The following is an 87,121-nucleotide window of genomic DNA, read 5'->3' as shown; positions in this document are numbered from 1 at the left end:
TACCTCAACACAACTTTGAAGTACCTCAACACAACTTTGAAGTACCTCAACACAACTTTGAAGTACCTCAACACAACTTTGAAGTACCTCAACACAACTTTGAAGTACCTCAACACGACTTTGAAGTACCTCAACACGACTTTGAAGTACCTCAACACAACTTTGAAGTACCTCAACACGACTTTGAAGTACCTCAACACGACTTTGAAGTACCTCAACACGACTTTGAGGTATCTGTTGCTTATATAGCAGTCCTAAATCATTCGTGAGAATTTGAGATCGTTTTAACCCCCCTGTAGTCCCCCTTAGCAAGGCTACCGTGTACACACAAGTCTCAAGTAGTTGATAAATCTCGGTTTTACCCCACCCTAACCCTCCCCTTATAAAGGGGAGGGAACAAGATTTCTTATTTTCCGCCTTTATAAGGGGGGATTACAAGATTTCTTATTTCCCCCCTTTATAAGGGGGGATTAAGGGGGGTAATTCGACTTGTGTATACACGGTAGCCAAGGCATCGGGGGGACGGCTCAGACATTGAGATCAAAAGTGCGATGCCTGCTCTGGGCTACGCGATCGCCTGATATTGTAGGTTAAGTTGTAGCTTGCTTCTCTTAATTGGTAAATCAAAATTTTCATGCACTTATGAAAGAAACTTCAGCCTTCTAGTAGTATATTGTGTCTTAATTGACATATCACCTGAGTATTAGGCATGTAGAGTATGACTATGAACTCGCCTATTCCCAAAGATTATCAATATCAATTTGGTGGTAGTCTTCCTGCTAATGCACCTACCTACGTCACACGCAAGGCTGATGCAGATTTGTATAACGCTGTGAAAGCTGGAGAGTTTTGTTTTGTCCTCAACTCTCGACAAATGGGTAAATCCAGTTTGCGTGTCCGCACAATGCAAAGGTTACAGGGTGAAGGAATTGCTTGTGTATCTATTGATTTAACCGCAATTGGGACATCAGGGCTAAAGTCTGAACAATGGTATTCTGGGATTATTGATACTATTGCTGGTTCTGAAAGTTTAAACTTAGGTGAGCAGTTTGATATAGATAAGTTATGGGAAGAAAATTCCCGATTTTCTGATGTGCAGATTTTTGGTAAATTTATTGACAAATTACTAAATTTAGTTTCCACACAGATTGTTATTTTTATAGATGAAGTTGATAGTATTCTCAGTTTAAAATTTCCGGTTGATGATTTTTTTGCTTTAATTCGAGCTTTCTTTAATCAAAGAGTTGATAATCCTGAATATCAACGCATTACTTTTGTGCTTTTGGGAGTCGCCACGCCTTCTGAGTTAATTCAAGATAAAAAGCGCACTCCTTTTAATATTGGCAAAGGAATTGAGTTAACCGGATTTGAATTTGCAGAAGCTTTACCTTTAATCAACGGATTATCTGGACAAACTAGCAACCCGGAAGCCGTACTCAAAGCAATTTTAGACTGGACTGGAGGACAGCCCTTTTTAACTCAGAAAGTCTGTGAATTTGTCCGAAAATCTGCAACTGTAATTCCCCCAGGTGAAGAAGCTCCTTTTGTAGAGAATTTAGTCAGAGATAGAGTGATTCAGAATTGGGAATCTCAAGATGAACCGGAACACTTTAGAACGATTCGGAATAGGATTTTAAAAAGAGATGAACAGAAAGCAGCATATTTATTAGATTTATATCAACAAGTATGGCACTCAGGCGGAATTGATATTGATAGTAGTATTGAACAGAGTGATTTACAGTTAGCGGGAATTGTTGTTAAAAATGAGAGAAAATTAAAGGTTTATAACCTAATTTATCAAACCATTTTTGACAACTTATGGATTGAGAGAACTTTAGCCAGTTTGCGTCCTTATGCAGAGAATTATCGTCAGTGGATCTTATCAGGAAAACAAGATGAGTCTCGGTTATTGAGAGTAAATGCTTTAGCAGAAGCCGAAGCTTGGGCAAAGGGTAAAAGATTAAGTTTTCAAGATGAAGACTTTTTAGCAGCTAGTCGTATACTACAGCGAAAAGAGGAACTAGTAGAAACAGAAAGACAGGCAGAATTAAAAAGAGAAAGGAAAGAAAAGGAAGCAGCAGAAAGAGCTAGAGAAATTGAGGCTGAAGCTAAACAGAAAGCAGAAAAGCAACTAGAGAGTGCATCTAGGGACTTGGAAACCCTTAAAATAACTATAAAAGAAATCAATCAATCTATTGCTAAAATTAAGGAATTATCAGCAGTGGCTTCTAAACTGCAACAAAAAGGAAAAATAAACGAAGCGAATCAGTTTTTGAATATTGCAGGGTTGGTTTTGCAAGATAAAATTGAGAATCCCAAGCTAAAAGAGATTTTATTAGATAGTGCGCTGCTTTTAGGGTATCAATACCTAGCTGATGAAGAAAAAGAGCTAAATCAAACAGAGTATTTAAAAAATGCTGACATTTTGTCTAGGAGTCTAAAAAAATTCTTAAAAATAGAAACTCAAATTGATCATAATCCAATTTATTTGGCTACCTTAGTTTATATATACTATGTTAAAGGTCACTTAGATAAAGCTAAGTCTTTAGTTGATTACAAGAAAGCATTTGAGCATCTCAGCAGTCTAAAATCTAAGTTGAAATCTAATGTTGAATTATTTACTCAAAATATTCTCTACAATGGCAATGCTGATATTGTGGCTTTGCTTTATCGTCAACTTAAAGAATTAGACGGCTCAAATCCAGTTTATGATCAATCTTTAAAGGAACATTTATTGAATGAATTAGACTCTTTAATGAAGCAACAAAGATGGAGAGAAGCAAATTCAAAACATTGGCAGTTTATTCTCTATTTAGCAGGAAAGGAAGAACAAGGCTATTTAGATTTAATTGATATCAAAAACTTTAATTGTAAGGATTTAAAACAACTAGATACACTTTGGGTTAATAACTCTAAGGGGTATTTTGGTTATAGTGTCCAGAAAAAAATATATTTGGCTAGTGGAAATTCTCTCGATTATGATTGGGAGAAGGGTGAATGGAAAAATTGGAACGAGAAAAGGTATAATGATTATACAAAAAGTGTGGGATGGAGAGGACAGGATGGGGAGTGGAGAAGTTATGAGGAATTACCCATGAACCTCACGAGAGAGGGTGAGAATGAGATATCTATGAGTATGAGGGGTGAACTCCCGTATTGGGTGGGCGTGGGTTTCGTTGTGGAAGTTCAAGTTCGGGCGTGGGGTGGTTTGAATGACGGGTATTGGTTGGGGGTTACTTCTTTCTTCATGCAGAGACTTGTAAATTGTAACAGATAAGGCTTTCAGAGACTTGTAAAGATTTATTACTGGGATATTTTCCACGCAGTAATAAGGCTTTGGGAGATTTGATATCTGGCACTAGGCAATGCACAACCCAAAGAAAAAAAACAAACAACACAAAGGGAATTGAGAAGAGCTAATTTAGAGTCGCTGATATTACCAGTAAGTAGCAAATTCCTCTAAAAAAGACATCAAAGAGTGATAAATAGAGACACTGCTCCTATCTTCATCTAAAATCATTAATTGTGATTTCTAAAAATCATCCCTGCAACTTGCGGATTATAACAATTAGCAAAAATAAATTTATCAGCCACATCAACAATTTCTGGATTACTTGCTTCCCAACTATCCCAAGGCAATCGCATCTGTCCTGGTGATGCTTTTTTGCCTTTGCCTTTAATTACTTTAGGCAAAAATTGATTACCCCAAAAATAGCGTTTTTCTGTTTTCGCTTTTGGTTTGTACTTTTTACAAAAACCCCGATATTTAGCAGCACATTCATTCAAAGTTTTACCCAACGCCAAAAAAGCCGGATGCCAAGTTGTTAAACCATCATCCCCAAGTCGGTCATAGACTCCATAATTACTAAAATCATAGAAAAAGCCTTCTTGCATTCCCGCAGCTTTTGGGTTGGCGTGAATATACCGCAGCGTATTCAATGCCCGTTGATGGTCACTTTTAGGACTTACGCACTCACATCGACCAACCCCCTTAAAAAGGGGGCTTTAGAAGTTCCCCCCTTTTTAAGCTACGGTGTACACATAAGTCTGAAAATAGCTGAAGAAGACAGGTTTTACCCCACCCTAACCCTCCCCTTGTGAAGGGGAGGGAACCGGAAATCTCATCTCCCCCCTTTATAAGGGGGGATTAAGGGGGGTGATACGACTTGTGTGTACACTGTAGTCCGAGTAGTGACGTAATAGCTGTATCCTAGTTTTAAGTCGCGCTGTGGCCGTGGCATAAGAAGAATTTGTCATTCTCTAATTCTCCCCATAATATCTATGCCCTTTAACAATTTTTTTAATAAAACCCCAAAACCTGAACCCGCAGAGATGACTGGTTTAATCAAAATATCGGGATGTGACAACCCAAAGCGGTGCGGAGATGTGATTTTTGTTCACGGCTTAGGTGGTCACGCACGCGGAACTTGGCATCCACAAGAACGACGCGACGATGATAATTTTTGGTTAACGTGGCTTGCACAAGAAAGACCAGATTTAGGTATTTGGTCTTTTGGCTACAAAGCTGAACCCTTTGAGTGGAGAGGTTCAACAATGCCACTCTTTAATAGAGCTAGTAATTTACAAGAATATTTAGAAGTTTCTGATATTGGAAAATACCCAATAATTTTTATCGCTCATAGTATGGGTGGATTATTAGTCAAAGAAATGCTGCGTAATGCTCAGACTTTTCAAAAGAAAGCAGTAATTCAACAGACAAAAGGCATTGTATTTCTATCCACTCCTCACACTGGTTCTCATCTCGCTAACTTAATCGATAAAATTGGTATTTTGGCACGAACCTCTGTTAGTGTTAATGAATTGAAAGCACATATTCCCCAACTGCGTCAACTTAACGAGTGGTATCGGCAAAATGTTGATTTTTTAGAAATTACTACAAAAGTTTATTATGAAACGAAACCCACTCAAGGTTTTTTAGTTGTAGACCCAGATAGCGCTAACCCAGGTATCAAAGATATCCAACCTACCGCTACAGATGACGATCATCTTTCTATCACCAAGCCAAAATCAACAGAGAATTTAGTCTACAAGGGAGTGAGTCAGTTTATTAAGCAACAATTGCTAATTAATCTAGGCATTGTTGAACAATCAACACCAAAAGTAAAACAGAATAACTCCTCAGTGATTTTTGAAAATCCTGATGGTCAAGTTCCTCTTAACTCCCCCTTTTATATCGAGCGTCCAGAGGTGGAAATTAAATGTTATGAATCCATCCTCCAACCAGGGGCGTTAATCCGCATCAAAGCGCCGCAAAAGATGGGTAAAACTTCTTTAATGAGCCGCATTCTTGAGCATAGTAAACAAAAAGGTTATCGCACAGTTTCTCTTAATTTATGGAGTAAAGAAAATTTTACCGATCTCAATAATTTCTTACAGGCATTCTGTGCAACTCTGAGTTATGAATTGGGGCTAGAAGAACAAATAGATAAATATTGGAAAAAACGCTTAAGCAGTCAAGTTAACTGCACTAATTATTTAAAAGACTATTTATTAAAAAATATTGATGTTCCTCTAGTATTAGGCTTAGATGATATTGACAAAATTTTTCCTTACCCCGAAATTGCTCAAGAATTTTTTGCTCTACTCCGAGCTTGGCATGAAAACGGTAAAAACGAAGAAATCTGGCAAAAATTGCGTTTAGTAATTGCTCATTCTCAAGAAGTATATGTTTCCTTAAATGTCAATCAATCCCCCTTTAATGTGGGTTTATCTATCGAAATTGGAGAATTCAACGTCACACAAATAAAAAAATTAGTCGAACGACATAAATTAAATTGGTCAGAGACACAAATCGAACAATTAAGGGGAATGATTGATGGTCATCCTTATTTATTAAGGACTGCTCTTTATCAAATTGCCACAGGTAATTTAACTTTAGAACAATTTCTGAAAGTTGCTCCTACTGATGAGGGATTATTTAGAGGCTTTTTACATCCCTATCTTTCACTACTGGAAGAAGATAAATTGTTAAAAGCAGCGATGAAAAAAGTGATTGAGAGTGATATTCCTGTGAAGTTAGACTCTGCACAAAGTTTTAAATTACGCAGTCTAGGCTTAATTGAATTTAAAGAAAATAAAGTTCAATGCCTTTGTAATTTATATCGCTTTTATTTTCGAGATCGCCTATCCGAATGATTACACTTAGCTTGAAAGGATGAACCATCAATAATTAGCGGTAAAATGATTAGCGATGTCTACGACGGGCTACGCCTACGCAGCACCAACACCAAAGGCGATGCCTACGGCGGCAAGCTACGCACCCCAAAACCCCTCAAATTTAACAAGTGCGTAGCCGTAAGGCTTGTCGTCAGACATCGCACTCTCAAAGTTACTAATTTGTAGAAGTGCTAAAAGATAATGCAGATGCTTCCAGTAGATGCGGATGGTGGCATTGCCAAAAACTCAAAATCTCTTCGCCAACCTGTTGAGGATAGAAGTAGTGAAAAAAATGATACCCTTGTGGGCATTCCCAGAGTCTATCTTCTGGCTTCAACCAATTTAACCAGTCATGCAATGCAGTAGGGTTGACTACAGGATCGCTCTTGCTACCACATACCATCATTGGCATAGAAACTCCACCCTTGGGTAAATAAACCAACTTAAATAAAGAGTGTGATGATGGAGATTGTTCTAAATCTTTATCTAAAGCAGCTACTAACTTCTTAGTAGTATGAGGTGGTTGATTTCCAAAAAGACTGCGAACGCTACTTGCTAAAACTAACTCACGGCTGATGCTAAAAAGTTGTCGTTGAAAGTAATAGTGAGCTTGCCAATTGTTTGCAGGTTGAGCTGCAACAGCCAGCAGAGTCAGCGATCGCACTTTTTGAGGAAATCGACGTGCAAAGGTTAAGGCGATCGCACCACCCATCCCATGTCCCGCTAAATGCACAGGGCGATCGCGCGATTTTAAAAAGTCATACACCAAATCCACAGCTTGATCTATGCAACTGGCTTCATCTTTGGTTTGCTGATATTCCCACTGGGCGACATTTATATAACTAGATAAATGTTCAAGTAATGGTTTATCAAAACGCTGTAAAACAGGACTGGCACTTAACCATAAAACATCAAATGAATCAGACATAAATACCTATAACTTCCAAATTATCAATTTCAATAAAGGCGCACAGCTAGCCGTGCGCCCCAAATCTCTACAAACCAAATTCTGTCTTCAACTGAGCAACCCAAGTTTTAATTCGCTCATCTGTTAGCTCAGATTGACTACCTTCATCAAGTGCCAAACCAACAAACTTCCCATTTTTCAAGGCTCTAGAATTCTCAAAGTCATATCCCTCAGTTGGCCAGTAACCAACAGTTTTACCACCTCGTTGGGAAATTTTTTCTTCCAGAATTCCAATTGCATCCTGGAAGTTATCGCTATAGCCGTATTGATCTCCATCACCAAAATAGGCAACCAGCTTACCACTAAAATCTATTTCATCCAGATCGGAGAAAAAGCCTTCCCAATCGCTCTGAAGTTGACCAATATCCCAAGTGGGAGAGCCAATAATCAGCAAGTCATAATCATCTAAAGTGCTAGTATCCGCCTCGTAAATGGGATGTAATGTTACAACATCACCACCAAACTCATCCCGAATTTTTTCAGCATCAGATTCAGTGTTGCCAGTTTGAGTACCGTAAAACAAACCAATTTTTTTTGACATATTGACACCTGATAAATGAATAGTTGTGTGCTATGTAGAAAAGTTGCCCTGAGAGGTTGGTTAATCCAGCGTTCCCTACCCATCAGGGCATCGACTCCAGTGTTTGAACTGCCACGCAAGTCAAAAGCGTTATCTTTTCAGAAAGTTTGCAAATAGCTGAAATACATGACTCACTTAATGAGTATTAGTCTCAATAATTCTGAAGATATACTACCAGACTTATTGAGAGTCTTTTTTATTTAATTAAGTAAACTTTTGTTAAGACTTTCAGTAACCAAACCGAAAACTAGACGAGGCAGCAAGAATTCTCGTACCTTAATTGGTCAGAAACCTCGTACTTACTCGAATAGAAGTAGTTGAGATGAACGTCTGAACAAAAGAGTTTAGGCTAAAAGCGCTACAAGACTCGATCTTGGAGGAGTTATGTGACGCCATTTTTTGGTCGACTAAAGTACAATAACTTTATCGACTTACTGTATTTTAATATTAAAAGTGAATAATGCACTCTGCAAGAGAATAGTGCGATCGCTGCTAAAAATATCGATAAAGCTTGTAGAGACGCGATAAATCGCGTCTTGAAAGATTAAGTACCTTACGATATCCTCACAAAACATTCCTGATAATTACTGGTTTCAAAAATCACTTCGGTAAAAGAAGCTAGAGGGAGTAAGTTTTTTGTGCATTTATGAAATTAATCCAAATACTAAAACTAGCTGTAATTCCGGTTTTGAGTGTATTGAGCTTTGTGTCTACATCAAATACGGCACTAGCTGACTACTTAAATAGTCAGGGAGCAGGAGGTAATTACCGTTATGAATTATGGTCTACAGATGATAATAGTAATTACTATTTGAAAATTTGGCTATATGAAGCAAGTCCAACAAGTAGCCCATATAGCACAACTCCAGAATTCGATTCTACTAGGGAAGCTTTAATTTATTTTGATTGCAATTACGCTGAGAAAAATTTATCAGAATGCTCTCAATGAGAATTTAAAACCCCCCCAACATAATTCGTAATTGCTAATGACGCTCGCGGACTCGCTACCGCTACGCTAACGTAATTCGTAATTAAATAATTCAATTACGAATTACAAATTACGAATTACGAATTAAACTTCGGCTGGTTGATATTCTTGTTGTCTTTCCACAAACGACTGGACACGGGTGCGGTAGTTTCTCATAGTTTCATCTACCCATTCGCGATCGTTGCTATTTGCATACAAATGCACCAGTGGTTCGCTAGCATCTGGTAAAACTAACAGCCAACTGTCATCATAGGGTTGACAAATTTTTACTCCATCAATTAATTCTAGATTTTGCGCTGGGTGAGTTTCCACCAAGTAACGCATCAAAGCACCCTTGGCTGTCCACGGACAGCGAACTGTATAAGTTTTGTGAATTACACGAGGTAATTCTGACCGCGCAGCAGCAAGCGATCGCTCCTGTATAGTCAACATCTCAATTATCTTGGCAATGCAGAACATGGCATCAAATCCCGGATGCAGTTGCGGGAAAATAAAACCAGTCTCTCCACTACCTCCCAGTACCACATTCGGGTTTTTCTGGCAAGCTTCCATTAAAGCTGTAGGGTTGGCTTTAGTGCGAATCACTCTGCCATCATGGCGACGGGCGACTTGTTCAATAGCACTGGAAGCATGAACTGGTACAACTACTGTTCCTCTGGGGTTAGCCGTCAGAATCATGTCTACCATCAGTGCTGTTAACATTTCCCCACGAATTGGGTAGCCTGATTCATCAACTAAAATTAGCTGTTCTCCATTAGCTGATACTTGCACACCAAAGTTAGCTTTCAATGCCTCCACTACATGACCTAACTGAGTCAGCAGTCCTTCGCGGTCAGCTACAGACATCGCTGTTTTAGTGACACTGGCATTCAGCACCACTGCATCAGCACCAAATTTATCCAACATTTGGGGTAAAACTGCCCCCGATACGGCATAAACATAGTCAATCACCACTTTTGCGCGGCTGTTGCGGAGTGTATGAACATGCAAAAGTTTTTCAAAAGCAGTACAGTAGCGGTCATTCACTTGGCTGGGGTAAGACACATCGCCAATTTCATGAATTAGCGCCCGCCGCATATCCTCCTTAAAGTAAGCCCCTTCAATTTTCTTTTCCAAGGCTTTGGAGATATTAATGCCCTTTGCATCCATGAATTCAATCAGAATGTAGTCAGGGCGGTCGGGATGTACCCGGACGTGGATACCACCAGCTACCGACATTGTGGGTATAACCGTGCGGGCGATGGGGATAGCTGTGGCATCGAGGTTTTGAATGTCAACAGCTACTGACATTAAACCAGCAATCAGCGAGCGCGTCACCATCCGAGAGACATTACGCTGGTCACGGGAAACCGTTACCTTAGAACCAGGTTTTAAGGTAGAACCGTAAGCAGCTCCCAATTTCACAGCGAATTCTGGGGTGATGTCGATATTAGCTAATCCTTGGACACCACGTTGACCAAATAAATTCCGTTGGGCGGTGTTTCCCCAAATCAAGTTAATATTTAAAATTGCCCCTGACTCAATTTTTTTACTGGGCCAAACACGCACGCCGGGGCTAATTTGAGCTTCTTCTCCCACCGTAGAAAGCGAACCTACAACCGCAGCTTCTAATACTTGAGCGCGGCGGTCTACACGAGCGCCACGGGAAATCACACAGGCAGAAAGAGCTGCTTCGTCGCCAATGAATGCCCCATTCCAGACTATGGGACGTTTGAGATTAGCATCAGCGCCAATAGTGACATTATCTCCAATTACGGTTCCTGCCTCAATTTGTACTCTTGCCCCGATGCGGCAATTATCACCAATCACTACTGGAGTTTCAATCACAGCTGTCTGATCGATGTAAGTATTTTGACCTACCCATAACTCATGAGAGACTTCTTTATAGGCAAAATCTAGTTGCACTTTTCGATCTAACGCGTCATACTGAGCCTCGCGATAGGCATCTAAGTGACCAACATCACACCAGTAACCTTGAGCAATGTAACCATACATTGGCTCATCTTTTGCTAGTAGTAAAGGGAATAAGTCTTTGGAAAAGTCAGATTCAACATTTGCTGGCAGATATTCCAAAACTTCTGGTTCAAGAATATAAGTACCAGTGTTAACGGTATCAGAAAAAATTTCACTACTAGAGGGTTTTTCTAAAAATCGCCGAATCCGTGTATCCTCATCGGTAATCACCACTCCAAATTCAATCGGATTGGGAACCCTGGTTAAAATCAAAGTAGCTTTTGACTGTTTTTGTTTGTGATATGCGATCGCTGCCGTCAGGTCAAAATCTGTTATGCTATCACCGCTAATAACTAAAAAAGTTTCATCAAGAAGTTCGGCAATGTTTTTCACACAGCCTGCCGTACCCAAAGGCTGATCTTCTTCGACAGCATAGGTCATCTGGACGCCAAAATCGCTGCCATCTTGAAAGTAGTCTCGCAAGACATCAGGTAAATAATGCAATGTTGCAATAACTTCTGTAATTTGATGTCGTCTGAGGAGATTGATAATATGTTCGGCAATTGGTCGATTTAGAATCGGCACCATCGGTTTCGGCAGATCGCAAGTTAACGGGCGAAGCCGCGTTCCTGAACCCCCTGCCATCAATACTGCACGCATAAACCCTCCTTAACTAATTACAGCCTTCGCTGCTTGAAAACGTGTCAGATATATTTTCTTCTTCTTTCTTTAGTCTGCTATGAATATTGATATTTGAGGAACTTCCACAAGATGCATATAGATTGGGCATTGGGGATTGGGCATTGGGCATCCCTTCGGCTTCGCTCAGGGCAAGTGGGGATTGGGAAGAAACTTGTTCAATATTTCTCCTTCTTATCTTTCTCATCCCCCTAGTCCCCATTACCCCTTATCCCCAGAGGGGGCCCCACCTTCCCCAGTCTCCAGTCCCCACTCCCCAACTTATTGGCAATGATAAAGTTCATATTCGTAACCATCTATGCTTGGCAAAGATTGAGTATTAGACATAACACATGTTTTCACGGTTTCTGCTACGGGTGCGTGAAAGTTTACCAGCCACAGATCAAAAGGTCGTGGTAGTTTTTTTAAAGTATTTTCCAGAGCAATGGTGGAGGCATTCGGATCTCGATCTTGATGAGCTAGGAGAAACAGAGGATTTTGAAGTGAATTTGCAAGTTTAATCTCCCTGGCAACTCCCATCATTTCCCCAGTGTGTACATAAGTTTTGTGGGTGGTGGCAATCAGTACTGGTGTTGGGGATGTTTGTTGAATTAGTTGCACAAACAGGTCAGGACGATAATATTTTTGATAGCCGAGATTGCAAATTACTGTAACTGCACTGAAAAATCCCATTAACCAAATTAATATTACGGCTTTTTTCCCGTTTATTCCCCATTTACCTATGTTTGTTATCCCATTTTTCCCTGGCTCTGTTTCCGTCCATTCCTGGGGAGGATGCCAACAAACTGCGAGACTTGCTCCTAGTAAAACAACGATCGCCGGAAAGTAAACAAAGTTATATCTAGCACCCCTGGTGAGGTCAATACCCAAAAAGTACGTAAATATAAAGAATAAAGCGATCGCACTGATAACTACTCCAGCAAGCACCTGAATCATCATCCGGCTTTCTCGGTGCTGTAATTGAATTTTAATTCCACGCAGCAAAATTGGTACTGCCCAAATAAAGAAAGTCAGCATCACCAATCCAGAAGGAATCACAACCAAAGCTTGAGAAGATTCAATTGGTAATAGAGAAATCATTGCAATCAATGTTCCTAAAGCTTGAAAAATTGGGCTTAACCAATCTAGTCCAATGCGCGAACCTCGAATCCACTCGGTCAAAGCACCACGATTTTCATTCTCTAACAAGGTTGGTATCCAAATTAAACCCGCCACACAAGTACCTATAGCAACGGCATAGATGCGCCGCCAGGGAGGAGAGAAGAAAAGAGAAAATTTGCTGCTAGTTTGCAATTGAAGCCAAGCAAGAAAAATCAAAACTACGACTTCTGTGCAAAGGGTGAGGGTGAAGAAATAATGAGTAGCAATACCTAAAGCATTAATTTCTATCCAGAAAAGTGCTACCCATATAGGTAAAGGTGTGCGGTTTTGAATATGACGTGTGGCAATTACTAAGCAGGTGAGGGAACCAATTACCCATAAGATTGCCAAAGTGTAATGACGCGCTTCTTGTGCTAAAAATACGCCATAAGGTGATACTGCCATCATCGCAGCAGTCAAGTGTCCCACTAATGACGAACGAAACGCTACTCTACCTAAAACGTAAACACACGGGATAGAGGCAGCGCCGATTATCGCTGGTAGCAATCGCGCACCAAACAGCGATACTAATCCTCCATCGCTAGGAAATAATTTCATCCACAGGTAAGCCAGCACAAAATACAGTGGTGGATGACTATCTTGTGTAGCTAAGTTATGAATAACATCACCAATAGTAGCGGCTGGGTTTGGTTGCAGTGGTTGTAATAGGATATCAGGTGCGATCGCTCGATCTAGGGGTACTGATAAAAAAGTATTCCCCAAGCTAAACACCAAGGTGGCAAACTCATCAGTCCAAGGAGGCTTTGCAGTCAAGTTGACTAGACGTAAGCTGATGCCGACGATCAACCAGATTAAGATCGGTAAGAGATGAACCCAGGAAGGACGAAAACGAGTCTGCCAATTATGCCAATGCTTGTGTTGTGAGCTGGAGTTTTTATCTGCCAGAGGCAGGAAATGGGTAGCGTAGACGGGTAGCAACGAGATAATTTGTTTGTAAAAATAAAATGCACCTTGGAAAAGAACTCTCATTGCCGGGCCTCACACTCATGGATTTGTAGATTGACGTTTGAGATTTAAGTTCGTTCTAAAATCTAAAAACAAAAGTCTAAATCTCAAATCCCTCGTTGTGATTATTTCACGTCTGTGACGCGCCAGCTAAGTTTCAAGTTAACCCAGAAATTCCAGATGGTAGCAACTGCGATCGCAATGAAGTTGGCAATATAACGGTTAGGAATAATAAAATTGAATATTAAATTTAATATCAGTACGTTCAATACCAGTCCAGCAAGGCAAATGGCGTTGAATTTCATAAACCGCTTCAGGCGTTGCTGCCATTCTTGCTGTTTGGCGCTGACATCAGCAAATGTCCAAGCGTCATTCCAGAAAAAATTATTTAAAATCGCAATTTCACCCGCAATAATTTTGCTGCGCGTCAGCGGCCAAGCCAAGGTAGTAGGATCGCTGAGTAAGTAAAGTATTGCCATATCCACAAATACCCCACTAAAGCCAACCAACCCAAACCGGAGGAATCGACCAACTGGGAAATTGACTTTTCTACGCAATCGTCCTACCTTCCCTGTGGAAACCCGCAATCGCACTAAGTGGTGGATGTAATCTATATATTGCTTCCATGTCACCTTACTCTCGCCCTCTTTGCGTTCGCAAAATACATACCCAACCTCGGCAACTTGGTCTACTTTTCCCCGGCCGATTACCTCTAGGAGAATTTTGTATCCGACTGGATTGAGTGTTGCACCTGCGATCGCACTCCGGCGCACCATAAAATAACCACTCATCGGGTCAGAAACTCTGCCCAATACCTCCGGTAAGATCACCAAGCCTAACAACTGAGCGCCACGAGACAAGAAACGCCTAACAAAACTCCAACTACTAACACCGCCTCCTTCTACGTGACGGCTAGCTACTGCCAAATCTGCTCCCTGCTCAATATTACGCAATAGTTGTATGAGTATTTCTGGTGGATGCTGTAAATCTCCATCAATCACCCCCAACACACTGCCCATAGATGCTTGCCACCCACGAATCACCGCTGAGGACAGCCCCCGCTCCTGTTGGCGTCGCATCACCCGCAACTGGGCGTATTCTGTCATCAAAGATTGCGCTATTTCCCAGGTTCGATCTGGGCTATCATCATCTACTATTATTAGTTCATACTTTCCTGCAATAGATTCATCAAGTAATTGACTCAATATGCCGACTACATTCTTGATGTTGTCACGTTCTTTATAAGTAGGAATTACTAGAGAAAGATGAATATAATCATCACCTGTATCCACGGAGTTGGGAGGCAACTCTGAAATCTTTAGCGGGCCAGTTGATACTGTTAACAGCGAGTTGGATGAGTTTGTTTTCATATTCCAAATTGCAAAACGGGGGTGTGTAAAGTCTGTGAAAAATAGAGGCAAACATCTGCTGACTTTATTGACTGAACCTAATTACTCAAAACTTGAGGAATACTTTTGTTATAGTTAGCTGCTCTGAAGGTTTAGTAATTCCTGCACTTAGACTCACAGTAGGATTGACAGTATTTTCCCAAATTTCATCTAAATTTTACATTTTACCCCTTGTTTTTATGATAATATACTGAAACTTAAGTGTTGTTATAGCAATATACTGTACTATGTATAAGTTAACTAAATCAGCAAATATACAGTTTAATAAGCAAATTTAAATGATTTTTTATACGATAAAAAATATTAATTTAATATAGAATATCGGAAATTTCGGAAATATGCTTATAAATTATTATTGTTACAAGGGAAAAAGAAAGTGCCAATGCTGATAACATGAGCTTGTTACGCCCGGAAAAACTTATCTGTTGATGCAAGAAGTATTGAATTAATTAAACAAAAAAAAACAAAGAAAAATCAAAATAATTTTTTGATAAGATAAATATAATCATTTCTCAATTGTAAGAGCAGCTATAAATTCCTATTTGATTTTGGAAAAAACGAACGACTCCATAAGGTAAGAGGCAAGTTAATGTTTCACTATTACTTGTTTTTAAAAGTAATTTAATTAACCAAATGAGACTAGATATGTGCAGTCTGTTTTGCCAGATTTGTCAACATTTAGCAGGATAAAAAATAAGTTTAACAAAAATTAATAAGTTACTAAATAAGTATACTATTTAGTAAAAACTGTATTGTAAATATGTCAAAAGTAACACGATAAAATCCCCCAATAGAGCATTGCAAAAAACATAAAAATTTTGTTTGTTATTAAAATGATGGCGTAGTTTTATCGCATTGTTTTGAGTAAATGAACCTCTAAGAATACAGGGTAGATCATGCATATTCCTGATGGATTTGTTTCTATTCCGGTGGCAGGGGCTACTGGTTTAGCGAGTGCGGCAGCGCTGTTTGTTGCCTTCGGGCGATCGCAAGAGGCTTTTGGGATTCGTCGTGCCCCGATATTGGGACTAACCACCGCCTTCATTTTTGCTGCCCAGATGATCAATTTTCCAGTAGCAGGAGGTACTAGTGGTCACTTGTTAGGGGGAACCTTAGCTGCGATCGTTTTGGGCAGTCCTTGGGCAGGAACATTGTGTCTCGCCACAGTTTTAATTATTCAAGCCGTGCTATTTGCTGATGGTGGCATTACAGCCTTAGGAGCAAATATTTTTAACATGGCAGTAGTTGGGGTTTGGGTTGGCTGGGTTTTAACCGAAACCTTACAACGGCTGTTTGGGGGGTCTAAAGGGCGCTTACCCTTGGCTGCTGGGATCGCAGCTGGTGTGAGTGTAGTAGTAGCTGCTGTGGTTTGTGCCATTGAATTAGCCCTCTCAGGAACTGCACCGGTAGCGATAGTTTTACCAGCTATGACTGGTGTGCATATTTTGATTGGCATTGGCGAAGGAATGATTACCGGGGGTGTGCTGACTTATCTAGCCAGAGCCAGACCAGATTTGTTACCAGGCGAACAGCACGAGTTTCGCGGCTGGTCAGTGCCCATTGTCACCATTTTCTTGATCGCGGGAGTATTGTCACTCTTTGCCTCAGCATGGCCCGATGGTTTGGAGAAAGTTGCCGAAAATACAGGCTTCCTCGACTTAGCCCAGAAAGTACGGATAATTGTCCCGACTCCTTTAGCTGACTATGGAATTGAGGGTTTGGGGCCAATTGGCACTAGTATTGCTGGACTGGTGGGAGCTGCGGTTTGCTTTGCTGTTGCCTTTGGAATTGCCAAGGTAGTGAAACCGAAGAATGCTTAAACTTTCCTTACCGCTACGCTTACAACTGTCTCTAGTGATTGTGGTGGGAGCAGCTTTATTAAAGCATCATGCCTGGTATGGACTAAGTGTATATGGCGCGATCGCACTTTTATGGGCTTGCTTCTTGCGCGTACCAATTCGCCAATTGGGAGGATTACTCGGCACAGAATTGATTTTTTTGTCATTGCTAGCATTGCCCTTGGGATGGGAACGAGCCAGTTTTTTGCTAGTTCGTTCGCTGGTTTGTCTGGTGACGATGAATAGTTTTTTGTTAACCTTACCGCCCCACAGTTTCGGCATTGCCCTTAAAACCTTACCTGTACCAGCACCTTTAAAGGAAAACTTGTTATTAGCTGGGCAATATATGGAAATTTTACTCTCAGAAGTAACACGAATGCGGCGCAGCGCCCAACTACGCGGTCTGAATGGAACTACGGGATGGTTGCGCTATGCCAGTGCTGCCATGATTGGAGCTTTGTATCTCCGTAGTCTAGATCGGGCAGAGCGAGTCTATGCGGCAATGGTAGCTCGTGGTTACAACGGACAATTACCCATAGATTCTACCCTCAGACCAAAAGAACGTTTTTCCCTATTACTAGCTTGGGCGATCGCTGCTAGCGTAACCCTAACTTCTTACAAAATTTAACCCACTCCCGACTACAGAGGCGACTAATCGCGTCTCTCTCTAAAACGCGATTAATCGCGTCTCTACTCCCTTACATATTGAGTTTGTAAATTTTGAAATCATTAACTTCTAATCCCCAATTATCAACCCATAATCCCCATGCAGCTGTAGTCGAGGTTGAGAACCTGGTGTATGCATATTCCCACCAGGAGCCAGTATTACAGGAAATATCTTTTACCTTGAACAAAGGCGATCGCGTCGCATTGATGGGAGCAACAGGTTCTGGAAAAAGTACCTTGTTGGAGAACCTAATCGGCTTAAAACAACCGCAAACAGGGAAAATTACCATTAATGACATCCCCGTAGAACCGCAAACTTTACCCCAAGTGCGTCGTCAAATTGGCTTTAGCTTCCAAGATGCCAACGACCAACTATTTATGCCGACTATCTTAGAAGATATTACCTTTGGGCCACGTAACTATGGGATGTCACCAGCAGAAGCTAGCGATCGCGCCCGACAGTTATTAGCTGATTTTGGTCTAGAAGCGTACGCCAATCGTTCCGCCCACGAACTTTCTGGCGGACAAAGACGCCTAGCCGCCTTAGCCTCGATTTTAGCCCTAGAACCAACAATTCTAATTTTGGATGAGCCAACTAACGGTCTCGATCCAGCATGGCGGCGTCATTTGGCGCAAGTATTATTAAAGTTACCCGTGCAGGTGATATTAATTGCCTCCCATGATCTAAATTGGTTAGGCAGAGTCACTCAACGCGCTTTGGTACTGTCTGGTGGTCGTATTCAAATAGACAGCGATATTCAACCACTGTTACAAGATGGTGCTACTTTAGACCAGTTGGGATTACCGATAAATTGGTGATTTCAGATGAGGGGAATGGGGACTGGGGACTGGGGGAATTATTGAACAAGTCTCTTCCTTGTCTCCACCTCTTCTCTATGCCTAATACCCAATGCACCAATGGCACTAAGAAAAGCCCAAAGGCTTGTGTAACCTCGTTCCCAGTCTTCAGACTGGGAATGTATTCTGAGAGGCTCTGCCTCTGGTCAAGCCACTAGAGGCAGAGCCTCCCAGGCTAGGAGCCAGTCAGGGCAAAGGCTGTATTTTAACCTCCTGCTATTCGCCCAAATACCTCTTTTACTCGTAATATTGGATACTATATTGTGGGTTTGATTGCTGTTGGGGTGTTAATGTCTATTTCACATAAATATACTGTTCTTGCTCCTGTGAGCCTAAGTATTGCTTTATGCGTTACTAGTTGCAGCGACAATAAAGTTTCTCAGTGCCAACGACTGATTCGAGTTGTGAATGCTGGAACTTCTCTAATTGATAAAAATAAAGGAACGCAAGTGATAACTAGCATACAGCTATCTAAAGATTTAGACTTTGTGACTAAATCCATTGGAGAACTGAAGCTAAAAGATCCGAAGCTGAAAGAATTTCAAAGCGGTTTTGTGAAGATTTTTCAAAATCTTAGTCAAGCGATCGCTAAGGCAGGTAGGGCGCTTGGTGCAACCAAGACAGCACAAGCCTCAGAATCTGGGAGAGAAAAAATCCAAAAGGCGAGAGCCGATATTGACTCAGCACTGACAACAGCTACAACTCTTGGCAAACAGTCAGATACATTAGTGAATCAGATGAATAAGTATTGTAGCGAGCCAGAATAATCTATTTGGGGCATTGGGTAGAGGGACAGAGGTGCAGAGGGGAAAAAGTTACTGCAACTTCTCCTCTGCTCTTTCATTCTCCCACTGACACGGTGATGCCTCTTGGATAGACAGTAATTTTTATCACTTTTTTTTCAAAAAAATTCCTGATATACACCAACTTTATCTGTCAAAAGAAGTATTGGTGCAAGTCAAATGAAATACCAGGAGTGATATGAGTCTACTGATGGCGAGTGTGCTGGCAACAGTGCCAATATCTGCGCTCAATTTACCAGAACAGTCCGTAATTCTGTCAGACAATCCGGTGCAGCAGTCAACACAGGATAATTTATCTCAAGTTGTCTCACCTGCTGAAATTACACCACCTGAATTCGTGCAACCAGATATAACCACCTCGTCAGCTATAAAAAATAAGTCCGAAAATATACTTAGAAAAAGTAGAGAAAAAATTCAATTCATCAGTTTCCCTAACTTACCTGAATTAAAAGATATTCAACCTGTAACAGAAGTTGTACAGAACCAGGAAAGCACAGAAGAATTTTCCCAATCTCTTCATCCCTCAGACTCAGACAACCCAATATCTCAAGTCACCTCAGTATCGCAACTTGAGGACGTGCAACCCTCCGACTGGGCTTTTAGTGCTTTGCAGTCTTTAGTAGAACGCTATGGCTGCATTGCGGGATACGCTGATGGGACTTATCTGGGGAATCGTAGTATTAGCCGTTATGAATTTGCGGCTGGTTTAAATGCTTGTTTGGAGAAGATTAACGATGCGATCGCTAACAATAAAATTAATACTGTTAATAATGAAGATTTAATCTTGCTGCAAAGGTTGCAAGGCGAGTTCAAATCAGAGTTGCAGCAATTACAGCAGCGTATCGAGGCTGTGGAAACCCGGACTAGTGAATTACAAGGTAATCAGTTTTCCACGACTACTAGATTATTTGGTCAAGCCATTTTTAGTGTTCAGGGAACCAATAGCCCTGATATCGATTTGTTTCCTAGAGATGGAGTACCTGAACGTCAGGGAAAAACCAATCTGACTTTCACAAGTAGCGTCCAACTAACCTTAGCAACTTCATTTACAGGGCGAGATTTGCTGTTAACAGGGCTGTCTGCGGGTAATTTGGGTTCTACTGCATCGTTGTTATCTACTAATATGGGGCGGTTGGGTTTCGAGTCAAATACAGACAACAATCTAGTTATTAGTGACTTATCTTATCGATTTCTTCTGTCGGATAACTTAGGAATTGTCGTAGGTACGGCGGGAGTCAACCCAATCAACACCTTTCGCGGTATTAGCCCTTTAGAAGGTTCTAGCGATGGTGCAATTTCTCTATTTGGTCAGCGTAACCCGATTTTAAGTATTGGTAACGGCACTGGTGGTATAGGCTTTGACTGGCAGATTAGCGTAGGCGTAGCCCGCCGCAGGCATCGCATTAGTTTGCAAGGCGTTTATAGTGCGGAAATTCCCAGTTTTCCTGGCGACATCAACCAGGGCGGACTATTTGGCGGTAGATATACTGTTGGCGCTCAGTTAAGTTTAGCACCCACAAATAACATTGATGTCGGCGTACATTATCTCTATTCCCACTCCCCAGATGGCTTACTGGGAGGTGGTATTGGCGATTCTCAACTGATTTCACCTTTTGCAGATCCTACAGCTTTCAATACCCAAGCCATTGGCGCTACCGTTGCTTGGCGAATTAACCCTAACTTGCATTTGGGCGGTTGGGGTGGCTTTACTTCCTCCAAACCATCTAACCTTTCTGGAAGTGTAGAAACTACTAACTGGATGGTGTTCGCGGCTTTTCCTAATTTGCTGCGTTCTGGTAATTTAGGGGGTGTTCTTGTCGGACAACCGCCCAAAATTACTTCCAGTACTTTACCCGACAGCTTCAATTTTCCCAACTTTTCTGATGGGGGGACAGCAGGTGGACGTAGTGACACATCAATTCACGTAGAAGTTTTTTACCGCGCTCAACTGAGCGACAATATCGCCTTGACTCCAGGCTTATTCGTTATTTTCAATCCCGATCACAATGCTGCTAACGATGCATTAATCGTTGGAACATTAAGAGCAAGTTTCCGGTTTTAATTTGGTACTGATGCAAATGTAATAAAATACGCTATTTTGTACTGATTAATTCAGTGTTAGATGCTTTCATTGCCTAGTGGGAGCAAAGAAAAACCATGCGTGTTTTTTTTTATACGTGATTAAAGGAGCAAACTTTTCATGAAATTAAATTCATCAGTTCAGTTGGGTTGTGTTGTTGTTAGCAGCAGCAGTTTAGCCGCAGTCATCATCGGTTTAGGTGGAACAAGCGCTTTCGCTCAAATCACAATTCAAAGCACTGGCACATTATCAGGGACTATCCAACTCCCCAGAAATAATCCCAATTTCAATCAAAGCATTACTCGTGTTGATACAGACGACACGGGGACTTACTCGCGGAACTTAGGTACTAAGAACAATCCTAATTACGTTCCTATATACAAGTCAGACTATGTGCAGGTAAAAACACGTGCTGATGGTAGTTTGCATTATTTTGTTGACTTTAAAGGCATTCCGATTGTCTCCTTTAATGGTGTTCTCACTTCGCCGATTCTCTCTGGCGGTGAGTTGAGGCCCTACAAATACCAGGGACAATTGGTAGGAACCACATTTCAAGGAGTAGTTCAGGATGAATTTAATCTCACAAAAGCCTTATACACTGGTACTGTCACCGATCCAAACACTGGAAACCAGTATCAGGGTACTTTTGAAGTGAGTGGATATGGAGTCCGATATAGCGATCGCAACGGTGGTGCAACCCCCACAGTCTTTGATTTCAAATCCGATCTCCCAGGTTCGCCAAAGGTGACATCTTTGGAAATGAGTAACTCACCCCTAGCAAGAATAGAAATCAAAGTACCTGCAACTGCAACTCTCATAACTCCTACACCAACTACTGGTAGTGGTAGTACAACCACTCCCCCACCAGTAAGTAGCGGTGGTAGTACACCCATTCCCCCATTAGTAATTGATGGTAGTGCGATCGCTCCTACATCCGCAGTTGGTGATGGTAGTGCGATCGCTCCTGCACCTTTAGTTGGTGATGGTAGTGCGATCGCTCCTACATCCGCAGTTGGTGATGGTAGTGAGATCGTTTCCTCGACACCTGCAACGTATACATCTGAATCTAATTCTCCATCAATTTCTACTACACCTAATATGGAATTCAGTAACGGTAATTCCCTAGAGGTCAATCAAGTAGTTGTCAACCCTGCAACCCTTGCTCAAGCTGCTTGTTCGCAGGATTCTGCCAAGAGTTGTACTTCATCCAAACAAGCGATCGGCCCCCGTAGTCGAGTGCTACTGCCTTAGTTAGGGACTTTCAAATAAAAAATATCCAACTACTTCTTGTCGGGTGGGCGTCTCGTCCGCCCCTAAGCAAAGGCTAACTTGACAAAAATTTTGAGTGCTTCTGGAACTCTAGCAGGGCAAAATGAAATCAATATAATAGTTAGCACAGGGGCATACATTGCAATTAAAAAAGTCCACCATCAGTTATTCGCGGCGTTTTTGTTGCTCAGACTACCTTTCGGTGGTATGTTTTACCCTGATGATTTTCTGGCTATACTAGTGGCTTAAGCCGATTGATTAATAAATTTCATCCTCCAGCAGAAAATACACAAAAACTCTAAATTTTGGACATATATCAGTATGCATTTACTTCTAACTGACATAAAAATCTTGTCTGATGTTAGAGGAAATTAATTTTCTTGGAGGTTACAAAAACTCGATCGCTAAAGTTAACACTAACACTACAAAGTGAATATACATCAATCAAACATCTTCCGAGTAAGCACCTATGAAAGAAGAATTGATAGCCAAAGTCGTGCAAGTCTTGCGAATTAATATGAGTTGGATGACTTGGAATTTGTTCCTGGCTTTTATACCTTTAGCTTTGAGTATCTGGCTATTTCGCATCAGGCGCAGTGGCACTTGGCTTTGGTGGCTAGGATTCTTAGTTTTCTATGCTTTCTTACCAAATGCACCGTATTTGCTGACCGATGTAATTCACTTAATAGATGATATCCGCACGATTCAATCGGTGTGGATGATTACTTTAGTACTTATTCCTGTATATTTGCTAGTAATTTTAGGTGGATTTGAAGCTTATGTAATATCGTTAATTAATTGGGGTCACTACTTACATCGCATCGGCAAGAGCCAATGGATTTGGCGCGTTGAGACGATTACACATTTTCTCTGTGCTGTTGGTGTTTATTGGGGGAGATTTTTGCGTTTCAACAGTTGGGATTTTATTACTCAACCTGATGCCGTTCTTACCAAGGGGGTAGAAGAAATTCTGGGAAAACAGCCCCTGGTGATTATTGCTATCACCTTTGTGGTACTTGCAGGTTTGTACTGGATTATGAAACGAGTAACTTTAGGTCTTAGCCAATCAAATAGCAGAATAGGGATAAACTCAGAACGCACAAACTCTAATACACCAAACATTTGATTGATGTGGCGATTTTGGCTTTGAAATTTGGAGTTTTAATTAGTAATTCCCTTAATGAATATTGCCTATCAAAAGCAAGATGCAACTAAACTCTCCTTCAACTAAACTCTCCTTGAGGTGAAATAAACACAGGAGCAAACGGTTGAACTTCAACCGCCATCACCAGAGAATAACGTTTTATCAGATCGTTGAATATCGATGGTCTGGTCTGATGTATCTAGTCATGTTGATAGGGGGGATATAATATGCAATTAATCTCTAGAGAGGAAATCAAGACATTAATAGAACACCCAAAAGGAAATTGTGTTTCCATTTATATGCCAACGCACCCAGCGGGTTCAGAAGTGCGACAAGACCCAATTCGCTTTAAAAATTTGGTCAAGGAAGCCGAGACTCGTTTAATTGATGCGGGTTTGGAACATAAAAATGCGATCGCATTGTTGGAAAAATCCCATGAACTTGATACCCAAGAGTTTTGGGAGCATAAGGGAGAGCAAGGGCTGGCGATTTTTATTTCTGAAAATATTTTTCGCTATTATACGCTGCCAATTGATTTTCAAGAGTTGGTCGTGGTTACAGACCGATTTCACATCAAGCCACTGCTGCCAATTTTAAATGGCAATGGTCGCTTCTATATACTGGCTTTGAGCCAACAAGATGTCAGGTTCTTTGAAGGAACACGCTACACTGTCAATGAGGTGGAAGTAGAAAATCTCCCTAAAAATCTAGATGAAGCTCTCCAAAAAGACGAGACTGCTAAAGAAGGTCAGTTCCGGCTAGCAACATCTAAAGGGGGAACAGCTAATGCTTTTTCACAGCCGGGTACGTTTCACGGACAGGGAAGCCCTGACAAGGACAAACATCAAGAAGACATTATACAATTCTTTCAAATTGTTGATCGTGCATTACACGAGAAACTGAAATTGCAAAAAGCGCCTTTGGTGCTGGCTGGGGTAGAGTATCTCTTGCCTCTGTATAGACAGGCAAATACTTACCAGCATTTGATGGATGAAGCGATCACTGGTAATCCAGAAATTCTCAGCGCCCAAGAGTTACATAACCAAGCTTGGCCGATTGTCGAGGCTGATTTTCAAAAGTCACAACAAGATGCTTTAGAGCAATTTCACGAATTGTTTAGTGGTGATACTGGTAAAGCATCTAACAAGCTCGAAGAAGTTGTCTCAGCGGCTTATTACCAACGCGTGGATTCATTACTAGTTGCAGTTGGTCAGCAACAGTGGGGTTTATTCGATCCAACCTCAGAAACGGTTTATTTGCACCCAGAAAAAGAAGCGGGTGATGAGGATTTGTTGGATTTTGTTGCTGCTCATACTTTATTAAACGGTGGTACGGTTTACGCTATTCCCTTTGAACAGATTCCATATAGCACAGCCGTTGCGGCGATTTACCGATATTAACGATTTCGGTTTTTCACGCGATCGCTACCCCACCAAATGTCTATATTCAGGTGGGGTATTTTGTGATATTGTTAAAAATCGGCACTCCTAAAAGCTTCATCTGTAACGCTTTATTGTATTGCTGAAGCCTTGCGTCATTGCCGCCATTTGTAACGCGGAACCCACTGAAGGATTTCTTTAGCGAGTTGGGTGTTAATCAAGGCTTTATAAGGTTCATGTTCATATTCATCGCCTCCGCGCCAATCCACTTCAGGAAGTAGAGATTGAGCCATTTCTTGACTAGTTCGATGTGCTGAAGAAATATCATCAGCGCATAGTAGCAAGGTAACATGACCGGGATTAGGGCAGTATAAAGCGTATCGCGCTGCTTGGGCGGCGTCTCTCACATCCAAAAAAGCGCCGTATTCCCACAACGGATTCCATTCAAAATCGGGATTAGCTTGCCGATTGGAAATAATAAAATCGTAAGTTTCTTCATCAAAAACACCTGGTGGTCGCAGACAAATAGTTGGGATACCTGTGCTATCAGTAAAATATCTGCACATTTCTTCACCAAGCCGCTTGGAAACAGCATAAGGCGTAGTTGGATAACAAGGATGATTGTCATCTAAAGGAAGATAGTCTGGTTTTGTCTCACCTTTAAAGATTCCCAATACATCAACACTACTGAAGAAAACAAAACGTTTGAGTTTTGCTTCTGCCCCTGCTCTTAGAATATGCCAAGTTCCGAGAAGATTCACTGCCATTATTTCATCTGGCGCGTCCTGAGAGTTTCCAAGTAGCGCCGCAAGATGAATAACTGCATCGCAGCCAACAAGTGCCGAACGAATTTCATCTGGATTCAGAATATTATGACCACTTGCAATATCAAAGCCAATAACTTCACATCCGTCAGCACGCAAAACTTTTTCAACAACCGAACCAATCATTCCTTCGTTGGCAGTAACTAATACTTTCATAAAACTCATGATTGTTGATCGTATTTACACAGTAGTTTTTGCGCGAAACTGGTTCTATTTAATAAAATTACTTTTTACCTTCTTTTAATTGACTTCGTGCTGCTGCTAAAATTAGACGTTGTTCAGCACGAGCGATCGCTTGATATGTTCGCTCGACTGCTTCCGGTTCAACGGAAATAGAAGTAATACCCCATTCCACTAATTTATCAATAATTTCTGGATAAAGGGCTGGTGCTTGACCGCAGATTGAACAAGGTATATCGGCACTTTTAGCCATTTGGATCAGTTGAGCGATCGCACCCATAACTGCTGGATGTCGTTCATTAAATACTTTTGCTAGCTGTCCTTGTTCTCGATCCACTCCTAGCAATAATTGGGTCAGGTCATTTGTACCAATAGAAATTCCCGCCACACCTGCTATAACATATTCTGGTAATAAAAACAAGATACTTGGCACTTCTGCCATCATCCACAATTGAAACTGCGCTACTTCGGTTAAAAAAGCTTGCTCAACTTTGCGACGGCAAAAGACAAATTCTTCCACAGTCCGCACAAAGGGTAATATGAGATTGACATTGCTGTAGCCAGCTTCCTGTACACTCGCCAAAGCTTTCAGTTCCAACTCAAAGACTGCGGGATTTCGTAAATAGCTAAAGGTGCCGCGTTCACCTAACATCGATTGTGGTGAAGATTCTAAACTATCACGCAATGATGGTAAATCTTGCGATCGCCAATCTAAAGAACGATAAAAAACTGGTCTTGGTGCAAAGGCACGGGCAAATTGCATAATCTGCTCAGACCATAGCTGTAACAATTCTGTCTGACGCCCGCTTAAAATCCAACTATTGGGATGTTGCCCGTTCAATATATTTAGTATCATCAATTCGGAACGCAACAATCCCACTCCATCCACAGGCAGGTTTTGCACTTGTTCTATTAAAGTGGACTGACTCAAGTTAACCAGCAATTGGGTAGCAATCATAGGTAGATGAGACGTAACAGCAGGATGAGGCGCTTTCGGGTTGGGGTGATGAGAGGAAAGAAGATTTTCTTCTCTCCCTCTCTCCATCTCCTCCTTTGAGTCTCCTTTGATGCGATAAACTTCTCCTCTGTCGCCATCAAGCAGCAATCGTTCCCCAGTTTGGATTAAAGTTGTGGCAGATGTTGCCTTTACTACTGCTGTGATACCTAATTCTCTAGCTAGAATTGCCGCGTGACTGGTTAATCCCCCTTGTTCTGTGATAATACCACCAACTTGTTGCAATAATGGCAACCAATCAGGTGTAATCGTTGGTACTACTAAAATTACTCCCTTCGGTAGTTGTTCGGGTTTCTGTTGCGGATTGGTAATTACTAGCGCATTGGCTGCAACACGTCCCCCGGCTGCCCCTAGTCCCCGAATGAAGTGTGAGTGGGGAATTATAGATTGCGAAGGACTAACTTGTGTGATGTAGAGCTTTCCAGATGTCGTTTGTCCGGCGATAGTCCATTTAATGGTAAAGGTTTTACCTAGTTCACTTACCAGTTGAGTTCCCAGGGCAATTATTTGTTGTAAGTATTCTTCTTGTAAAGAGTACTGTTTTTGTTGGGCTTCTGGAAGTATATAGGTAATCAGACAAGTGCGATCTGGTGTTAGTGCTGAGTTCGGCACAGGTTGGGAAAAAACTTTAGGCGCTGCATCATCAACACTATAAGCCAGCATTTTATTGCCCAGTTGTTGCTCAAGCACAACCCCAGTTTCTGGTTGAATGTAGTAAATATCTGGCTGTACTTCGCCTTGAGCGATCGCAATTCCTAATCCCCAAGTAGCTTCAATTTCCCACCCAGAGGGATTGGTTGTGAGCGAGCCACTGGCGATCGCATTTTCAACAGGTTGCACCAAAACTGCAAGATTAATTTGTTGCAGATTAATTCCTAAGTGCTGCCAATATAATAGACTCCGGGCCCGAAATATTTGACTCCAAGTACGCTTTAGAGCCAGTGCGATCGCTTCCGGTTCGCACTGGCAAAATACCGACTCCAGTAAACCCGATATATTCTTCATACCTGGAGTAGCAGTTGATACTGCCAAGGAAGGTCGAAGAATCAAACAGCTAGTTTCCCATTCTCTAGCAGCTTGGAAAATTGTACTCACCCACTCCTGGGTTACAGTCGCAGTCATAATTTCTTGGCGCAAGCGACTAGCCACCTGCTGAAGTTGACGCCAATTAGTGACATCCAGGTGTAGCGAAGAATGGGGTAAGTCAGCTACTAATGATTCTGAACTATTGAGATTTTCGAGAAATTGTCGCAAAATTTCTGCCGAAACTACAAAACCAGGCATCACCGGATAGCCACGCTGGATAATTTTGCTCAAGTAAAAGGCTTTGTCACCTACTTTGGCGCGGTCTTGTAGTTTAATTTGATCTAGCCAGTAGAGTTTATTCACTCAATTTGTTAGTTGTCTATTTGTAGCCACAGCCATTTCTTTTTGGTATGTTATCAGGTTAATCCACTGACTTCTGAATAAAAAGTACTCAGGACTTACAGCAGTTTTCTTTTAGATGAATTACAAAGTTACGGGTTTTGAAGCAGAATACAGGAGGTAGAAACTCTTGACAGCAGAATTCAGAATTCAGAATGGGCTGCGCTAACAGGAGTCAGAAGTAAAACAGGCTTTATACCTGGCTTTGAGACAAATCGCTGTGTACTTCAGTAACTTGAAATACGCTGTATAGCTGATTTGCTCGACTTGTACATGGCCATATCATATTTAATTGTTGAGTGTATAGGTTAAATCTAAGAATTTAAGGTATAATTTTTTGGCTAAGTCTTTTTAAATAGCCAAAAAACTATTTAATAAACTTAAAATTCATCTAGTTTGCCCAAATTACGATCATTGCCACAATTTAACAATGCAAATCTCCATTCATTGGTCAGAATAATATCTTCTTGAAAAATAATCCTAATAATGCAAAATATTAATTCTCCGTTTCAAAACCATTACTGAATTGATAGAATCCAAATATGAGATAGGCTATTGCACTACACCCATTGGATTAAACTCCATTAATAAAACATTAGAATAGTTTTGTACTTTTTTTATAAAAATATTACGATTTAACCTAGTATATAGAATTCTCCATATCAGACTAAACATTGTCAAACACTTACTACCTTGCAACTGATGATTGGCTGAATATCAGCTTCCGGCTATGTATTGCATTGCTTATTGGAGCAATCATCGGCTTAGAACGTCAAATTAGGCGCAAACCAGCTGGTTTAAGAACTCACATGCTGGTGAGTTTAGGTTCAGCCTTATTTACCTTGATAATCATGCAAACAGGAGGACTGCAAGCTAGTCCTGATGCACTTAGCCGCGTGATTCAAGGAATTGCAGCTGGTGTAGGATTTCTCGGTGCTGGGGAAATTGTGCGCCAATCTTCTCAAGAATCACAGCAACTTGAAATTCACGGACTCACCTCAGCAGCGGCTATTTGGGTTTCGTCTGCATTGGGAATTGCTGCTGGCTGTGGTTTATGGCAGTTAGGATTAATCAGTGCTATGCTGACTTTTTTGGTTCTCAACGTTTTTAAAAGGTTAGAGAAACATAAAAAAAAATCAGAGTAGAGGCATACAGATGGATGCTATAAATCCCTGTATGAAAATATCTTTAAATCAATACAGTTCAGAATGAGCAACAAAACCCTGATGTAGAGACGCGAGAAATCGCGTCTTGAAAGACCAATTATCTACACCAATAACCCTTAACCCAAGCGTATTGATTTTTAAATAAATTTTTAATTTTTAATTTTCAATTGTTAATTCTCCTGCTTTCACGAAAATAATTTGGGAGGACTTCAACCATTGGGAATCAAAAGAACCCAAGTGAGTGGTAGTAATCAAGGTTTGAAAACGGTCTTGAATGGCATCAAGCAATTGATTTTGGCGGGATAAATCTAGTTCGGCAAGAACATCATCCAGTAATAGTAATGGTGGCTCTTTGACGACTTCTTCAATTAATTGTAATTCGGCTAATTTTAAGGCTAGAACCAGCGTTCGTTGTTGACCTTGAGAACCATATTGACGAGCGGGTGTCTGATTAATAGTTAATTCTATTTCGTCTCGATGCGGGCCGACAAGGGTCGTGCCTTGGTGCATTTCAGCAACGGCTCGCTGCTGAATTTTTGCTAAAAAAGCTTGCTGCACTTCTTCTGGATGGTTATTCTCTAAAGGAATATTCGGCACGTACTTGATTTGCAGAACTTCTGTACTGCCGCTGATACTGCCGTGCCAGGTGGTAGCAATGGGAGCTAATCTTTGGATGGCGCGATCGCGTCGTCTAATTACTCTGGTTCCTGTAGTAGCTAACTGTGCATCCCACAGCGCTAGTTCTGATTGTAGAGACGTTGCATCCAACGTCTCTACATGGTGTTTTAAAAAGGCATTGCGCTGGCGTAACACATGGTTATACTGCTGCAAAATGTGAGCATAAACTGGTTCCAGTTGAATTAATAGTGTATCTAACCAGTTGCGGCGACCTTCCGGGCCGCCACGTACTAGTTCTAAATCCAGGCTGGAAAATTGGACTGCATTGAGAACGCCGAGAAAGTCCATTTGACGGCGGATCGATTCGCCATTGAGAGCAACGCTACGGCGACCATTACGGCGGAGGGTTAAGGTCAGGTCACTAACACCTGTTTGTCGCTCAAGGGTGGCATTAATTTGGGCTATAGCTTCCCCTTCTTGAACTAAATCGCGATCGCGGGTCATGCGGTGCGATCGCAATGTCGCCAGTAACTCCACCGCCTCCAACAAATTTGACTTTCCTTGAGCATTATTACCTACCAAAATCGTTTTGGCAGCAGTAAACTCAACCTTTTGGTCTTGATAATTGCGAAATTGTCGGAGGTTTAGAGTTTTTAGGTACATAGAGAAAAGTTAGAGGCGAGGAGGTAAGAGTTAGGAGTTAGGAATTGAAAACTCATATCTTAGTAACTCATAACTGCTGTACAGACGCGATTAATCGCGTCTGTACTAATAACTCCTCACTTTTTCAAACGGCCTTCTTGCCCATAATCCGCAAAAATATCTTCTCCCCTTCAATCCAGACAAACATTAAGGCACTGAAACCAATACAAACCCCCAATTCTTGCATATTCAAGTAGTGAGTACCAAAGAAATCTCGCAGAGGCGGGACGTAAACTAGCATCAGCTGCAAAATCGTAGTGACGACAACAGCCGCTAGTACAAAAATATTGGAGAAGGGATTCATCTCAATGGTCAGTCGGTTGTTGGAGCGAATGGCGATCGCATGACCCATTTGGGCAATACACAAGGTAGTAAATACCATTGTTTTCCAAGCTTCGGGATTTCCCTGATACCCAGCAGCATGGGTATGTTGATAAGCCCACCACATTAAGGCAATAGTGATAATGGCAAAGATGATGCCAATACGAATCATATAAGAACCCAATCCCCTAGCGAAAATACTTTCGCGGGGACTAAAAGGCGGACGTTGCATGACATCTGGTTCTGGAGGTTCCACAGCTAATGCCAAGGCTGGTAAACCGTCTGTCACTAAGTTCATCCACAAAATTTGTAAGGGAGTCAGGGGAACGCCTCCCAAGCCGATTAAGGGTGCGGCTGCAATTGTGAGAACTTCACCAATGTTACTGCCCAAGATGTATTTAATAAAGCGGCGGATATTGGTGTAAACAACTCTGCCTTCCTTGGTGGCGCTGACAATGGTAGCGAAGTTGTCATCAAGTAACACCATGTCACTAGCTTCTTTACTGACATCAGTGCCAGTAATACCCATTGCAATACCGATATCGGCTTGTTTGAGGGCTGGGGCATCGTTGACACCATCGCCAGTCATCGCCACAAATCGACCCCGGCGTTGCAGTGCTTGGACAATTCGCAGTTTGTGTTCTGGGGAAACTCTGGCATAGATGCTCACCAAATCAACGTTTTGCTCTAATTCTTGGTCAGTCATCCGTTGCAATTCTTGACCTGTGAGCAGGCGATCGCCTTCTTGGGCAATTCCCAAATCGGTGGCGATCGCTCGTGCTGTTAATTGGTGGTCGCCAGTAATCATCACTGGGCGAATACCAGCTTCTCGGCACTCTTGCACAGATGCCCTGACTTCTGGGCGTGGTGCATCTAGCATTCCCACCAATCCCAGCCATACTAAACCTTGCTCAGATGTTTCGTCTGAACCTTCTAGAGGAATCTCCACCAGGGGTTTGTAGGCAAAACCTAGCACCCGTAAACCTTTACTCGCCATTTGGTCATTTTCTGCCAAAATTTTCTGGCGTTGTTCTTCGGTCAAGCGGCCTGTGTCATTACCCAAATGAATCTGAGTGCAACGTGCCAAGGTTAACTCTGGAGAACCTTTGGTAAACATTAAATAAGGTTCCGATTGGAGAAAATCGGCGATCGCAGGGTCAACACCTCTCGAAGATGCTTCACCTGTGGCGACTCCCTCCACCTGAGCAATCACGCTCATCCGCTTCCGTTCTGAGGAAAAGGGGAACTCACCAATGCGAGGTAACTTACTGTTCCACTGGTCTTTTTCAATTCCGGCTTTTCCCGCCAGGGTGAGTAATGCTCCCTCTGTCGGATCTCCCAAAATTGCCCATTCACCTTGTTCTTTTTGCAACACCGAGTCATTACAAACAGCACAGGCGACTGATAATGCGGAGATTTCTGGAGACTCCTCTAGGGAAATTTTTTGACCATTTAACTGAAAGTCTCCTGTGGGAGCATAACCTTCGCCGGTGACGCGAAAAGTTTTGTTATTGGTGGAAATCGATTGCACCACCATTTTATTTTGAGTTAGGGTGCCGGTTTTATCAGAACAGATGGTAGTTACAGAACCCAACGTTTCCACTGCTGGCAATTTGCGAATCAAGGCATTTTGGCGCACCATTCGCTGGGTTCCCAGTGCCAAGGTGACGGTAATTACAGCTGGTAAACCTTCTGGCACTACAGCAACCGCCATACTCAAGGAAACTTCCAAGAGTTCTTGGATGTTTTTAAAACCTCCATCCTTGATGACACCACCAACGACGACGATCGCCACGAGAATTAAAGAACCCGTAACTAGGACATTACCCAGTTGAGTCATCCGCTGCTGTAAAGGCGTAGGTTCACTTTCCACCGCCTGCAACATCGCAGCAATTTTACCCAGTTCTGTAGTCATTGCGGTGTTAGTCACCAGAACTTTGGCGCGTCCTTGGACTACTTCAGTTCCTTGAAAGACAACATTTAAGCGATCGCCTAATGATGTTTCCTCCGGCAATTTTAGTGATGCCTGTTTATTCACCGCTTCAGCTTCACCAGTTAATGCCGACTCACGCACTTGTAAATTAGACTGTTCGATCAAGCGTCCATCTGCGGCTATCTGCATCCCAGCTTCCAGCAGCATTACATCCCCTGGAACTAGTTCTTTAGCTGCTATCTCCACCAGTCTGGTGTCGCGGATCACCCGCACTAAGGGAGAAGTCATTTTTTTCAAGGCTGCTAGGGCTTTTTCGGCGCGGCTTTCTTGGACGTAGCCGAGTATGCCATTCAGGATGACAATTGCTAAAATCGCGATCGTATCTTTAAATGGCACTTCACCAGGCTTTAATCTGCCCTCCCGCAAAGCCATCAGGTCTAAAAACCCAGAAATGAGAGCGACGCCAATCAGCATCAACAACATGATGTTCTTGAACTGATCCAGCAGAATTTCCCAAGCACTACGGCCAGCAGTTTCTTCAAGTTCGTTGGGGCCGTATTTTTGTAATCTCTGTTCAATTTCTTGGGGTGTTAAGCCGCTGTCTGCGTTACTATCAAGCAGGTCTAGCGCTTTATCAACTTCTAAACTATGCCAAACGGCGGCACCTTCAGGCAGAGAATTAGCAGACATCGTGTAGGTCACAGCAAATGGTTACAAAATTCGATCATAATTTAGTGATGGCAGGAATTCCATTTTCTAAAGTTACATTAAGCCGATCGCCCAGTTGTATGAGTGTATATGTAATTCTTAATATTTGTAAATTCCTCCTATTTTCACATAGTATTATTTCTCACGAAAGAGTTTTTCGGAACACATTGTACCGATAATTATTAGTACCCCGCTGTAAACGTGGCGATCAAAAACCACAAATTGATGTACTTAGTAAGAGCAACGCCCATTGTGGGTAGTCTTTTAACTCAGCACTCTTCATCCACCCCAATCGGGGGAGCCATTGCTCGACTAGGATTTTCCATCTCAAGCAATTGGTGTGACGGCGGTAAAACCGCTTGAGTCATGTTTCCTCCCCTACCTAAAGGTGAGGGTTTTTTACACTTACCACAAGGTTTTATGAGTTTTGCACTCCCCACTTTGACCGTTAGCCAAATGTTTGGGCAAAGAACAATTCGACCGCTTACTGCTGCTGCCCTGTGTGGCATTACTTTCATTAAAGATAGACTGATTGCCATTGACAGTATTAAAGGACATCTACTGGAGATCGATCCTACCTCTGACAACAGCAAAATTCTCAATCCCCATCAAGTTGAAGAATTTACCGATGTCACTGGTCTAGCGGTGTGGGATGATACCCTGTGGGTAAGCCGAGAAAATAGTGTTTATTTGTGCAAGCTCAATGCTTTGGATCTGGAACATTTTGTAACATTGCCTTATGCAGCTGATGGCGTTGCTGTTTGGGAAACAACAGTTTATGTCAGTTGTCAAAGGCTGGGCTACATTCTGGTTTTTGACCGCGAAACGCGAAAAGAGATTACTAGATTTTATGCCCCTGGAGTTGGGGTAGAGAATTTGGCAGTTAACCAAGAAATGCTATGGATTTGCGATCGCACCGAACAATCAGTTTACGCGATGGACAGGGCCACGGGAGAGCTGCAATTCAGCGTCCTGACACCCTTTGAATCTCCTACAGGCATAGCGATACATAAAAATGCCGAAACAGACAAAGAAAGTATTTACGTTGCCTACGCCTCAGAGGAGCCTTATATTCGGGATAACCCCAATGCCGATCCGAGTCATGAGCTAACATTCCGCGATCGCACTTTTATTCATCCTCTGTATTATCATTACCAGCCAGATAAGCGCTACGCCCTTTCCAATGGCTATCTCATTGAAATGTCATACGCAGAGGAAATTGCACCTCTAGACGAAGTTTATTTACCCGATGTCGAATGGCGCATCGCCCTACCATCGGAAACTGAGCGTCAAAAGGTGAAACACGTTGAACCTATTGGTATACCTTTTACCGAAGAAGTGATAGAGGGGCAACGTGTAGCAGTCTTTAAATTTGATTCTCTTGCACCAGGAGAACGGCATATATTTGGCTGGAAAGCACTTTTGGAAGTTCGAGGGATTAAGTACCGCATCACACCTAGAGATGTGGAAAATATACCGCAACTGTCCCCAGAATTACAAACACGCTACCTAGTGGATGACGACGATTTAGCAATGGATACTACCATTGTTCGCCGTTCCGCCAGAGAAGCGATTGGTTCTGAAACCAATGTGCTACGGAAAATGCACAGTATCCGCAACTATGTTTATGATGAGTTATCCTACGGTATTAAACCTTACATTGATGCGCCAGATACAGTTTTAGAACGGGGCGTTGGTTCCTGTGGCGAATATGTCGGTGTTTTACTTGCCCTATCCCGTTTAAATGGCATCCCCTGCCGCACCGTAGGCAGGTACAAATGTCCTCCCCATAGTGACTTCGTAGGAGTACCGCTACAACCCGACTTTAATCATGTTTGGCTGGAATTCTACGTCCCGAATTTTGGCTGGTTGCCAATGGAATCAAATCCTGATGATGTGAGTGAAGGTGGCCCTTATCCAACGCGCTTTTTTATGGGCTTATGCTGGTATCACATTGAAATTGGCAAAGGCATCACCTTTGAAACCGTGACAAGTCAAGGTGCGCGGTTAACCAAACAAGATATCCCCATCGGTGATTTGGCGATTAATCATATTCGGTTTACAATTCTTAAAGAATTACCACCTTTTTGAATTAGGGCATTGGGCATTCTGGAAAGGCGCTGATAAAGCGAGTAGGGTGTGTTATGCCGTAGGCTAACGCACCTTAATCCTCTCTGCTTAACCACTATTTTCGTCAACTTCTGAACTCTTATTCCTATTCAAGTATTCTTCAAACAATTCAAAAAACTTTTGTAGTGCCTCATGCTCGTCTACAGAATAGAAAAGAATTATTTTAGCCCATGACTGACCTGAGTTAATTCCATATTTTTCTTCAACCCATGATTGAAAACCTTTAAATTCCCTTTCTGGCTCAGTTGGAGGTACGCCAACTTCTCTTCTAGCCAGACTATATCCTCGCAAAAGCATATCAAGTCTAGTAATTAGACCTCTTGCAAAAGTTCCTAACACCCCACCCCCAACCCCTCCCCGCAAGCGGGGAGGGGAGACAAAGCGTAGCTTTGGCGGGGTGGGGTTCTTATTTTTGATTTATGCAAGAGGTCTATTGTTTTGAAAATTGACCAAGCTGCATAGGTAAACCAATTAGCTATTAACTCTTAAACTGGGCAGTGGATATGATTGATGCTGCTTAAAATCGGCAAACTCACAGATGGAGTTAAATGGGCAAAAGCGGCAGTGAGAGCCAGGATTAGGAGGGAATATTTTACTGAAATTAGTAGTTTCTTCCTGATATTTTTGCAAATCGTGCTGGTGCTTGTGGGCAATATTCGCTAACTCAAATTTTAATGATTCTAATTCACTATTATTAATACTAATTAACTCTGATTTTTTACATATTTCTAAATTATAAAATGATGCAACCGCTTCTCGTCCAGGGTAAAGATAACGAGCAGCTAACAAGTAAACTAATGCCTGTCGTTTGTCAAAAGCGGACTTACCAGTTTTGAAATCCAAAATATGTAAAGTGCTATCAGACTCAATAAAAACGCAGTCCATAGCCGCGTATAAGCGAAAGCAATAATCTTCTTGTTCAACTACTATCGGTTTAGGAAAGCCTTCATCACCCGGAGTTAATTGGATAATATTTTTATCCAAAAGTAACGGCGCATCGTGATATTTTTGCAAAATTTGCAGTACACGTTGCTGGACTTGAACGCTTGAGTTGCCTAATTTCAGTAGCTGGGCAACTCTTTCTACACCATCTGCTTGCTTCAACAGATGGCTGTGATGATGAAACTCATAAACGCCTTTTTGAGCTAGTATGCCAATTCGCTGGGGCGCGGTGGCTTGCGTTAAAAGCGCTTTGACTTGTGGTTCGTGTTGCCGTGCTTTGATAAACCCCCGTCTCATCTGGCAATGCCAGCGTTCTTGCCCAGTCGCTGGGGCAACTAGAGACCAAAGGTGATAACTGGCAAAAGGTCGATCGGGGGTTGACATTGCTCAGAAACAGTGAGAAAAAATACGGTGGGGAGAAGTTTAAGCTAAGGCTTCCTTAGAAAAGAACTTCGGAGGATACTTGCTGCTACACACGCTTTGCGGGAAGCTTTTATAGTACTGATAATGTACCGGAGCAAGTGGCAAAAATGTCTAGCAAGATAAAATTTGGTACCGATGGATGGCGAGGGATTATTGCCGATGACTTTACTTTTCCAAATGTGCGGAAAGTAACAAGGGCAATCGCCACTTACTTAGAAACAGCCTACACAAAAGATAGACCAGTACTTATTGCCTACGATACTCGCTTTTTAGCTGACCAGTTTGCCCAAACAGCGGCTCAAGTACTAGCAGACTTGGGTTGGACTGTGAAAATTACCGATCGGGATTGCCCCACACCAGTAATTGCCTACAACGCCCGTCACCTAAATTCCGCTGGGGCGTTAATGTTTACTGCTAGCCATAATCCAGCACCTTACTGTGGAATTAAATATATACCCGATTATGCTGGGCCTGCCACTCCAGAGATTACTGATACTATTGTGGCAAATATAGAAGGTGCATCGGATGAATTGCCTGGGAGCAACCCATCAGGTTCAATTTCAATTTTCGATCCCAAACCAGATTACCTGCAATTTATCTACACTCTACTTGATGTAGAAAAGATCAAAAGCGCTAATTTAAAGGTGAAGTACGATGCTTTGTATTCTACCTCTCGCGGCTATTTAGATGAAGTTTTGCAACATAGTGGCGTTCAATTAGAAAGTTTCCATGATTGGAGAGATGTTTTATTTGGGGGTGGAATGCCAGAACCCAAAGGAGAACAGTTAGTTGAGTTAGTGGAAGCAGTAGTTCGCGATCAAGCTGATTTGGGCTTGGCAACGGATGGAGATAGCGATCGCTTTGGTATCGTTGATGAACAAGGAACCGTCCTCACTCCGAATACTGTGCTGCTACTTCTAGCACGTCATTTAATCAAAAACAAAGGTAAAACTGGCGCGATAGTCCGCACTGTCGCTACAACCCACCTGCTGGATAATTTCGCTGCTAAAAATGGGCTGCAAATTTACGAAACAGCAGTTGGTTTTAAATACATCGGCGAAAAAATGCGGGAAACTGCTGTATTAATCGGTGGAGAAGAATCAGGCGGTTTGAGTATTATCGGGCATATTCCCGAAAAAGACGGGGTTTTAGCCGATATGCTGGTGGCAGAAGCGATCGCTTATGAAGGCAAACCGCTAAGTCAACTTGTTAAAGAAGCGATCGCTGAAGCCGATGGCCCACTTTACAACAACCGCCTAGACTTGCACCTCATAGAGGCGCACAAAACCGCCGTCATCGACTCCTTTACTAAAAATCCACCTACAGAGGTAGCAGGAATTAAAGTCAAGGAAGTGGGGCGTAAAGACGGTATTAAGCTCTATTTAGAAGAAGGTAGCTGGGTTTTACTACGTCCTTCCGGTACAGAACCACTGGTACGCGTCTACCTAGAAACCAACACTCCCGAAAAACTCACCCAAATCGCCCAAGAGTTAGAGAGTGCCATTGCTAAACTAGAGGCAGTAGCAGTTTAATCTGTCAGAGTTAGGAAGTAAGAGTTAAGAGTTATGAATTAGGAGTTAAGAGTTGTAAATTAACAATTCTTAACTCCTGATTTCTAATTTTGATCAAAATATAGCTCCTAACTCCTAATTCCTCACTTCAATCAAACTATGAAAATCGCTCCTTTTTTGACATCTCTAGTTGTAGCGGTTTGGGTAATCGCGATCGCAATTATTTCAGTCCAAAATGCCACACCTGTATCGTTAAAATTCTTAACATTTCAATCGATTCAGATACCAATGGGTTTAGTGCTAGCTTTTAGTGCCTGTGTAGGGTTAATTGGCATGGCACTGCTGCAACCCCTCTGGGGACTTGCTGGTATTGGGCAAGGTAATTCTCGATTGGAAGACGATGCGGAATTTTTTGTTGATGATGAAGATTTTTAAGGTTTGAATAGCTGTGCAGTACCAAAACATTATTACAATCGAACCAGGAAAACGAGGTGGTAAGCCTTGTATTCGAGGAATGCGAATTACTGTATACGATGTTTTATCTTATCTTGCCTCTGGCATGACCTACGAGGAAGTGCTTGATGACTTTCCTTATTTGACACAAGAGGATATTTTGGCTTGCTTAAGCTATGCGGCTGATCGAGAACGGCTATGAGTGCAGCTTATAAAGCAGATTTTAATTTGTGGATTGAACAGACAACCCAACTATTGCGATCGCATCGCTGGCATGAAGTTGATGTAGAACATCTGATTGAAGAGGTTGAAGGCTTGGGCAAAAGTGAACGGCGAAGTATTGCCAGTCAACTAACTCGCTTACTTTTGCATTTGCTGAAGTGGCAATATCAACCCCAGCGTCGCTCAGATAGTTGGCTCGATTCCATCACCGATTCTCGCACCCAAATTGAGTTAGCCATAGAAGATAGTCCTAGTCTTAAGAGCTATCCTACAGAGCAGCTTGAGGAAAGCTATCAAAGGGCACGTCGTCAAGCAGCCAAGCAAACAGGGATACTTTTATCCGTGTTTCCAGAAGAGTGCCCATATTCTTTAGAGTTAGTGTTGGATGAAGACTGGCTACCGGAAGCAAGCGATATTTGATAAGTTTATTTGTGACTGTGTGGAATGAAGCGCACTACGCAGCCACTTAATATGCATTTGTGAGTCTTGCAAAAGTCGCTTTTACTTCTTCATCACTAGCAAAGTCTCCAGTATTCGCTTCAGCAATCCCCTTTTGAATTTCCTCAGTTTGCCACTGATACATCTCTAGATAAGTAGCTACCGCTTCATTAAGTATGTAGCTGTGATCGCAGTTGCAATGAATTGCGATCGCATCAAGTGCAGCCTTTTTATCACTATCTATCCGAAACGTAATGTTTTCTTGGCTCATCTTTCTATTCTTATCAGGTGCTAGGTGGTAGTCCTCTCGCTTCGGATACGATTTCTCCTACAGCCTTATAGGCATCACTTATTGACATTTTGCCTGTTTCTACAAGCTTTATAATTTGTTGAGCATCTTCAGCACTAATCAAATCAAGTTTTAATGGTTCTTTCAAGAAGCTGTATAGGTGAGTTTTGTCCTTTTCACTAATCTTAGATTGTCTTTCCTTTATTTCAATTTCTCGCAGTTGATCTCTCAACTGTCTAAGCATTTCTTCTCGTTTACCTTCATGATGGGTTCCGTCTATCAGAAACCGTTTAGCACCAAAAATAGCTGCTCCACCCAATACCGCAGCCCCAGCAACAATCGCCACTGGAGCGGCTACTGGTATGGTTACTAATCCAAACAGAATAGAGGCTGTTGTTCCACCGAATGCGAATGCAGCCGCACCTGCACCCACAGCACCAACGCCAATGGCTCCAATGTCTGTTAGGAAGGTGAGCCGATCACCAGGGTTATTCTCTAGGCGCTCAATAGCTTTTAGCATATCTTCTTTGCTGCGCTTATTTTCTGTCATAAAAGCTCCAAACAGTGCATATTAAATATAATTAGGAAAAGGCTAGTTCATGAGAAAGTGCGTTCAGAACATCAGCTAGAAGTTTAAAAAACTCACTAGCAACTTCAACAATATTTTGAGCTACACCTTTGAATTGCTTGTCTAGCACATGTCCAATAACTGCCCCAGTAAGCACAATACCAATTCCCAAGGCTCTGGCTACAGGCTCTAAGAAATGCCCCAACCACGGAATTGAAACAATCCAGTTGTAGATGACTGCACTCACAACAGCAGCGATCCCAGCACCTGCAACCAGAAAAGGATGCGTCTTAACAAACTCGACAATTTTGAACAGCAATACTTTACCAATTGCAATAACTTTTTTACCGATCTTTATGGTTTGGCTAACAAGCTCATGTAATCTTGTTACAACTTCTTCAGGTAAACCCATGTCTTGCAGGTATTCGTAAAAGTCAGTGCTTTTAATTGCCCCTGCTTCTGCATTCCACAGAGTTATTTTCAAGTTTGCTTGTGCTGCGGATAATTTTTCACTTGCCATGAGAATCCTCGACTCGATGCTTGTAAAATTTAGATATTAATCAAGCTAGCCTCTTTGAGTGAAAATCTCACACCGTCTAACCACGAATTCTGAGCATTATTACACTAGCTTGAATCAATAGTGTATGCGACGAATTAGGTAACAATTATGCTCGGCTATCACTATAAATTAACGTAAATAAACTCAATATATATTTTTTTTTGATTTAGTATGATCGCCCTTATCTTCAACAAAAATCTCAATGCAATGGACAAGCGATGTCTACGACGGGCTACGCCTACGCACTCCACTTGACGCTAGAATAATCAGTCGCAATCTTGTAGAGATGATTGGCGATGAAAATTAAAGCAGTTGATTTTCCCGGTATCACTGGTATATTGAGTCCATGAAGTTTGAGTGGGATGAGCGTAAAAACCAAAGCAACATCACAAAGCATGGTTTCGACTTTGCTGATGCTTTCCGCATCTTTAATCTACCCATGCTTGTCTACCTAGATGAACGAGAAAACTATGGAGAGGATCGGTATCTCGGTATTGGACTACTTGATGGACGAATCGTAGTAGTTATTTACACCGAGCCTGGTGAAGAAATGGTTCGGCTCATCTCATTAAGAAAGGCACTGTCTCACGAACGAAAACGCTATGAACAATACCTCAAGAACCGATTGGGTTAGAGTCGATGCAATGAGTGACGAAGACATCGACACCTCAGATATTCCACCCTTGTCAGAAGAATTTTTTGCTAAAGCACAATTGCGAATGCCCAAGTCACCTGTAACAATAACAGTTAAGGTAGATCCTGAAACTTTTGCTTGGTTCCAAAAGCAGGGAGAGACTGCCGAACAGCAGATGGCTGTAGCATTAAAGATTTATGCAGAAGCACACAAAGCTTATCCAGCGTCTGAGGCGAAGTCAACCTAATACAATACTAAATTGGATGTCTTTAACAATAACCTCAGTGCAGCAAACAAGCGATGTCTACGACGGGCTACGCCTACGCACTCAGCTTGACGCTAAAATATTAGTCGTAATCTTGTAGAGATGATTGGCAATGAAAATTAAAGCAGTTATCTTCGCCGTGCTGCGAACAATAAACAGGCTTGGATATCTTCGAGTTCGAGATCGGTAAAATCCTCTAAAATCTCAGAAACACTGACATTCTCAGCCAACATTTCTAAAATGTCACTCACACGGATTCTCATGCCTCGAATACAAGGACGACCACCACACTGACCAGGAATTTGAGTAATGCGAGTCAACAAATCAACCCTTGAGTTCATGCAAGTATTTTAATATCAGGTACTTTTATTTAACTCTAATTTTGCGATCGCAATTATCCCAGCCTAGCATCTGGATGTAGCAAAAGGGCAATCGCAGTTATCGCACACTAATACAACAGCAGCTAAGTTGGGCAGTTTTGGGTTAGTTGTAGCTTTAGGTAATCAATGAAGTCTAGAATTTCTGTATCAGTAAGTTGTAGACGCGATCGCTTGCCATATTTCTGCTGCAAATACTCCCTTCCCTGTTCTGGTGTCCAATTTAATTGGGCTAAATATGTGTCACTTTGAGCTATCAGAACTGGATTAAGTTCTGATGTCGTTGTATTAGCAGATATTTGTATCGGCTCTTGATTTGAATTTTGAATACAGTTAATTTTTAAACTTACTTTTTGCCCTAGAGTTTGCCAGTCAATTTCCTTATGTCTATCCCAACTAACACCTATAGAGCGATAAGTGACTGGATCGTAAATATTACAAAAAACTACATTACTATCTCCTGGGCTAACAGCGATCGTCAGTGGATTACGTAGTTGTTCAGAAGTAAGGGCATCCAAAGACAACAATAAACTTTTAGAAAAGTAAGTATCATTTCCTGATTGGATAATATAAGGTTTATCTGCTAGGATATACAGATTTATTTTTTCATCTGGGCCAAATGTATTTTCAACTTTTTTATCGACTTCTATTCCTGTTATCACTCCAGTCAAGGCTCTGTCATAAATTGGGATTTGTTTTTTCTCGTCGGATAGCATATACCAGCAGTGATCATTGTCTTTTTTGACAAATATATATTGAGGTCTTGGGACTGCTCCAAATCCTAATTTAACTTCCATATTTTTGATGAAGGTTTTGGTAAATATATTTATTGAGCAACCCGCTTTTACGATTTGTATCGTCAAGCTATGAGTTACTTTATAGATATAATTCCCTAAGCAACAAGCTAATTAACATTAAGGTCGCGAAAATTACAAAATTTGGTGAATCTATGACAAAGTTTCTGGATCAACACCAAGTGCATTCAACCTTTCAATTAACATCTTCACTTGTTGTTCTGCTGCGACACGTTGCTGTTCTTCAAAAGCTGTACGTTCTTCAGCTTCCCTGATGCGTTCTTCTGGTGTCAGCAATCTTTGCCCTTCTTCGTCATACCAGTACAGCCACTCCCGCACTATACCTTGATAAATTCCCCGTTCTCGCCCAATTCCTAAACCAATTTCTGGTAGCCAAACAGGATTTCCTGACATTAAGATATATTCCCCATCAACTAGGCAATACACTTCCAAAGGTGTCTTTTTACGCCGAAGAGGACTATATACAACGTAGTACAAAATTCCTAATTCTTTGGCATAGAATTCTTTCTTGGTGCTGTATTCTTCCCGATATATTTGAGAAACAATTTCTAGCGCTAAAATTGGCAGTTTCTTTTCTTCCCACAGCACATAACTTAGGCGTAAGTCCTCATCAATGAAGCGTTTAACTCCTAAGCTGAGAAACCCATCAGGGACAATAGCTGGTTTATCTGGGTGATAATAAATACCCATATCAACACCAAAAAACCAATCCCAATGATCGCACCAAACCAAAGCCAGGATCGTTTTTAGCAAGCCGGGAATTAAATTTTGGAGTTCATTATCCACAGCGGTATCATCTGAGTCGGGTAATTCTTCGGAAGATGGCAAACAATGGAGTGGATTGTAGTTTAACATGAGCGGTTTTGCCAAATCTGATTCTAGATAGATTGTAGGTAATCTATTGATGTGCGATCGCAGCGCAAGAATGAAAAGCCATTTTTAGCGTAGACATCGCTTTGTGTCTTTCTTCTCAGTAATTAAATATTTATAAGTGTAAAATCTTTCCATTAAATTCGTGTATTTTCGGTACTGACTACCAGAGTGTCTAACTGACAATAGCAAAAAAGGGCGGAACATTGTTCAAATAGAACATTCCAGAAGTCGCAAAGTATTCAATTTCATGGTGAATTTGGTAGCTGGACTGATTACCTATACCTACCAAGAGAAAAAGTCTTCTCTTAACCTTGACTCAGAAAATGTGGCGCAGCTGGAACTTAGTTGATTTTTAGCCCTATTTTGGAGTTTTACTTAAGTATCAGATATGTCACCACACATCCATTCACGAGTTCGAGTTTTAATCAAAAACTTCCTAATGGTTTTTTTACCATTGTCAGTCTTAGCTGGAAGTGTTGTAGGGACTATCTACTACCAACAGGAACAAACTGAGAAAGTTATATTAAAAACCAATGAACTCAGGAAGGTAGATTTACAAACTAAAGTAATCAGCGGAGACTTTCACTCGGTTGTCTCAGATTTGATAGTTATCTCTAAACAAAACGAGCTACAAAGAATTTTGGAGGGAGTAGATAGACAACAACAAGCACTTTCCCAAGAATTTTTATTATTTTCTGGATATAAAAAACTTTACGACCAAATTCGCTTTTTGGATCAATCAGGTAAAGAAATTGTCAGAGTCAACTTTAACCAGGGTGAACCAGGGATTGTCCCCGAAGAAAAACTGCAAGTTCAAGCCAAGCGCTACTGGTTTAATGACACTTTCCGCCTAAACCAAGGACAAGTATTTGTCTCTCCCCTTGACCTCAACATCGAACGAGGTCAGGTTGAACAACCCTTGAAGCCAATGATCCGCTTTGGCACTCCCGTTTTTGATAGCCGTGGACACAAACGAGGCATTGTGGTGTTAAATTATTTCGGCGCAAAACTGCTCGACAATTTTAATCAAGCTTTCGCTAACGCTTCTAGCCAGGGAATGCTACTGAATGCTGATGGCTACTGGTTAAAAGGGGCGAAGCCTGAGGATGAATGGGGATTTATGTTTCCCGATCGCAAAAACCGCACTTTTGGCACAGCTTTTCCCCAAGCATGGCAGCAGATTTCTCAACAAGAATCGGGACAATTCCAAACTGCTGAGGGAATGTTCACTTTTACCACAGTCTATCCACTTGTGGAAGGGCAAAAATCTAGTACGGGAGCAGGACAAGCTTTTGCACCAAGCCAAAATCAAATTGATACTAAATCTTATCACTGGAAGATTGTTTCATGGGTGTCGCCAGAGAATTTGACGACCAAATCAAACCAATTTTTGAGTCAATTGCTACTGCTATATGCTGGGTTAGTAGGATTAATTGGCATTGGTTCTTGGCTACTAGCTCTTGCTAGTGTCAATCGTAATATGGCCCAGCTAGAGTTAAGGCAATCTGAAGTTGAATTGCTAAAGCTAGTTGAGCAGGAGAAAATTCTTAAAACTCGTCTATCTAGTCAAATTCGCAACTCGCTGGATCTAAATACGATTTTGAGTACAGTAGTAGTTGAAGTTCGGGAATTGTTACAGATCGATCGATGCCAATTTTTTTGGTGTCATCAAGAAGATGAATCCACTAGCTTGGAACTGAGTCAGCAAGCTTGCGCTCCCGATTTAACAGAACCTTTAGGCTGTTCTCCTATCCAGAATGTGGAAGCCCTGAGTGAGGCTGTTATGCAGGGGAATTTGCTTTGCTTTGATGACATTGCGACAGATTCCTGGCTTGATTTCAAGAGTCGGAATTTACTGGTGACATTGGGCTTTAAGTCGCTACTAACAGTTCCAGTTCAAACTCAGTCGGATCGCTTGGGTGTGATTGTCTGCGAACATAGTAGAGCGCTTCGCCCCTGGAGTGATGATGAGGTGGAAATCATTCGAGGTGTGGCTGACCAGTTAGCGATCGCTATTGACCAAGCCCAATTGTATAATCAAAGCCGCGCTGCTACTGCTGCTGCTACTATTCAGGCAGAACAACTCAACCAAGTTCTACACAATCTCAAAGAAACCCAAGCCCAACTGATTCAGACCGAAAAAATGTCGAGTTTAGGTCAATTAGTGGCTGGAGTAGCTCACGAAATCAATAACCCAGTTAACTTTATCTACGGCAATTTGACCCATGTAAGTGAGTATACGCTGGGCTTGTTGGAACTGGTAGAACTTTATCAACAGTCTAATGCTGATTCAACACCTGAAGTAGAAGCTCATATAGAAGCGATCGACCTTGACTTTATGGCTGAGGATTTACCTAAAATATTAATTTCAATGAAAATGGGAGTTAATCGCATTCGTGAAATAGTTCTATCCTTGCGGAATTTTTCTCGACTTGACGAAGCAGATATGAAGCCTGTCAACATTCATGAAGGTATTGATAGCACACTACTGATTTTACAAAATCGCTTCAAACAAACGCCTGGAAATGCCGGAATTGAAATAGTCAAGGAATATGGTGATATTCCATTAGTAGAGTGCTATGCCGGACAACTAAATCAGGTGTTTATGAATCTCATCAGTAATGCAATTGACGCTCTGGATAGTTATAACAGTCAGCGAACTCTTGAGGAGATAGAAGCTAAACCCAGCCAGATTGTAATTCGTACTCAGTTACGTGACTTTGATCGTATAACTGTAAAAATTGCAGATAATGGCCCTGGTATGACCGAAGTAGTTAAACAACGATTATTTGACCCTTTCTTTTCCACAAAAACGGCAGGTAAAGGCACTGGATTAGGACTAGCAATTAGCGCTCAAATTGTCATAGAAAAACACAACGGAGCTATTTGGTGTATTTCGGAACCAGGAAAAGGAGCAGAATTTTGGGTTGAGATTCCAATTAAGCAAAATTCTAAAGTAGTCACTGTAAATACTGCTACTCTATCCATAATTTGATGCTACTCTGGGCAAATGAAAAATGACATGACGAATATTAGCGATCGCAATGATTTTGATAGCCCTTGGAAAGAAATTATAGAAGCTTATTTTCCCCAAGCAATGCATTTCTTTTTTCCAGAAACTTCTGCATTAATTGATTGGGAACGTCCTTATGAATTTATAGATAAAGAATTTCAACAAATAGCTCGTGAAGCTGAACAGGGTAAGAGATATGCCATCAACTAGTCAAAGATTGGCAAATCCAAGGAGAAGAACTTTGGTTATTAATCCATGTTGAAATTCAGGCACAAAAAGAAGACAACTTTACCAAGCGGATGTTTACCTACAACTTTCGCATATTTGACCGCTTTGATAAACCAGCAATTAGCCTTGCAATTCTCTGTGATTCAAACCGCGAATGGCGACCAAGAAATTACAGTTACAATTATCCCAATACTCGCTGAGAAGGACACAAAGAAAGAAAATTTAGTGCAGCCTCAAAAATAAATGGTATCACTTACCCCATACAGAATTTTTTTACTCAGTTCGATGATTTATTTTTTACTTTACTGAATTAAAAGTTTCGAGTGAGTAACAAAAAGGGCAGGTAGAAAACCCGCCCTCAAAGTAATCAATATTTAAACTAAACTAGCGATCGCAACTTAATTACCAATTTCCGGCGCACTCAAAGAAACCTTTAGTGCATCATCTTTTTGTTGTGCTAATGTCGGCACGGAATCACGCAATCTTGCTGTCAATTGTACAGTTGTAGCGTCGTACATCTGAGTCAGCAATTTTGGATAGAAACCAATACCAATAATTGGAATTAACAAACAAGCAATGATAAATACTTCACGGGGTTCGGCATCTATCAAAGCTTGGTGAGAAACTAATTCCTTATTCTCTTCTCCGTAGAAAATTTCTCGCAACATCGACAGCAGATAAATCGGAGTTAAAATCACTCCCACTGCCATCAAGAATACCACGATAACTTTGAAGGTAGAGCTATAAGCATCGCTAGTAGCAAAGCCCACAAATACCATCAATTCTGCCACGAAACCGCTCATCCCTGGCAATGCCAAAGAAGCCATTGAACAGGTGGTGAACATGGCGAAAATCTTCGGCATTCTCTTAGCGACACCACCCATTTCATCCAACATCAGGGTGTGTGTGCGATCGTAAGTTGCGCCAACCAGGAAGAACAAACTCGCCCCAATTAACCCGTGAGAAACCATTTGCAATACTGCCCCACTCAATCCTAAATCGGTGAAGGAGGCAATACCAATCATCACAAAGCCCATGTGAGAAATTGAGGAGTAGGCAATTTTTCGCTTCAGGTTGCGCTGGGCAAAGGATGTCAAGGCAGCGTAGATGATATTAACTACCCCCAAAACTACGAACACTGGTGCAAAATAAGCGTGGGCATCGGGGAGCATTTGGGCATTCATCCGAACTAAGGCGTAACCGCCCATTTTCAGGAGAATACCTGCCAATAACATGTGTACAGGGGCTGTAGCTTCACCGTGGGCATCAGGTAGCCAGGTGTGCAAGGGAATAATCGGCAACTTGACGGCGTAAGCAATCAGGAAGCCAGCATAGACGGCAAGTTGGAAATTCAGGGCGAAATCTTTTAAGGCGAGCGATCGCATATCGAATGTCACCGTATCGCCGTAAAATCCCATTGTCAGGGCAGACAGCAAAATAAACAGCGAACCGCCAGCGGTGTATAAAATAAATTTAGTCGCTGCATATTGCCGCCTTTTGCCTCCCCAAATCGACAGCAGAAAGTATATCGGTACTAGTTCCAGTTCCCACACCAGGAAAAATAACAGCATATCCTGGACAGCGAACACGGCAATCTGACCGCCATACATTGCCAAAATCAAGAAGTAAAATAGCTTGGGCTTGAAGGTGACAGGCCAAGCTGCTAAAATCGCCAGCGTGGTAATGAATCCAGTCAAAATAATTAGGGGCATGGACAAGCCATCTGCCCCTACAGACCAATTCAAACCCAATTGTGGTACCCAGGGGTAGCTTTCCACCAACTGTAAATCTGGATTGGAGAAATCATACCCAGTATAAAAAGCGTAAACAATTAGTGCAAAATCTATCAGCCCTACGATGAGGGAGTACCAGCGCACTGTTTTGCCTTCTTTGTCAGGGATGATGGGAAGAAGTAGCGACGCGGCTATTGGCAACAGAATAATCGTCGTCAGCCACGGGAAATTAGCTGTATTCATTACAATTTGTCTGCTATCAAAATCATGTTTGGCAAAAAGTCACTAGTTATTAAGTAACAGCTTTTTGGGGATTTCGTCTTCCTCGTTAGGTTGATTTAATTAAATTGGCAATCCCCCGTTTCTTCTGTTGGGAGTCTTTTTTCACCTTTGGGGGTGCAGAATGTGGGTTTTGATACTCCCAGTCAAGATAAAAATTTACCCTAAAAAAGCCAGTAAACTAGAATTATAGCGGTGCGATCGCGTAGCCTAACCTATCGCTAAAAATACATGATGCTGTTTGGTGGTTGTTGAAAAAAGCAATTTGGTGCAAAAAAGCATAACAGGAGAAATAACCCTATGATAATCGCACAAATTGAAAGTCAGATTCGTTATATGAATTAGCTAGTGTGCCTAACCCACTCTACGATTACTAATGCTCCTTATCTTTTATGTTACAACAGTGTAATAAGCAGATACTTAGCATTTTAAAAACATGGCACTCAAAAAAGTTAGTCATTCTCACACCTCTGCCGAAACCCCTGAAGCACTTTTCCGAGATATTAAAAATAAACAATCTAAAGGTTTGATTTCTCACCAAGCTGACATAGTTAGAAAATACTGTCAGCCAGAAACTCTCAATTTACCAGATATTGCCCTACAACTTCCAACAGGCAGTGGTAAGACAGTAGTGGGGCTTTTAATTGGAGAATGGCGGCGTTGTCGTTTTAATGAAAAAGTAGTGTATCTTTGCCCTACTGTTCAGCTTGTGAATCAGGTAGTTGAACAATCATTAACTATTTGTGGGATAAAAGCAAATGCTTTTACAGGTAAACAGGCTAATTATTATCCTAATATCAAGGGTGAATATACTAACGCTGAAACTATTGCTGTAACTACTTATAGTGGTTTTTTCAACACAAATACTTTCTTTAAAAACGCTGATATAATAATTCTTGATGATGCCCATTCTGCTGAAAATTACATAGCAAAATATTGGTCTCTTTCAATTGAGCGAAATAATTCCAAACATAGCACTCTCTTTAAAGCTTTAGTTTCGGCTATGCATGGGATTGTTCTAGATGCACACTACTCCAGGTTGATGTCTGACTCTCCAGATTTAGGAGATATTCAATGGGTTGAAAAAATACCTACTCCATTTCTGTATAAAAGACTTGAAGAAATAACTACCATACTAGATACACATATTAACGATATAGAAGACTTACAATATTCTTGGTCTGTTTTAAAAGATCACTTATTTTCATGCCATATTTACAGCAGCTATAACTCTATATTAATTCGTCCTATTTTACCACCTACTCGTACTCATCAACCATTTTCTACTCGTAAACAACGCATATATATGTCTGCTACATTAGGAGAAGGAGGAGAACTAGAAAGGCTTGCAGGTACAGAAAAAATAGTTCGTTTACCAGTTCCAGATGGCTGGGATCAACAGGGCATTGGTCGTCGCTTTTTCTTTTTTCCAGAAAGGTCTCTTAATGAAGAAGCTGCACTCAATCTTACTATAGATATGATCAAAGAAACACCAAGAACTCTCGTCCTTGTACCGAATGATTCTACTGCAAAGAAACTTGTAGAACAGATATCTATAGCAACTAATTATAAAATATTTAATGCTCGTGAAATTGAGAAGTCAAAGCAGCCTTTTATATCTGAGTCAAAAGCGGTAGCTATAGTTGCAAACCGATATGATGGTATTGATTTGGGAGGTAATGAATGTCGTCTTTTAATAGTAAAAGGACTGCAAAAAGCAATAAATCTTCAGGAAAAATTCCTTGTGACACGAATGCCAGCAAGTATTCTTTTTAATGACCGTGTATTAACTAGAATTGTTCAGGCAGTAGGTCGTTGTACAAGAGCAGATAATGACTATGCGGCGGTAATAGTGCTTGGAGAAGAATTAAATAATTATTTACTAGATAAGGATAAAAGAAAATTTTTACATCCAGAAATTCAAGCTGAGATACAGTATGGAATTGACCAATCTAAAGATGTTAACATATCTGAATTTATTGAAAACTTGCAAATTTTTTTAAAACATAAAGAAGAATGGAATGTAGCAGAAAAAGATATTATAGATTTGAGAGACAAATTAGAACAATTTCAACTTCCAGGCATAGAAAAATTACAGGCATCTGTTGCTCATGAAGTTAGATATCAAAACGCACTTTGGAGCGGCAATTTTGAACAGGCAGTTCAAGAATGTAGTTCTGTATTAAGTTCGCTTAGTGGAGATGATGTTAAAGGATATAGAGCCTTTTGGTACTACCTTGCTGGAAGTGCAGCTTGGATAGCGGCAAAACGTGGTGTAGCTTCTATGGAAGGAGTAGCACGGAATTTCTTTAAGCGTGCTGCTTCTACTACTGAAGGAGTTAGTTGGCTCTATCAACTCTCTAGGTTGAATTTAGAAGAAAATCAAGAAAATCAAGCTGATAAATTGAGACTGACTTCTGTAATTGAAGCACTAGAATCACAATTGTCACTATATGGCAATTTCAACGATAAAAAGTTTGAAGCAGAGCTAAAAGCAATTCTTGAGAATCTCCAGAGAGTGAAAGATACTCAGGAAGACTCCAAAGCATTTGAAAATGGGCATGAAAGATTAGGGCGTTTATTGGGTTATGAAGCTCGAAATTCAAACGGAGATGCTGATCCAGATCCCTGGTGGATTGCTGATGATGACTTTTGTATTGTATTTGAAGACCATTCAACTGATAATAATGGAAATCCGCTAGGAGCAAATAAAGTTAGACAAGCCGCTTCACATCCTAACTGGATTAAAAAGAATATTCCGTTACTTCGCAAAGAATCAGAAATCATACCTGTTGTGGTTACACCTTGTAAAAGTATCACTAGTGGTGCAGAAAATCATACACAAGATGTATGTTATTGGAATCAGCAGGATTTTCAAACCTGGGCTGAAAAAGCAATTACTGTAGTACGTGAACTAAAACGTAGTTTTCCTGGCGAAGCTAACTTGGAATGGAGAAAACTTGCTATCCAAGCTTATCAAGATAATGGTCTTGACCCAGCATCCTTAGCAAAAAATTTACGCGATCATAAATTAGCTAATCTCCCAATTAGTGGATAGTTAAGAGATAGGGGCGGACATTTGCCCACCCCTATAAAAATCAGGTAACACCAAAAACAATCACTAAGCCCAAAACAGCCCCAAACACAATCAAGGCATAGAATTGAGCGCGACCGTTTTCTAGGTACTTCAGACCTTCACCACTGACAAGGGTGAAAAAGCCTGTGAGGTTAACAGCACCATCTACAACGCGGAAGTCAACTTCCATAACTTGTCTAGCTAGGCGACGCAAGCCGAGGACAAAAACCCGATGGTAAATGTCATCAAAGTACCACTTGTTGAGGGATAACTCGTAAAGTGGTTGGATTTTAGCAGCGATCGCAGCCGGGTCAATTTTACGGCGCAAATACATCAGCGAAGCTAAGGTAATCGCAACCAAGGAAATTCCCACTGAGGCACCCGCCATAATGTAGAATTCCGTCGGATTGAACTCGGAAGCCTTTTCTAGAACTTCGGTGAGAGTTTCACTAGGAGGAAAGATAAACTCTTCAAAATAATTGGCGTAGGGAGTTCCCACCAAACCAATGAAAATCGAAGGCACAGCCAAAAATACTAACGGCAGAGTCATTGTCCACGGCGATTCGTGAGGGGAGTCGCTGTGATGTCCGTGGGAGTCATGAGAGTCATGGGAGTCATGGTGTTCACCAGTGGCAGCCAATTCTCCTTTCTTCATTGCCCCAGGGCCAAAATTCGGGGCTAGTTCTTCTGACTCTAACTCCAGAACAATTGTCGCCGCCTTCTTGAGTTTTTCCTTGATTTTCTCGTCAGTACCCCGGAATTTGCCTTCAAATGTCGAGAAATACATTCTAAACATATAGAAAGCAGTAATCCCGGCAGTTAGCCAGCCGATGAACCAGAGGAGTGGATTAGCCTCAAAAGCCTTCCCTAGAATTTCATCTTTTGACCAGAAGCCAGCAAAGGGCGGAATGCCAGAAATTGCCAAGCAACCAATCAAAAAGGTAGTTGCTGTGACAGGCATATACTTTCGCAGTCCACCCATCAGCCGCATATCTTGAGCTAAGGCAGGGTCGTGTCCAACAACACCTTCCATACCGTGAATTACTGAACCTGAACCCAAGAACAGCATCGCCTTGAAATAGGCATGGGTCATCAGGTGGAATAGTCCCGCACTGTAGGAACCTATTCCCATTGCCATCACCATGTAACCGAGTTGGGAAATGGTGGAGTAAGCCAAGCCCTTTTTGATGTCGTTTTGGGTAATGGCAATGGTTGCCCCCAAAAACGCCGTAAACGCCCCAGTAAAGGCAATGACATTCATTGCGGCTGGAACGTCTTCAAATACTGGGTACATCCGGGCAATCAGGAAAACACCCGCCGCCACCATCGTTGCTGCGTGAATCAAGGCAGAAATGGGGGTGGGGCCTTCCATCGCATCTGGTAGCCAGACATGGAGGGGGAATTGGGCTGATTTCGCCACTGGCCCTAAGAAAACTAAAATCGCAAACAGGACAGCGAGAAAATTACTGATAGAACCTGATTCGACAAGTTGGGCGAGGCGATCGCCCATGATATTAAAATCAAAGCTTCCTGTTGCCCAAAATAGCCCCAGAATTCCCAGCAGTAGACCAAAGTCGCCCACGCGGTTGGTAACAAATGCTTTTTGAGCGGCATCGGCTGCTGACTTGCGATCGTACCAAAAGCCGACCAGCAAGTAAGAACACATCCCCACAAGTTCCCAGAATATATAAATCTGTACTAGGTTGGGGCTGACCACCAGGCCTAACATTGAGGAGCCAAACAAACTGAGATAGGCGTAAAACCTCACGTAACCGGGATCGTGAGCCATGTAGCCATCGGTGTAAACCATGACTAAGCAGGCTACCGTTGTGACAATCACCAGCATTAGGGCTGTCAGGTGGTCAATAGTGTAGCCCATGCTCAGGTGAAAATTACCTGCTGCCGCCCACTCAAAGGTGCACAGATAAGGCGCGTGTCCTTGAATTTGACTCCATAACAAGGCAAACGACAGCCCCATAGCTGCTGCCATCATGGAGATAATCACCACAGCGTTAAGCTGCCGTAGGCGGTTTGTCACCTGATTCAACGAGATTAACCCTAGACCGACCAGCATCGCCCCAAAAAGAGGGAACACCGGAATCAGCCAGGCATACTGATAGATTACTTCCATCACTGACGCCTACTTTTAGAATTCTTGATTAGGGTGTCGAAACTGTTAATAATTGTGACACACACCCTTTAGGATAAAATAACCCACCCAAGGCTGATTGGGTGGGGTATTAAGCATGGTTTTAGATTTGGTCATTAATCATTGGTCATTTGTCATTAGTCATTTGCCCCATGCCTAATGACGCCAGTCGCCTCAAATCGGGAAACCCGCCCACGGCGCTGGCTCCCCAATGCCCAATATCCATCAAGCTGACCGATACTCTAAGTCCACTGTTTTGGAACTTTTGTAGATTTTGGGGTAATTGCTGTAGCTGGCTTTAATCTCTTCTAAAGCTAGACGTAAATCTTCTCTGCCGCGAAAGCATTCCAAGCGATGGCGAATACTGCCATTTTCAATCAATAGTAAAGTGGGTAGTGATTTTAGCCTATAGGTAGTAGACAATTTAAAATTTTGATCGGCATTAACCCCGACTAATTTCATTTCATCCCCGCACTGGGCTTGAAATTGCAACAATAGTGGGTGGATAAGTCGACACAAGCCACACCAAGGTGCTTCAAAGTTAACTAAAACAGGAATAGGAGATTCTAAAACTTCTTGAGTAAATGTCCGCTCACTAACCGACAACACCATGACGCCTCTTGGATTATAAGGTTTTTATATCAAACTAGCTATCAGTACTGAATTGAGTAGTGCTGAGTTCCGAGTTCTGGTTGCTGAGTAGAAGTCCATAACTAAAGTTAGCGGATTGAATGAGGAACTCGTTTCTTTTTCTTTTAGAGTAAAGCGGGGATTGGGACTAATTGCCAAGCTAATGAATACTAAGTTGCTTGCTTTTACTCAGGACTCAGGACTCAGCTACTGCTTCAGTGGAGGATTGGCAAGTCAGTAACTGCCGATAGATGCATTCAGGACAGAGAATCATTAGCAAAAATTGAGCGCGTTAATCTGTCTCTAACTGAAAAACGACCTTAGAAGTCGCGTTGGCTTTTTTGGATGTTAAACTCCTGATTGCCGTGACCGCCTGGGGATTTGACTGAATCTGCCACTTTCTTTCAAGGAAAAGCAACTGACCAACGACTACCAATATAAAATCTCAAGCTGATTGAACGCACCCCCCACTGATAGATGTTTGAATTTATCCTACATTGATTTGGAGCAATTGATAAGCTGAAATTTCCATCTATTTCGGATTTTCTGCTGACACTAGGGATCGTCTAAGATTACCATCCTATGCTACTAGTTGCTTCCAGTAACAGAGGGTGCGACCACCAAAGCAAAGCTATAAAAATGGCAACTCCCAAATAGGCAGGGCGGAGAAATTCCCGCCATCTGAGAGATTGACGGCCGTCAATAATTGCTTTAAAGGGAATAATTGAAGTCCGCTGTCTGGCAATTTCAAAAGCTTCCCCATAACGATCGCTCAGGCGGCGATCCCCATGCCAAACCCCAAACAAGTGATGCAATATCAATCCAATGGAAGTCACAAGGGTAAAGGTAGTACCCAGCCAGAGAGTATGGGCAATACACCAAATTATTTGTCCTACCATCTGGGGATGACGGGTAATCCGAATAATTCCTGTTTCGTAGAGATAAACTTGGGGCTTTTGAATAGCAGCAATTTCTAGTAGATTGAAGGTAGCAGGATATAAAAACAAAAACGAGATTGCTGACAGCAGCCAAACAAATTCTCGCACTCCTGGCACTCCTTGTACCTGCCAAATTTGCAAACCATCATAGCGGTGCCCAAAAAAGTAAATAATTAATATCACAGCCAACGGTAGGCTGACTAATGCAAAGAGAATGCGATAAAACCTTGGGCCAATGTATTTTTCTGCCCAAGGGCGTAAAGCAGCGCCTCCACTGTGAGCGATCGCAAAAACTATTTGTAACCCCAGTATGACAAAATGACTGGGTGTCAACCAAGAAATCAGCAGCATATACACAGGTGAAGTAATTTAAAGAAAACTGAATTCAGTACAACCAATACCACAAAGTATTCAAAAGGGGACTTTAGTCAAGATGTTGTGCTACTGTCTTTTTCGAGTCAAGCCTTCAAGTTTAATATGCCAACAAATCATGTCCGGCTGATTGCTGCCAAACCGGATTTATTACGTGCATCTGCTCCTTTAAAAGTTTGTGGGTTGAGCCTTATGTCTGACCTTCCTTTCACTTTAGATCAGTTACGTATCCTGAAAGCGATCGCCCAAGAAGGAAGCTTCAAGCGTGCCGCTGATAGTCTTTACGTCTCCCAGCCTGCCGTCAGTTTGCAAGTCCAAAATCTCGAACGGCAACTCGATGTTCCCTTATTCGATCGTGGAGGACGACGCGCCCAATTAACCGAAGCCGGGCATCTACTCTTAAACTACGGTGAAAAAATACTCAGTCTCTGTCAGGAAACCTGCCGCGCCATTGAGGATTTACAAAATCTCCAAGGTGGTACTTTAATTGTCGGTGCTTCTCAAACCACCGGCACTTATCTTTTACCCAGAATGATCGGTATGTTCCGACAAAAATATCCAGATGTGGCAGTGCAATTACACGTCCACTCTACCCGGCGAACTGCTTGGAGTGTCGCTAATGGACAAGTCGATCTGGCGATTATCGGTGGTGAAATTCCTGGTGAACTGTCAGAATCTTTAGACGTGATTCCTTACGCTGAGGACGAGCTAGCGCTGATTATACCTGTCTTTCATCCTTTTACCAAACTTGAAAAAATTCAGAAAGAAGACCTATATAAATTACAATTCATTGCTCTAGATTCCCAATCGACTATCCGCAAAGTAATTGACCAAGTGCTAGCACGCTGTGAAATCGATACCAGACGTTTTAAAGTTGAAATGGAATTGAATTCCATTGAAGCGATTAAAAATGCTGTGCAATCTGGTTTAGGGGCTGCCTTTGTTTCAACTAGTGCGATCGCTAAAGAGTTACAAATGGGCGTTTTGCACCGTACTCCCATTGAAGGTGTTGTAGTCAAGCGGACGCTGTGGCTGATTTGTAATCCCAATCGCTATAGATCCAAGGCCGCAGAAGCCTTTAGTCAAGAAATTTTGCCCCAGTTTGCTAACCCAGGATGGAATAAAGATGTGTTAAAATTAACACAAAAAAGTCTAGTGTTAACTACATTGGAGGTAGCAACACCCACCTCATCTGGCGAAGACTAAAATCAGGTTATTAGTCCCTTGTCATTTGTCCTTTGTTTTTTGTAAATGACCAAATAATTCGTAATGACGCTCCTCTGTCGCTAACTTAATTCGTAATTATTAACCCATTGTGTTCGTGCAGGGTGCTGTAGGCAAGCCAAGGGTTTGATATCGGGAAAAAAGTTTCCTGTTCCTCATTGACAAATTTAGTTACTCTGTAACCGGAACTAATTACGAATTACGTAGCTTGCTTCTTGCCATTCGCGTAGCATCTTGTAGAGAAGGCGAGTATTATCAATTGCGAATTATTTTGACTAATCACGAAAATGGAAGTTTACTGCACTCGTCCACGTTGTCCACGCCCACAAAACTATTTTGCCGATTTAGATGATGTTACGACACTGAAAACAACCCAGCAAAAATATTGCACTACCTGTGGTATGCCATTGATGCTAGATGGTCGATACGTGCCAACAAAACTGCTAGGAAGGGGCGGATTTGGAGCCGCATTTTTGGCACGCGATCGCCGAATACCAGGAATGCGTCAATGCGTGGTTAAGCAGTTTCAACCATCAGGAAATTTAACCTTAACTCAACTGCAACAAGCGCAGTTAATGTTTGAAAGAGAAGCAGAAGTTTTAGCACAGCTTGGTAACGATCACGAGCAAATTCCTGACTTATTTGCCTTCTTCCCAGTGATAGTTAATAGCCTGCAACCAGGTGAGCAAGACCAATTTTTTTACTTGGTGCAAGAATACATTGATGGGCAAAACCTAGAAGAAGAATTAGCTCAACAAGGCAAATTTTCTGAACAGCAAGTGTTAGAGGTGCTCCAAGAAATTCTAAAGGTACTAGAGTTTGTCCATGACAGAGGCATTATCCACAGAGACATCAAACCTTCTAACATCATGCGTCGTCGTGATGGTAAACTTTTCTTACTAGATTTTGGCGCAGTCAAGCAAGTAACAAATGCTGCACCGGGTTCTGCGGCTTCTTCCACAGGGATTTATTCTATGGGATTTGCACCGCCCGAACAGATGGCTGGAGGGCAAGTATTTCCATCTACAGATTTATACGCTTTAGCTGTAACTCTTATTACCTTGTTAACAAATCAGGAAGCAATTCAACTATTTGATGTCTATAATAACCAGTGGAAATGGCGAACCCAAGTAAGTATCAATCCTCGCCTTGCTGACATTTTAGACAAGATGCTGCTACCTGCTGCTAATCAACGCTTCCAGTCAGCCCAGGAGGTTCTACGCGCACTTAACTCACAGGCAGTTCAAGCCCCTACACAATTTAATTCGCCCTCTGCAACCCTCCCGCCACAACTACCCAAAGGTTCCACGCCTGTCGTCCCCCGCCGTACACCAACTCAGCCAGCGTTTTCTACATTGGAATTATTGGGTGGGGCGGCATTTAGTGGATTTGAAGGTGCATTGATCGCGATCGCCCTGTTAAGTCTAGTAAAATCACCAATAGTTACTTTCAGTGTTGCATCTGTAATTTTAGGTATACTAATTTTTGCCCAAACCAGGCGGTGGATTGAAAAGTTCGATTTATTAGTTATTCCCACAATTACTTTTGCAATTATTTTTTTTGTCCCTTTTTTACGGGGAGGTGAAGACATTCTGTTAGTGGTGATTTTAGCAGTTGGAGCAGGCTTAGTAGCTATTTCACTAACTGCTGTATTTCGACTTATTTATAAATTATTATCTCTCTTACTTTAAAAAAATTCTGGTGCTAACAGCTACATAAATGTTTCAGAAAAATGAAACATTAAGTCTTTTTTTAGCCGTTGTCATCACTATTGGTTTAATCTTTGGTTGTCTATGGTTTCTTTGGGAACGGTGGGCGCAATTAAACGGAATGTATATTTAATAATAGTTTCGTCCACCAAGGACGAAAGCGTGTAGCTAGACGAAGTACGGTTTTAAACCAATATTCACTACCCAGTCGTACAGAATTTATACTGACTCGTGAATTCTGAATTCTTTATAATAAATCTTTTTACTTTATTAAAATTTATTTATGTCACAAAAGAATGAAACCACAATTTTAGCTTTGGCTCTGCTGCTGACAGTTGGTATAGTTGGCGGTGGTTTTTGGTGGTTTAGTAACAATGGGGTCAAAATTGGTAATAACATCATTCCAAATCAAGAACCAGGCAACAATTCATCTTTACAAGACCGTATTAGTTTTGGAGAAAAATCTTTTACTCCGGGCGACATTTCTCCTGTAAAAAAAGAAGGGGTACAGGCGATCGCTGCTAAAAGTTACGAGCGAGCCATCGCCAATTTTACAGCTGCTCTAAAACTCAACCGAAACGATCCAGAAACGTTAATTTTTCTTAACAATGCCCGCATCGGTTCTTCCAAAAGCTATACCATCGTGGCTTCTGTACCATTCGGCACTGACCCCAATACTTCTTTAGAAATTTTACGTGGGATAGCCCAAGCCCAAAATCAAGTTAATAGCTCTGGAGGAGTAAAGGGAGTACGGTTGAGGGTAGGGATAGCTAGCGATGACGACAATCCAGAAATAGCCAAGCAAATCGCTTCTGGCCTAGTCAGCAATTCCGAAGTATTAGGTGTAGTTGGGCCGAATACTAGCGATTCCACCTTAGCCGCAGGTACTATCTATACTTCTGGACAACTTGTAGCTATATCTCCGACTAGTACATCTGTCAAAATTTCTAACTTTAGCCGTTATATTTTTCGCACGGTTCCTAGTGATTTTATGGCTGCGAGAACTTTAGCCAACTACATGGTGAGAACCTTGCAGAAAAAAAATGCAGTAGTTTTCTTTAATTCTCAGAGTAACTATAGCCAGTCTTTAAAGTCAGAGTTTGTCTCATCCGTTTCCTTAGAGGGTGGACAAGTAGCCAGCGAATTTGACTTATCCAGGGCGGATTTTAGTGCGGCTAAAAGCGTACAACAAGCAACGAAGCAAGGTGCAGAAGTGTTGATGTTAGCTGCTAATACTGAAACTTTGGATAAAGCGCTGCAAGTAGTTCAAATTAACCAGAAACAGTTAACTCTGCTGGGGGGAGATGATGTTTACACTGCTAAAACTTTGGAAATTGGCAGAGAACAAGCTGTGGGGATGGTATTAGCAGTTCCCTGGCATATTGATAGCGATCCGAAGTCAGATTTTCCCCAAAAATCGCGGCAATTATGGGGCGCTGATGTGAGTTGGCGAAGTGCCCTCAGCTATGATGCCACTGTCGCTCTAATTGCGGCATTAGAACGCAATCCCACGCGAGATGGAGTCCAACAAGCACTCTTGTCCTCTGACTTTTCTGCCACTGGCGCTTCTGGTACAATTCGATTTTTAGCATCAGGCGATCGCAATGCGCCAGTCCAACTTGTAAAAATTGTTCCTGGTTCTCGCTCTCGCACCGGTTATGACTTTGAACCAGTGCGTTAATCAGCAATAAAAAATTAAAAATTAACTAATCGTTAACCTGGAAAAACCCTCAAGATGAGAAATTGAGCTTTATCGGGAAAAATCTTAATATCAACTAACAACTTATCCTCACCAACACTCAAGCCTTGAGAAAACAGACGAATAATCCAGGGGAAATTTATTATACCTTGGTTTCTAAAGTAGTCACAAGTGAGGATTTGTCTGCATTTTTAATAAAACACCCGTCCTCCAAATACAATCTCAAGTAGCAAGCACTTATCAAGTCAAGCACTTATATTGAATGGACGCGCGGGTAATTATACTATGTCCCAAAAAAATGAAACAACTATTCTTGTATTATCCATCCTAATCACCGTCGGGCTAATAGCTGGCGGTTTTTGGTGGTTTACTAGAAAATCTGGTGTCGATCTAAATACAATTAATTCTGGTAACACCAAAACGCCCCAAACCGGATCGGAACAACCTAGTGGCAATACTTTCACTTCAGTAAAGGATGTTCCTACAGGATTATTCAATTACGGAGGCAGTACATCTTGGGCACCGATTCGACTAGTAGTCGATCCAGCAATTCAAGCCGTGCGGCCAGAGTTACGGCTGCGCTATGTAGAACCCAGCAATGCATCGCCTGGTTCTGGTACTGGCATTCAGTCCTTGATAGACGGTCAACTAGCCTTTGCCCAGTCCTCCCGACCAGTTCTAGATCAAGAATTAAGCCGTGCCCAGCAGCGTGGGTTCAGTTTAAAACAAATTCCTGTGGCAATTGATGGTTTAGCAGTTGCAGTTAATCCCAACCTGAATATCCCTGGACTAACGGTAGAACAGTTAAAGTCAATTTATACAGGCAAAATCAATAATTGGAACCAGGTAGGCGGTTCCAATATCCCGATCAAGCCCTATTCCCGCCGCATTGCTGATGGCGGTACTGTCGAACTTTTTGTCCAAGACATCTTGGGTGGTCAAGCTTTCAGCTCCAATGTAGAATTTATCTCCACAACCACCCAAGCCTTGCAAAAATTGGCTGATAGTCCTGGTAGCATCTACTACGCTTCTGCCCCAGAGGTGATTCCTCAATGCTCAATCAAAGCCTTGCCATTGGGGCGCACGCAAGGACAATATATTGCTCCATACCAAGAACCTTCTGTCCTCCCGTCTGAATGTCCTGGTAAACGGAACAAGTTGAACATTGAGGCATTCCAATCAGGAAAATACCCGATTACCCGTAATCTGTTTGTGGTTGTCAAACAGAATGGTCAGACTGAGCAGCAAGCAGGTGTCGCTTACGCCAACTTACTGCTGACTGAGCAGGGACAGGAACTGATTACCCAAGCGGGATTTGTCAAAATTCGCTGACAAGAGCGATCGCTTCCGGCGGGGTCTAGCCCATCGCACTCAAGACAGAGTGGCGGAAATCGCCGCTCTGAACTGTACCTTAACCAGCTCTATTAATCGACTCTGCTGGCAAGCAAATGAGATTATCCCCTTGAGTCAGGATTAAACCACGTTGACGCAGCTTACCCATCAAGCGGGTGACGGTGACACGAGTCGAACCAATCGCGCTACCAATTTGGGCATGAGTGAGGGGGAAGGGCAGACAATAACCGCGAATCACATCAGGATCAGTGTCGCTCATTGCTGGCTCTCCATATTCCTCAATTAACAATGTGAGAAATCCTAAGAGTCGGTCAATTGTGCGGCGTTGTCCCAAGGCACTCAGCCACAGCAGCTTACGCTGGTGCTGATACCTAAAGGCATCCATAACTTCGCGACGGAAGTGAGGCCAATTGTCTAAATCATGCCAGTACATCCACAGCACCGCAGTTTGATCGACATGGGCGTAAGCCTGGAGTGTGAATGGTGACTGAGCAACAATTTCAAATGGTTGTCCCGCTCCCACGAAACCTAAGAACGCTTCTTCTGGGGTTCTGTTGATTCGTCGAGACGTTAGCTGACTGGCAGTAGCACTAACTTGGGCGGTTCCTACCATACGGATCGCACCCCTTTGCACCAAATACAGCAATCCAGGCCGGGCTGGAATGCGCTCATCTTTGCTAAAGGTGCGGCAGCGATAGTGTTCTTGAGCCCAGTCAAGAATGCGTTGCCAAGTCAAAAAAGGCCGTGATGCCTCAGAAAAGGAGGATGGAGATTGCATAGGTAACAAAGAGCGTTCGGCTGAAGACAAAGACGTAAATAAAAGGGTGCAAGGAGTGTCTTTGTGTTGACGAGGCAGGCTTAACGCCTAACAGCGCCAGCCAATCCAAAGAATAGAAAGCAAATTACTCTCTACTCTTTTGTTATACTTCCTACTGTACAATGGTGGTAGTAAAGTTTACTTACTATTCATCGATTATTCATCAAATTTTATCCTCTTCTCATTTTTCTTCATCTAAATTAAATTTATACCGCAAGATAGATGACAGAAATGTAACAAATATATCTTACATGACTATTTAAATAATATTACGTGCATTATAAATTACCAATTAGCAAATATACGTCAATCAAACAGCTATTATATAGTTATTTAAGAAAATCAATAAGCATTGATACTTATAAAACAGAAAATAGATGCATAAAAGACGAAAAGATTCCTCTACATAAAGGTAGAGATGATAATAGAGTTTTCTATACCTCAAGTGTGTCTCTGCGATTATCAAAATCTCAGAATCGAAAAGCGATGGAGCTTGCCAGTGCGATCGCTTCAGATTTATCAGGGATTTGTGAGGACGTTTTTAGCATCCAAATAGTTCCCCCTGGTTGGATAAATTTTGAATTAACTCACTCAACCTTAGCGACTTGGTTACAAAGTCTCGTAGTCGGGAGTTGGGGGGGAGAGGGGAGTGGGGAACATGAGGGGACAATTGATGCCCAATGCCCAATGACGCCAGTTGCTTCTCCTGTCGGAGACGCTACGCGAACAAGTCGGCAAAGCCGCCCAACGCACTGGCTCCCCAATCCCCAATCCCCAGTGCCCAATTCATTGTTTGCTGTTGAATATGCTCATGCACGCTGCTGTTCGCTAGTGCTGCTGGCTCATCGAGAGGGATTGATTAAACTTAGAGAACCAGTTCCAAATACTAGTCCAGCTTTTTGGGATGTTATTTTTCCTAACCCCCTACCTTGGCTTAATTGCGACGGAACACTACGGCTAAATCACCCAGATGAGCGTCGTCTAATTGGCGAGTTAATACAAGTGGTAGACAACATAGAGTGTCCTGATGTTAGCGGTTCTGTGAAATGGGAAAAAGTAGCGCTGAATTTGAGCCAAGCTTTTGAAAAGTTTTGGTCTAATTGCCGGATTTGGGGTGAGGTGAAAATTATGTCACCAGAACTGACCCAAGCTAGACTCGGATTGCTCATGGCTACTCAGTCAGTATTAAAATTTGTTTTAGAGGAAAATCTGGGGGTTTTTGCGCCTTTGGAGTTATAAATCGGTAATGTCGCTTAGGCAAAAATAAAAACTTTTTATATAGCTATTGACTCAATGCACCACCTCGGATACATTAGCAGGTGTGTGAGGAGCGAACCAGCAGGGGCACCGAGACGAAACACGGCCAGTCGTCGGTGTCCTTTCTGATTTCTATGGGTTAGATTTGAAAAAATGCCTTCACTACAGCAAAAACTTTTCAATTGCTACTGCTGCCCCATCTTCCTCTACGCTAGGAGCTACCCACTTAGCGATCGCTTGCACTCCTGCTGGTGCGTTGCCCATAGCTACACCAAGTCCCGCATACTCCAGCATTTCCACATCATTGAAGTTATCGCCAATCGCCATAACATTGGCTAACTGTAATCCCAGCAATTCTTCGGCTAGGTAACGTACAGCAGTTCCCTTATTTACAGAGGCGTTAGTTGCTTCAAAAAAGGTAGCAACAGATGTCGTCAGATAAAGTTCAGCTGGTGTGTATTGGCGGCGTAAATTTCCTAATAACTTATCGATTACGTCAGTGTCATCAGACAAAGCAAGAATTTTTGTTGGTTCGTTCGTTAAGGTTTGACGCAAATCACCTACGGGAATCGGGGTAATACCAGAACGTTCTGCATAAATTTTGGTTTCTCTGGTTAACTCACGGACGTATAGTTGATCGTTGATGTAAAAGTGAACAGATAGAAGCGATCGCAATTCAGGCTGTTCAAAATAGTCGAGTAGCTGGTGGGCGATTTCTCTGGAAACAACCCAATGGCGATAAATTTTTTGGGTGATTGGGTCTTGAATCCAGGCTCCCTGATAGGCCATTAATGGTAAGGTAGAGCCGATGTCTTGGTGAAAGCGCAAGGCTGAACAATACATTCTACCTGTAGCGATCGCCACTTTAATTCCTCGTGCTTGGGCTGCAATAATAGCTTGCTTTACAGGTTTGCTGATGGTGTTAGAGTGTCCAGCGATCGTGCCATCTATATCCAAAATTAGTAGTTTAATATCTTTTGCAGCAGCCTGATTGTCAGTAGATATTTTCTGCATAATTTCCTAGATTTTAAGTTCCAGTTAGAGGTTAACAGGCTCTAGCGACCAGTGGGGAGTTGTAGAAAAAATTGGCATCTCTAGTCAATCCAATTTCCTTACTACAATGTCTAAGCTAGTAATGAAAAGTTTGTAGTAAGCACTAAAGTGCTTAGAAAATTAAGGACTAAAGTCCTTACTACGAAGTTGCTTACCCATCGATTTAAACTTGACAGATTACTACCGTGAGGATGTTGACTCACATAATTTTAGATTGACCCCAGCTAGCAATACACTTGCTTTTAGGATTTTGGATTTACTTCAAAAGTCTTAAAAATTATGGCTAATAGGGGCAATAAAAAACCCGATTTTTTGGAGAATCGGGTTTTTTCATTTCAATTAGAGAGCCTGCTTGATAGATAGGATGGAAAAAACCTACCTATTCAAGAAACTCTATGAATTAAACATCTTGATCCAGCTTTTTTTGCGTTATGACAATAGACAAAGCCCAGCAATTAAACGAATTCCAAGTGTGGCAGAGGATTCAGGTACTGCTTTAGCATCGTAGTCATAAGTTACTTTGATACCTGCTTTCGCATAAGTATCAATATAGGATCTCATGTTGCCCGAACCCGTAACTACTGAGTTGGCTAAAGCTGAGAACAAAAAGTCTATGTCGCCATTACCAGTGAAAGACTGCAAGAATTGGTTAACTGGTACGCAAAAACTGGGCTATTGTCACCAAAGCCAAGCTAAACGAGCATCTGAAATTGCTAACTATGTGACAAAGCTTCTGGCTAAAATAGGGCTATGTCTGAAATCACTTCTGCAACTGCAACACGCCCCACCTTCATCCTCGTAGATGGGCATTCGCTGGCTTATCGTTCATACTTTGCTTTCGCCAAAGGGCGAGATGGTGGACTGCGTACTAAAGCAGGCATTCCTACCAGTATATGTTTTGGTTTTGTCAAGTGTCTGCTGGAGGTAATGGCAACACAACAGCCCCAAGCAATGGCGATCGCTTTTGATTTGGCTGAGGCAACTTTTCGCCACGAAGCTGACGAGACTTATAAAGCCGATCGCCCGGAAACGCCAGAAGACTTCATTCCCGACTTAGCAAACCTGCATGAGTTGCTGAATGGCTTCAATCTACCCTTTTTTACTGCCCCCGGTTATGAAGCAGATGATGTTTTGGGAACCTTAACACAACGAGTAACTGCGGCTGGGTATAGGGCGAAGATTCTGACTGGCGATCGCGATTTATTTCAACTAATCGACTCTGATAAAGAAATCACTGTTCTGAATTTTAGTCCAGATGCCCTAAAGCGCTCTACAAATAGCATCACGGAATTTGAAGCAGAACAAGTTAAAGAGAAGATGGGGGTTTTGCCTTCACAAATTGTTGATTTCAAAGCTCTTTGTGGTGATAAATCAGATAATATTCCTGGGGTCAAAGGAATTGGGGAAAAAACAGCAGTACAGCTGCTGAATACTTATGGTTCACTTGAGAATGTTTATGCTGCGTTAGATGAAATTAAAGGCGCAACTCAGAAAAAACTGGCAGCCGGTAAAGAAGATGCCGAGAAGTCTCGCTATTTGGCAACTATAGTTTTAGATGTTCCTATAGAATTTAATTTAGAAGATTGCAAATTAAAAGGCTTTGATACAAGCGTCTTATCACCAATTTTAGAAAAATTAGAATTCAAGTCTTTTTTAGGTAAGATAAACGACCTCCAGCAACGTTTTGGTGGCAAAGTTGAAGAAAAGCAAGAAGCCAAAATAGACGCAAGTAATCCCAACTTTACGAACTCAGAATTCAGCGCTGATGAAGATAATGATTTGTGGTTTTTCAGTGCTAGTGATACAGCAGCAGTTCCACAACAATCTACTTCCCCAATTACACCACGCATCATCAACACCGAAGCAAAATTAACTGAGTTAGTGAAAATTTTGCAAAAATTCACTAACCCAGAAATTCCGGTTGCTTGGGACACTGAAACCACCGATTTAGAACCAAGAGATGCTGAGTTAGTAGGAATTGGTTGCTGCTGGGGAACGAAACCAGATAAGGTAGCCTATATTCCTTTGGGGCACAAAACTGGGGAAAATTTGCATAAAGATTTGGTGCTAGAAACACTACGTCCAATTCTTGAAAGTGCCGATTATCCCAAAGCTCTACAAAATGCCAAATTTGACCGCTTAGTTCTCAGATGTCAAGGAATTAATTTGACGGGAGTGGTGTTTGATCCCATGCTGGCAAGTTACATTCTAAATCCAGATTCAAGCCATAATTTGATGGATTTGTCGCAGAGATATTTGGGATTGATAGCTAAAAGTTACTTAGATTTAGTTCCTAAAGGCAAAACCATCGCTGATATAGATATTCCCGCCGTCGCAGATTACTGCGGGATGGATGCTTATTCTACCTTTGGTTTAGTGGCGAAATTGCGTGAGGAACTGGATAAAATTCCAGCTTTATCTAAGCTATTAGTGGAAGTCGAACAGCCGCTAGAAGCAGTTTTAGCTCAAATGGAATATACAGGCGTTCGGATTAATTCAGCTTATTTACAGGAACTTTCGCAGCATTTAGAAACTGAGTTAGCCAGGTTAAAAGAAGAAGCAACTGAAATAGCCGGGGAAAATTTTAACTTGGGTTCTCCTAAGCAATTGAGCCAAATTCTGTTTGAAAAATTGGGGTTAAGCACCAGACATTCTCGTAAAATTCAAACGGGCTACTCTACAGACGCAGCAACACTAGAAAGACTTCAAGAAGATGATAACACTGGATTTGTTGAAGCGATCGTTGAATATCGCACCCTATCTAAATTAAAGTCTACTTATGTTGATGCATTACCTGCATTAGTGCGTCCAGATACCCAGCGAGTGCATACTGATTTTAATCAAGCAGCAACATCAACTGGTAGGTTATCTTCTTCTAATCCGAATTTGCAAAATATTCCCATTCGTACAGCTTTTAGTCGCCAAATTCGGAAGGCGTTTTTGCCAGAATCTGGTTGGTTAATGGTGGCTGCTGATTACTCACAAATTGAATTGCGAATTTTGGCTCATTTGAGTCAAGAGCCGATATTAGTGCAAGCATATCAGCAAAATGAAGATGTTCACACTGTTACAGCGCGGTTAGTATTTGAAAAAGAAAATATCACATCAGAAGAACGAGGGATGGCAAAAACTATCAATTTTGGCGTGATTTATGGAATGGGTTCTCTAAGGTTTTCGCGCTCAACTGGGATAGATAAGACCGTTGCCAACGAGTTCATTAAGCGGTTTAATGAACGATATCCTAAAGTATTTGCATATTTGGAGCGAGTAAAAAAACAAGCGATCGCTCTTGGTCATGTGGAAACTATTTTCGGTCGTCGTCGTTATTTTGACTTTACTAATAATAGTTTACGCAAATTAAAAGGCAGTAATCCTGAAGATATCGATCTGAGTAAATTGAAAAATTTGGGTGCTTTCGATGCAGGTTTATTACGCTCTGCGGCTAATGCACCAATTCAAGGTTCCAACGCTGATATTATCAAAATTGCAATGGTGAGATTGCATGAAATTTTGAAGAACTATCAAGCGCGTTTATTGTTGCAAGTTCACGATGAATTAGTGTTTGAAATTCCCCCTGATGAGTGGGAAGAATTACAACTGCAAATTAAGTCAGTGATGGAAAATGCAGTGCAGTTGAGTGTGCCGTTATTGGTAGAGGCGCGTGTTGGTGAAAATTGGATGGAGACAAAGTAAGTTGAACTGGGGATTGGAACATTTACATTGATCAAAAATCAAATTCAATAGCCCTGACTGTGGCAATCACCAGAATCAGGGTTGTTTTATCGTATGACAATTTGCTAATTACGCCAATCTTTCCAGCCAGGAACTTCCTGCTTAAGGATTCGGTGCAGAGGGTGTGACGATTCCAGCCAAAGCAGCAATCGCGCAGGGTGCTAACGTCGTGAGTAAATCTGGAGTAGATTTTCCACAGACTTGAAGCACTACTGCACCAGTAACACAACCTATAACGGTTATTGCTAAGGTGACGACAGCCATGCGATACGTCCAAGAATCCTGGTTGTGTGAGGATTTATGTCTTTTGAGCAAGGGTTTTTTCGATAACATGGGATGACTCCATCTTTAGGACATAGGTTATTTGCTATAAGATAGCTTATATCACAACTTTCTATGCTGTGAATATCTAATTTTTTTTGTGCTTTAGGCTATGGCATCCCAATCCATTCCACTCAAAGAACTGGGTCAAATTTCTCAAGGAATCATCCCTAGTCGCTATGTGAGCAATCAAGGAGAGACTTACCGTGTCGTTAGCGTTAGCGATCTTGAAGACCTATATGTAGAAAATGTCCACAGTCAAGCTCAACTTGCTATACCCGACATTCAACGGTATCAGCTACTCGAAAACGATGTAATTATAGCAATTCGAGGTACACTCCTTAAATCCTCAGTGGTTACTGTGGCTATGCAAGGAAGTGTGTGTAACCAAAACACAGTCTTCTTCCGCTCAAAATTTCACGAAGTTAACCCTTTGTACTTAACTGTGCTGCTGCGCTCAGAATATTTTGAACGGTTGCCATCTTTTAGAGAAAGGCAATCTACCACTACTCTACCTGCTATCAGGGTTGCTGACCTTCGCAATTTAGAAATCCCGTTACCCGATTTGCAGACTCAGAATCAGATAGCTCAACTTTTTCTGTCTGTTGAGCAGGCAAAAAAGGTTACATTATCAGCGATTAAAATTCGCCAAAAACTCTCCGAACTTGCTCTTTTTCAAGCGTTAGAGGTATAAATATGATCAGTGCAGTCGAAATAGAACATAAACTTTGGCAAATCATTGATGTCTTGCGTGAGAAGTATGCTCTAGGTGAAAGTGTAGACTGTGCGCTGAAGTTGCTCCTCTTTAAGCGATTGTCAGATCAATCGTGTATAGAAGAAAGAACACGATTGTCTGTTCCTGAAGAAGCACGCTGGTCTGTTATACAAAGAAAACGGCGTGATCTGGCTCAAAAACTCAGTGAAGCTTTGACGGTCATAGAAGAAACTAACTCTAACCTAAGAGGAGTTTTTACTAATTCAGAAATTAACTTCTGGACTAGATTTGATGATGAAATACTACTACGTATAATCAAACTTTTTTCTGAGTTAGACCTTAGCAATGAAAATTTTGGTGATTTAAATGAACTAGGTAAAGCAGGTGAAAACTTTATCGAAAAAAGTGCCTATCTTGAAGGAATTGCAGGAATCTATACTCCACGTCAACTTACTCAGATGATGGTTGAATTAATCAATGTACAGCAAGAAACAAGTATTTATGATCCGGCTTGTGGCTCTGGTGAATTTTTGGTTGAAGCTGTAAAATTCATCAATAAAATTGGACGAAATTTATCCCAAGTAAATATACATGGGCAGAATACAGATATTCACAAATATGCAACTGCCAAAACTAATTTAATACTTCATGGAATTGATAACCCTCATATTCTGATAGGCAACGCCATCTTAGAACCTTGTTTTGTTGAAGACAGTAAGCCGAGATTGTTTGATGTAGTGCTAAGTAATCCGCCTTTTCACCTCAAATACCTACCAATGGATCTTATGCACGTTAATTATCCTAGTCGATTTTCTTATGGAGTCCCTAGCAATGGTATAGGGGACTTTCTGTTTATCCAGCATATTCTCTCCTCTCTCAACAATACCGGAAAAGCAGCAGTGTTACTACCGCGTGGAGTCCTTTTTCGTGAAGGAGATGAAGGAGAAATTCGCAGAAGAATAATTGAAGCAGACTTGATTGAAGCGGTTATCGAACTTGCTCCAAAGCTCTTTTATTACACTTCAATCCCTGTTGTAATAGTGATTTTCAATCGAAGAAAATCTAATAAAAACAAAATTTTATTTATTGACGCAAGCCGTGAATATGAAGCTGGAAAAGGGCATAATCTCCTACACTGTAAGCATATAGATCATATTGTCTCCACATATCGCAGCTTTTCAGATGAAGAAGGGTTTGCAAAACTAGGGACTATCGGAGAAATTGCTGATAACAAATATAACCTCAGCGTTAATTGCTACGTTATTCCTCCTGCTAATAAAAAAATTGATCTAACTTGGGAAGTTAGCAAACTTCATCAGCTAGAGGCTGAACGCTCTGAACTTGAAACTAAAATAGACGATTACTTACGAGCTTTAGGAATCAAACTTTAGACTAGTTAATATCTACAGACTTAAGAGTGGTTATTTTATTTTGAGCGCTAAATTGTAGTTTAGCTTGATGCCAGAAAATGCAACATCTATTTTTATTTACAATCTTAACCACTTTTGATATTCAAGCGATATTACCTCAGAAGGAATTTTAATATGTATCGTCGTTGGCTTTTATCTGCTTTAGCAATTTTGTTGAGTATAGTTTTAGTTGCTTGCACCACTGCAAATACTCAGCAACTACAAACAAAAGTGGAAAATACCACTGGGGGGACTAATACGAACTCTCAGCGATTACCAAAAGGATCGGCAAAAAGAGTGGTTGCTCTTTCTTCTCTATCGGCTGATATTATCTCTCGACTCGATCAAACAAAAGTTGTTGGAATCACTGGTAGCAAATTATTTAAGAATGACTCAAGATTCAAGGATATTCCCCGCATTAGCGAAGGTCAAAGTCCGCCAAATTTAGAGAAAGTGGTAGCACTCAAACCAGATTTAGTTATTGGTGCTGAAGGTTTTTTTAACATTCCAATTCAAAAACTTCAGCAGCTAGGAATTCAAACTTTGCTCACTAAGGTGAATAGCTGGGAATCTCTAGAAGAACTTACAAAAATACTGGCACAGTCAATTAATGCCGATCCTCAGCTTTTGTTAAATCGTTATAAAACTTTCTTGCCAGATAAGCCAACTCAGAGTCCTTCTACACTAGCACTGGTTAGTCGTCAACCAATTTTAGCGCCGAATAAAAATAGTTGGGCAGGGGATTTGTTAGCAAAATTCCAGGCGAAAAATATCGCAGCAGATTTACAAGGAAAAAGTCCAGTTGGTGGCTATGTGACGCTTTCGGCTGAGAAAGTTTTAGAAGCAAATCCAGAGGTGATAATTTTAGTTAATCCTCCACAAGGAAATTCGGAAGTGGCGCTTTTAGATTCTTTGAAAAAAGAAGCTTTTTGGCAGCAACTACAAGCAACTAAAAATAACCGAGTCTATGTGTTTGATTATTTTGGTCTGGTAAATCCAGGTAGTATAGATGCAATAGAAAAGGCTTGTCAGCAGCTTAAGCAAGCGTTGTTTGCACCACAGAGTTAGCTCAATAATGGGAGAACATTGCAGTCTATAAAGGATGCATTTAATCGGAGGTTATTTTAGATAAAACTCTTATAAAACAGGCTTTTAAGTCTCAGTATGTTTTCAAAAATCAAACCTAAGTCCTATATTAAGGAGTATTATTTACTTATAGATCCCAGTATTGAAAAATGCAGATTGAAAGCATCTTTATTGTTCTTTTGTACTAAAAAATCATTAACCAATCCATTTTTTAAAGCATTCTTTGCACTCAATATTCTCACTCCACAACACTCAACACTTTTTATCACAAAGCAGTTAAATAAGGGCGCTTCAGCTTTCCCATCTAAAAACTAGCTATTTACAATGTTGTTGAAGAAGAGATACAGCTAATTCAAAACTATTAGGTTGAGTTTGCACTGCGTAGGCCTCTTTTTCTAAATCTTGTCGTTTGACATCGGTATAGTGTCTAAAAAATGGTCGAGCATAGTTGCTTGGTTGAATGTCTAAACCTAAAGTTTTTATTTTTCCTTTTCCGGCACATACCTGTGCTGCATGAACAGTTTCATGGATTAGTGTTTGAGTCCCAATATGTAACTCAAACACTACGGGATTAATCCAGATTTTTTTGTCAGCTTCTCTTAGTAACCCATAAGCTCCTCGCTTTGGTGGTAGTGCAATGATTACCTGAAACCCTTTATTTTCTAGTTTCTTTTTTAAATCTAAAAATTTTGCTTCTGGATTGGGTATTTGAGAAAGCAGCAGTAAGGAATTTAATATAAAAATTTTGCTCATTGCCTTTTCGATTACTTGAAAACATTTGTATTCAATTCCAATGGCAAAAATATCAACTATGGTTTTAACTAAAGCAGCTACTTCTGGATGGACATCAGCGTAGCCATCGTAATCGATCGCAAAGGCGATTCCCAGTCATAGACTGGGAATAAGGGAGACTAGGAACGAGGTAATTGACTGTGCTTTTAATCTTTTGCAGAATTAATTGGTTTTTGAGCAAAGGGGATATTCTTTCTACCTTCAGGAGAAGCACCTCCAAGGCTACGGAAATATAGTCCTCCAATGGTGAGTAAAAATGCCACATATCCTACTGCTTGCACAAGATAGAGATTATCTCTATAACCAAATAAAGATTTGAGAATAATGCCAGGAAACTGTTCGTCAGGCAAGATTGTGGAAGTATTGGAAACCATTGGCCCCAAAATACAGGAGTGGACTTTTGTAAAACGTTCGTAATAGAAACAAAGGTTTTCTGTAGCACGACTGCTAAGAGCAAGGTTAGCTACAGCTTCGTCAAAATGTTTCAAGGCTGAAACTACCAATCCAGCGACAATCAACACTAATAAAACGCCCATTACCTGGAAAAACTGGCGGATGTTAATTTTGACACCCCATTTAAATAGCAGCACCCCAATAGCACATGCCCCTATCAAACCGGCAACAGCGCCCAATGCTGGCATTAATCCCTGTTGAAAATTAGCTGCAACGAAGAGAACAGTTTCAAAGCCTTCGCGGACAACGGCAATTAAAATTAAAGTAAAAACACCCCAGCCAGCATTTGAGTTTTGTGTCAGCGCTTCTGTTACTGCTCCCTCAACTGTAGCTTTCATGAATCTGGCTTGTTTAGTCATCCAGATTAGCATCCAACTGAGCATTGCGATCGCTAATACACTAAACACACCTTCTAGCGCTGGCTCAACTACAGTGGTGTATTGAGGATTCGCAGCTCCCAGTATTTGAATTATCCAACTGAATAACACACCGATTAAGGCACTGACGACAATGCCAACGCCGACACCAGCATATACCCATGAATTGAGTCGGGATTGTTTGGCTTTTTTCAGCAAAGCTAGCACAATGCCAACAACAAGGGCAGCTTCCACTCCTTCTCGGAGTGTTATTACAAAAGTAGGTAGAGCAGTACTAAAATTCATCTTTTGTCCTTTGTCTTTTGTCCTTTGTCATTAGTCTCTAGCCAATAACCAATAGATATCTCCAGAAATTAATGATGCTTTATACAGAACCGTTGTAGAGACGTAGCAATGTTACGTCTCTACATTCTTTTTCACAGATGTCTAATGACTAATGACTAAGGACTAATGACTATTAACCAAAATCGCGTAGCATCTTTTTCAGTTCGAGATTATGCATCTCTTCTTGTCCAATCATACCGCGAGCGAATTCTTCAAGGTAAATGCTGGCATCGGTAACAGTGTCGAGCAATTTTTTATACAGATCCAATGCCTTTTTTTCATGGGATAAGCTTTCTGCCAAGATATCCTTGACTTTATGCTGGTAGGTTTCTTCCATTGGGGCGATTTTCAGGGAGGGATGCCCATCTAAACCGGTGAGAATTTCTCCCACTTGTTCGGCATGAAGTAAAGATTCACTTGCCTGTGCTTTGAAAAAAGCCACAATTGGAATACGGTTAGGGCCAGTTACCATCAAAGAATAATGTGTGTAGCGCACTACCCCTGCTAGTTCAAATTCCATGATGGCGTTCAGCAGGTCAATAGTCTTTTTCTGGTCAAGTTCTTGCATCAGTTGTTAGTTAAAGTAACGAATGGAGTGTAATTAGTTAGGAGTTAGAAGTTCGTAATTCGTAATTCGTAACTTCTAATGATTTCCTCATTTTAAACTCCTTAACCTATACTTCCCATTAAATTAAAGTGTTATCGCTGTGCTTGGGTATTGGATTTGTCAACCACTTTTTGGGAGTTTTCCTCAATGGTTTTCACTAGCTTGGTAACATCATTAGGAATTTTTACTGCTTTTGCTGGTGGGATGGCGGCGGGCCAAACTTTTATTAGTTCGGCAAAACTAGTGTCGATCGCTTTGTGTGCTTCAGGATCTGCTTGAGCTACTTGACTAGAAATTCCTTTGTATAATTCATTGGCGTAAAACACAAAACCACGGGAGTCTTGATACTCAATTGGCGCGGTTACTTTACCATTTGCGATCGCCGCGCCATATTCGGAGTTAGCTGAATCTAGTAGTTCGTTAATTACCTGTAGCGTAAATCCTGGTTTTGAGCGTTGAGCTTCTGGCAAAGCTGCGATCGCTCCGTCAACTGCTTGCATTGAAGAAGTAAAATTAGTTTTAACTTTGCTATCCTTCGGACTAGATTTCAGTAAATCTTGCAAACTTACCAAAGTTGTCTTAAATTCTTTGACTTTTCGTTCATTCAATTGATCTTCGACATCAACGTAAATCTCCTCAACTGGATGCCCAATATGAGGTTCTGCCTGTTTCGGCTGATTCTGATCTAGCAGTTCTTGTGCTACCAAAAGATGCCCTTTCATTAAGCCTAATTTAGACATATAGTCAACATCTTTTGCCTCACCTGTGAGTACCACTTCTTGAACACCAACCTGGTCTTTAATTTGGTCGAACTGTTCTTGAGTAATTACTTTTTTAGTAACTAAATCTTCTGGTCTGCCATAGGGACGACTTGCCTGGATTTTGTTGGATAATGCCGGAATTCCTAGTTTGGCTTCAAATTTATCCAATTCTGACAATATTGCGCTATTAATGTTAATTTTTTCTTTGCTACCGTGACCAGTATGACTGTTATTACTTACTGCCTCTGTAGCTGGAGTGCTAGCAACTGGTGCTGATGGATTTTCTGCGGTTGGTGTACTACTACAAGAACTCAAGGTAACTATTAACGCTGCTGCTGCTGTTAAACAGATATAACGAAGTTTTATCATCTTTGCTCCTCGCACAACTAAAAAAGGTATTAATTGAAACATTTCAAACTATTACTATCAGCTAGTTTGTTTCACACATTGTCATAGATTTTACTGTCGCATATAATGAGATTTTTTATCAACTATTTACCTAAAATTTTTTACTAATAATATTGTCAGGACTTTTTAACAGAATTTTGAGAGTTGCTCTGGGCAAGTACTTCAAATTGACCCATGCAACCGTTTTCTGCGATCGCATCCTGATGGGGATGGAACATATACTTACCTGGGTAGTGAAAAGCAAATTCCAAAATGTGCCTTTCGGCCATACCCATCGTAATCACATCAGCTTTCTCGCTAGGAGTCATACTCATGCCATAGCGATAGACATCAAAGAAGTTGGCGTGGAGATGAAACGTCACTACCGGATCGTATTCAATGATATTGAGGACATATAGCCGAATCAACTGATCTTGGTAAATGCGAATAGGATGATGCATGTAATGGTGGGGCAAACCATTGAAAGCGTAATAATCATTATGGCTATCATCATTCACGTCATACCCAGCCATCACTAGTACGATTTCATCAGCCGGGGGACGGGGAGTCGGTGGATCGATGATAAACATCCCGTACAACCCCTTAGCGATGTGACGGGTAACTGGTTCAATATGGCAGTGGTACAAGTGAACGCCATAGGGTTCAGCATCAAATTCATAAATTGTGGCTTTGCCATTGCTGATGGGGCGAACACCATCCATTTCTGCCGGATGAACGCCATGAAAATGCAAAGAGTGAGAATGTCCGGCGTTGTTGAGAAAAAGCACTCGCACGCGATCGCCCTGTTTTGCCCGTAGCGTTGGCCCTGGTATGCGACCGTTTAAATCCCAGATGTTGTAAGAGACAGCACTATTGAGATTTATGATGGAAGTACCCGCAGTTAACTGAAATTCCCGGATAGTCCGACCATTTTCTTGCTTCACCGTCCCATAATCAAAATCCCTTAACATCTTCATCGGGTTAGTAGCGTCGTCTGGTGCTTCCATATCTAGTGATGGCACTTTGACGATTGACTTACTTTGTAGATTTAGCATCTGCCAAAGTCCAGCTGCACCAGTTACTCCAGCACCTGCTAGCCCCAGCTTCAGTAATTGACGGCGGCTCCACGGTTTTCCGTCACCTAGAGCGAAGTTGTTGGGCATGACATTTAGTTATGGTTAGCGCTAAATAATTGCAATAAATTTGTAATTAATTTTAATATTTTAGATGAATTAGTAATTATTGTCAATAATTTTTCAGTGCTTCCAAACTGCCGTTTAAGTTGTTAAATCTAGAGCGAGACTTAGTCCCGAAAAACTCTCACAAAATCTTTTTAATTTTTAACTGTATTTATACGCTTAATTATGTATAAATAATATTCAGAAAAAATTAACTGTTTCATGCCTATTCCTGATATGCTGATTGCTTCAGCAGTACTTAGAGTACAAACAATGGGTATAATAGCACCTTGAATATGGACGCAAGCAAGAAACTGTTGCTAATCTGTAGCGTATTTAATTGGTTTAGGGATAACATAAGTCACGTTTATTCAAGGGATTTTGAATGCTTGATAGAGAACTTTTAATTTTTAATTTTTATCTGTTACCTTCGTGTTAGCAGCGCTGAAAATGTCATCACTCCAAACCATGTGTCATTCTTTTGTTATTTGTATGGACTTTATGTGTAGATTTCTGCATCGCCATCGGGCGATGTCAAAGGATAGTATAGTATTCACTAAAGTCGAATTACATAAGACATTTGATACACACTTGTCAAATACAAAGTTGATGGTATATCTTTTTGCAATCAAGCGGCGTCATGCCCTTTGATTGATGAGTTACCCAAATTTATTATTAGGAGGTCAAAAATGACTACTTTTTCTCATATTTCACTATTGCAAAAGACCGCAGGTATTACCTTATCCAAGCCTGTGCAGGTAACGCTTTATATGCTGCTATCTTCTTTAGTTATCTGGACTGTTTTGTTCTCCACCTATCCTGCGGTTCATAACACAGCACACTCAGCGCGTCACCACACATTAGGCGTTGCATGTCACTAAATTATCATAATCTCAAGATTTTTAGGTGCATGAAGCTTTGCTAGGTAACATAACAAAGTTACGACACTAAAATAGCACAAATTTCACGCTAGTGTTTTTGCTGGTAAATAACTTTTAGGTTTTGTAGAGATGCATTGTTTATCATCTCTACATCACCTTAACTTAATTTAAGAGGATGTTTGACTAATTCTTTGACTAAAATTCTTCTATTTAATAATAATCTGGAGTAACTTTCATCCACTGCTATGAAAGTTTCAGTTGCAGAAATTACATAATTTTCACATTTACCAGAAGTTTTTATGAAAAAATATCGGTTTTTTGGAGTTATCAGTGCTGTTTGTATTACTTTGTCAGTTCTTTATTCCTTTGTGGGAAGTTCCCAAATTCCTACGTCCAGAGTCCTACTTTCTACCAACCCACCTTTAGAACGTATTCTTCCTTTTGAAGCAGAGGCAGAAAAACCACAATCTCCTGTTACTTTGACTTTACAAGCTGTTGATGCTGCGGGTAAATCTTTAACAAATGCCAAAATTAGTTTACAAATTCTGACACCGCCGCGTAATCCTTGGTTAACAACAGATTTCCCCATTGTCGAGGGAACAAAATTGTTGCAAATGAATGCCACTGCACCTGATGGTAAGCTAGAAATACAGCAGATGTTACCTATCCGTGGTAATTACCAACTGCTAGTTAAAGTGTCACCTTTGGTAGCAAATACTTTTGCTGCTTATGAACAAACCTTAAATCTGAATGTCCGCGAAAATCCAATCAAATATAAATATTTTGTTGTAATCGCAGCTATCTTACTATCACTTGGATTGTTGGGTGGTTGGGTTATTGGCGGCCAAAAAGAACTACAACAAGGAGAAATCGCACCACAGTCAGTCCGCCTTTTATTAAGTGCATTAACTGTAGTGGCTATAATAACTTTAATAGTTATCAACATCAGTGCAGAAGTTGCGGAAGCTCATGGCAGCGAACATCACTCAAATAGTACTGAAACGATAGCACCATCATCTCAAAAATCTCAGGGATTAGAAATTAACCTAGAGGGAGATAAAAACGCAACTGTCGGAAAACTTGCGAATTTAGCGTTACAGGTGAAAGATGCTGCAACCGGACAGCCTGCAAATGTAGCATTGCAGGTGAAAGCGATCGCTACAGAACATAATTTAACAGTCTTTGACTACAAAGGTATTCCCGACGAACAAGGTAAGTTAACATGGCTTGAACAATTTTTTGATGGTTCACCCCACAAAATCGAGGTGGAAGCAACTCCTCTACCAGGATCTAACCGTCAATTTGCACCAGTAAAAGTAGCGCAAGAAGTTGAAGTTGAAGCAATCGCACCACCAATTTACATCCGATTGATTGGTTTATTTTACTTTACAGCCTTTGTCGGCATTGGCATGGCGATTGGATTGCTAATACAACATCGACGAAAACCACAAGCAAGGGCAAATTAGTAATATCAGAGTTGTACTAAAGATTCCTGCTAATACAAAGATGTAGATTAATCAATCAAAATAGTTGTGGTAAAACCACACTATTCCTTTTTGTTAATGAGTTGTATAAACTATAAAAAGGTAGTGTAATAGGACAAGGTAAGCGATTGCAATAGCTTTCAAGGTAAAACTTATATTCGAGCTTAGGATTTTCTAGAAATTGGTATATTTATTAAGTAGAATTTTATTATTTCCAAACTCATAAAATTAAGATTTACCAAGAAATTAAGAAAGTAATGCTGACAAAAATTGCGTTTGAAACAATTCTGGAACGTGCTTTGATGGGATACGACTTATCCCCCGAAGAGGGAGTGGTATTGTTACAACAAACTGAGCCAGAGGCGATCGCAGCAATACGTACTACATCCGACACACTCCGCCACACTCAAGCAGGCGATACTGTCACCTACATAATTAACCGTAATATCAACTTTACTAACATTTGTGAGCAGCACTGTAGTTTTTGTGCTTTCCGTCGAGATAATGGCGATACCGATGCATACTGGTTAGATTCGGCGCAAATTTTGGAAAAAGCGACAGATGCAGTACAACGGGGTGCGACAGAAATCTGTATGCAGGGGGGGTTAAATCCACAAGCGCAGATAAATGGTAAATCTTTGCCCTACTACCTCAAAGTCATAGAAACCATCAAACAGAAATTTCCTCAGATACATCTCCACGCTTTCTCTCCCCAAGAAGTACAATTTATCGCCAGACTTGACGGACTGGAATATGCTGAGGTGATTACTGCTTTGCGCGATGCTGGTGTTGGCTCAATGCCGGGAACAGCAGCTGAAGTATTAGACGATGAAGTAAGACGGATATTGTGTCCAGAGAAGATTGACACAGCCACTTGGCTAGAAATTATTAGCACCGCTCACAAATTAGGCTTGCATACCACTAGCACCATGTTATCTGGGCATATTGAAACCCAAGAACAGCAAATCGGACATTTAGAAAAATTGCGATCGCTCCAAAAAACCGCCATCAATCAGGGATATCCAGCAAAGATCACAGAGTTTATTTTATTACCATTCGTTGGTCAAGAAGCGCCCAAATCTTTACGTCGCCGTGTCGGACGCGATCAACCAGTTTTAACCGATGCACTGCTGCTAGGGGCTGTAGCGCGGATTTATTTAGGTAATTGGATTCCCAACCATCAGCAGAGTTGGGTAAAACTGGGGCTTGCAGGTGCGACAGAATCCTTAGCTTGGGGTTGCAACGATATCGGCGGCACCTTAATGGAAGAACATATTACCACAATGGCAGGTGCTTTGGGCGGTACGTGTATGGAAGTGGAAACCTTGCAAACTGCGATCGCTTCTTTAGGAAGACCTTACCAACAACGAGATACTCTCTATCATAAAATTAGGAGTTAGGAAAAAAATTCCCCTTCAATCTCCTTACTCTATGTTCTCTGCGTCTCTGTGGTTAAATAAATTGCTTTTCAACCGCAGAGGCACACAGAGATCAGAGAGAAAAAACAAATTTTACGAGTTAGCTTAAAAGAGCTAATCTTCAATGCTTAACTGATTTGCTTGCGTTGTTTTCATAGAGAAACAGTTAACATCAAGCCCATCAAAGATAACAAGCCAAGACTTGTATTTGGCTCTGGTACTGTATGCGTATCAGAAATTCCTAACCCTGGTAATTTTTTAGTACCTTCCTTCACCGCACCCTGTAATGACTCAGGATCTAACCCTAATGCATCTAGATATGTAACAACAACTGCTTGTTTTAGTATTGGCAGCGATTATTAGACCTCTTGCAAAAGTCCCTAACACCCCACCCCCAACCCCTCCCCGCTTGCGGGGAGGGGAGACAAAGCGTAGCTTTGGCGGGGTGGGGTTCTTATTTTGGATTTATGCAAGAGGTCTATTATACCCAAATTTCCCAAGTTATGTTGTTTTAGATTGCGTTTGTCCTAACCTGACCATTTGCTGCAACACCGGGGGATATTCTGACAAAACCATACGCAAAAGGTGGCCTCGATTTTGGTACTATCGGCTCATCCATAGTCCTTGTGTCAATACTTGGAGTTTTTATATTGTTCACAACTCTAAAATATAAAAAGCTAGTGGTAGCTAGACTTTCTAATGATGAATAACATTAAAGTATGCTCCGACAAATTTCTTATTTCTGGTTGCGTCATATACATCCTCATTTAGCTCCCTTAATTGCGACAATTGGTATTGTTGGACTTGCTAGTTGTCTGCTAGTACTTTTTGTTTTAGCACAACTGGCTGAAGAAGTTTTGGAGCGAGATGCTTTTAAATTTGATACTACTTTTCTATTATGGCTACATCAGTTTGCCAATCCAAGTTTAGATAATTTAATGCTGTTTATTACAAATCTTGGTAATCCTAGTACAGTGGTCGTAGTTGCAGGCATTACTATCTTGTTACTTTGGTGGCGACGTTATCAAGAAGAAGCGAAAGCTTTTGTATTTGCTTGCTTAGGAGGGTTAATTTTAAATACAGGGCTAAAGTTGTTTTTTTCTAAACCTCGCCCGGAATTATGGCATCGCTTGATTTCTGAAAAATCTTTTAGTTTTCCTAGTGGTCATGCGCTAGGTTCTATGGTGCTTTATGGTTTTATTGCTTACGAATTAGCAATTCACTATCCTAATTTTGCCAAAGTTATTTACAGTTTGACAGTTATTTTAATTGCTGCTATTGGTATCAGCCGCTTATATTTAGGAGTCCATTGGCCCACAGACATAATTGCAGGTTATGGAGTCGGTTTTTTGTGGCTGATGATATGTATTACGATGCTGAAATTGCAAAAATTGAGGTAGGGAAAGTTAGTTGATTGAATTCTATCAACCTCTAATTCCATAACTTCCCAGAGAAAACATAGCGATGATAATTGTCCAATCAGATTTTTTAATCACCTGATTTTTGCCCAAGATGCTTGTAGATGAGCGCCTTTGAGGGAATGAAACAGCCCTGCTCACTGCCCTACTCCCTACTCCCCAATCCTCACTCCTGACTCAATTGATCCCCAAGTTACCAATCCAAGATAGGATGGACGTTGATTTACGTATTCTTTTACTTAATGCATATGAAGCGCTATTGGTCGCGTTTGCTTGCGCTGGTTTTGGTTGTAGCTATCGGCTTAATGGGTTGTTCTGGCAGTCCAGATAGTTTGACTGGGGATTATCGTCAAGACACCTTAGCTGTGGTCAATATTATGAGACAAGCTCTGGATCTTTCACAAGATTCACCAGACAAAGCAGCAATTCAAGCAGAAACGCGTCAAAAAATTAATGACTTTTCAGCTCGCTACCAGCGAGTTAACTCTGTTTCTGGTCTTGGCTCGTTTACAACCATACGAACAGCCCTCAATTCTCTAGCTGGACACTACAGCTCTTATCCAAATCGTCCCGTACCTGAAAAACTCAAAAATCGTCTAGAGAAAGAGTTGCAGCAGGTAGAAACGGCGTTGAAACGTGGCGGTTAGCTATTAACTATTGCTTACTCCATCATCAATAGTCAGGTGTCACAAGTTTTGACTCCTGACTATTTTGTTTGTCAAGGCAGAAGGCAGTGTCTCGACTACGCTCAACAACCAGGCAGGTGGTCACTGAGCGTAGTCGTTGGCGCAGCCTCTCGTAGAGAAGTGAGGCAGGAGACAGGAAGTAGAAACTTTTTATGATGCCTAAGTTCTGCATTTTGTAGCTCATCTACTTGAAAACTGCTGTAACAATGCGACCAATGCATTAAGAATGTGAGCCGATGCATTAAGAATGTGAGTCAATGCATTCTTAATGCAAGCCGATGCATTAAGAATGTAAGTCAATGCATTAAGAATGTGAGTGAATGCATTCTTAATGCAAGCCGATGCATTCTTAATGCAAGCCGATGCATTCGCATTGCGGGCGAAGTTTTGATATCTACTTCATGCACTGGGAACCGCTATAAAAGAATACGGCAACAGAAATAGACCTTTGGGAGTCTTGAAAAAATAGGTTTTAAAACCCTTAGTATTTAACTATATAATTCGATACACGTTGCCCACAATTATTTGAGTTGGGATCGATTATTATCGCAGATTAAAGGCTTTAAGACCGAACGTCAACACGTGGCTCAAAGTCAGCGCTACTCCGCCTTTGCTTAGTTACCCTGGGGGATCTTGCTACAGTCGGAGTTTAAATCCCTGTCTGAAACTTTTTTGAATTTGTTCATCTACTGGTAGGTATGTCTAACTGTCCCTTGAACGTTGCAAGATCAACATTATTTTGGCGGCGCTTATGCGCTGTTGTTTTTACTAGTAGTTTGTTGCTCCCAAACTTGGGAAGCGAACCAGCAAGGGCGCAAGTAACTGAGTATTGTCAGTTATCATCAACGGCGGTGCAACAAAAAGAAAACTTACGTTTGTCAGCCCTCAAAGGCAAACAAGATGCTCAAACGCGCTACCAAAGCATAATACAAGAACAAGCACAGAAATTAAAGGAATGTCGCTCTCGGACTTGGCCGCAAACCCAAGCCATTTGGTTACGCTTATATCCCTGCGACATTCAGCCAGGAATAATCGATCAGATTATGGATCGGATTGTTAATCGTGGCTATAACCAAGTTTATATAGAAGTATTTTACGATGGGCAGGTACTTTTACCAGCAAAAGCTAACCCGACGGTTTGGCCTGCTGTGATTCGCACTCCAGGGGCAGAAAATATCGATATACTCGCTACGGCAATTAAAAAAGGTCGGCAACGTGGTTTGAAGGTCTATGCCTGGATGTTTACCACAAATTTCGGCTATACTTACGCCCAGCGCCCAGATAGAGAAAGTGCAATCGCTCGTAATGGCAAAGGTCAAACCAGCCTATATGTGGTAGATAATGGCTCTCAACTATTTATCGATCCCTACAACCTGCAAGCAAAACGCGACTATTACCAATTAGTACAACAAGTTTTGCGCCGTCGCCCAGATGGCTTGCTATTGGATTATGTGCGTTATCCTCGCCAAGCTGGAAGTAATTCTATCGCCACCAAAGTTTCAGATTTATGGCTATTTAGTCCCGCAACCCAAGAAGCTTTATTTAAACGGGCACAGAATTACAAAGGGCTGGACTTGATTCGCCGCTTTTTGAGTAGGGGATTCGTCAGCGTCGGAGATGTAGCGGAAGTTGATAAACTTTATCCCCAGGAAGGGGAACCACTGTGGCAAGGACGCACTCTCCCACTAGCGCAAAAGTCAATCCTGTCTGCAACCGATAGACAACCAGTTTTACAATGGGAGTTGTGGCAGCTTGCCGTTGCCCATGCCATGCAAGGAATTCTAGATTTTGTCACCATCGCTAGTTACCCAGCAAAGCAGCAACGTATTTCTACTGGAGTGGTGTTTTTTCCTGATGGCAACCAAACTGTCGGACAAGGTTATGATTCCCGTTTGCAACCTTGGGATCGGTTTCCCAATACATTAGAGTGGCATCCTATGGCTTATGGGAATTGCGGTAATGTTAGTTGTATCGTGTCGCAAGTGCAACGGGTTTTGAGTATGGCAAAACCCGGTACGCAGATAATCCCGGCTTTAGCTGGTCAGTGGGGAAAATCTGTCAGTAATCGTCCATCCCTAGAAGTGCAAATGCAGGCACTCCGACAATTTGCCCCCCAACTGAAGGGAGTTAGCCACTTTGCCTATTCTTGGCAATATCCTCAGAGTGATAGTGATCGCAAATTCTGTCGAGTTAAGTAGAGTTTTTGCAGAATTAGTGAAAAGGGATGAATTTCTCTTTCAACTTATAGAATCACACACTTTACAAATTCATACCAAATATAGCGATCGCAGTCATAACTACAGCTTAAGTATAGTGGGCAGCAAGTCGTTGGAATGCCGACGGTTTTGAACTATCTGCGAGGTGTTGGCGTATCATCTCAGCACACGCACCTGGGCTTAACAAAGAGGTATCAACTTCAAGGTCATAGATCCCAGGTATGTGAACTTCACGTTGCCATAACTGAACCGGATGTGGCATCGGGGAGTCGCCTGTACTTCCCACGTTCCACCCCGTGTTTTGTCGTCGTTCCATAACGATCTCAATAGGGCAGTGAACGCCTACGAACAAGACTGGCAATCCTTTCAAACGTTGGGCACTATCAGCCAGAATGCCCAGCTCGGTTGCGTAGGCGTTATGGTGTCCGACATCAACCACGACATTGAGACCCAAGCGGCTGTGGGCGGCGATAGACTCATACATGGCGCTATAAAGAATGGGAACAAAGGGTTCGATATCCTGGCGTTCTCCCCCTGGCCGTAGACCGATCCCAGGCAGGTATCGTGCGGGAGTCATTTGCATAAACCTATCAACACCCAAGTTCATCCACAGACCATCAAATGTCTCCTGAATCACTGCGACAATGCTCGACTTACCCGATCGCGGGACACCATTCAGGATGATAATCTGTCCTAGCTCCTGTGTCTGCCCCATGATTTCTCCTCGCACTCGCATCCTTATATCTGTACTTTAGACTAAGAAGCAGAAAATGACTTACGGAAGCTGAGTTGAGAAGAATCAATGCAAAAAATGTCAAAGATGAGAAATCAAGCAGATTTCTACGCTGATTTAGGTGAAGTGGAAGTAGGCTTTTTAACAAAAAGATAGCGAATTCTACACATTTAAACAAAAAGCGCTCTCCGTAAAAGGAGAGCGCTTTTTGATTTAGCTAAACTTCAGAATTAACCGTTGATAGCAGGAGCGGTTAGAGCCACAGGAGCAAAATCACCAGCAGCCAAATCTAGAGGGAAGTTGTGA

71 protein-coding genes and 3 pseudogenes are annotated in these 87,121 nt (G+C 41.5%); 41 read left to right on the top strand and 33 right to left on the bottom strand.

Going from position 1 to position 87,121, the window contains the following annotated elements; all coding sequences use genetic code 11:
• The coding region (locus V7L12_RS09835) for a hypothetical protein (RefSeq protein WP_335084153.1) at positions 1–269 on the top strand (269 nt) is incomplete at its 5' end.
• A 449-nt stretch (positions 270–718) separates the two neighbouring features.
• Positions 719–3,277 carry an AAA-like domain-containing protein gene (locus tag V7L12_RS09830; protein ID WP_335084152.1) on the top strand — a complete coding sequence of 853 codons (2,559 nt, stop codon included), beginning with the start codon at positions 719–721 and terminating at the stop codon, positions 3,275–3,277.
• A 242-nt stretch (positions 3,278–3,519) separates the two neighbouring features.
• Here V7L12_RS09830 and V7L12_RS09825 read toward each other — a convergent pair whose 3' ends face one another.
• On the bottom strand, positions 3,520–3,939 hold the full coding sequence (locus V7L12_RS09825) for a hypothetical protein (RefSeq protein WP_335084151.1): 420 nt from the start codon (positions 3,937–3,939) through the stop codon (positions 3,520–3,522).
• A gap of 342 nt (positions 3,940–4,281) precedes the next feature.
• Between V7L12_RS09825 and V7L12_RS09820 the strand changes: the two genes are divergently transcribed.
• Entirely contained in the window at positions 4,282–6,156 is a 1,875-nt protein-coding gene (locus V7L12_RS09820) for an AAA-like domain-containing protein (RefSeq protein ID WP_335084150.1), read from the top strand.
• 45 nt (positions 6,157–6,201) lie between these two features.
• On the top strand, positions 6,202–6,363 hold the full coding sequence (locus V7L12_RS09815; RefSeq protein WP_335084149.1) for a hypothetical protein: 162 nt from the start codon (positions 6,202–6,204) through the stop codon (positions 6,361–6,363).
• Here V7L12_RS09815 and V7L12_RS09810 read toward each other — a convergent pair.
• Both V7L12_RS09810 and fldA read right to left on the bottom strand, forming a co-directional pair.
• A complete protein-coding gene (locus tag V7L12_RS09810) occupies positions 6,353–7,105 on the bottom strand; it encodes an alpha/beta fold hydrolase (RefSeq protein ID WP_335084148.1) in 753 nt (250 codons plus the stop codon). The genes V7L12_RS09815 and V7L12_RS09810 overlap by 11 nt on opposite strands.
• Before the next feature lie 67 nt (positions 7,106–7,172).
• The gene (fldA, locus tag V7L12_RS09805; protein ID WP_335084147.1) at positions 7,173–7,685 is read right to left on the bottom strand and encodes a flavodoxin FldA; all 513 of its coding nucleotides are present in this window, start codon (positions 7,683–7,685) and stop codon (positions 7,173–7,175) included.
• A 685-nt stretch (positions 7,686–8,370) separates the two neighbouring features.
• Between fldA and V7L12_RS09800 the strand changes: the two genes are divergently transcribed.
• A complete protein-coding gene (locus V7L12_RS09800) occupies positions 8,371–8,673 on the top strand; it encodes a hypothetical protein (RefSeq protein WP_335084146.1) in 303 nt (100 codons plus the stop codon).
• A gap of 123 nt (positions 8,674–8,796) precedes the next feature.
• Here V7L12_RS09800 and V7L12_RS09795 read toward each other — a convergent pair whose 3' ends face one another.
• From V7L12_RS09795 to V7L12_RS09785, 3 genes are all read right to left on the bottom strand, one after another.
• Positions 8,797–11,325, bottom strand: a complete 2,529-nt coding sequence (locus V7L12_RS09795; protein WP_335084145.1) for a mannose-1-phosphate guanyltransferase — start codon at positions 11,323–11,325, stop codon at positions 8,797–8,799.
• Between the two features lie 300 nt (positions 11,326–11,625).
• A complete protein-coding gene (locus V7L12_RS09790; protein ID WP_335084144.1) occupies positions 11,626–13,494 on the bottom strand; it encodes a glycosyltransferase family 39 protein in 1,869 nt (622 codons plus the stop codon).
• Between the two features lie 101 nt (positions 13,495–13,595).
• A complete protein-coding gene (locus V7L12_RS09785) occupies positions 13,596–14,840 on the bottom strand; it encodes a glycosyltransferase (protein ID WP_335084143.1) in 1,245 nt (414 codons plus the stop codon).
• A 935-nt stretch (positions 14,841–15,775) separates the two neighbouring features.
• Here V7L12_RS09785 and V7L12_RS09780 point away from each other — a divergent pair.
• From V7L12_RS09780 to V7L12_RS09745, 8 genes are all read left to right on the top strand, one after another.
• Positions 15,776–16,699 (top strand): energy-coupling factor ABC transporter permease, encoded by a 924-nt coding sequence (locus tag V7L12_RS09780; protein WP_335084142.1) that lies wholly within the window; start codon positions 15,776–15,778, stop codon positions 16,697–16,699.
• A complete protein-coding gene (locus V7L12_RS09775) occupies positions 16,692–17,345 on the top strand; it encodes an energy-coupling factor transporter transmembrane component T family protein (RefSeq protein WP_335084141.1) in 654 nt (217 codons plus the stop codon). The genes V7L12_RS09780 and V7L12_RS09775 overlap by 8 nt, the downstream gene beginning before the upstream one ends.
• Positions 17,346–17,437: 92 nt before the next feature.
• Positions 17,438–18,202, top strand: coding sequence for an energy-coupling factor ABC transporter ATP-binding protein (locus V7L12_RS09770; RefSeq protein WP_335084140.1), 765 nt, complete (start codon positions 17,438–17,440; stop codon positions 18,200–18,202).
• A 329-nt stretch (positions 18,203–18,531) separates the two neighbouring features.
• Complete coding sequence (locus V7L12_RS09765) at positions 18,532–19,008, top strand: hypothetical protein (RefSeq protein ID WP_335084139.1); 477 nt, start codon at positions 18,532–18,534, stop codon at positions 19,006–19,008.
• A gap of 214 nt (positions 19,009–19,222) precedes the next feature.
• A complete protein-coding gene (locus tag V7L12_RS09760) occupies positions 19,223–21,106 on the top strand; it encodes an iron uptake porin (RefSeq protein ID WP_335084138.1) in 1,884 nt (627 codons plus the stop codon).
• Positions 21,107–21,244: 138 nt separating this feature from the next.
• Complete coding sequence (locus V7L12_RS09755; protein WP_335084137.1) at positions 21,245–22,375, top strand: hypothetical protein; 1,131 nt, start codon at positions 21,245–21,247, stop codon at positions 22,373–22,375.
• Between the two features lie 487 nt (positions 22,376–22,862).
• Positions 22,863–23,519, top strand: coding sequence for a DUF1361 domain-containing protein (locus V7L12_RS09750; RefSeq protein ID WP_335084136.1), 657 nt, complete (start codon positions 22,863–22,865; stop codon positions 23,517–23,519).
• Positions 23,520–23,764: 245 nt separating this feature from the next.
• Positions 23,765–24,937, top strand: coding sequence for a baeRF6 domain-containing protein (locus V7L12_RS09745; RefSeq protein ID WP_335084135.1), 1,173 nt, complete (start codon positions 23,765–23,767; stop codon positions 24,935–24,937).
• A 134-nt stretch (positions 24,938–25,071) separates the two neighbouring features.
• Here V7L12_RS09745 and V7L12_RS09740 read toward each other — a convergent pair whose 3' ends face one another.
• Together V7L12_RS09740 and V7L12_RS09735 are read right to left on the bottom strand one after the other, a co-directional pair.
• Positions 25,072–25,896 carry an NAD-dependent epimerase/dehydratase family protein gene (locus V7L12_RS09740; protein ID WP_335084134.1) on the bottom strand — a complete coding sequence of 275 codons (825 nt, stop codon included), beginning with the start codon at positions 25,894–25,896 and terminating at the stop codon, positions 25,072–25,074.
• Between the two features lie 67 nt (positions 25,897–25,963).
• Entirely contained in the window at positions 25,964–28,324 is a 2,361-nt protein-coding gene (locus tag V7L12_RS09735) for a putative PEP-binding protein (RefSeq protein ID WP_335084133.1), read from the bottom strand.
• 710 nt (positions 28,325–29,034) lie between these two features.
• Here V7L12_RS09735 and V7L12_RS09730 point away from each other — a divergent pair.
• A complete protein-coding gene (locus V7L12_RS09730; RefSeq protein WP_335084132.1) occupies positions 29,035–29,505 on the top strand; it encodes an MgtC/SapB family protein in 471 nt (156 codons plus the stop codon).
• Positions 29,506–29,682: 177 nt separating this feature from the next.
• Here V7L12_RS09730 and recF read toward each other — a convergent pair whose 3' ends face one another.
• Together recF and V7L12_RS09720 are read right to left on the bottom strand one after the other, a co-directional pair.
• The gene (recF, locus tag V7L12_RS09725) at positions 29,683–30,807 is read right to left on the bottom strand and encodes a DNA replication/repair protein RecF (RefSeq protein ID WP_335084131.1); all 1,125 of its coding nucleotides are present in this window, start codon (positions 30,805–30,807) and stop codon (positions 29,683–29,685) included.
• A gap of 124 nt (positions 30,808–30,931) precedes the next feature.
• Positions 30,932–33,790 carry a cation-translocating P-type ATPase gene (locus V7L12_RS09720; RefSeq protein ID WP_335084130.1) on the bottom strand — a complete coding sequence of 953 codons (2,859 nt, stop codon included), beginning with the start codon at positions 33,788–33,790 and terminating at the stop codon, positions 30,932–30,934.
• A gap of 438 nt (positions 33,791–34,228) precedes the next feature.
• Here V7L12_RS09720 and V7L12_RS09715 point away from each other — a divergent pair, with 438 nt between their 5' ends.
• Positions 34,229–35,899 (top strand): transglutaminase family protein, encoded by a 1,671-nt coding sequence (locus V7L12_RS09715; protein WP_335084129.1) that lies wholly within the window; start codon positions 34,229–34,231, stop codon positions 35,897–35,899.
• A gap of 87 nt (positions 35,900–35,986) precedes the next feature.
• Here V7L12_RS09715 and V7L12_RS09710 read toward each other — a convergent pair whose 3' ends face one another.
• A complete protein-coding gene (locus V7L12_RS09710; protein ID WP_335084128.1) occupies positions 35,987–36,277 on the bottom strand; it encodes a hypothetical protein in 291 nt (96 codons plus the stop codon).
• Between the two features lie 132 nt (positions 36,278–36,409).
• Positions 36,410–37,264, bottom strand: a complete 855-nt coding sequence (locus tag V7L12_RS09705) for a PD-(D/E)XK nuclease family protein (RefSeq protein WP_335084127.1) — start codon at positions 37,262–37,264, stop codon at positions 36,410–36,412.
• A gap of 146 nt (positions 37,265–37,410) precedes the next feature.
• Between V7L12_RS09705 and V7L12_RS09700 the strand changes: the two genes are divergently transcribed.
• From V7L12_RS09700 to V7L12_RS09685, 4 genes are all read left to right on the top strand, one after another.
• Positions 37,411–38,835, top strand: coding sequence for a phosphoglucomutase/phosphomannomutase family protein (locus V7L12_RS09700; RefSeq protein ID WP_335084126.1), 1,425 nt, complete (start codon positions 37,411–37,413; stop codon positions 38,833–38,835).
• A 138-nt stretch (positions 38,836–38,973) separates the two neighbouring features.
• Positions 38,974–39,249, top strand: a complete 276-nt coding sequence (locus V7L12_RS09695) for a LapA family protein (protein WP_335084125.1) — start codon at positions 38,974–38,976, stop codon at positions 39,247–39,249.
• Positions 39,250–39,262: 13 nt separating this feature from the next.
• The gene (locus V7L12_RS09690) at positions 39,263–39,469 is read left to right on the top strand and encodes a DUF433 domain-containing protein (RefSeq protein WP_322687809.1); all 207 of its coding nucleotides are present in this window, start codon (positions 39,263–39,265) and stop codon (positions 39,467–39,469) included.
• Positions 39,466–39,909 (top strand): DUF29 domain-containing protein, encoded by a 444-nt coding sequence (locus V7L12_RS09685; protein WP_335084124.1) that lies wholly within the window; start codon positions 39,466–39,468, stop codon positions 39,907–39,909. Before V7L12_RS09690 ends, V7L12_RS09685 begins: the two co-directional genes overlap by 4 nt.
• 46 nt (positions 39,910–39,955) lie before the next feature.
• Here the strand turns inward: V7L12_RS09685 and V7L12_RS09680 are convergent, their stop codons facing one another.
• The 3 genes from V7L12_RS09680 to V7L12_RS09670 are packed head-to-tail and all read right to left on the bottom strand — an operon-like array spanning position 39,956 to position 41,304.
• A complete protein-coding gene (locus V7L12_RS09680; protein ID WP_335084123.1) occupies positions 39,956–40,198 on the bottom strand; it encodes a CopG family ribbon-helix-helix protein in 243 nt (80 codons plus the stop codon).
• A gap of 13 nt (positions 40,199–40,211) precedes the next feature.
• Positions 40,212–40,766, bottom strand: a complete 555-nt coding sequence (locus V7L12_RS09675) for a hypothetical protein (protein WP_335084122.1) — start codon at positions 40,764–40,766, stop codon at positions 40,212–40,214.
• A 31-nt stretch (positions 40,767–40,797) separates the two neighbouring features.
• On the bottom strand, positions 40,798–41,304 hold the full coding sequence (locus tag V7L12_RS09670; RefSeq protein WP_335084121.1) for a hypothetical protein: 507 nt from the start codon (positions 41,302–41,304) through the stop codon (positions 40,798–40,800).
• 385 nt (positions 41,305–41,689) lie between these two features.
• Here V7L12_RS09670 and V7L12_RS09665 point away from each other — a divergent pair, with 385 nt between their 5' ends.
• Both V7L12_RS09665 and V7L12_RS09660 read left to right on the top strand, forming a co-directional pair.
• Positions 41,690–41,977, top strand: coding sequence for a BrnT family toxin (locus V7L12_RS09665; protein ID WP_335084120.1), 288 nt, complete (start codon positions 41,690–41,692; stop codon positions 41,975–41,977).
• A 10-nt stretch (positions 41,978–41,987) separates the two neighbouring features.
• The gene (locus V7L12_RS09660; RefSeq protein WP_335084119.1) at positions 41,988–42,224 is read left to right on the top strand and encodes a hypothetical protein; all 237 of its coding nucleotides are present in this window, start codon (positions 41,988–41,990) and stop codon (positions 42,222–42,224) included.
• Between the two features lie 146 nt (positions 42,225–42,370).
• On the opposite strand, the gene V7L12_RS09655 is transcribed toward V7L12_RS09660, so the two are convergent.
• From V7L12_RS09655 to V7L12_RS09645, 3 genes are all read right to left on the bottom strand, one after another.
• Entirely contained in the window at positions 42,371–42,583 is a 213-nt protein-coding gene (locus V7L12_RS09655) for a DUF433 domain-containing protein (protein ID WP_335084118.1), read from the bottom strand.
• 122 nt (positions 42,584–42,705) lie between these two features.
• On the bottom strand, positions 42,706–43,416 hold the full coding sequence (locus V7L12_RS09650) for a hypothetical protein (protein ID WP_335084117.1): 711 nt from the start codon (positions 43,414–43,416) through the stop codon (positions 42,706–42,708).
• 150 nt (positions 43,417–43,566) lie between these two features.
• On the bottom strand, positions 43,567–44,289 hold the full coding sequence (locus tag V7L12_RS09645) for a Uma2 family endonuclease (RefSeq protein WP_335084116.1): 723 nt from the start codon (positions 44,287–44,289) through the stop codon (positions 43,567–43,569).
• A 214-nt stretch (positions 44,290–44,503) separates the two neighbouring features.
• Between V7L12_RS09645 and V7L12_RS33160 the strand changes: the two are divergent.
• The 3 genes and pseudogenes from V7L12_RS33160 to V7L12_RS09635 all read left to right on the top strand — a co-directional run.
• Positions 44,504–44,656 (top strand): annotated as a pseudogene (locus V7L12_RS33160) (IS982 family transposase); the annotation flags it as partial.
• A gap of 90 nt (positions 44,657–44,746) precedes the next feature.
• On the top strand, positions 44,747–47,302 hold the full coding sequence (locus tag V7L12_RS09640; RefSeq protein ID WP_335084115.1) for an ATP-binding protein: 2,556 nt from the start codon (positions 44,747–44,749) through the stop codon (positions 47,300–47,302).
• A gap of 27 nt (positions 47,303–47,329) precedes the next feature.
• Positions 47,330–47,745 (top strand): annotated as a pseudogene (locus V7L12_RS09635) (hypothetical protein); the annotation flags it as partial.
• A gap of 201 nt (positions 47,746–47,946) precedes the next feature.
• Here V7L12_RS09635 and V7L12_RS09630 read toward each other — a convergent pair.
• Positions 47,947–49,524: an NAD(P)H-quinone oxidoreductase subunit 4 gene (locus V7L12_RS09630; protein WP_335084114.1), complete on the bottom strand. Its 1,578-nt coding sequence runs from the start codon at positions 49,522–49,524 to the stop codon at positions 47,947–47,949.
• A 472-nt stretch (positions 49,525–49,996) separates the two neighbouring features.
• Here V7L12_RS09630 and V7L12_RS09625 point away from each other — a divergent pair, with 472 nt between their 5' ends.
• Positions 49,997–52,618 (top strand): DEAD/DEAH box helicase, encoded by a 2,622-nt coding sequence (locus V7L12_RS09625; protein WP_335084113.1) that lies wholly within the window; start codon positions 49,997–49,999, stop codon positions 52,616–52,618.
• A gap of 40 nt (positions 52,619–52,658) precedes the next feature.
• On the opposite strand, the gene V7L12_RS09620 is transcribed toward V7L12_RS09625, so the two are convergent.
• From V7L12_RS09620 to V7L12_RS09610, 3 genes are all read right to left on the bottom strand, one after another.
• The gene (locus V7L12_RS09620) at positions 52,659–54,767 is read right to left on the bottom strand and encodes an NAD(P)H-quinone oxidoreductase subunit 5 (protein ID WP_335084156.1); all 2,109 of its coding nucleotides are present in this window, start codon (positions 54,765–54,767) and stop codon (positions 52,659–52,661) included.
• A 243-nt stretch (positions 54,768–55,010) separates the two neighbouring features.
• Positions 55,011–55,397 carry a thioredoxin family protein gene (locus V7L12_RS09615; RefSeq protein ID WP_335084112.1) on the bottom strand — a complete coding sequence of 129 codons (387 nt, stop codon included), beginning with the start codon at positions 55,395–55,397 and terminating at the stop codon, positions 55,011–55,013.
• A gap of 590 nt (positions 55,398–55,987) precedes the next feature.
• Complete coding sequence (locus V7L12_RS09610) at positions 55,988–56,704, bottom strand: NnrU family protein (RefSeq protein WP_335084111.1); 717 nt, start codon at positions 56,702–56,704, stop codon at positions 55,988–55,990.
• Positions 56,705–56,917: 213 nt separating this feature from the next.
• On the opposite strand from V7L12_RS09610, the gene V7L12_RS09605 reads away from it, so the two are divergent.
• The 4 genes from V7L12_RS09605 (at position 56,918) to V7L12_RS09590 (ending at position 62,689) form a co-directional block, all read left to right on the top strand.
• Complete coding sequence (locus V7L12_RS09605; protein WP_335084155.1) at positions 56,918–57,931, top strand: LysR family transcriptional regulator; 1,014 nt, start codon at positions 56,918–56,920, stop codon at positions 57,929–57,931.
• Positions 57,932–58,236: 305 nt separating this feature from the next.
• The gene (locus V7L12_RS09600) at positions 58,237–59,640 is read left to right on the top strand and encodes a serine/threonine-protein kinase (protein ID WP_335084110.1); all 1,404 of its coding nucleotides are present in this window, start codon (positions 58,237–58,239) and stop codon (positions 59,638–59,640) included.
• Between the two features lie 301 nt (positions 59,641–59,941).
• Complete coding sequence (locus V7L12_RS09595) at positions 59,942–61,339, top strand: ABC transporter substrate-binding protein (protein ID WP_335084109.1); 1,398 nt, start codon at positions 59,942–59,944, stop codon at positions 61,337–61,339.
• Positions 61,340–61,642: 303 nt separating this feature from the next.
• A complete protein-coding gene (locus tag V7L12_RS09590; RefSeq protein ID WP_335084108.1) occupies positions 61,643–62,689 on the top strand; it encodes a PstS family phosphate ABC transporter substrate-binding protein in 1,047 nt (348 codons plus the stop codon).
• A gap of 79 nt (positions 62,690–62,768) precedes the next feature.
• Here the strand turns inward: V7L12_RS09590 and V7L12_RS09585 are convergent, their stop codons facing one another.
• Entirely contained in the window at positions 62,769–63,488 is a 720-nt protein-coding gene (locus V7L12_RS09585) for a Crp/Fnr family transcriptional regulator (RefSeq protein WP_012412419.1), read from the bottom strand.
• 312 nt (positions 63,489–63,800) lie between these two features.
• Here V7L12_RS09585 and V7L12_RS09580 point away from each other — a divergent pair, with 312 nt between their 5' ends.
• Entirely contained in the window at positions 63,801–64,766 is a 966-nt protein-coding gene (locus tag V7L12_RS09580) for a DALR anticodon-binding domain-containing protein (RefSeq protein WP_335084107.1), read from the top strand.
• Positions 64,767–64,946: 180 nt separating this feature from the next.
• On the opposite strand, the gene V7L12_RS09575 is transcribed toward V7L12_RS09580, so the two are convergent.
• Entirely contained in the window at positions 64,947–65,798 is an 852-nt protein-coding gene (locus V7L12_RS09575) for a Cof-type HAD-IIB family hydrolase (RefSeq protein WP_335084106.1), read from the bottom strand.
• A gap of 468 nt (positions 65,799–66,266) precedes the next feature.
• Positions 66,267–66,443 carry a choice-of-anchor E domain-containing protein gene (locus tag V7L12_RS09570; protein ID WP_335084154.1) on the bottom strand — a complete coding sequence of 59 codons (177 nt, stop codon included), beginning with the start codon at positions 66,441–66,443 and terminating at the stop codon, positions 66,267–66,269.
• Here V7L12_RS09570 and V7L12_RS09565 point away from each other — a divergent pair.
• Positions 66,397–66,639: a hypothetical protein gene (locus V7L12_RS09565; protein ID WP_335084157.1), complete on the top strand. Its 243-nt coding sequence runs from the start codon at positions 66,397–66,399 to the stop codon at positions 66,637–66,639. The two genes, V7L12_RS09570 and V7L12_RS09565, sit on opposite strands and share 47 nt — an antisense overlap.
• Positions 66,588–69,530: a DNA polymerase I gene (polA, locus tag V7L12_RS09560; RefSeq protein WP_335084105.1), complete on the top strand. Its 2,943-nt coding sequence runs from the start codon at positions 66,588–66,590 to the stop codon at positions 69,528–69,530. The genes V7L12_RS09565 and polA overlap by 52 nt, the downstream gene beginning before the upstream one ends.
• A gap of 141 nt (positions 69,531–69,671) precedes the next feature.
• Here the strand turns inward: polA and V7L12_RS09555 are convergent, their stop codons facing one another.
• A complete protein-coding gene (locus tag V7L12_RS09555; protein WP_335084104.1) occupies positions 69,672–69,902 on the bottom strand; it encodes a hypothetical protein in 231 nt (76 codons plus the stop codon).
• 100 nt (positions 69,903–70,002) lie between these two features.
• Between V7L12_RS09555 and V7L12_RS09550 the strand changes: the two genes are divergently transcribed.
• The 3 genes from V7L12_RS09550 (at position 70,003) to V7L12_RS09540 (ending at position 73,082) form a co-directional block, all read left to right on the top strand.
• Entirely contained in the window at positions 70,003–70,584 is a 582-nt protein-coding gene (locus tag V7L12_RS09550; protein WP_335084103.1) for a restriction endonuclease subunit S, read from the top strand.
• Between the two features lie 2 nt (positions 70,585–70,586).
• A complete protein-coding gene (locus V7L12_RS09545) occupies positions 70,587–71,996 on the top strand; it encodes an N-6 DNA methylase (protein WP_335084102.1) in 1,410 nt (469 codons plus the stop codon).
• A gap of 153 nt (positions 71,997–72,149) precedes the next feature.
• Positions 72,150–73,082 (top strand): ABC transporter substrate-binding protein, encoded by a 933-nt coding sequence (locus tag V7L12_RS09540; RefSeq protein WP_335084101.1) that lies wholly within the window; start codon positions 72,150–72,152, stop codon positions 73,080–73,082.
• Positions 73,083–73,415: 333 nt separating this feature from the next.
• On the opposite strand, the gene V7L12_RS09535 is transcribed toward V7L12_RS09540, so the two are convergent.
• The 5 genes from V7L12_RS09535 to V7L12_RS09515 all read right to left on the bottom strand — a co-directional run bounded on the left by V7L12_RS09535 (position 73,416) and on the right by V7L12_RS09515 (position 77,964).
• Positions 73,416–73,853, bottom strand: coding sequence for a hypothetical protein (locus V7L12_RS09535; RefSeq protein ID WP_335084100.1), 438 nt, complete (start codon positions 73,851–73,853; stop codon positions 73,416–73,418).
• Between the two features lie 185 nt (positions 73,854–74,038).
• Complete coding sequence (locus tag V7L12_RS09530) at positions 74,039–75,007, bottom strand: FTR1 family iron permease (RefSeq protein WP_335084099.1); 969 nt, start codon at positions 75,005–75,007, stop codon at positions 74,039–74,041.
• 172 nt (positions 75,008–75,179) lie between these two features.
• Entirely contained in the window at positions 75,180–75,614 is a 435-nt protein-coding gene (locus tag V7L12_RS09525) for a ferritin-like domain-containing protein (RefSeq protein ID WP_292860509.1), read from the bottom strand.
• A gap of 131 nt (positions 75,615–75,745) precedes the next feature.
• Positions 75,746–76,783: a helix-hairpin-helix domain-containing protein gene (locus V7L12_RS09520; protein ID WP_335084098.1), complete on the bottom strand. Its 1,038-nt coding sequence runs from the start codon at positions 76,781–76,783 to the stop codon at positions 75,746–75,748.
• Positions 76,784–76,938: 155 nt separating this feature from the next.
• On the bottom strand, positions 76,939–77,964 hold the full coding sequence (locus tag V7L12_RS09515) for a multicopper oxidase domain-containing protein (protein WP_335084097.1): 1,026 nt from the start codon (positions 77,962–77,964) through the stop codon (positions 76,939–76,941).
• 704 nt (positions 77,965–78,668) lie between these two features.
• Here V7L12_RS09515 and V7L12_RS09510 point away from each other — a divergent pair.
• The 6 genes from V7L12_RS09510 (at position 78,669) to V7L12_RS09485 (ending at position 86,064) form a co-directional block, all read left to right on the top strand.
• Entirely contained in the window at positions 78,669–78,860 is a 192-nt protein-coding gene (locus tag V7L12_RS09510; protein ID WP_292740972.1) for a CbtB domain-containing protein, read from the top strand.
• Positions 78,861–79,159: 299 nt separating this feature from the next.
• The gene (locus V7L12_RS09505; protein WP_335084096.1) at positions 79,160–80,326 is read left to right on the top strand and encodes a hypothetical protein; all 1,167 of its coding nucleotides are present in this window, start codon (positions 79,160–79,162) and stop codon (positions 80,324–80,326) included.
• A 275-nt stretch (positions 80,327–80,601) separates the two neighbouring features.
• Positions 80,602–81,744, top strand: coding sequence for a 7,8-didemethyl-8-hydroxy-5-deazariboflavin synthase subunit CofH (gene cofH / locus V7L12_RS09500; protein ID WP_335084095.1), 1,143 nt, complete (start codon positions 80,602–80,604; stop codon positions 81,742–81,744).
• Positions 81,745–82,481: 737 nt separating this feature from the next.
• Entirely contained in the window at positions 82,482–83,162 is a 681-nt protein-coding gene (locus V7L12_RS09495; protein WP_335084094.1) for a phosphatase PAP2 family protein, read from the top strand.
• 260 nt (positions 83,163–83,422) lie between these two features.
• Positions 83,423–83,827 carry a photosystem II protein Psb27 gene (psb27, locus tag V7L12_RS09490; protein WP_334932794.1) on the top strand — a complete coding sequence of 135 codons (405 nt, stop codon included), beginning with the start codon at positions 83,423–83,425 and terminating at the stop codon, positions 83,825–83,827.
• A 737-nt stretch (positions 83,828–84,564) separates the two neighbouring features.
• Positions 84,565–86,064, top strand: coding sequence for a family 10 glycosylhydrolase (locus tag V7L12_RS09485; RefSeq protein ID WP_335084093.1), 1,500 nt, complete (start codon positions 84,565–84,567; stop codon positions 86,062–86,064).
• A 106-nt stretch (positions 86,065–86,170) separates the two neighbouring features.
• On the opposite strand, the gene V7L12_RS09480 is transcribed toward V7L12_RS09485, so the two are convergent.
• Positions 86,171–86,797, bottom strand: a complete 627-nt coding sequence (locus tag V7L12_RS09480) for a chloramphenicol phosphotransferase CPT family protein (RefSeq protein WP_335084092.1) — start codon at positions 86,795–86,797, stop codon at positions 86,171–86,173.
• A 248-nt stretch (positions 86,798–87,045) separates the two neighbouring features.
• Positions 87,046–87,121: pseudogene (locus V7L12_RS09475) on the bottom strand (photosystem II protein D1); the annotation flags it as partial.

Origin of the sequence: Nostoc sp., assembly GCF_036918245.1 — a bacterium.
Lineage (GTDB): Bacteria > Cyanobacteriota > Cyanobacteriia > Cyanobacteriales > Nostocaceae > Nostoc.
Note: the sequence above shows the minus strand (reverse complement) of the source record. Positions and strands in the feature narration are given on the sequence as shown.

Coding starts and splice junctions, on each gene's coding strand:
- V7L12_RS09830 (WP_335084152.1), top strand. CDS start 719: ATGACTATGAACTCGCCTATTCCCAAAGATTATCAATATCAATTTGGT.
- V7L12_RS09820 (WP_335084150.1), top strand. CDS start 4,282: ATGCCCTTTAACAATTTTTTTAATAAAACCCCAAAACCTGAACCCGCA.
- V7L12_RS09815 (WP_335084149.1), top strand. CDS start 6,202: ATGATTAGCGATGTCTACGACGGGCTACGCCTACGCAGCACCAACACC.
- V7L12_RS09810 (WP_335084148.1), bottom strand. CDS start 7,105: ATGTCTGATTCATTTGATGTTTTATGGTTAAGTGCCAGTCCTGTTTTA.
- fldA (WP_335084147.1), bottom strand. CDS start 7,685: ATGTCAAAAAAAATTGGTTTGTTTTACGGTACTCAAACTGGCAACACT.
- V7L12_RS09800 (WP_335084146.1), top strand. CDS start 8,371: ATGAAATTAATCCAAATACTAAAACTAGCTGTAATTCCGGTTTTGAGT.
- V7L12_RS09795 (WP_335084145.1), bottom strand. CDS start 11,325: ATGCGTGCAGTATTGATGGCAGGGGGTTCAGGAACGCGGCTTCGCCCG.
- V7L12_RS09790 (WP_335084144.1), bottom strand. CDS start 13,494: ATGAGAGTTCTTTTCCAAGGTGCATTTTATTTTTACAAACAAATTATC.
- V7L12_RS09785 (WP_335084143.1), bottom strand. CDS start 14,840: ATGAAAACAAACTCATCCAACTCGCTGTTAACAGTATCAACTGGCCCG.
- V7L12_RS09780 (WP_335084142.1), top strand. CDS start 15,776: ATGCATATTCCTGATGGATTTGTTTCTATTCCGGTGGCAGGGGCTACT.
- V7L12_RS09775 (WP_335084141.1), top strand. CDS start 16,692: ATGCTTAAACTTTCCTTACCGCTACGCTTACAACTGTCTCTAGTGATT.
- V7L12_RS09765 (WP_335084139.1), top strand. CDS start 18,532: ATGTCTATTTCACATAAATATACTGTTCTTGCTCCTGTGAGCCTAAGT.
- V7L12_RS09760 (WP_335084138.1), top strand. CDS start 19,223: ATGAGTCTACTGATGGCGAGTGTGCTGGCAACAGTGCCAATATCTGCG.
- V7L12_RS09755 (WP_335084137.1), top strand. CDS start 21,245: ATGAAATTAAATTCATCAGTTCAGTTGGGTTGTGTTGTTGTTAGCAGC.
- V7L12_RS09750 (WP_335084136.1), top strand. CDS start 22,863: ATGAAAGAAGAATTGATAGCCAAAGTCGTGCAAGTCTTGCGAATTAAT.
- V7L12_RS09745 (WP_335084135.1), top strand. CDS start 23,765: ATGCAATTAATCTCTAGAGAGGAAATCAAGACATTAATAGAACACCCA.
- V7L12_RS09740 (WP_335084134.1), bottom strand. CDS start 25,896: ATGAAAGTATTAGTTACTGCCAACGAAGGAATGATTGGTTCGGTTGTT.
- recF (WP_335084131.1), bottom strand. CDS start 30,807: ATGTACCTAAAAACTCTAAACCTCCGACAATTTCGCAATTATCAAGAC.
- V7L12_RS09720 (WP_335084130.1), bottom strand. CDS start 33,790: ATGTCTGCTAATTCTCTGCCTGAAGGTGCCGCCGTTTGGCATAGTTTA.
- V7L12_RS09715 (WP_335084129.1), top strand. CDS start 34,229: ATGAGTTTTGCACTCCCCACTTTGACCGTTAGCCAAATGTTTGGGCAA.
- V7L12_RS09705 (WP_335084127.1), bottom strand. CDS start 37,264: ATGTCAACCCCCGATCGACCTTTTGCCAGTTATCACCTTTGGTCTCTA.
- V7L12_RS09700 (WP_335084126.1), top strand. CDS start 37,411: ATGTCTAGCAAGATAAAATTTGGTACCGATGGATGGCGAGGGATTATT.
- V7L12_RS09695 (WP_335084125.1), top strand. CDS start 38,974: ATGAAAATCGCTCCTTTTTTGACATCTCTAGTTGTAGCGGTTTGGGTA.
- V7L12_RS09685 (WP_335084124.1), top strand. CDS start 39,466: ATGAGTGCAGCTTATAAAGCAGATTTTAATTTGTGGATTGAACAGACA.
- V7L12_RS09680 (WP_335084123.1), bottom strand. CDS start 40,198: ATGAGCCAAGAAAACATTACGTTTCGGATAGATAGTGATAAAAAGGCT.
- V7L12_RS09675 (WP_335084122.1), bottom strand. CDS start 40,766: ATGACAGAAAATAAGCGCAGCAAAGAAGATATGCTAAAAGCTATTGAG.
- V7L12_RS09670 (WP_335084121.1), bottom strand. CDS start 41,304: ATGGCAAGTGAAAAATTATCCGCAGCACAAGCAAACTTGAAAATAACT.
- V7L12_RS09665 (WP_335084120.1), top strand. CDS start 41,690: ATGAAGTTTGAGTGGGATGAGCGTAAAAACCAAAGCAACATCACAAAG.
- V7L12_RS09660 (WP_335084119.1), top strand. CDS start 41,988: ATGAGTGACGAAGACATCGACACCTCAGATATTCCACCCTTGTCAGAA.
- V7L12_RS09655 (WP_335084118.1), bottom strand. CDS start 42,583: ATGAACTCAAGGGTTGATTTGTTGACTCGCATTACTCAAATTCCTGGT.
- V7L12_RS09650 (WP_335084117.1), bottom strand. CDS start 43,416: ATGGAAGTTAAATTAGGATTTGGAGCAGTCCCAAGACCTCAATATATA.
- V7L12_RS09645 (WP_335084116.1), bottom strand. CDS start 44,289: ATGTTAAACTACAATCCACTCCATTGTTTGCCATCTTCCGAAGAATTA.
- V7L12_RS09640 (WP_335084115.1), top strand. CDS start 44,747: ATGGTTTTTTTACCATTGTCAGTCTTAGCTGGAAGTGTTGTAGGGACT.
- V7L12_RS09630 (WP_335084114.1), bottom strand. CDS start 49,524: ATGAATACAGCTAATTTCCCGTGGCTGACGACGATTATTCTGTTGCCA.
- V7L12_RS09625 (WP_335084113.1), top strand. CDS start 49,997: ATGGCACTCAAAAAAGTTAGTCATTCTCACACCTCTGCCGAAACCCCT.
- V7L12_RS09620 (WP_335084156.1), bottom strand. CDS start 54,767: ATGGAAGTAATCTATCAGTATGCCTGGCTGATTCCGGTGTTCCCTCTT.
- V7L12_RS09615 (WP_335084112.1), bottom strand. CDS start 55,397: ATGGTGTTGTCGGTTAGTGAGCGGACATTTACTCAAGAAGTTTTAGAA.
- V7L12_RS09610 (WP_335084111.1), bottom strand. CDS start 56,704: ATGCTGCTGATTTCTTGGTTGACACCCAGTCATTTTGTCATACTGGGG.
- V7L12_RS09605 (WP_335084155.1), top strand. CDS start 56,918: ATGTCTGACCTTCCTTTCACTTTAGATCAGTTACGTATCCTGAAAGCG.
- V7L12_RS09600 (WP_335084110.1), top strand. CDS start 58,237: ATGGAAGTTTACTGCACTCGTCCACGTTGTCCACGCCCACAAAACTAT.
- V7L12_RS09595 (WP_335084109.1), top strand. CDS start 59,942: ATGTCACAAAAGAATGAAACCACAATTTTAGCTTTGGCTCTGCTGCTG.
- V7L12_RS09590 (WP_335084108.1), top strand. CDS start 61,643: ATGTCCCAAAAAAATGAAACAACTATTCTTGTATTATCCATCCTAATC.
- V7L12_RS09585 (WP_012412419.1), bottom strand. CDS start 63,488: ATGCAATCTCCATCCTCCTTTTCTGAGGCATCACGGCCTTTTTTGACT.
- V7L12_RS09575 (WP_335084106.1), bottom strand. CDS start 65,798: ATGCAGAAAATATCTACTGACAATCAGGCTGCTGCAAAAGATATTAAA.
- V7L12_RS09565 (WP_335084157.1), top strand. CDS start 66,397: ATGTTGCCCGAACCCGTAACTACTGAGTTGGCTAAAGCTGAGAACAAA.
- polA (WP_335084105.1), top strand. CDS start 66,588: ATGTCTGAAATCACTTCTGCAACTGCAACACGCCCCACCTTCATCCTC.
- V7L12_RS09555 (WP_335084104.1), bottom strand. CDS start 69,902: ATGTTATCGAAAAAACCCTTGCTCAAAAGACATAAATCCTCACACAAC.
- V7L12_RS09550 (WP_335084103.1), top strand. CDS start 70,003: ATGGCATCCCAATCCATTCCACTCAAAGAACTGGGTCAAATTTCTCAA.
- V7L12_RS09545 (WP_335084102.1), top strand. CDS start 70,587: ATGATCAGTGCAGTCGAAATAGAACATAAACTTTGGCAAATCATTGAT.
- V7L12_RS09540 (WP_335084101.1), top strand. CDS start 72,150: ATGTATCGTCGTTGGCTTTTATCTGCTTTAGCAATTTTGTTGAGTATA.
- V7L12_RS09535 (WP_335084100.1), bottom strand. CDS start 73,853: ATGAGCAAAATTTTTATATTAAATTCCTTACTGCTGCTTTCTCAAATA.
- V7L12_RS09530 (WP_335084099.1), bottom strand. CDS start 75,007: ATGAATTTTAGTACTGCTCTACCTACTTTTGTAATAACACTCCGAGAA.
- V7L12_RS09525 (WP_292860509.1), bottom strand. CDS start 75,614: ATGCAAGAACTTGACCAGAAAAAGACTATTGACCTGCTGAACGCCATC.
- V7L12_RS09520 (WP_335084098.1), bottom strand. CDS start 76,783: ATGATAAAACTTCGTTATATCTGTTTAACAGCAGCAGCAGCGTTAATA.
- V7L12_RS09515 (WP_335084097.1), bottom strand. CDS start 77,964: ATGCCCAACAACTTCGCTCTAGGTGACGGAAAACCGTGGAGCCGCCGT.
- V7L12_RS09510 (WP_292740972.1), top strand. CDS start 78,669: ATGACTACTTTTTCTCATATTTCACTATTGCAAAAGACCGCAGGTATT.
- V7L12_RS09505 (WP_335084096.1), top strand. CDS start 79,160: ATGAAAAAATATCGGTTTTTTGGAGTTATCAGTGCTGTTTGTATTACT.
- cofH (WP_335084095.1), top strand. CDS start 80,602: ATGCTGACAAAAATTGCGTTTGAAACAATTCTGGAACGTGCTTTGATG.
- V7L12_RS09495 (WP_335084094.1), top strand. CDS start 82,482: ATGCTCCGACAAATTTCTTATTTCTGGTTGCGTCATATACATCCTCAT.
- psb27 (WP_334932794.1), top strand. CDS start 83,423: ATGCATATGAAGCGCTATTGGTCGCGTTTGCTTGCGCTGGTTTTGGTT.
- V7L12_RS09485 (WP_335084093.1), top strand. CDS start 84,565: ATGTCTAACTGTCCCTTGAACGTTGCAAGATCAACATTATTTTGGCGG.
- V7L12_RS09480 (WP_335084092.1), bottom strand. CDS start 86,797: ATGGGGCAGACACAGGAGCTAGGACAGATTATCATCCTGAATGGTGTC.